Raw genomic sequence first — 113,525 nt, 5'->3', positions numbered from 1 at the left:
GCCCGCGTCGTCGTCGCGGCGGACGGGGTGAACTCGTTCCTGGCGCGCGAGGCCGGCCTGCGCCCGACCCCGCCGACCCACCACCTCGCGGTCGGCGTCAAGGCCGTGCTGTCCCTGCCGGAGGCCGTGATCGAGGACCGCTTCGGGGTGTCCGGCGACGAGGGCGCCGCGATCGCGTACGTCGGCGACTGCACCCAGGGCGTCGGGGGCGGCGGCATCGTCTACACGAACCGCACCTCGCTGTCCGTGGGCGTCGTGCTGCGGCTCGACGACCTCGTGGCGAAGGGCCTGGCGGCGGCCGACGTGTTCGAGCGCTTCCTCGCGCACCCGCGCCTGGCGCGCTACGTGCGGGGCGCGGAGATCGTGGAGTACGGCTCGCACCTGGTCGCCGAGGGCGGCTGGGACATGCTCGGCGAGGTCGCGACCGACGGCATGGTCGTCGTGGGCGACGCCGCGGGCCTCACCATCAACTCGGGGCTCACCGTGCGGGGCATGGACCTGGCGATCGGGTCGGCGATCGCCGCGGCCGAGGGCGTCGAGGCGGCGCTCGCGGCCGGCGACGTCTCCGCCGCGGGGCTCGCCGGGTACCGCGAGCGGCTGCTCGCCGGCACCGTCGGGCAGGACCTGCGCACCTACGCCAAGGCGCCGGCGTTCCTGGAGCGGCCCCGCATGTACGGCGACTACGGACGGCTCCTGGAGGAGATCATGCTCGACGTGTTCCGGCTGGACGGGACCCCGCGGCGGCACCTCGCCCGGGTGGCGCGCGACGCGCTGCGCCGGTCCCCGGTGCGGCTGCGCGACCTCGCGTCCGACGCCCTGGCAGGGGTGCGGGCCCTGTGATCGCGCCGACGCCCTCGACCGCCGAGCGCCTCGCGCACAACCGGTTCGAGCTCGACGAGGAGGAGTCGCACATCGAGGTGGACCAGGACGTGGTCCGGGCCACCGGCTGCGGCCCCGTGCTCGTCGCGGTGTGCCCCGCGCGGGTGTACTCGGCGCGGGAGGACGGCGGGCTGGACGTGGAGTACGCGGCCTGCCTCGAGTGCGGCACCTGCCGCGCGGTCGCCCCGCCCGGGGCCCTGACCTGGCACTACCCGCGCGGCGGCTTCGGGGTGAGCTTCCGCGAGGGGTGACGCGTGCCCGTCCCCGCCGGTCAGCCGCCGGCGGGGGCGGGGCCCGTGCTGCCGCGCACCTCGAGCCGGGCGGTCGGGGCCTGGACCGCCTCGACCGCGGCGCCCCCGACCCGCTCGAGCAGCATCCGCACCGCGCCGGCGGCCTCGGCCCGCGCGTCGCGGCGCATCACCGACAGCGTCGGCCGCGTGAGCCGGCTGATCCCCGAGGAGTCCCACGCGACCACCGACACGTCGCCGGGCACGTCCAGGCCGAGCTCGGCGGCGACGCCGGTGCCGGCCATCGCCTGCAGGTCGTTCTCGTAGACGACCGCGGTCGGGCGGTCCACCGCCGGCCGGTCCAGCAGGCGCCGGGTCGCCTCGGGGGCCGCGACGGACCGGCCCTCGGCCTGCAGCACCTCCGGCTCCGCGAGGCCCGCGGCGGCGGCGGCGGCCGCGAGCGCGTCGGTGCGCACCCGGGAGTACGCGAGCCGCGACCCGGAGGTGACGCGGGCCAGGCGGCGGTGCCCCAGCGCGACCAGGGCGGCGACGAGCTCGCGGGCGGCGGCTGCGTCGTCCGTCCACACCGTCGGCAGCCCGGCGGCGTACCGCGGGTCCCCGAGCGTGACGGCGGGCAGCCCGAGCTCCTGGAGCGCCGCGGGGCGGTCGTCGTCCACCCGCAGGTCGATGACCACGAGCCCGTCCACGCCGTTCGCGGACGACCACTGCTCGTACGTCGCGAGCTCGGCGGCGTGCCCGGAGACCACCTGCATGCTCAGGGTGATCGCGTGGTCGACGAGCTCGTCCTGCATGCCCTCGAGGTAGTGCTGGAGCAGGGGCTCCACGCCGCGCACGTGCGGCGGGCGGTTGAGCACGAGGCCGATCGTGTCGGAGCGCCCGCCGGCCAGGGCGCGGGCGGCGGTGTTCGGGCGCCAGCCCATGTCCGCGGCGATGCGCAGCACGCGCTCGCGGGTCTCGGCGGACACCCCGGGCCGGCCGTTCAGCGCGAACGAGGCGGCGCCCTTCGAGACGCCGGCGCGCTGCGCGACGTCGGCGATGCGCACCCGGCCCACGGTCCTCGTCCTCCCGCTCCCGGCCCCGTCCTCGGGGCCCTGCGAACCGCCGGGCGGCGGCCCGGGTCCTGCCGGAGTCTACGCAGGCGAGGGGGCGTGCGGCGCCGGTCACCGGCCGGGCGCCGCACGCCCCCCGTGCCGCTACAGCCCCAGCTCGGCGAGCACGGGCAGCGCCTCCCGGACGGCCGCCCGGCCGGCGTCCGCCGTGGCCGCGCCGACCGCGAGCGCCGCGGCGGCCCGGCACTCCTCGAGCGTCACCCGCTCCAGCACCGCGGCCACGTCCGCGAGCGCGCGCGGGGTCATGGACAGGGACGACACCCCGAGCCCGACGAGCACGGGCGCGAGGGCCGGGTCGGCCGCCGCCTCGCCGCAGACGCCGACGGGCCGGTCCCGGTCCGCGCCGCCGCGGCAGGTCGCCGCGACGAGTTGGAGCACGGCGGGCTGCCACGGCGTGGACAGCGCGGCCAGGTCGGCGAGCTCGCGGTCGGCGGCCATGGCGTACTGGGTGAGGTCGTTCGTGCCGAGGCTGGCGAACCGGGCGTGCGCGAGCACGGCCCCGGAGCACAGCGCCGCGGCGGGCACCTCGACCATGACCCCGGCCTGCGGCAGCCCGTGCCGGTCGCAGAGCGCGACGAACGCCGCCGCCTCGTCGGGCGTGGCCACCATCGGCGCCATCACCCAGACCTCGGCGTCCTCGGCGGCCGCGGCCTGCGCGATCGCGTCGAGCTGGCGGTCCAGCACCTCCGGGTGCCGGGCGGCCGTGCGCAGCCCCCGGACGCCGAGCGCGGGGTTCGGCTCGCCCTCGGCGGTGACGAACGGCAGCGGCTTGTCGGCGCCCGCGTCGAGCGTGCGGACGACGACCTTGCGGCCCGCGAACGCCGCGAGCACGGTGCGGTAGGCCTGCACCTGCTCGGCGACCGACGGCTCCTCGGTGCGGCCGAGGAAGCAGAACTCCGTGCGGAACAGCCCCACGCCCTCCGCCCCGGCGTCCGCGGCGGCCCGCGCCCCGGACGGGTCGGCGACGTTGGCGAGCAGCTGCACCCGGTGCCCGTCGGCGGTGCGCCCCGGGCCGCTGAACGTCCGGTCCCGGCGGGCCCGCGCGCGCTCGGCGGCGGCCAGGTCGTCGGCCGAGGGCTCCCGCAGCACGGTGCCGGACGAGCCGTCCACCACCACGGTCTCGTCGTCGGCGAGGCCCGCGGCGCCCGGCGCGGCGACCACGGCGGGGATGCCGAGGGACCGGGCGAGGATCGCGGTGTGCGAGGTCGGCCCGCCGCCCACGGTGACGATCGCGACGACCCGCGCGGGGTCGAGGGTCGCGGTGTCGGCGGGCGCGAGGTCGTGCGCGACCAGGACGAACGGGCGGCCCGGGTCCGGGACTCCGGGCGGGCGGACGCCGGTCAGCCGTGCGACGACCCGGTCCCGGATGTCCGCGACGTCGCGGGTCCGCTCGGCCATGTACCCGCCGAGGGCGGCGAGCTGGTCGATGACCACCGCGGCGGCCTCCCACACGGCGCGCTCGGGGGTGCGGCGCTCCGCGCGGACCCGGCGCACCGCGTCGGCGCCCAGGGCCGGGTCGGCGGCCATCGCCGCGGCGACCGTCAGCACCTCCGCGGAGGTGCCGGTGGCCGCGGCGGCCGCGGCGGTGAGGTCCGCCTGGACGCCCGCGGTCGCGGCCTCGACCGCGGCGCACGCCGCCTCCACGTCGGCGGCGGGGGACAGGCCGGCGGCCGGGGGCTCGGCGACCGGGGCCGGCATGGTCACGACCATGCCGGCCCCGGTCCCGGGGCTGACCCCGACGCCGCGCAGGGCGACGGTCACGCGGTGCCCCCGTCCGTGCGGCGGGGGGTGTCGGGCGCGGGGGAGTCGGCGCTGCCCGCCGGTGCGGCGCCCGCGGCCACGGTCGCCGGGGCGGCGGCCGGCTCGTCGGCCAGGCCCTCGGCCACGGGGTCGTCCTCGCGGCCCGGCGTCTTGAAGTTGAACTTCCGGATCATGAACCGGAACAGGAAGTAGTAGATGACCGCGTAGCCCAGGCCGATCACGATGATGAGCAGCGGCTGCGAGGCGATCCGGAAGTTCAGCAGGTAGTCGATGGCGCCCGCGGAGAACCCGAACCCGCTGCGGATGTCGAGCGCGTTGACCAGGGCCAGCGAGGTGCCGGTGAGCACCGCGTGGATCGCGTAGAGCGGGTAGGCGACGTACACGAACGCGAACTCGAGCGGCTCGGTGACGCCGGTGACGAACGCGACCAGCGCGGCCGAGCCCATGATGCCCGCGATGACCCTGCGGTTCTTCGGCTTGGCGGTGTGCACGATGGCCAGGGCGGCGGCCGGCAGCGCGAACATCATGATCGGGAAGAAGCCCGTCATGAAGGTGCCGGCCGTCGGGTCGCCGTGCAGGAAGCGCGCGATGTCGCCGTGCCAGACGTCGCCGCTGGCGTCGGTGTAGTCGCCGAACTGGAACCACGGCAGCGAGTTGAGCAGGTGGTGCAGGCCGAACGGCAGCAGCAGGCGGTTCAGGGTGCCGAAGACGAAGCCGCCGATGATGGTGGAGCCGGTGACCCAGTCGCCGACCGCGGTGAACCCGGCGTCGAAGGCGGGGTAGATGAGCGACGCGACGACGGCGATGACCACGGCGGCGCCGGCGGTGACGATCGGGACGAAGCGGCGGCCGCCGAAGAAGGCCAGGTACGGGGGCAGCTTGATCCGGTAGTACTTCTGGAACAGCAGCGCGGCGACGAGGCCGATGATGATGCCGCCGAGGACGCCGTAGTTGATCAGCTCCTGGCTCGGTGCCCCGATGCCCTGCTGGACCGCATGGAGCACCAGGGCGTTGTAGTCGCCGTTCGCGGCGGCCTCCAGGGCGGCTGGGTCGGCCGAGTCGAGGACCCCCTGCGCCCCCACCTCGGCGGGCTTGCCGAGGATGTACGGGGACAGCGCGTCGGTGACGCCCTTGAACACGAGGTAGCCGACCAGCGCGGCGAGGCCCGTGGAGCCGTCGGCCTTGCGGGCGTAGCCGACCGCGACGCCGAGGGCGAAGAGCAGCGGGAGGTTGCCGAGCAGCGCGTTGCCGGCCGCGGCGAGCACGTCGGCGACCGGGAGCAGCCAGTCCGCGCGGGCGCCGAGGCCCTCGGCGCCGAGCATGTCGGCCTGCCCGAGGCGCAGCAGCAGCGCCGCGGCGGGCAGGGAGGCGATCGGGAGCATCAGCGAGCGGCCGATGCGCTGGAGCTGCGCGAGGCCGGGGATGCCCCGCTTGGGGGTGTCGACCGTGGTGGCGGTCATGGTCTCTCCTCGTCGAAAGAGTGGGGCGGGGCCCGTCGGCGGACCGGCGGTGCGGGGACCCTGGCGAGCGGAGGGGGTCCGGGACTTGCGTCCGCGGCACCCCGTCCGGCAAGTTGTCTGGACCAGTTGCGGTCAGAGTGGTCTAGACCGGAAGATGTGTCAAGCACCACATCCCGACCGCACGCCGGCACGAGGCGTCCGGACGACGTCGACCGAGGTGGGAGGGTGAGCTCGTGCACGCAGAGCAGCCGCGGACCGCCCCGCCGACCGCCACCGGCCGGTCCGGCCACAAGTACCAGGCCGTGCGGTCGTACCTCATCGACCTCGTCGAGCGGACCCTGGACGTCGGCGACGCGATCCCGTCGGAGCGCGCGCTGTGCGAGCGGTTCGGCGTGTCCCGGATGACGGTGCGGCAGGCGGTCGACGCGCTCGTCGGCGAGGGCGTGCTCGTGCGCGAGCAGGGCCGCGGCACGTTCGTCGCGCCGCAGCGCATGGACTTCGAGATGCGGCTGACCACGTTCGGCGAGGAGATGCGCCGCCGCGGGATGCGGCCGGACACCCGGGTGCTGGACGCGCGCACCGAGCCGGCGTTCGGCGAGGCCGCCGACGCGCTCGGCACCGACGTCGACGCCCCGCTGCACCACCTGTGGCGCGTCCGGTACGCCGACGGCACGCCGATCAGCATCGAGCAGCTCTGGGTCCCGGTCGCCCTCGCGCCGGACCTGTTCACCGGCGGGCCGCCGCCCAGCCTGTACGACGCGCTGCGCGAGGCCGGCTACGAGCCGTCCTGGGGCGAGGAGACGCTCACCGCGTCCGAGGCCACCGACGAGGAGGCCCGGCTGCTCGACCTGCGCGGCACCCGCGCGGTGCTGCGCGCGACCCGGCGGACGTTCGCCGCCGACGGGCCGTGCATGTACTCGCGGGCCTGCTACCGCGGCGACCGCTACAGCGTGTGGGTGCCGCTCAGCGCGCCCGGCCCCGCCCTCGTTCCCCGCGTGCGCGCCGAGGACGCCGCGGCGAAGGTGGGTGCCCAGTGACCGACGGGAGGAACCGGATGACGCGTGCGGACACCGGCCAGGCGGCGGCGATCCTCGCCGGCCTGGGCGGGGTGGACAACATCGACGAGATCGAGCCGTGCACCACCCGGCTGCGGTCCCTGGTGAAGGAGCCGGGCCGCGTGGACCCCGCCGCCCTGCGCGCCGCGGGTGCGTTCGGGGTCATGGTGTCCGGCCGCGTCGTCCAGGTCGTCATCGGCCCGAGCGTCGACACCCTCGCGTCCGACCTCGAGGACCTGCTGTGACGCGCCCCCGACCGCGCCGTCCCCGGCGCCCCTGAACCCCACCGACCGAGCCACCAGAAGGAGACCACCCATGAGCAGCAAGGCCGAGCAGATCCTCGCCGGACTCGGCGGCGACGCGAACATCGTCGACCTGGAGCCGTGCATCACCCGGCTCCGCGTCGAGGTCGAGGACGCGGCGAAGGTCAGCGAGCCGGCCCTCAAGGCCGCCGGCGCGATCGCCGTCGTGCAGTCCGGCACCGTCGTGCAGGTGATCGTCGGCCCCGAGGCCGACACCCTCGCCTCGGACATCGAGGACCTGCGCTGATGGCGGCACTGACCGTCCTGGCGCCGGTCGCCGGCACCGTGCGGGCGCTCGCGGACGTCGACGACCCGGTGTTCTCCGGGGAGATCGTGGGCCCGGGGCTCGCGATCCAGCCGGACGCCCAGGCCGGGCGCGCGGTGGTCGCGCCGGTCGCGGGCACGGTCGCGAAGCTGCACCCGCACGCGTTCGTGCTGCTCGCCGAGGGCGGCCGGGGCGTGCTCGTGCACCTCGGGATCAACACGGTCCAGCTCGGCGGCGAGGGCTTCGTGCTGCACGTCGCCGAGGGCGACGCCGTCGCGCAGGGGCAGCTCCTCGTCGAGTGGGACCCGGCCGCGGTCGAGGGCGGCGGCCGGTCGGCGATCTGCCCCGTCATCGGCCTCGAGGCGCTGCCCGACTCGCTGACCCGGCTCGCCGAGCCGGGCACGGAGGTCGCCGCCGGGGACCCGCTGCTGCAGCTGGCCTGAGCCCGGGCCGGGCCGGGGCCCGCGGGTCCCGGCCCGCGTCCTGGTTCCGGCGCCCCACCGGGGTCGATACTGGGCGGATGCTGCCCAGAGCGTCCATCCGGGACCGGCTGCGGGCGCTGCCCGCGCTCACCGGGAACCTGCCCGAGGTCGACCCGTACGCGCTGCCGAACGACCCGGTGCAGGCGTTCGAGGAGTGGTTCGCCGACGCCATGGACGCCGGCGTCCCCGAGCCGCACGCCATGGGCCTGGCCACGGTCGCTCCCGACGGGACGCCGTCGTCCCGCGTGGTGCTGCTCGCCGACCTCGCGGACGGCGCGTGGGTGTTCGCCACCGACGCCCGCTCCGCCAAGGCGCTCGACCTCGCGGCGAACCCGCGGGCCGCGCTGACGTTCTACTGGCAGCCGCTGGGCCGGCAGGTCCGGCTCGTCGGCGCCGCGCGGCTGCTCGACGCCGAGACCTGCGCCGCGGACTTCCTGCGCCGTTCGCCGAGCGCCCGCGCCGCCGCGCTGGCCTCCCGGCCCGGCGAGGTCCTGCACTCGGTCGGCGAGATGGCCGGCGCCGTGGTCGAGGCCCGGGCGCGCGTGGACCGGGACCCGCGGCTGGTCGTGCCGACCTGGCAGCTGTGGGCGGTCGAGCCGCACGAGGTCGAGCTGTGGCAGGGCGACTCGGACCGCGCGCACCTGCGGGTGCTGTACAGCCGCGCCGACGGGCGCTGGTCGCGGCACCTCGGCTGGCCGTGAGCCGCTGAGTCGCCGCGGCCTCAGGCCGGGGGAGCGGCCTCGCGCGCCGGGGCCGGGGCCGGGGCCGGCGGCAGCGCGTCCGGGGCGACGTCGGACGCCCGCGCGGCCAGGTCGTGCAGCAGCCGCTCCAGGGGCCCGCGCCCGAAGGCGGCCCGCCACGCCCAGCAGAGCAGCACGGTGACGCCGAGGAACGCCAGCCAGCTCTGCGCCAGCGGCTCCCACACGACCTCGGGGCCGATCGCCGCGATCACCACGAGGTGCCCGACGTACGCGGTGAGCGCCAGGGCGCCGGTGGCGGCGAGCGGGGCGACGACGCGCGGCAGGGCGTCGGCGAGCAGGAGGCACAGGGCCAGGACCGCGAGGCCCACGCCGGTGTTGGCGACGACCTCGAGCGGCTTGGACGAGTGCGGCTCCGTGGACACGAACGCCGCCAGCAGCGGGTCGCCCGCGAACGCCCGGGTGAGCGCCGCGGCGGCGCCGTGGCCGAGCACCGCCAGGCCCGCGCCCGCGCCGAGCAGCCGCAGGCGGACGCGGGTGTCCCGCAGGTCCATCCGCCCGACCGCCAGGCCGACGAGGACGTAGGCGAACCAGACGACCGCGGGGTAGAACGGGCCGGTCAGCAGGTTGGTCCAGGCCTGCCCGGGCAGCCGCTCGAGCACCGGGCCGAGCTCGTGGTGCACCAGCGGACCCAGCGCGGCCACGGCGGCCGCCCCGGCGAGCAGGCGGCGGGGGTCGGTGCCGAGCAGCGGGACCGCGCACGCGAACAGCACCGCGTACGTCGGCAGGATCACCGCGACCGGCGTGCCGAGCAGCTCGACCGCCACCCCGATGCCGAGCACGAGGAACGCGCGCACGAGCAGCCGGGTGCGGGCCTGCGCGCGCCGGGTGCCGGTGACGGGGCGGGAGCCGCCGGACAGCAGCGCGACCGACACGCCCGAGAGCAGCACGAACAGCGCCGCCGACCGGCCGTCGACCACCTGGGCGAGCGACCACGGCCAGGGGTCCTCCGGCCCGCCGGGGCCGACGTGGGCGGTCATCATGCCGAGCACCGCCAGGCCGCGGGCGACGTCCACCCCGGTGATCCGCTGCATGCGGGTCACGCTAGCGCGCGCCGTACGCCGCCGTCGTGTCTCGCAGGGTGGGACGGCGCGTACCGCCCACTGGAACGCACCCCGTCCACCCGCCTAGAGTCGGCGGGTGACCGACACGCACCCGGCCGAGGTCTACACCCACGGCCACCACGACAGCGTGCTGCGCTCCCACCGGTGGCGCACCGCGGAGAACTCGGCGGCCTACCTGCTGCCCGCCCTGCGACCGGGCCTGTCCCTGCTCGACGTGGGCTGCGGCCCCGGCAACCTCACGGTCGACCTCGCCGCCCGCGTCGCGCCCGGCGCGGTGGTCGGCGTCGACCGGTCGGAGCCGGTCCTCGATCTCGCCCGCGCGGAGGCCGCGCAGGCCGGCGCCACGTCGGTCACCTTCCAGGCCGCCGACGCCTACGCCCTGCCCTTCGCCGACGGGACCTTCGACGTCACGCACGCCCACCAGGTGCTGCAGCACCTCGCCGACCCGGTGGCCGCGCTGCGCGAGCTCCGCCGGGTCACCAAGCCGGGCGGGGTCGTCGCGGTCCGGGACGCCGACTACTCCGGGATGACCTGGTACCCGCCGTCGCCCACGCTGGACGAGTGGTCCGCGCTGTACCACGAGGTCACCCAGGCGAACGGCGCCGAGGCGGACGCCGGCCGGCGGCTGCACTCCTGGGCGCTCGCCGCCGGGTTCGACGAGGACGGGCTGGTCGCCACGGCCGGCGTCTGGTGCTACGCCTCCGCCGAGGACCGTGCGTGGTGGGCCGACCTGTGGGCCGACCGCTGCGTGGAGTCGGACTTCGGGCGCCAGGCCGTCGCGCACGGGCTGGCCGACGAGGTCGGGCTGGAGCAGCTCGCCGCCGGCTGGCGCGAGTGGGGCACCGCGCCCGACGGCTGGTTCGCGGTGCTGCACGGCGAGGTGCTCGCCCGGGTCTGAGCCCGGCCCGCGGTTAGGGTGGGCCCGTGCGCATCGCCAGGTTCACCACCGGAGACGACCCCCGCTACGCCCTCGTGGAGGGCGAGCCCGGTCAGGAGCAGCTCGTCGTCATCAGCGGCGACCCGATCTACACCCCGGTGCAGCCCACCGGCGAGCGGATCCCGCTCGGCGACGGCGTCCGGCTGCTCGCCCCGGTGATCCCGCGGTCGAAGATCGTCGGCGTCGGCCGGAACTACGTGGACCACGCCGCCGAGATGGGCAACGAGGTGCCCACCGCGCCGCTGCTGTTCCTCAAGCCGAACACCTCGGTGGTCGGCCCGGACGACCCGATCGTGCTGCCCGACTGGACCGAGGAGGTCTCGTACGAGGCCGAGCTCGCCGTCGTCATCGGCAAGGTCACCAAGGACGTCTCGCCGGAGCACGCGCTCAGCCGGGTGTTCGGCTACACCGTGGCGAACGACGTCACGGCCCGGGACGCCCAGCGCACCGACGGCCAGTGGGTCCGCGCCAAGGGCTTCGACTCGGCCTGCCCGATCGGCCCGTGGATCGTGCCCGGCCTGGACGTCGAGGACCTCGCCGTCCGCTCGCGCGTCAACGGCGAGCCGAAGCAGGACGGCCGGACGTCGCAGATGGTGTTCGACGTCGCCGCGCTGATCTCGTACATCTCCGAGGTCGTGACGCTGCTGCCCGGCGACGTCATCCTCACCGGCACCCCGGCCGGCGTCGGCCTGCTCGAGGAGCGCGACGTCGTGGAGGTCGAGGTCGAGGAGATCGGCACGCTGCGCAACCCGGTGCTCCGCCGCTCCTGAGGTCGGGGGCGGGGCGCGCGCTCGCTAGGGTGGAGGCCGTGACCCCTCCTGCCGGCTCCGCCCCCGTTCGCGTCCGTTTCTGCCCGTCCCCGACCGGGACCCCGCACGTCGGCCTGATCCGGACCGCCCTGTTCAACTGGGCGTACGCCCGGCACGTGGGCGGGACGTTCGTGTTCCGGATCGAGGACACCGACCCGGCGCGCGACTCCGAGGAGTCGTACCAGCAGCTCCTGGACGCGCTGCGCTGGCTCGGGCTGGACTGGGACGAGGGCGTCGAGGTCGGCGGCCCGCACGAGCCGTACCGGCAGTCGCAGCGCATGGACCTGTACCGCGACGTCGCCCGCCGGCTGCTCGAGGGCGGCTACGCGTACGAGTCGTTCACCACCCCGGAGGAGGTCGAGGCGCGGCACCGGGCCGCGGGTCGTGACCCCAAGCTCGGCTACGACGGCTACGACCGGGACCTCACCGAGGAGCAGAAGGACGCCTACCGCGCCGAGGGCCGCGAGCCGGTCCTGCGGCTGCGGATGCCCGACGAGGACGTGTCGTTCACCGACCTGGTGCGCGGCGAGGTCACCTTCAAGGCAGGGTCCGTGCCGGACTACGTCGTCGTCCGCGGCAACGGCCACCCGCTGTACACGCTGGTCAACCCGATCGACGACGCCCTCATGGGCATCACGCACGTGCTGCGCGGCGAGGACCTCCTGTCGTCCACCCCGCGGCAGGTCGTGCTGTACCGGGCGCTGCTCGAGCTCGGCGTCGCGACCGTCATGCCGCAGTTCGGCCACCTGCCGTACGTCATGGGCGAGGGCAACAAGAAGCTGTCCAAGCGCGACCCCGAGTCCAACCTGTTCCTGCACCGGGAGCGCGGGTTCACCCCCGAGGGGCTGCTCAACTACCTGGCGCTGCTCGGCTGGTCGATCGGCCCGGACCGCGACATCTTCTCGGTGTCCGAGCTGGTCGAGGCGTTCGACGTCGCCGACGTGAACCCCAACCCGGCGCGGTTCGACCTCAAGAAGGCCGAGGCCATCAACGCCGAGCACGTGCGCCTGCTCGCGCCGGAGGACTTCCGCGACCGGCTCGTGCCGTACCTGCACCGCGCCGGCCTGGTGCCCGCCGACTCGTACGCCGACCTCGCGCCGGAGCACCGCGCGCTGCTCGACGCCGGGGCACCGCTCATCCAGACCCGCGTCACGCTGCTCGGCGAGGCCGTCGGGATGCTCGGGTTCCTGTTCGTGGCCGACGACGCGCTCGTGGTCGAGGAGGACGCCCGCGGCGCGCTCAAGGACACCGCCGCCCAGGTGCTCGACGCCGCGACCGAGGCGCTGTCCGTGCTGCCGGAGGACGGCTTCAGCACCCAGGCCACGCAGGACGCCCTGCAGGCGGCGCTGGTCGACGGGCTCGGCATCAAGCCGCGGTTCGCGTTCACCCCCCTGCGGGTGGCGGTCTCCGGCCGGCGGGTGTCGCCGCCGCTGTTCGAGTCGCTCGAGATCCTGGGCCGGGCCTCGACGCTCGCGCGGATCGCGGCGCTCCGCGCGTCCCTGTGACGGGGCCCGCGGTCGACGGCGTCCTGTTCGACGTCGACGACACCCTGGTCGACACGCACGGCGCCTTCGCGGAGGCGCTCGCGGCCGTCGCGCGGTCCTGGCTGCCCCACCTCGACCCCGCCCGCGACGCCGAGGTGCTCGCGCACTGGCGGGCCGACGTGGGCGGCCGGTACCGCCGGTACACCCGCGGCGAGGTGTCCTACCGCGACCAGCGCATGGCGCGAGCGAACGACCTGCACGCCACGTTCGGCGGCCCCGCGCTCGACGACGACGCCTACGACCGGTGGAACGCCCTGTTCGAGGAGCGGTTCACCGGCGCGTGGGCCGCGCACGCCGACGCGGCCGCGGTGGTCCGGCACCTGCTGGACGCCGGCATCAAGGTCGGCGCCCTGACCAACGCCGCCACCGAGTACCAGGTGCGCAAGCTCACCCGCGCCGGTCTCGCCGCCGACGTGCCGCTGCTGGTCGGCGTCGACACCCTCGGGTTCGGCAAGCCCGACCCGCGGGTGTTCGCGGAGGCCTGCCGCCGGCTCGGCACCGAGCCCGGGCGCACCGCGTACGTGGGCGACGAGCTCGACGTCGACGCCCGGGCCGCCACCGCGGCGGGCCTGCGGGGCGTGTGGCTCGCGCGGCCGGGGCTGGGGTCCAAGGGCGCGAACGCGCTGGCGGCCGTGCCGACCGACGTGGTCATCGCGTCGCTGGACGAGCTGCCGGCGGTGCTGGGGGTCTGACGGCGCGGCGCGGGCGGGGCGCCCGCGGTCAGAGGCGCGTCGCGCGGTAGCAGTCCGTCCGGTAGGGCATCGGGACCGTCTCGCGGCCGCGCAGGTCCGGGTGCGTGGCCGCGAGCTCGTCGATCTCCGCGAGCATCGCCTCACGCTGCGGTGCCGGCAGGGTCAGCAGGTGCGACCGCGAGCCCGCGAGGTCCCGCAGCGTCGCGGGGCGCACGGCGTCCGCCCAGGCGAACGCCCGGTGCTCCACGGGGCCGAACTCCGGGCCGAGCACCGGCGCCTCGCCGTGCGGCTCCAGCGGGTCGCCGCGGTGGATGATCTCCTCGTACGCGGCCAGCCAGTCCGCCGCGGGTGACCCGGTGTCCCGCACGTTCCAGAGCACCGCGAGCACCCCGCCCGGCCGGAGCACCCGCGCGAGCTCCGCGGGCACGCGCGCGGCGTCGAACCAGTGCCACGCCTGGGCCACGGTCACGGCGTCCGCCGACGCCGTCGGCAGCCCGGTGGCCTCCGCCGAGCCGTCCAGCGCCGTCACGCCCGGGAGCGAGGCCGCGAGGGCGGCGCGCATGCCCGGGGACGGCTCGACGGCCGTGACGTGCCGCCGGGGGACGCCCTGGGCCACGATCCGCTCGGTCAGCTTGCCCGTCCCGGCCGCGAGGTCCACGACGTCCCGGGCGGTCGCGGGCACGCACCACGCGACGGCCTCGTCGGGGTACGTCGGGCGGGTGGCGTGGTAGAGGTCGGCGGCGGGCCCGAACGAGGCGGCGCGCTCGGCGTGCGGCGCGGCCTCCGGCTGCCCGGGCGCGGTGTCGGGGGAGCGTCCGGTGTCCACGCCACGAGCCTGCCATCCCCGCTCGCGCCCCGCCGCCGGGCTCCGGCCGCGCAGGCACGGCCGGAGCCCGGCGGCAGGCGGGTGGGCGCGGACCCGCTCGTGCCACCGACGGGGTGCGGGAAGGTCCGCAGCCGTGGGGCGTGGAGGCGCTGCGAGCGGCCGGTTTGGTCGGGGTCGGAGTGTCCGGTAATGTTCTCCGTCGGTACGGCGTCCGGTTGGCGCCGGTCCTCACACCCGTTGCGTGGCGTCCCGTGCGTCGCGCCCTCGGGTCGCGGGACCGGGCGGAACCGGGGCGGACCATTGGGGTATGGTGTAATTGGCAGCACGAGTGATTCTGGTTCACTTAGTCTAGGTTCGAGTCCTGGTACCCCAGCAAGACACCGTGGGAAATGCTCCCGGAGCGGATTTCACGGAGTCGAGCAGGATGCTGTACAGTAGTTCCCGGTCGATCCCCGGTAGGGGAGAGATCGTCCAGGCCCCCATCGTCTAGTGGCCTAGGACGCCGCCCTCTCACGGCGGTAACAGGGGTTCGAATCCCCTTGGGGGTACATCGAAAGGCCGGTCACCGGAAGGTGACCGGCCTTTCTGCTGTCCCCGGACTGTGCAGCGCCGCATTGTCCGGCCGAGGTCGTCGGTTGCGCCCGATTCACACCGGCGCGCAACCGACGACCTCGAGCGGGACCGACGACCTCGGGCCCGCGAGGTTCCGGGCGACGGGGAGCGGGTCACTCCGCGGTGCGGCGGAGGACCTCCGTCAGGCGGTTGGCCGCCGAGACGACCGCGGCCGCGTGCAGGCGGCCCGGCTGCCGGGACAGGCGCTCGACGGGGCCCGAGATCGAGACCGCCGCCACCACCCGGCCGGACTGGCCACGCACGGGGGCGCTGACGGACGCGACGCCGACCTCGCGCTCGGACACCGACTGCGCCCAGCCGCGGCGGCGGACGCCGGACAGGATCGTCGCGGTGAACTTCGCGCCCTGGAGGCCGCGGTGCAGCCGGTCGGGCTCCTCCCACGCGAGCAGGATCTGCGCCGCCGACCCGGCCGACATGGTGAGCGTCGCGCCCACGGGGATCGAGTCGCGCAGGCCGATGGGGCGCTCGGCGGCGGCGACGCAGATGCGCTGGTCGCCCTGCCGGCGGTAGAGCTGCGCGCTCTCCCCGGTGTGGTCGCGCAGGGCCGCGAGCACGGGGCCCGCGGCGGCGAGCAGGCGGTCCTCGCCGGCGGCGCTCGCGAGCTCCGTCAGCCGCGGCCCCAGGACGAACCGGCCCTGCATGTCGCGCCCCACCAGGCGGTGGTGCTCGAGCGCGACGGCCAGACGGTGGGCCGTCGGGCGGGCAAGATGGGTGGCGTTGACCAGCTGCGCGAGGGTCGCGGGCCCGGCCTCCAGGGCGTTGAGGACCGAGGCGGCCTTGTCGAGTACGCCGACTCCGCTAGAGTTGTCCATAGGTCGATATTGGCGTCTCGAAGGCTGAGACGCAAGTGCGACACGGAGAACGGACCCGCGGCGGCCCCCCGCCCGGGCGGACGAGAGGACGGCACATGGCCGGCACACTGGCGGAGAAGGTGTGGGAGAACCACATCGTGCGGCGCGGCACCGACGGCGCGCCCGACCTGCTCTACATCGACCTGCACCTGGTGCACGAGGTCACCAGCCCGCAGGCCTTCGAGGGCCTGCGGCTCGCCGGCCGGAAGGTCCGCCGCCCGGACCTCACCCTCGCCACCGAGGACCACAACACCCCGACGCTCGACATCGACCTGCCGATCGCCGACGCCACGTCGCGCACGCAGATCGACACGCTGCGGAACAACGCGAAGGAGTTCGGCGTCCGGCTGCACTCCCTGGGCGACGCGGACCAGGGCATCGTGCACCAGGTCGGCCCGCAGCTCGGCCTGACGATGCCCGGCCTGACGGTCGTCTGCGGCGACTCGCACACGTCCACGCACGGCGCGTTCGGCGCGCTGGCGTTCGGCATCGGCACCTCCGAGGTGGAGCACGTGCTCGCCACCCAGACGCTGCCGCTCGCGCCGTTCAAGACGATGGCGATCACCGTGAACGGCGCGCTGCCGCTCGGGGCCACCGCGAAGGACATCATCCTCGCCGTCATCGCCAAGATCGGGACCGGCGGCGGCCAGGGCTACGTCCTGGAGTACCGCGGCGAGGCCATCCGGAGCCTGTCGATGGAGGGCCGGATGACGATCTGCAACATGTCGATCGAGGCCGGCGCCCGCGCGGGCATGATCGCCCCCGACCAGACGACGTTCGACTACCTGAAGGGCCGCCCGCACGCCCCGGAGGGCGCCGACTGGGACGCCGCGGTGGCCTACTGGTCGACGCTGCGCACGGACGACGACGCGACGTTCGACGCCGAGGTGGTCATCGAGGCCGCCGAGCTCGAGCCGTTCGTCACCTGGGGCACCAACCCGGGCCAGGGCCTGCCGCTGTCGGGCGCGGTCCCGGTCCCGGAGGAGATCGCGGACGCCAACGAGCGCGTCGCCGCCGAGCGGGCCATCGAGTACATGGGCCTGACCCCGGGGCAGCCGCTGCGCGAGATCGCGGTGGACACGGTCTTCATCGGCTCGTGCACCAACGGCCGGATCGAGGACCTGCGCGCGGCCGCCAAGCTGCTCCAGGGCCAGAAGAAGGCCGAGTCGGTGCGCGTCCTGGTCGTGCCGTCCTCCGCGCGCGTCCGGCTGCAGGCCGAGGCCGAGGGCCTGGACCGGATCTTCCTGGACTTCGGTGCCGAGTGGCGCAACGCCGGGTGCTCGATGTGCCTCGGTATGAACCCCGACCAGCTCGCGCCGGGGGAGCGGTCGGCGTCGACGTCGAACCGGAACTTCGAGGGCCGGCAGGGCAAGGGCGGCCGCACGCACCTGGTGTCGCCGCTCGTGGCCGCGGCCACGGCGATCCGTGGCACGCTCTCGTCGGTCTCCGACCTCGGCCCGGACGTCCCGGTGCCGGACGGCTCGCCGCTGGACCTCCAGCCGGCCTGAGCCGGCACCGTCCGTCCGCCCCCGCACGCACCCCCAGGAACGAGACACCCTCATGGAGAAGTTCACCCAGCACACCGGCGTCGGCGTCCCGCTGCGGCGCAGCAACGTCGACACCGACCAGATCATCCCGGCCGTCTACCTCAAGCGCGTGACCCGCACGGGCTTCGAGGACGCGCTGTTCGCGGCGTGGCGGAACGACCCGGAGTTCCTGCTCAACCAGGACGCCTACAAGGCCGGCTCGGTGCTGGTCGCCGGCCCCGACTTCGGCACCGGCTCGTCGCGCGAGCACGCCGTGTGGGCGCTCAAGGACTACGGCTTCAAGGCCGTCCTGGCGTCCCGGTTCGCCGACATCTTCCGCGGCAACTCGGGCAAGCAGGGCCTCGTGGCCGCGCAGCTCGCGCAGGAGGACATCGAGCTCATCTGGAAGATCCTCGAGACCCGTCCCGGCACCGAGGTGACCGTGGACCTCGAGTCCCGGACGGTCACCTGCGACGACGTCGTGGTGCCGTTCCAGATCGACGACTACACGCGCTGGCGCCTCATGGAGGGCCTGGACGACATCGGCCTGACCCTGCAGCACGAGGACGAGATCACGGCCTTCGAGGCGTCCCGCGACGCCTGGCGGCCGAAGACCCTGCCGGCCAAGCACCTGCCGCCGGTGGAGATCCGGGCCGCCCGCCCGGTCGAGCTGTCCCTGGGGCGCCGCCCCGGCCTCTGACGTCACCTGCCGACGCCCGGGACCCGCAGCGCTGTGCGGGGCCCGGGCGTCCGGTGTGTGGAGGTTTGGCGCGCGCTGTCCGCGGCGCGGGCGCGGTGTGCGCGTGCACCCCGGGCGGTGCGTCACCATGGACGCCATGACCGACCTCCTCTACGTCCACGGCGGCACGCCGCTGCAGGGCGAGATCACCGTCCGCGGGGCGAAGAACTTCGTCTCCAAGGCGATGGTGGCCAGCCTCCTGGGCGAGACGCCGAGCGAGCTGCGGAACGTCCCGCAGATCCGCGACGTCGGCGTCGTGACCGGCCTGCTCGAGCTGCACGGGGTGCGGGTGGACGCCGACGCCGAGGCGGGCACGCTCCGCCTCGACCCGACCGACGTGGAGTCCGCGCACGTCGCCGACATCGACGCGCACGCGGGCTCGAGCCGCATCCCGATCCTGTTCTGCGGCCCGCTGCTGCACCGCCTCGGCGAGGCGTTCATCCCGGACCTGGGCGGCTGCCGGATCGGCGACCGGCCGATCAACTACCACCTGGACATCCTGCGGCAGTTCGGCGCGGTGGTGGACAAGCGCGCGGGCGGCATCCACATCCGGGCGCCGCGCCGCCTGCAGGGCACGAAGATCGCCCTGCCGTACCCGAGCGTCGGCGCCACCGAGCAGCTGCTGCTCACGGCCGTCCGCGCCGAGGGCATCACCGAGCTGGCGAACGCGGCCATCGAGCCCGAGATCATGGACCTGATCAACGTCCTGCAGAAGATGGGCGCGATCATCTCCGTCGACACCGACCGGGTCATCCGGATCGAGGGCGTCGACCGGCTCGTCGGGTACCAGCACACCGCGCTGGCGGACCGGATCGAGGCCGCGTCGTGGGCGTCCGCCGCGCTGGCCACGGGCGGCGACATCGTCGTGCGCGGGGCCACCCAGCCGGAGATGACGACCTTCCTCAACACGTTCCGCAAGGTCGGCGGCGAGTTCGCGATCGACGACGAGGGCATCCGGTTCTCGCACCCGGGCGGCGAGCTGCGCTCGATCGTCCTCGAGACCGACGTGCACCCGGGGTTCATGACGGACTGGCAGCAGCCGCTGGTCGTGGCCCTGACCCAGGCCACCGGGCTGTCGATCGTGCACGAGACGGTGTACGAGAACCGCTTCGGGTTCACCGACGCGCTGCGCGGCATGGGCGCCACCATCCAGGTCTACAAGGAGTGCCTCGGCGGGCGGCCGTGCCGGTTCGGGCAGCGGAACTTCTCGCACTCCGCCGTGATCAGCGGCCCGACGCCGCTCGCCGCCGCCGACATCGAGGTGCCGGACCTGCGCGGCGGGTTCAGCCACCTCATCGCGGCCCTGGCCGCCAAGGGCACCTCGCAGGTGCGGGGGATCAGCCTGATCGACCGCGGGTACGAGCGGTTCACCGAGAAGCTCGTCGCGCTGGGCGCGGAGTTCGACCGCGACTGACGCCCCGCCCGCACGCCCCCGACGCCCGCCCGGCCTCCCCGCCGGGCGGGCGCCGTCGTTCCCGGGGCCGGTTCCCGGCGCCGAGTGGAGGGTTGCGACGCGACACGCCCGGCGTGTCGCGTCCGAACGCTCCACTCGGCGCGGCTCGGGGCGTGCCGGCTTTACAACGGAGGAAGCGAGGCGCTACACATAAGTAGCAGCAGATCCGCTGCACCCCTGCCGGGTGGCGAACAGCCGCCGCTCACCTGGCCTCCCGACGGCGAAGGAGCCCGAAGTGAGCCAGACCCTGCCGACCTCTGATCGCACGCCGCACCGCCCGGGGCCCTCCCGGCGGAACTTCCTCGCCGGCATCGGCGCGCTCGGCGCTGCCGCGACGCTCGCCGCGTGCGCCGGCGGCAGCCCCACGTCGTCCACCGGCGGCGGCGGCGCGACCTACGCGGGCGGGAAGGTCGACCTCGCGTTCTGGAACGGCTTCACCGGCGGCGACGGCCCGGTGATGCAGGACCTCGTCGACCGGTTCAACGCCGAGCACGAGACGATCACCGTGAAGATGACCACGATGGAGTGGGCGGACTACCACGCCAAGCTGCCCGCGGCGCTGACGTCCGGCCAGGGCCCGCACGTGGCGATCCAGCACCTCGACTCGCTGCCGACCTCCGCGGCCCGCGGCCTGCTGCTGCCCCTGGACGACGTGGCCGACGAGCTCGGGCTGACGTCGGACGACTTCATCCGCACGGTGTGGGACGCCGGGATCTACGGCGACGCCCGGTACGGCATCCCGCTCGACGTGCACCCGCTCGGGTTCTTCTTCAACACCGCCGTGCTGGCCGGTGCGGGGCTCGACCCGGCCGCGCCGCCGATGGACCGGGCGGCGTACGAGGCGGCCCTCGACACCCTGCTCGGCACCGGCGTGGCCGGGCACTGGATGAGCCCGCACACGTTCACCGGCGGGCAGACGCTGCAGTCGCTCATCTGGCAGTTCGGCGGCGACCTGTTCGACTCCGAGGGCGCCACCGCGGCCTGGGCCCGGGACGAGGGCGTCGAGGCGCTGTCCTGGATGGTCGACGCGGTGCACAAGGGCTGGAGCGCCCGCGACGTCGGGCAGGACGCCGACCTCATCGCGCTGCAGAACGGCCAGGCGGCGTTCAACTGGAACGGCATCTGGTCGATCAACACCCTCGACCAGATCAGCGGGCTCGAGTGGGACGTGCGGCGCCTGCCGCGCATCGGCAGCGTGGACGCGGCGTGGGCCGGGTCGCACAACTTCGTGCTGACGAAGCAGCGGGGGACCAGCGACGACCAGCTCGAGGCCGCCCGGACGTTCATCAACTGGGTGTCGCAGCAGTCCGCCGCCTGGGCCGTCGGCGGCCAGGTGCCGGCGCGGCTCTCGGCCCGGGACTCCGCCGACTTCGCGGCGCTGGCCCCGCAGTCGGCGATCGCGGAGCAGGCCGAGGACCTGCGGTTCGTGCCCTCGATCCCCGGCATCGGCGACGCCGTCGGCGAGCTGTACACGGCGCTGAACGAGGCCGTGCTGCTGACGAAGGACCCGGCGACCGCGCTCGCCGACGCCGCGGCCCGCGCCGACAAGGTGCTGGCCGACAACCGCGACCGCTACGGCGCATGAGCACGCGTCCCCGCCGGCCGCTGCGCCGCGGCGCGTGGTGGACCCCCTACGCGTTCCTGGCCCCGTTCCTCGCGATCTTCGGCACCTTCGTGGTCTTCCCCGCGGTCCGCGGGCTGTGGATGTCGCTGCACGACTGGGACTTCCTCATGCCGAGCAAGCCGTTCGTCGGGCTCGGCAACTACGCCGACCTGTTCGACTCCACGAGCGTGGTGTTCGAGAAGTTCTGGAACGGCATGTCCGCGACCGGGATCTTCGTGCTGGCGTCCGTGCCGGTGCTGATCTCGCTGCCGCTGCTCCTCGCCATGGCGCTGAACCGGCGGTTCCCCGGGCGGACGTTCCTGCGCGCGGTGGTGTTCCTGCCGTACGTGCTGGGCGTCGCCGTGGTGGGCGTGCTGTTCCGGTTCGTGCTCGACCCGAACCTCGGCATCCTCAACCACCTGCTGCAGGTCACCCGGCTGGACCGGCTGCTGCACGCGCTCGGCGCAGGGGACCCGGTGCCCTGGCTGACCGCGCAGCCCTGGGCCTGGGTGTCGCTGGTCGGCGTCACGGTGTGGTGGACGCTCGGCTTCAACATGATCATCTACCTCGCCGGGCTGCAGGACGTCCCGGCCGAGCTGTACGACGCCGCGAAGGTCGACGGGGCGTCGGCGCGCCAGCGGTTCCGGCACGTCACCCTGCCGGGGCTGCGGCCGGTGCTCGCCTTCGTGCTGACGATGACCGTGCTGGCGTCGGCGAACATGTTCGGGCAGGCCGACCTCATGACCAACGGCGGGCCCGGGACGTCCACGAAGACGGCGCTCATGGTGATCCTCGAGACCGGCCTCGGGCAGTACAAGATGGGCGCTGCCGCGGCCATGGGCTACCTGCTCTCCATCGGGCTCGGCGTCGTGTCGATCGTGAACTTCGTCGCCCTGCGCGAGCGGGGTCCGCGCCGGCGCGCGCGGAGGGCCTCGTGAGGGCCCGGCGCGGCCTCGGGCCGCTCGTCACCTGGGCCCTGCTGCTCGTGCTCGCCGTGACCTTCATCGGGCCGCTGGCCTGGATGCTGCTGACCTCGGTGAAGTCCTACGGGGAGGCCACCGCGTCCCCGCCGACGCCGTGGCCGCAGGACGTGGACCTGTCCGCGTACGACCGGCTGCTGAGCCTCGACGGGCAGTACCCGGTGCTGCGCTGGTTCCTCAACTCGCTGGTCGCGGGCACCCTGCACACCGCGCTCGTCCTCGTGGTCGCGTCCACGGCGGCGTTCGCGCTGGCCCGCATGCGGTTCCGCGGGCGCGGGCTGGTGTTCGGGGTCGTCGTCTCGACGCTGTTCCTGCCCGCGTTCGTGTTCCTCATGCCGAACTACCTGACGATCGACGCGCTCGGCTGGACGGACTCGCTCTGGGCGCTGGTCGTCCCGGGCGCGGCCGGCGCGTTCGGGGTGTTCTTCCTCCGGCAGTTCTTCGTGGGGCTGCCCGCGGAGCTGGAGGAGGCGGCGGCGCTGGACGGCGCGAACCAGTGGCGGGTGTTCACGCAGGTCGTGCTGCCGAACACCCGGCCGGCGCTCGCGACGCTCGCGGTGCTGGCGTTCCTCGGCAACTGGAACGACTACATCTGGCCGGTGTACGTGCTGTTCAGCCCCGAGCGGCTCACGCTGCCGGCCGGGCTGAAGCTGCTGCAGGGCGCGTACGTCACGGACTTCCCGTCGATCATGGCGGGCGCCGTCGTGGCGTCGGTCCCGGTGATCGTGCTGTTCGTGTTCACGCAGCGGTTCGTCATCGAGGGCGTCGCCCGGAGCGGGCTGAAGGGATGAGGGCCGCCCGCGCAGCCGCCGCCCTCGCCGCCATCGCCGCGCTCACCCTGCTGGCCGGCTGCGGCGCCGGCGCCCCCGACCCCGACCCGACCAGCCCCGCCACCGCAGAGGAGCAGACCGTGGCCTTCACCAACCCCGTCTGGGACGGTAACCTGCCCGACCCGTTCGTCCTGCGCGACGGCGACTCCTGGTACGCCTACGGCACGCAGGGCCGGTTCGGCACGATGCCGGTCCTGCGCTCGGCCGACCTGGTCACGTGGGAGGTGGCGGGGGACGCCATGCCCGTGCTCGCCGCCTGGACGGGCGCCGGCCGGCACTGGGCGCCCGAGGTGCTCCGGCTCGGCGACCGGTACCTCGCGTACTACACCGCGATGGAGCGCGAGACGCAGGACCAGTGCATCGGCGTGGCCGTCGCGGACGCGCCCACGGGACCGTTCGTCGACGACTCCGCCGCGCCGCTGATCTGCGAGCACGCCGAGGGCGGGTCCATCGACGCGTCCCCGTTCGTGGACGACGACGGCACGCCGTACCTGCTGTGGAAGAACGACGGCAACCACATCGGGGTCCGGTCCTGGATCCGGGTGCAGCGGCTCACCGAGGACGGGACGGGGCTGGTGGGCGAGCCCGTGGATCTCCTCACGCACGACCAGGACTGGGAGGGCCCGCTCGTCGAGGGGCCGACCCTGCTGCGGCACGACGGCCGGTACGTCCTGCTGTACTCCGCGAACGACTACGGCTCGGACCAGTACGGCGTCGGCTACGCGGTCGCCGACGCCGTCACCGGGCCGTACACGAAGCCGCAGGCCGAACCGCTGATGCGGAGCACGCCCGAGGCGGCGGGGCCGGGGCACGGCAGCGTCGTCGCCACCGACGGCGGGCTCTGGTACGCGCACCACGCGTGGCCGCCCGACGCGGTGGGCTCGGCCGTCCCGGGCCGGCAGCTGTGGCTGACGCCGCTGCGGTTCTCCGGTGGTGCGCCCGTGCTCGACGGGCCCGCGGCGACGGTGGACCGGCTGCCGTGCGAGTGACCCTCCGGGACGTCGCGGCGCGGGCGGGGGTGTCGTTCAAGACGGTGTCGAACGTCATCAACGGCCACCCGCACGTCACGGAGGCCACCCGCGGCCGGGTGCAGGACGCCATCGACGCGCTCGGGTACCGGCCCAACCAGAGCGCCCGCAGCCTGCGCCACGGCCGGTCCGGCATCCTCGCGCTCGCGGTCCCGGAGCTGACGTCGCCGTACTTCGCGGCGCTCGCGTCGGAGGCGGGGCGCGCGGCCAAGGAGCACGGCCGGGTGCTCGTCATCGAGGAGACCCTCGGGGACGTCGAGGGGGAGCGGGTCGCGCTCGTGGACCTGACCTCCCGGCTGGTCGACGGGGTCATCCTGTCCCCGCTCGTCACCCCGCAGGAGGTGGTCGTCGAGCGGATCGGGGAGACGCCCCTGGTCATGCTCGGCGAGCACCGGTACGCGGTCCGGGCCGACCACGTCGGGATGGACAGCGTGCGCGCCGCCCGGGAGCTCACCGAGCACCTCCTGGCGACCGGGCGGCGGCGCATCGCGGTCGTCGGGCGCCAGGACGGCGGCAGCACCGGCGGCGAGCGCTGGCTCGGGCACGTGCAGGCGCTGCTCGCCGCCGACCTGGTCCCGGACTCCTCGCTCGTCGCGCGGGTCAAGGCCTACCGGCGCGCCGACGGCGAGCGCGCGGTCCGGGAGCTGCTCGCCGCCGGTGCCCGGCCGGACGCGGTGCTGTGCTTCAACGACCTCCTCGCGCTCGGGGCGATGCACACCCTGCGGCAGGCGGGGCTGGCGGTCCCGGGGGACGTCGCGGTGGCCGGGTTCGACGACATCGAGGAGTCCCGGTACGCGGGGCTCACCACGGTCGCGCCGGACCTGCCGCTGCTGGCACGCGAGGCGGTGCGGCTGCTGGTGCGGCGGGTCGAGAACCGCACCGTGCCGCCGGCGCTGGTCGAGGTGCCGTTCCGGGTGGAGGTGCGGTCCAGCACGGCGTGAGCGCGCTCAGCGCCCCGGCCGGTCCCGGAACTCGTGCGGGCTGTGCGGCTCCGTGCCCGAGATGCGGGTGACGATCTCCGCCGCGACGTCCCGCATCTTGGCGTTCCGGTTCTGCGACGCCCGCCGCAGGATCGCGAACGCCTCCTCCGGGCCGCAGCGGTTCTGCGCCATGACCACGCCGAGGGCCTGGTCGATGACCGCCCGCGCGGCCATCGCCTGCTTGAGGTCGGCGTTCACCCGCGCCTGCTCCTCGGCCCGGGCCGCGACCGCGACGGCCCGGCCCGCGTCGTCCGCGAACCGCCCGACGCCCGCCAGGACGTCCTCGTGCCACTCGCCGGTGCCCGCGCGGTAGAGGTTGATCGCGAGGTCGAGCTGGATGCCGTCCTCCGCGCGCGCCGGCAGCGCGGCGGCCGACCCGAAGCCGGCCGCGAGCGTCGCCTCCCGCCACTCCCGCCACCGGGGGTCGGCCGCCACGTCGGGGACGGTGATGAGCCGCTCGACCCGGGCCGCCTCCAGGCAGGGGCCGTCGCCGGCGGCCTGCTCCGCGCGGTCGCACGTGGCCGCCCGCTCGTCGCTGGCGGCCACGACCGTGGCCTGGCCACCCAGCCGGACCGTGATCGCCGCGGACGCGTCCGGGCCGGCGAGCGTCGCCGCGCGGCGCACGATCGCGTCCAGCAGCGCGTCGACGGGCACGGTCGCCGCGAGGAGCGCGTGCAGCTCCCCGAGGGCCCCGGACCGCCAGTCCGGCGCGGCCTCCTGCCCGGCGCCGTGCCCGGTCGCCATCACGCGCCGTCCGCGCCGCGCCCCGCCTCGTCGTCGGCGGGCGGCTCGTAGCCGGGCTCGGGGCCGTCGCCGTCCGAGCCGGGGGTGCTCCGCTCGGCGGCGTCGTCGGGGTCGCCCCCGGGCAGCACGCCCTCGGGCCGGTCGTCGGGCTGGTCGCTCACGTCCGTCCTCCTCGCGTCGGGGTCCTCACATGCTGCTGCGCGCGGCCCCGCCCCGCATCTCGGGCCGGCCGTCCGGCGGCACGAGGCGCAGGGTGACGCCGGCGTGGTCGCAGCGGCGGCGCAGGCGCGCGATGTGCAGGGCGGCCACCGGGCCGAGCCGGTCCAGGTCCGCGGCGTCCACCACGAGCTGACCGCGGTTCGGCGTGGCGCGCAGGGCGTCCGCCAGGCCCGCCACCAGCGTGGGCGCCGTGGCCGCGTCCACCTCGCCGTCGAGCCGCACCAGCACGGTCCGGCCCTCTAGCGCGTGCCGGACCACCAGGCGCGCCGGGAGCCCGTCCCGGTCCGCCGGCGCCACCGGGTCCGGCGACGGGGCGGGCACGTCCGCCAGGCTGGCCAGCGCCGCGTCCAGCACGTCGCGCGGGTCGGCGTCGACGCTCCGGCCGGGCAGGGCGGCGAGCAGGCGCTCGGCGACGCTGCGCACCTTCACGTTGAGGTGCTCGGAGTGCCAGCGCAGGAACTCGAAGGCCGCCGGGCCGTCCAGGCCGTACGCGAGCATCGCGGCACCCTTGGCCTGGTCGATGACCTCGCGGGACGCGATGGCCGCGGCGAGCATGTCGTCCGCGCGGCGCGCCGCGGTCGCGCCGATCTCGGCGCCGAGGTCGACGAGCAGGCCGAGCAGCTGCGCCGCGTGGCCGTCGGCGCGCCCGCCCGTCCCGCCGGCGTGGCCCGGGTGGCCGTCGTGGTCGGGGTGGCCGTCCTGCCGGGCGTGGCCGTCCTGCCCGGTGCGGCCGTCCTGCAGGACGCCCTCGGACCCGGCGGGGGCGCCGTCCGTCGCGGCCCGGTGCGGGACGCCGTCGGCGGGGCGTCCGGAGTGCCGCGGGTCGACACCAGGAGCCAGCACCGCCAGGACGATGCGTTCGGTGCCCACGGCGTCCAGGAGCCGGTACCGGACGCTGCGGCCCTCGGCGGCGGGCTCGGGCGCGACGCGCAGCACGGCCTCGAGGGCGGGGCGGTCGTCGCGGTGGCAGTGGGCGAGCATCAGGGCGGTCGAGGGGACGACGTCGCCGGGCTCGAACCCGTGGATCCGGAACACGGGTTCCGACCAGACCAGGGAGCCGTTGTCGCCGAGGACGCGGAAGGTGCCGGGCACGGCGGAGCGATGCTCCGCCGGGGACGACGACGAGCGTGTGGTGAGGGACATGCGGAGCTCCGGAGCCGAGGGCGCGCCGGCGGCATGCCACCGACACGCTGTTCTCGCGCTGCTCGCTTCGTCCCAACGACGCGCGGGGGTCCCGACGACCGCGTCGCGGGACCTGGGGGAGATAGTGCCAAATGCGCACGCCGGACGCACGCCAGGTGCGCCTCACCGGTTGCGGCGCGCGCGGCGCGACCTATCGTGTGGCCATCGGTCCGGACCGGGGCCCCGGCGGTCGAGGAGGCGAGCCCGGTGACCGGTGGCCTGCACCTGGTGGTCCGTCTCGACGTGGGCGGCGCGGCGCTCGTCGTCGCCACCGGCCGGCAGACCGTCGCGGCCGTCGACGAGCTGCTGCGCGTGGTCGACCGCACCCGCGCGCTCGCGGACGTGCCGCTGGTGGAGGACCTCACGGACGCGGAGGTCGAGGCGGAGGCCGCGGCGCAGGTGCGGGCGCGCGTCGCGGACGTCCCGGGCGCCCCGGTCGAGGTGCGCCTGCGGCGCGGGGCGCGCGGCGGGAGCGTCGCGCCCGCCGCCCGCTGAGGGGTGCCCGGCCGCGGGTAGCATCGGCTCCCGTGCACCCGCCCCGCGCCAACCGCGCCTACCGCAACGTCGCCCGCGTCCTGCGCCCCGTGCTGTACGGCATCACGCGCCGCGACTGGCGGGGTGCCGAGCACCTCCCGTCCGGGACCGGGTTCATCGCGGCCGGCAACCACATGACGAACGTCGACCCCCTGACGTTCGCGCACTACCTGTACGACAACGGCGTCGCGCCCAAGATCCTCGCGAAGTCGTCGCTGTTCTCCGTGCCGGTGGTCGGCTGGGTCCTGCGGACCACGGGGCAGATCCCGGTGTACCGGAACACCGCGCAGGCCGGCGACTCGCTGCGTGCCGCCGAGACCGCCCTGGCGGCGGGGGAGTGCGTCGCCGTGTTCCCCGAGGGCACGCTCACCCGGGACCCCGACCTGTGGCCGATGGTCGCCAAGACCGGCGTCGCCCGGCTGGCGCTCGCGTCCCGCGCCCCGGTCGTGCCGATCGCGCAGTGGGGCGCGCAGGACCTGCTCGGGCGGTACGCCAAGCTGTTCAAGCCGATCCCGCCGAAGCGGATCACCGTCGTCGCCGGGCCGCCGGTCGACCTGGACGACCTGTACGACCGGCCGCTCGACGCCGCGACGCTGCGGGAGGCCACCGAGCGGGTCATGGCCGCGATCACCGCGCTCCTCGCGGACGTGCGCGGCGCGACCCCGCCCGAGCGGCCGTACGACATGCGCCGCGACGGGGGCGGCCCCGGGGCGGGGTCCGCGGGCGCGTCCGGCCCGGCAGCGGGAGCGGCGTGACGCGCGCCGCCGTCCTCGGCGCGGGTGCCTGGGGCACCACGTTCGCCGCCGTCCTCGCCGACGCGGGGTGCGAGGTCACCGTCTGGGGCCGCGACGCCGCGGTCTGCGCCGAGATCGCGGAGCACCGCCGCAACGAGCGGTACCTGCCGGGCATCGAGCTGCCCGCGGGCGTCACGGCCGACCCCGACCCGGTCGCGGCGGTCGCCGGTGCCGACGTGGTCGCGGTGGCCGTGCCGTCCCAGTCGGCCCGCGCGACGCTCGCCCCGCTCGCCGGCCGCCTGGACCCGGGCGCGGTCGCCGTCTCGCTGATGAAGGGTGTCGAGCTCGCCACCGACCAGCGGATGAGCGAGGTCGTGGCCGAGGCGCTGGACCTGCCCGCCGCCCGGGTCGCGGTGCTGTCCGGGCCGAACCTGGCGTCCGAGATCGCCGCGCGGCAGCCGACCGCCACCGTCGTGGCCGCCGCGGACGCGGGCGCCGCCGAGCGGGTCGCCGCGGCGTGCGCCTCGGGGTACTTCCGCCCGTACACGAACGACGACGTCGTCGGCGTCGAGCTCTGCGGGGCCGTGAAGAACGTCATCGCGCTCGCGGTCGGCATCTCGCAGGGCCGGGGCCTCGGGTACAACACCATGGCCACCGTCATCACGCGCGGGCTGGTCGAGATCACCCGGCTCGGGCTGGCGCTCGGCGCGCGGGCCGAGACGTTCCCCGGGCTCGCGGGCATGGGGGACCTCATGGCGACCTGCGCGTCGCCGGACTCCCGCAACCACCGGCTCGGCCTGCACATCGGGCGGGGGATGTCCCTCGACGAGGCGACCGCGGCCACCGGGGGCACCGCGGAGGGCGTGAAGTCGTCCCGGTCGGTGCTGGACCTCGCGGAGCGCGCCGGGGTGGAGATGCCGATCACCGCGGCCGTGGTGCAGGTGCTGCACGAGGGGCTGCCCGTGGACGCGCTGGCGCCGCTGCTGCTGGGGCGGCCGCGCAAGGCGGAGGGCGTCTAGCGGTCGGGCCGCTCGGTGGCGACCTCCGGGGGCTGCGGATGGACGACCGCCGCGACGAGGGCCTCGATCGCGAACTCGCTGGCGAGTGCCAGCTCCACGTCGTCCGGCGCGAGGAGCCACTGCACCTGCAGCCCGTCCATGACGGCGAGGATGCCGGCAGCGGCACGATCGACCGTGTCCGGCTCGGCGATGCCGCGCTCGGCGCAGACCAGCCGGAACGCCGCGACGATGTCGCCGCGCAGCGTGTCGTAGCGCTCCTGGAAGTACGCCCTGGCGGGGTGGTCGTCCGTGACGGACTCCGCGGACAGCACGGCATAGGTCTGCACGAGGCCTGGACGGCGCTCGTTGGCGAACGCGGTGCGCACGAGGTGCCGGAACAGCTCGATGCCGTACGGCATGTGCCCCTCGTCGAGGTCCTCGACGTCGGTCTGGTCGCGGTACCGGAGCACCTCGACGAGCAGCTGGTCCTTGGACCCGAAGTGGTGCAGGATCCCGGCGTGCGTCATGCCGACCTGGTCGGCGATCTCGGTGAGCGGACCCTTGTTGTAGCCCTTGCGGCCGAAGGTCGTCATCGCCGCGGACAGGATGCGTCGCCGGCGCTCGAGGGTCTCCGGGCGGGGGTGCGCGGACCGTCTGGCCTCGCTCATCGCTCTCCCACTTCCTTCCAGGCGTCTCGCGCCGCTACGGCTGTGCGGTCGCCTCGCGCAGCCCTGCGCGCGCTCTGGCGCCCGATCGTATCCGTCGGGCGCGCCGCGACCGGGGACGTTCAGTCCGTGACCAACTTGTGATCCTGCAGGACAGCGGTCACTTACTGCCAGTGTAGTAATCTCCTCGCAACGTGACCGCGACGACGCGGCGCGACCTCAGAATCCGTCGGTGGATGACGGTTCGTTTCGAAGGAGAAACCATGAGGTTGAAGTTCCCGGCAGTCGCGCTCGGCGTGGCCGCCGCCCTGACACTGACGGCCTGCTCCGGTGGGTCGGGCGGGGGGACCGAGCAGAGCGCGTCCACCGGCGGGACCGGTGCCGCGCTGACCATCGCCAAGCCGGACGGCGCCATCACCACCGAGTCGAACAACCCGTTCCTCGGGGACAGCTCGGCCAGCATGTACGGCTACCGCTACGCCATGTTCGAGACGATGGCGCTGGTCAACACCGCGGACTCGAGCGTGGTCACCCCGCGCCTGGCCTCGAGCCTGGAGTGGAACGCGGACTACACCGAGCTCACGGTCACCGCCCGCGAGGGAGTGACGTGGCACGACGGCGAGCCGTTCACGATCGACGACATCGTCGGCACGTTCGACATGTACCTCGACGGGCGCCTCACCGACACCGCTGCGCTGGACTACCTGGGGGCGGACGTCGACGGGGACTCGGCGACGCTGAAGTTCGGCAACTCCAAGTTCGTCAAGCGGGGCACGGTGCTGCACGTCCCGATCGTCCCGAAGCACATCTGGGACACCCTCGACGACCCGTCGACCGCCGCGCTCACCGGCGAGGGCGAGGCCATCGGGACCGGCCCGTACGTCCTGTCGAGCTGGTCGACGGAGTCGGTGACGCTCACCGCGAACCCGGACTACTGGGACGGGGACCTGGCGGTCCCCGAGCTGCACTACGTCTCCTACGGCGACAACTCCGCGCTGGCCACGGCCCTGGCGACCGGCGAGGCGGACTGGGCCCAGGCGTTCCTGCCGCAGGTCCAGGAGACCTTCCTCGACAAGGACCCGGCCAACCGGTACCTGGTGACCCCGACCGCCGGCGCGGGGACGTTGTTCCTCAACCTCACCCGCAAGCCGTTCGACGACCCCGCGCTGCGCGAGGCGCTCGCCTGGGCCATCGACCGCGAGGCCTACGTGGAGATCGCCCGCGAGGGCGCTTCGGCCGTCGTGGACTCGGTGACCGGCCTCGGCCCGTCGCTGGAGCAGGACGTCGTCGACGAGTTCGCGGGGCAGACCTACGAGGTCGACCTCGACAAGGCGACGTCCATCCTCGAGGACGCCGGCTACACGGGCGTCGGCGACGCGCTCGTGGACCCGGACGGCGAGCCGGTCACGTTCTCGGTCTCGGTCCCGGCCGGCTGGACCGACTGGAACACCGAGCAGGCACTGCTGTCGGAGCAGATGAAGGAGCTCGGCATCGAGGTCACGATCGAGCAGCCCGACTGGGGCGGCTGGGACGAGGCCCGGAAGACCGGGAACTTCGACGCGATCATCCACTGGCTCGATGGCGAGGGCGCCTGGGGCGTCTACGACTCCATCATGGGCACCCGCTGGATCACGACCGACGCCGAGACCGGCGAGGAGAACGCCGACTTCAACTTCGGGCGCTACAGCAACCCCGAGGTCGACGCCGCGCTCAACACCTACGCCAGCACTGACAACGACGCCGACCGTGCTGCCGCGATGACGACGCTGCAGCAGGCGTTCGTCCGGGACGTCCCGGCGATCCCGCTGGGCTCCCACCCGCTGCTGGGCCTGTTCAACGAGCGCAGCTACACCGGCTGGCCGACCGAGGAGGACATGTACGCCTCCGCCGACCCGACCCAGGCCGAGGTCGCCCTCGTCCTGAGCACCCTCGAGCCCGTCGAGTGATCCCGTGCCAGGGGCGGCGCACGCCGCCGCCCCTGGCACCCTCACGCAAGGAGACCTCACAGATGAGCGACCCACTCCTCTCGGTCCGGGACTTCTCGGTCCGGTACGAGACGGCCGCACCCGTGGACGCGGTCCGGGACGTGTCCCTCACCGTCCACCGGGGCGAGGTGCTCGGGCTCGCCGGCGAGTCCGGGTGCGGCAAGACCACGCTTGCCTACGGCGTCCAGCGCCTGCTCAAGCCTCCGGCCGTCATCCCCGGCGGGTCGGTCACCTGGCACGACGCCGACGGCAGCGACGTCGACCTCCTCGCCCTGGGCGCCGACGCGATGCGGGCGTTCCGGTGGGACAAGATCTCCATGGTGTTCCAGGGCGCGATGAGCGCCCTGAACCCGGTGGCGACGGTGGGTGCCCAGCTCGCCGACGTCTTCGAGGTGCACCGCCCCGCCATGTCGCGGGCCGAGCGCACCGCCGCGGTCGTCGAGCTGCTCGAGATCGTCAAGGTGGGCGCGGCGCGCATCAAGAGCTACCCCCACGAGCTGTCCGGCGGGATGCGCCAGCGCATCATGATCGCCATGGCGCTCGCCCTGCGCCCGCAGCTCGTGGTCATGGACGAGCCCACGACGGCGCTGGACGTGCTGGTGCAGCGGGAGATCCTGCGGGAGATCACCGGCCTGCGCGAGGCGTTCGGGTTCTCGGTCGTGTTCATCACCCACGACCTGCCGCTGCTGCTCGAGATCTCCGACCGCATCGCGATCATGCGTGCCGGGCAGATCGTCGAGCTCGACACCGCGCCGAACATCTGGTTCCGGCCGCGCCACGAGTACACCAGGACGCTGTTGTCGTCCTTCCCGCGCCTGACGGCCGAGCGGGAGGCGGCCCGATGACCTCGATCGACGTCCGCGGCGTCTCCAAGACCTACCGCGTCCGAGGAGCGGGGTCGATCGACGCGCTCCGGGACGTGTCGTTCACGCTCTCGAGCGGGCAGACGATCGGCATGGTCGGTCAGTCCGGCTCCGGCAAGTCGACCGTCGCCAAGATCCTCACGCAGATGGAGCGGCCGACCAGCGGGCAGGTGCTCCTCGACGGCGAGCCGATCCCGACCCGGGGCGCCGCGCTGCGCGCCTACCGCCAGCAGCTGCGCATGGTGTTCCAGGACCCGTTCGCGTCGCTGAACCCGTACCACTCGATCCGGCACCACGTCGCGCGCCCGCTCGCGCTCTCCGGGGTCGTGCCGCCCGAAGAGGTCGACGCCGAGGTGCACCGCCTACTGGCCAAGGTCCAGCTCGACGCCGGGGCCATCATCGACCGCCGGCCCCACGAGCTGTCAGGTGGTCAGCGGCAACGGGTCGCCATCGCCCGGGCCCTGGCCCCGCGCCCGGCCCTGCTCGTCGCGGACGAGCCGGTCTCGATGCTCGACGTGTCCCTGCGGATGGGCGTGCTCGGCCTGCTCTCCGACATCCAGGCCCAGGACGGCCTCGGGGTGCTCTACATCACCCACGACCTCGCCACGGCCCGGTACTTCTCGGACGAGATCATCGTGCTCAACCAGGGCCGGGTCGTCGAGCACGGCTCGGCCGACGACGTCATCCTGCGCCCGCAGCACCCGTACACCCGCGAGCTCCGCGAGGCGTCCCCCGACCCGGAGCGGTTCTTCGCCGACAGCGCCGGAGGTGCCCGATGACCACGCTCAGCAGCCCCAGCCCCAGCCCCACCGAGGCCGACGTGGTCGCTGACGGGACGACCGCGACCCGGGCCACCAGGACCCGGGCGAAGGCCCCCTGGCGGTTCATCGGGCGCCGCGTCGCGTTCTACCTCTTCACGCTGTGGGCCGCCATCACGATCAACTTCTTCGTGCCCCGCATGATGAAGGGCGACGCGGTCGACAACTACCTTGCCCGCAACCGCGGGATCTCGCCGGAGGCGGCCGACGCGCTGCGCGCACTGCTCGGCCTGGACTCCGACCGGACGCTCTGGCAGCAGTACGGGGACTACCTGGCGATGCTGGCCCGCGGCGACCTCGGGATCGCCATCACCCACGGCCTGCAGCCGGTCGGCCAGGTCATCGCGAACGCGCTGCCGTGGACGGTGGGCTTGATCGGGCTGGCGACCGTGTGCTCCTTCCTGATCGGCACCGTCGGGGGCGCGCTCGTCGGCTGGCGGCGCGGGTCGCGCCTGGACGCCCTCATCCCGGTGACGACCTTCCTGTCCACCGTCCCGTACTTCTGGATCGGGCTGATGGCGATCTCGGTCTTCTCCGTCACGCTCGGCTGGTTCCCCATCGGCAAGGCCTACGGGATCGGCACCACCCCCGGCCTCACGCCGGAGTTCCTCGGGGAGGTGATCAAGCACGGGACGCTGCCGCTGGCCACGATCGTCGTCGCCTCTCTGGGCGGGTGGATGCTCGGGATGCGCAACATGATGCTCACGGTCCTCGACGAGGACTACGTCACCGTGGCCCAGGCCAAGGGCATGCCGAACCGGCGCGTCCTGTGGCGCTACGCCGCGCGCAACGCCGTCCTGCCGCAGATCCAGTCGTTCGCCCTGTCGATCGGGTTCATCGTCGGCGGCGCGATCATCGTCGAGCAGGTCTTCTCGTACCCCGGCGTCGGCAAGATGCTGCTGGACGCCACGAACGCCAAGGACTACGCGCTCATGCAGGGCGGCTTCCTCGTGATCGTGCTGGCCGTCCTGGTCGCCAACATCCTGGCGGACGTCGCCTACGCCGTCCTCGATCCCCGCACCCGGCAGTCGGAAGGCTGACCCATGTCGATCACCCAGACGACCCCCCGCGGGCGCGGCGCCCGGCTCGGCGCGGGCTTCGCGATGTTCCGCAACGGCAAGTCGATCGCCGGCCTGTCGATCCTCGCGGTGTTCGTGCTCGTTGCCGTCTTCGCCGACCAGCTCGCCCCGTACTCCCCGACGCAGATCGACGCGACCGCCCGGCTCCAGCCGCCCAGCGCCGCGCACTGGTTCGGCACGACCCACCTCGGCGAGGACGTCCTCAGCCAGGTCATCCACGGCACCCGCGGCGTGGTCGTCGTCGGCGCGCTCACCTCGCTGATCTCGATGGCGATCGCCGTCGTCGTCGGCGTCCTGGCGGGCTACCTGCCGGGGTGGCGGTCCGAGGCCCTGTCGGCTCTGGCGAACGTCTTCCTCGTCATCCCCGGCATCCCGATCCTCATCATCATCGCGTCGCGGTTCACCAACCCGCCGCTGTGGGTGGTCGCCGCGATCCTCGGGATCCTGGGGTGGGGATGGGGCGCGCGGGTGCTGCGCGCCCAGACCATGTCGCTGCGCAACCGCGACTTCGTCCAGGCGGCGAAGCTCAACGGAGAACCGCTGCGCCGCATCATCGGAGTCGAGATGCTGCCGAACCTCACCGCCCTGATCGCGTCGTCGTTCGTCGGCTCGGTCACCGCGGCGATCCTCGGCCTGACCACCCTGTCGTACATCGGGGTCATCCCGGTCAACGCGTACAACTGGGGCACGATCCTGAACTGGGCGTCGGCGCAGGGCGCGTTCACCCAGAACCAGTGGTGGTGGTTCCTGCCGCCCGGGCTGTGCATCGCGGCGATCGGTGTCGCCCTCGCGCTGCTCAACTTCGGCATCGACGAGTACATCAACCCGCGTCTACGCTCCGCGGGCGAGCTCGCCCGCGCCATGCGCGACAAGGGCATGGACATGACCGACGGCGTCACAGCCGTCACCTCGGACACCAAGTAGGGAACGACCACCTGATGAATGCCACGTACCTCGACGCCAGTGCGCCCATCGGCGCTCGGGTGGACGACCTCCTCGCCCGCATGACCGTCGAGGAGAAGGTCGGCCAGATGATGCAGCTCGACGCCCGGGAGGGGGTCGAGGACCACATCCTGCGCATGCACGTGGGTTCGATCCTGCACACGTCACCGGAGCGGCTGGCCGAGGCGCACGACCTCACCGGACAGACCCGCTTGCGGATCCCGCTGCTCGTCGGCGAGGACTGCATCCACGGGCACTCGTTCTTCGTCGGGGCGACGATCTTCCCGACGCAGCTCGGCATGGCCGCGTCCTGGGATGCCGGGCTGGTCGAGCAGGTCGCTCGGGCGACTGCCGTCGAGGTCGCCGCGACCGGCGTGCACTGGACCTTCTCGCCGGTGCTCTGCATCGCGCGCGACCTGCGCTGGGGCCGGGTGGACGAGACCTTCGGCGAGGACCCGTTCCTGATCGGTGAGCTGGCCTCCGCCATGGTCCGCGGCTACCAGGGCACCGGGCTCGACGACCCGACCGCGATCCTGGCCACCGCCAAGCACTTCGCCGGGTACTCCGAGACGCAGGGCGGGCGGGACGCCTCCGAGGCCGACATCTCCCGCCGCAAGCTGCGCTCGTGGTTCCTCCCGCCGTTCGAGCGGGTGGCGCGCGAGGGCTGCGCGACGTTCATGCTCGGCTACCAGACCACCGACGGCGTGCCGATCACGGTGAACGACTGGCTGCTGAACGACGTGCTGCGGGGCGAGTGGGGCTACAGCGGCACGCTGATCACCGACTGGGACAACGTCGGGCGGATGGTCTGGGAGCAGAAGGTGCAGCCCGACTACGCGCACGCCGCGGCGGCCGCGGTGAAGGCCGGCAACGACATGGTGATGACCACCCCCGGGTTCTTCCAGGGAGCGCTGGACGCCATCCGTTCCGAGCTGCTGGCCGAGTCCGACCTGGACGCCGCGGTGGCCCGGATCCTCACCCTGAAGTTCCGGCTCGGGCTGTTCGAGAACCCGCGCCGGCCCGACCCCGCCGCCCAGGTCGCGGTGGTCGGCTCCGTCGCGCACGCCGAGCTCAACCTGGCCGTGGCCCGCCGCTCGCTGGTGCTGCTGACCAACGACGGGGTGCTCCCGCTGGCCGGAGGGCTGGAGCCCGCCCCCGGGACCGGCCCCGCGGGTGCGCTGCGGGCCGCGCCCGGCACCGCCGCGAGGACGATCGCCGTGGTCGGACCGCTGGCCGACGACGCGCAGACCCAGCTCGGCGACTGGGCCGGAAGCTCCGGCCAGGCCGACTGGCTCCCGGACGGCCAGCCGGTGGAGATGATCACCACGGTGCTGGACGGCCTGCGGGCGACGGTGCCGCAGGAGTGGGCCATCACGCACGCCCGCGGGGCGGACATCCTCACCCTCGCGCCGGACCCGGCGGGCGCGACGTTCGTCGACGGGCAGCCGCGCCCGCCGCTCGTCGTCCCGTGCGAGCCGGACGAGGCCCTGATCGCCGAGGCCGTCGCTGCCGCGCGGGACGCCGACTACGTGGTCGCCGTCGTCGGGGACCGGATCGAGCTCGTCGGTGAAGGCCGGTCGACCGCCACGCTCGAGCTCATCGGCGGGCAGATCGCCCTGCTCGACGCGCTCGCGGCCACCGGCACGCCGCTGGTCGTGGTGCTGCTCGCCTCCAAGCCCTTGGTGCTGCCGGACTCGGCGCTGGACGCCGCCGCGCTGCTCTGGGTCGCGAACCCGGGCATGCAGGGCGGCCAGGCCGTCGCCGAGGTGCTGCTCGGGCTCGCCGAGCCGTCCGGCCGCCTGCCCGTGTCGTTCGCGCGGCACGTCGGGCAGCAGCCGACCTACTACAACCAGGTCCGCGGCCAGCACGGCGACCGGTACGCCGACCTCACCCAGCGGCCGGCGTTCGCGTTCGGCGAGGGGCTGTCGTACACGACGGTCGCGTACTCGGGCCTGCGGCTCGCGGCGGCCGACCTCGGGGCCGGTGACGTCGTCCGGGGCTCGGTCACGCTCGCGAACACCGGGGACCGGCCGGTGCGGGAGACCGTGCAGGCGTACGTCTCGGACCGGGTGACGTCGGTGTCCTGGGCCGACAAGGAGCTCAAGGCGTTCCGGCAGGTCGACCTGGCCCCCGGCGAGACGGCCACGGTGACGATCGAGGTCCCGGTCGCGGACTGCACGATCGTCGACGCCGCCGGCACCCGGGTGGTCGAGCCGGGCGAGTTCGAGCTCCTGGTGGGCCCGTCGTCCCGCGACGAGACCCTCCTCCGGGCGGAGTTCACGGTCCGCCCCTGACCCGCGCCCCCGGACCCCGCCCCCACGCCGCACGCCGCAGCGCGCCGAGAGAGGACCGTCCCGCCGAGACAGGGCGTCGGACGGTCCTCTCTCGGCCGGGCGGACCTGTCTCGGCGGGGTGGGGTGCGAGGGGTGGGGTGCGCGCGGTGGGTGGTGCGAGCGCGCGCGGGAGGGGCTCAGGCGCGCAGGGCCCGGTCCAGGTCGCGCCAGAGGTCCTCGACGTCCTCGATGCCGACCGAGAGGCGCAGCAGGTCCTCGGGGACCGTCACGGACTCGGTGGCGAACCGGCGGCGGCGCTCGATGCTGGACTCCACGCCGCCGAGGCTGGTCGCCGGCACCCACAGGCGCAGCCGCTCCACGACCGCGTCGGCACCCGCGGCGCCGCCGGCCGGGCGCAGGCCGATGATCGAGCCGTACCCGCTCATCTGCGCGGTCGCGCGCGCGTGCCCGGGGTCGCCCGGCAGTCCCGGGTGCCGGACCTCCACGACGCCGGGGTGCGCGGCCAGCCGCTGCGCGAGGTCCAGGGCGGTGCGCTGCGAGCGCTCGACCCGCAGGGCCAGCGTCCGGACGCCGCGCAGCGCCAGGTACACCTCGAACGGGCCGGCGATCGCCCCGTGCACCGTGCGGTAGGTGTGCAGCCGCTCGCGCAGGCGCGCGTCGTCGGCGAGCACGGCGCCGAGGACGACGTCGCTGTGCCCGGCGAGGTACTTGGTCACCGAGTGCACGACGACGTCCGCGCCGTGCTCCAGCGGCCGCTGCACCAGCGGGGTGGCGAAGGTGTTGTCGACGGCGACCAGCGCGCCCGCGGCGTGCCCTGCCGCGACGAGGGCCGGCAGGTCTGCGACCTCGAGCATCGGGTTGGTCGGCGACTCCACCCAGAGCAGCGACGTGGCGCGGCCGGTGGGGGAGGCGGCCGGGTCCAGCGCCGCGGTCACGGCGGCGGTGTCCGCGACGTCGACCTGCTGCACCTCGACGTCCGAGCGCTCCGCGAGGTCGCGGGCGTAGCCGAGCGTCACCTGGTACGCGTGCTGCGGCAGGACCAGCCGGCCGCCGTGCGGCACCAGGGACAGCGCCGCGGCGATCGCCGCCATGCCGGAGCCGTACACCAGCGCCGGGTGCGCCGAGCCCTCCAGGGCGCCGAGCGTCTGCTCGAACGGACCCCAGGTCTCGGTGTCGCCGCGGGCGTACATCATCTCGCCGGGCTGCGGCACGCCCTGGGAGACGTACGTCGACGACAGCACGACGGGCGGGTTCACGGGGGCGCCCTGCGCGCGGGCGGGCCGTCCGGAGGTGACGGCGAGGGTCTCGCGGGCGAGGTCCTGGTGCTCGGGGTGGCTCACGCCGGGCAGGGTACGCGCCGTCCGCGGCGGGCGCCGCGGGCGTCCCACCCTGCGGCTGGGCGTTGCCGCGCGGGTCGCCCCGTCCAGCCGGCCCGGGGCGACTAGGCTCACCGACGATGTCCAGCAGCCAGCCCCAGCCCGCCCGTCCGCGCGTCCTCGTCCTGTTCGGGGGGCGGTCCAGCGAGCACGCGATCTCGTGCGCCACCGCCGGCGCCGTGCTCCGGGCGGTCGACCGCGAGCGGTACGACGTGCTGCCCATCGGGATCACCCCGCAGGGCCGGTGGGTCCGCGTGGCCGACGACCCCGACCGCTGGGCGATCGTGGACGGCCGGCTGCCCGAGGTCGAGGCCGCCGACGAGCAGGTGCTGCTCCCGCAGGAGGCCGGCTCCCGCGAGCTCCAGGTCATCGAGCCCGGCACGCCCGCCACGGCGCTCGGGGAGGTCGACGTGGTGCTGCCGCTGCTGCACGGGCCGTTCGGGGAGGACGGCACGCTGCAGGGGATGCTCGAGCTGGCGGACGTCCGGTACGTCGGGGCCGGGGTGCTCGCGTCGGCCGTCGGCATGGACAAGCACTTCATGAAGGTGGTCCTCGCGGGGGCCGGGCTGCCGGTCGGGCCGTTCGTCACGCTGCGCGGCGACGACCTGGCGACCGACCGCGACGGGGTGCGCGCGCGCATCGAGGCGCTCGGCCTGCCGCTGTTCGTCAAGCCCGCCCGCGCCGGGTCCAGCATCGGCATCTCCCGGGTCACCGACCTGGCGGACCTGCCCGCCGCCGTCGCCGCGGCCCAGGTGCACGACCCGAAGGTCGTGGTCGAGGCCGGGATCGTCGGGCGCGAGATCGAGTGCGCCGTGCTCGGCGGGCGCGGCGGGGGGCGGCCCCGCGCGTCCCTGCCCGGGGAGATCGTCGTCACCGACGACACCCACGGCTTCTACGACTTCGAGGCCAAGTACCTCGACGAGGCCGCCGTCGAGCTCAGCTGCCCCGCCGACCTGCCGGACGACGTCGTCGCCCGGGTGCAGGACGCGGCGGTCCGGACGTTCGAGGCCGTCGACGGCGAGGGGCTCGCGCGGGTGGACGTGTTCGTCACGCCCGACGGCGAGGTCGTCGTCAACGAGATCAACACCATGCCCGGGTTCACGCCGTTCTCGATGTACCCGCGCATGTGGCAGCAGAGCGGGCTGTCCTACCCCGACCTGCTGGACGAGCTGCTGCGGCTGGCGCTCGAGCGGCCGACCGGGCTGCGCTGAGCGCCCGGCGGCGGGTCAGAGGCAGGAGCGGGTCGCCTCGACCTGCGCCACCGCCACGCTGAGGCCGTCCAGGAACGACGTCGAGCGCTCGGCGACGACCGCGGCCGGGACGTGCACCTCGACCGCGGGGTCCCGGCCGTAGGTCACGAAGGTCCAGTCGGACGAGCCGGGGTCCTGGGCCGGGTCCGACGGGGCGTTCGGGGTCGCCTCGCCGTCCGCGGGCTCCGCGTCGGCCTGCACCAGCCAGTCGATGCTCGGGCCGCTCGCGGTCTCCACGGTCACGCACTGCTCGGTCGTCGGGCCGGGGACCTCCACGCCGCAGCGCAGCGTCACCGGCCCGGCCGGGTCGCCCCACGCGGCGGTGGCCTGGCTGGTCGTGCGGACGGCGTCCAGGCCGTCGCCGAGCGAGTCCGGCAGGGTCAGCACCACGCGTGCGCAGTCCGGGTCGGTCGCGTGCGGGGCGACCGCGACCCCGACGGACGGCGCGCACGCGGCGAGCGCCGGCGCCAGCACGGCGGCCCCGGCGAGCGCGACGGCGGCGGGGCGGGCGGTGCGGCGGTTCACCGGGCCACGGTAACCCTCCCGAGGGGGGCGGGGGTGCGGGCGGGATAGCGTGACCGGCGTGATCGACCGACCCCTCGCCGTCGCGGACCTGTCCGAGGACGAGCTGCTCGCCCGGATCTTCCCGCACCTGCCCGCCGGCGGCCGGACGCTGCTGGGCCCGGGTGACGACGCCGCCGTCCTGGCCGCGCCGGACGGGCGGTACGTGGTGTCCACCGACGTGCTCGTGGAGGACCGGCACTTCCGGCGGGCCTGGTCCACCGGCGAGGACGTCGGGTGGCGGGCCGCGATGCAGAACCTCGCGGACGTCGCGGCCATGGGGGCGCGACCGACGGCGCTCGTCGTGTCGCTGGTCGTGCCCGGGGACCTGCCGGTGGCGTGGGTCGAGGGGCTGGCGCGCGGGCTGGCGGCGGCGTGCGGGCCGGTCGGGGCGGGCGTCGTCGGCGGGGACCTGTCCGGGGGGTCCGCGGTGGTCGTCGCGGTGACCGTGCACGGGGACCTCGAGGGGCGTGAGCCGGTGCTGCGGTCCGGCGCGCGGCCGGGGGACGTGCTGGCGCTGGCGGGGACGGTCGGGCGGTCGGCCGCGGGGCTCGCGCTGCTGGACGCCGGGCTGCCCGACGCCGACCCCGAGGCCGTGCGCGTGCACCGCCGGCCGGAGCCGCCGCTCGCCGCCGGCCCGGACGCCGCGCGCGCGGGGGCCACGGCGATGATGGACGTGTCCGACGGGCTGCTCCGGGACGCCGCGCGGCTGGCCCGCGCCAGCGGCGTGGTGCTGGACCTCGGCGAGCCGGGGGAGGCGCTCGCGGACGACCTCGCGGCGCTGGCGGGTGCGGCGGCCGCGGTCGGGGGCGACGCCGTCGCGTGGGCGCTCGGCGGCGGCGAGGACCACGGGCTGCTCGCGGCGTTCCCGCCCGGCGCGGTCCCCGAGGGCTTCCGCCCGGTGGGCACGGTCCTGGCCCCGGGCCCGGGCGCGGCGCCCGGCACGGTGCTCGTCGCGGGCGCCCGGCCGGCGGTCCCGGCGGGCTGGGAGCACTTCCACCGCTGACGGCGGGCGGTCCCGCGACCGCGGGGTCGAGGGCTTCGTGCGAGGTCGAGGGTGTCCGCGGCCGCTGCGCGAGACCCTCGACCTCGCACGCGGCGCGGAGCGCGGGCGGCGCCCGGGCCGGGTCAGCGGCGGCGGTAGCGGATCTGGAGCAGGTCCGCGCCGCCCACCTCCTCGGTGCGCTCGGTGCCGTCGGGCTGGAAGCCGTGCCGGCGGTAGAAGTGCCGGGCGCGCTCGTTCTCCGCGAACACCCACAGCGTCACGGGGATGCGGGGCGGGACGTCGGCGAGGGCGGTGCGCAGCAGCTCGCGGGCCGCGCCGGAGCCCCACATGTCGGGCTCGAGGTAGATCGCGTACACCTGCAGGGCGTGCCGCTCGGCGTCCTCGTCGAGGGACGGACCCAGGGAGATGAAGCCGACGACGTCGTCGCCCGCGGTCGCGACCCAGGCGCGGATCCGGCTGCCGGACGCGAGGTCCCGCTGCCACACCTGGGTGCGGCGCTCGACGTCGAGCGAGGAGAGGTAGGACGCGGGCACCAGGTCGGCGTACGCCTGCTGCCAGGTCTGGACGTGCACCCGGGCGATCCCGGCGGCGTCCTGGGGTTCGGCAGGTCGGACCACGTGCTCGCGCCGCTGCTCGCTCATGCCGACAGGGTGCCACACGGCCCCGCGCGGCCACAGGCCCCCGGGGCAGCGCGAAGGCCCGTGCGGACGGGTCCGCACGGGCCTTCGACGAGCAGCGTCTCTCAGACGGCGCGCTGCACCTTGCCGGCCTTGAGGCACGAGGTGCAGACGTTCATCCGCTTCGGGGTGCCCGCCACGACGACGCGCACGCGCTGGATGTTCGGGTTCCAGCGGCGCTTGGTCCGCACGTGCGAGTGCGAGATGCTGTGCCCGAAGCTCGGGCCCTTGGCGCAGACGTCGCAGTTGGCAGCCACGGTCTTCTCCTGATCCGGTCATTGCACGCCGCTCGGGAGGGTGCCCGGGCGGCAAGTCCTGGTGGGTCGGGGCGCCCGCACCGACGGTCCGGGGACCGGTCCGGGGGGCACACCTGTGCCCGGCAGAGGCCAGGCAACCGGACAAGACTAGCCCACGAGCGGCGTGCGCCTCAAAACGACGTCCGTCACACCGTCCGGGACCCGGCCTGTGGACGAGCGCGGCGGTGTCGGTTCCGTGGGGCAGAGTAAGGGGGTGCGGGCCGCGGCGGCCCGCTCCGGACGAGAGGACTGCGCGCGGACGTGGCTGCTGGACGACTCGGGGACGGCGCCGTGCTGCGCGACTGGCTGGGACGCGCCCTGCCGGCGCTCGAGGCGGCCCGCGAGCGGATCGACGCGGTGAACGTGTTCCCCGTCCCGGACGGGGACACCGGCACGAACGTGCTGCTCACGGTGCGCGGCGCTGCCGACGAGCTCGCGGGGCTGGACGCCGCCGCCGACGGGGACGCGGTGCTGCGGGCGCTGGCCCGGGGGGCGCTGCTCGCGGCGCGAGGGAACTCGGGCGTCATCCTCAGCCGCTACCTCGGCGGGCTCGCGGGTGCGGCCCCGGGCCCGGCCGCAGGCGCGGCGGCGGGTGCGGCGCCGGGCACGCTGCCCGAGGCGCTCACGGCCGCCGCGGGCGCTGCGCGCTCGGCGGTGCCGGAGCCCGAGGACGGCACGGTGCTCACGGTCGCCGTCGCGGTGGCCTCGGCCGCCCGGGACGCCGCCGAGGCCGGGGCGGACGAGGCCGCGGCCCTGGCCGCCGGGGTGGCCGCGGGGCGCGCGGACCTGGCGCGGATCAGCGCGGCGCACCCCGTGCTGCGGTCGGCGCACGTGGTCGACGCCGGCGGGTGCGCGCTGCTGGTGCTGCTCGACGCGCTGGCCGGGGCGCTCGCCGGCCGCGACGAGCCGGTGGACGTGGGGTGGCTGGCGGAGCACGCCGCTCCCGGCGCCGCCGACGCCGCAGCCGCCGACGCCGCACCCGCCGGCCAGCCGGCCCGGGCGGCGTACGAGGTCGTCGCCGTGCTGCGCCCGGCGGACGCGGCGGCCGTCGCGGACGCGCTGACCCGCGCGCTCGGCGCGGTGGGGGACGCGGTCGCGGTGGTGCCGGGCGACGGGGTCGTCACGGCGCACGTGCACGCGGCGGTGCCCGGCGACGTCGCGGCGGCGCTCACCGCGTCCGGTGCCGCGTGGACGGCGACGGTGCGCGCGCTGCTCGCCGGCGCTCGCGACGTGGTGGCGTGCACGGGTTCCGCCGCGGCCGCGGCCGCGTTCGCGGACCTGGGCGCGGTCGCCGTGCTGCTCCCCGGCGGGCTGCCGGCGGGCGCGGCGCGCGACGCGGTGCGCCGGGCCGCGCAGGACGCGGGGACGGGGCCGGCGGGGGCGCCGCGGCCGGTCACGGTGCTGCCGGGCGGCCGGCTCGCACCGGGGGACCTCGACCCGGCCTGGACGGTGCCGGACGGCGCGGTCGACGACGGCACGGTCCTCGCGGCGCTCGCCGCCGTGCCCGCCGTGCCGTCCGCCGGTGCGGAGGCCCGCCCGTGACCGCCCCGCACGACGCCGTGGTGCGCCCGCTGCCGTACACGGAGCAGGACCTCGGGCGGGTCGTGCCCGGGGCGGCCAAGAAGCTGGCGAAGCTCGGCGTGCACACCGTGGGGGACCTGCTGCGCTACTACCCCCGGCGGCACGGCCGCTGGGGCGAGATGTCGTCGATCGGGCGGCTGCAGATCGGCGAGTACGTGACCGTCGACGCCGAGGTCGAGCAGTCGACCATGCGCACGATGCGGTCGCGCGGCGGGGTGATCCTCGAGGTCGTCGTGCGCAACGGGCGCGACCGCCTGCACCTGACGTGGTTCGCGAAGCACGCCGGCGCCCTGCGACGGTTCGAGCAGGAGCTCCGGCCCGGTGCGGCGGGCCTGTTCTCGGGGACGGTGAAGGCGTACCGGGGGCAGCTCCAGCTGCTGCACCCGGACTTCGAGCTGTACGAGGTCGGCGAGATCGCCGACGAGATCACCCGGGTCCTGGAGGCCCAGCGGCCGCGGTCGGTGTACGCGCTGTCGGCCGGCCTGAAGAACGCCGCCGTCGTCGGGGCGGTCGACGTCGTCCTGTCGTCGGCCACGCAGGAGGACCTGCCGGACCCGCTGCCCCCGGAGGTCCGCGACGGCATGCCCGGGCTGCGGGACGCCCTGGTCGGCGTGCACCAGCCGCACGACCAGGTCGAGCTGGACCGGGCGCTGGACCGGCTGCGGTTCGAGGAGGCGTTCGTCCTGCAGGCCGAGCTGGCGCGCCGCACGGCGCGGTTCGCGGCCCAGCCGGCGGTGGCCCGGCCGCCGCGCGCGGGCGGGCTGCTCGACGCGTTCGACGCCCGGCTGCCGTTCGAGCTCACCGCGGGGCAGCGCGAGGTCGGCGCCGTGATCGCCCGGGAGATCGCCGCGGACAGCCCGATGCAGCGCCTGCTGCAGGGCGAGGTCGGCTCCGGCAAGACCGTCGTCGCGGCGCGGGCCATGCTGCAGGTCGTCGACGCCGGCGGCCAGGCGGCCCTGCTCGCCCCGACCGAGGTGCTCGCCGCGCAGCACGCCCGGACGCTGCGCGCCCTGCTGGGCGACCTCGCCGAAGCGGGGATGCTCGGCGGCGCGGAGGACGCGACCCGCGTGGCCCTGCTCACGGGCTCGCAGGGCTCGGCCGCGCGGCGCCGGACGCTCGCGGAGATCGCGGGCGGCGCGGCGGGGATCGTCGTCGGGACGCACGCGCTGCTGTCCGAGCACGTGCAGTTCGCCGACCTCGGACTGGTGGTCGTGGACGAGCAGCACCGGTTCGGGGTCGAGCAGCGGGACGTGCTGCGGGCGAAGGCCGGGGGTGTGCCGCACCTGCTGGTGATGACGGCGACGCCCATCCCGCGGACCGTGGCCATGACGGTGTTCGGCGACCTCGAGACGTCCACGCTGCGCGAGGTGCCGGCGGGCCGGGCCGCCGTGGTCACGCACGTCGTGCCGGCCAGCCGGCCGGACTGGCTCGCCCGCACCTGGCAGCGGGTGCGCGAGGAGGTCGACTCGGGCGGCCGCGCGTACGTGGTGTGCGCCCGGATCGACGCGGACGCGAAGAAGGCGGACGTCGACGGGGCGGACCTCGTGACGGACGCGCCGCCGGACGGCGACGAGGACGACCGCCCCGCGCCCCGCCCGCTGCACGCGGTCACCGAGGTCGCCGAGCAGCTCCGCGGGACGCCGGCCCTGCGGGGCGTCGCGGTCGGCGAGCTGCACGGCCGGATGTCGCCGGAGGAGAAGGACCGCGTGCTGGCCGACTTCGCGTCGGGCGCGGTGCCCGTGCTGGTGTCCACGACCGTCATCGAGGTCGGCGTCGACGTCCCCGACGCCACCGCGATGGTGGTCCTCGACGCGGACCGGTTCGGCATCTCGCAGCTGCACCAGCTCCGGGGCCGGATCGGCCGCGGGTCGCGCCCGGGCGTGTGCCTGCTGGTCGCGGACACGTTCGAGGGCACCCCCGCGGCGACCCGCCTCGGCACGCTCGCGTCGACGCGCGACGGGTTCGAGCTCGCGAACGTCGACCTCGAGCTCCGGCGCGAGGGCGACGTGCTGGGCGCGGCGCAGTCGGGGCGCGGGTCCTCGCTCAAGCTGCTCCAGGTGACGCAGCACGCCGAGGTGATCGAGCGCGCCCGCGTCGCCGCCCGGGCGCTGGTGGCCGAGGACCCGGAGCTGACGGCGCACCCGGTGCTCGACGCCGCGATCCAGCAGATGCTGGCGGGGGAGCGCGAGGAGTACCTCGACCGGAGCTGAGCCCGCGGGCCCGCGGCCGGGCCCACGGTCCCGCCGGGCCGCCCCCCGGCGGTGCGTAGGCTGCACCCCGTGTCGAAGCAGCCCGTGATCCGTGCCGTCGACCTGCTCGTCGGCTACGGCGGGGAGCCCGTGTGCGCCCCGGTGTCCTTCACCCTCCCGCCCGGCCGCGCGCTCGCGCTGGTCGGGGCGAACGGGTCCGGCAAGTCCACCGTGCTGCGCGCGGTCCTGGGCCTGCTGGAGCCGGTCGGCGGCCGCGTGGAGGTGCTGGGCCGCGCCGTCGACGAGCGGGAGGTCGGGTTCCGCACCCGGGTGTCGTCCGTGCTGGACGACGACGCCTACTTCCCGGCGCTCACCGTCGCGGAGCACCTGTACCTGACGGCCCGCGGGCACGGGGTGCAGGGCGCGGACGCGGTCGTGGACGACCTGCTCGAGGAGTTCGGCCTCACCGAGCACGCCGCGGCGCTGCCGGTCGCGCTGTCCTCGGGCCAGCGGCGCCGGCTGCTGCTGGCGGCGGGCCTGGTGCGACCGCGGTCGCTGCTGGTGCTCGACGAGCCGGAGCAGCGGCTGGACGTCGCGATGCGCGACCACCTGGCCGAGCGCCTCGTCGCCGAGAAGCGCGCGGGCGGCTCGGTGCTGCTCGCCACCCACGACCCCGAGCTGCTGCGCACCGTCGCGGACCGGGCCGTCCTCGTGGCCGACGACGCCTCCCGGCTGCTGAGCGTGGCGGACGCCGTCGAGGCGCTGCGCCCGGGCGTGCTGTGACCAGCGGCGCGATCGACGAGTTCGCCGCCGCCGCGGGCGACGCCGCCGACGTGGCCGCCACCGGGGCGCCCGCCGGCACCTGGGACGACGCCCCCGCCCCCGCCGTCGCGCCGAGCGACGGCGTCACCCCGGTCCCGGCCGCGCGCTCGATCCGCAGGTACACCGCCCAGGTGGCGCGCCGCCGCTCGGGCGCGGGCATCGGCGAGGTGCTGGGCGACGTGTACTACGCCGTCGTCACCACGGCGATCGGCCTCGGCGTCGCGCTCGGTGTGGCGGGCCAGCTCCGCACCGCCCTGCCGCACGTCCCGGACCAGGCGCTGTCCACCGGCATCAGCCTGCCCACGGTGGTCGCGGTGGCCGCCGTCGTGGTGGCGGGTGCCGTGCTGTCCTTGGGTGCCCGGCTCGGGCCGGTCGGCGCGGGCGGCGCGGAGGCGACCTGGTGGCTCGGCTCCCCGGTGGACCGCCGGGGCCTGCTGCGGCCGACCGCGCGCCGGCTGCCGATCGCCGCCGGCGTCATCGGGGGCGTGGTCGTCGCGCTGCTCGACGGCGGTCTGCTCGCGGACCACGGCGTCGGGCACGTGCTGAGCATCGGGGCGACGGCGGGCCTGTCCTGCGCGGCGCTCGTGCTGCTCGCGGGCCTGGCGCAGTCCCGCGGGGTGCCGCGCCGGACCACCGCCGTCGTCGGCGACCTGGTGATCGCCGCCGCGCCGGTGCTCGCGCTGGCCGCGGCCCTCGCGGGCTGGCGGGTCGCGGCGCTGCCGGACGTCCCCGTCGCCGTCCTCGCGGTCCTGGCGCTCGCGGTCGGCGGGCTGGCCTGGTGGCTGGACACCCGGCTCGGCCGGATCCGCGGCCGGCACCTGCGGGAGAGCGGCTCGGTCGCCACCCAGGCCGCCGGCGCCGTGGTCTCGCTGGACTCCCGCGAGCTCGGCCGGGCGCTGTCCGACTCCGCCGCCCGGCCCCGCCGGCGCCGGGTGCGCCGGATGCGGCTGGTGCGCGGGCCGCTGTCCGCGGTCGTCGTGGCGGACCTGACGGTGCTGCTGCGCTCGCCGCGGCACCTCGTGCAGCTCGTGGTCTCGGCGCTGGTGCCCGTGGTCGTGGTCATCACCCCGCAGCTCGCCGGCGCGCTCGGCGTGGTCGTGGCGGTGCTGGTCAGCGGCTACGTCGGCATGCTGGCGACGGCCGAGGGGGCGCGGCGCGCGGAGATGGCGCCGATCGTCGACCGGCTGCTGCCGCTGTCGGCCGCCCGGGTGCGGCGGGTCCGCCTCGTGGTCCCCGGCGTCGCGATGCTGCTGTGGTCGGCCGTCGCGTTCGCCGCGGTCGGCCGCTGGGAGGGCGACGTGGCCGGCTGGCTGCTGCTCGGCGTGGCGTCGGCCCCGGTGTGGGCGGGCGCGGCCCTGCGCGGCGCGTACCGGCCGGCGCCGAACTGGCAGGGCCCGCTCGTGGCGACCCCGATGGGCGCGCTGCCCGGCGGCGTCGCGGGCGTGCTGTCCCGCGGCCCCGACGTCGCGGTGCTCGGCATGATGCCGGTCGTCATCTGCGTGGCGCTGGGCACCGTGGTGCCGGCGCTCGTGCTGATCCAGGTGGTCGCGTCCGCGATCGCCCTGGCGTTCGGGTCCAGCACCAGCACGAAGACGATGATGGACCGCATGGCCGAGGCGACGGAGGCGGACAAGGACCGGAAGCGGTGACGCGGATCGTCGCCGGCGCCGTGGGCGGCCGGACGCTCGCGGTGCCGCCGAAGGGCACCCGCCCGACGAGCGAGCGGGTCCGCGAGGCGCTGTTCTCCCGCCTGGAGCACCTGGACGCGGTCGAGGGCGCCCGGGTGCTGGACGGCTACGCCGGCTCCGGCGCGCTCGGCCTCGAGGCCGCCAGCCGGGGCGCGGCGCACGTCGTGCTGGTCGAGTGGGGCAAGGCCGCCGCCGACGTCTGCCGGAGGAACGTCGCGGCCCTGGGGCTGCGGGACCGGGTCGACGTCGTGCGCGAGCGCGTCGAGGCGTACGTCGCCCGGCCGGCGGCCCGGCCGTGGGACCTGGTGCTGCTGGACCCGCCCTACGACGTGCCGGACGCGACCCTGGCGGAGATCCTCGCCGCGCTCGTCCCGGCGCTCACCGTGGAGTCCGTCGTCGTGGTCGAGCGCTCGGCCCGCAGCGCCGCCCCGCCGTGGCCCGCGGGCATGCACGGCTTCGACACCCGCGCGTACGGCGAGACGGCCGTCCACCTCGGCGCGCGGAGCCCGGACCCGGACGCCGGGGCGGACCCGCTGTAGATTCGAGCGCGTGGTTCTCGCCGTCTGCCCCGGCTCGTTCGACCCGTTCACGCTCGGCCACCTCGACGTGGTGCGCCGCGCGCGGCGGCTCGCGGACGAGGTCGTCGTCCTGGTCGCGCACAACGCCGCCAAGCGCCCGCTGCTCGACGTGGCCACCCGCGTCGCGCTCATCGAGGACGCCGTCGCCGACGTGCCCGGCGTCCGGGTCGCCGCCTCCGACGGGCTGCTGGCCGACGAGCTGCGGGCGCTGGGCGCCTCGGTCGTGGTCAAGGGGCTGCGCGGCGGGGCCGACTTCGACGCCGAGCTGCCGATGGCCGTGATGAACCGGCACCTGTCCGGCGTGGAGACCGCGTTCGTGGTCGGCGACCCCGCCCTGTCGCACGTGGCGTCCTCGCTCGTGAAGGACGTCGCGCGGCACGGCGGCCGGATCGACGACCTGGTGACGCCCGCCGTCGCCGCCGCCGTGCGCGCCGCCCTGGCGGTCCCGAGCCCGTCCGCCCGCCCCGAGGGGAGCCCCGCATGACCGAGCCGACCGCCGCCGCCGACGGCCACCGCCCGGAGAGCCTCAGCGCCGTCCTGGACGCCCTGGAGCACGCCGTGGGCACGGCCCGGGCGATGCCGATGTCCGCGTCGGTCCTCGTGAGCCGCGCCGAGCTGCTGGACCTCGTGACGCAGGCCCGCGAGGCGCTGCCGACCCAGATCGGCCGCGCCGACGAGGTTCTGGCCGCCGCCGACGCCGAGCGGGCCGCCGCGCGGGCCGACGCCGAGCGCATCGAGGCCGCCGCGCGCCGCCGGGCCGCCGAGCTCGTGGAGCAGGAGGCCGTGGTCGCCCAGGCCGCCGACCGGGCCGCGGAGATCGTCCGCGAGGCCGAGGAGACCGCCCGGGGCCTGCGGCGGGACGCCGACGACTACTGCGACCGCCGGCTCGCGGACTTCGAGATCGACCTGGGCAAGGTGCTGAGCCAGGTGCAGGCCGGGCGGGCGAAGCTGGCGGACCGGCTCGACGAGGCGTGACGGACGCCGCAGCGCCAGGAGCAGCCGCCCGATTGGGCGCAGCGGGCCCCGTACCGTAGGATCGACCGTTGGTCCTGCCGGTCGTCGCAGGTACCGAGACCCCCTCATGACAGGAACGTGGACCGTGGAGCGCGCGACTCACCTCGATCCCCGCTCGCCGTTCGTGCTCGACACCCACGAGCTCGGCCGACGTCCGGGATCGATGCGTCGGGTGCAGCGCACGGTCCCCGCTCCCGAGGACCTCGGTACCGAGGTGATCGGCGTCCCCGCAGGTGACGACGTCGAGCTGGACCTCCGGCTCGAGGCCGTCATGGAGGGGGTCCTGGTCTCCGGCTCCGTGCGGGCCCGGGTGGTCGGGGAGTGCGTCCGGTGCCTGGACGAGGTCGTCGACGACGTCGACGTCAGCGTCCAGGAGCTGTACGTGTACCCCGGTCGCGCCGAGGTCGCGGAGGAGAACGGCGACGACGAGGAGGACGTGCACGAGCTGGACGGCGACCTGGTCGACGTCGAGCCCGCGCTGCGGGACGCGCTCGTGACTGCGCTACCCTTCCAGCCGTTGTGCCGGGACGACTGCCCGGGCCTGTGCTCCCTGTGCGGAGCGCGCCTGGCGGACGACCCACAGCATTCGCATGACACCATTGACCCTCGGTGGGCGGCCCTCGGCGGCCTGCAGAGCACGCTTGACGAGAAGAGAGAGAGCTAGCCGTGGCTGTTCCGAAGCGCAAGATGTCGCGCAGCAACACCCGTGCGCGTCGGTCGCAGTGGAAGACCACTGCCACGACGCTCAGCACCTGCCCGCAGTGCAAGTCGGACATGCGCCCGCACCAGGCGTGCCCGACGTGCGGCGCCTACGCCGGTCGTCGCTACGCCGAGGCGATGCGGACCGAGCACGCCGGCTGAGCCGACGCGTCGCACCACCCGCCCCGCCGGTGACGCACCGCGCGGGCGGGTGACCGCACCATGAGCACAGCAGCAGCACAGCTCGCCCAGCAGCTCGGGGTCCACCTGGATCCCGAGCTGCTGGTGCTGGCACTCACGCACCGGTCGTTCGCCCACGAGGCGGGCGGCATCCCGACGAACGAGCGCCTGGAGTTCCTCGGGGACACCGTGCTCGGCCTCGTCGTCACCGAGGAGCTGTACCGCCGGCACCCGGCGCAGTCCGAGGGCGAGCTCGCGAAGATGCGCGCCGCGACCGTCTCCCAGCGCGCGCTGGCGGAGGTCGCCCGCACCCTGGACCTCGGGTCCTACGTGCTGCTCGGCAAGGGCGAGCTCGCCACCGGCGGCCGCGACAAGGACTCGATCCTGTCCGACACGCTGGAGGCGCTGTTCGGCGCCGTCTACCTGTCGCACGGCCTGGAGACCTCCCGGACGCTCGTCATGAACCTGGTCGGCCCCACGCTGACCGCGGCGGCCGACCTCGGTGCGGGCCTGGACTGGAAGACCTCCCTGCAGGAGCTCACCGCGACGCTCGGCCTGGGCGCCCCGACGTACCAGGTGACGAGCGACGGCCCGGACCACGCCCGCACCTTCACCGCGGAGGCCCTGGTCGCCGGCGCGGTGCGCGGCACCGGGACCGGCACCGCCAAGAAGCTCGCCGAGCAGCGCGCCGCGGCCCTGGCGTACGCCGCCCTCGAGGGCGACGGCGCGGCCGAGGCGCCCGCCGCGCGCTGACGGTCCGGCCCGGTGCCCGAGCTCCCCGAGGTCGAGACCGTCCGCGACGGCCTGGAGCGGCACGTCGTGGGCCGCACCGTGCGGTCCGTCGAGGTGCGCCGGCCGTACAGCGTGCGCCGGCACGTCGCGGGTCCGGCCGACCTCGCGGGCCGGCTCGCCGGCCGCACGCTGACCGCGGCCGTCCGGCGGGGCAAGTTCCTCTGGCTGCCCCTGGACCACCCCGGTGCGCCCGGCGCGACGCCCGACGACGCGCTGCTCGCGCACCTGGGCATGAGCGGCCAGCTGCTGGTCCGGGGCTCGGCCGCCGACGTCGCCGCCGGGGACGGGCACCCGCACCTGCGCGTCCGGCTCGTGCTGGACGACGGCGGGGCGCTGGACTTCGTGGACCAGCGGACCTTCGGGCACCTGTCCGTGGTGGACCTGGAGCCGACCGCGGACGGGAGGCCGGGCGGCGCGGGGGCCGCGCTGCCGCTGGTGCCGGCGCCGGTCGGGCACATCGCCCGGGACCTGCTCGACCCCGCGCTGGACGTCGAGGCGGTGGCCCGGGCGGTGCGGCGGCGGCGGACGCAGGTGAAGCGCGCGCTGCTCGACCAGGGCGTCGTCTCCGGGGTGGGCAACATCTACGCGGACGAGGGGCTGTGGCGGGCGCGCGTGCACCCGGCGACCCCGACGTCCGGGCTCGACCAGGCGACGGCGCTGCGGGTGCTCGACGGGGCGGCCTCCGTCATGCGGGACGCCCTCGCGCAGGGCGGGACGAGCTTCGACGCGCTGTACGTCAACGTGAACGGCGCGTCGGGCTACTTCGACCGGTCGCTCGCCGTCTACGGCCAGGCCGGGGAGCCGTGCCCGCGCTGCGGGACGCCCGTCGTCCGCGAGCCGTTCATGAACCGCTCGTCGCACCACTGCCCGGTCTGCCAGCCCGCGCCGCGGGAGTGACCCGGCCGCCGAGACGGCAGGATCCGCGGGTCCTGGGGATCCGCGCGCAGTCGGATCCTGCAGTCTCGGCGGGGGGCGGGCGCAGGGCGGGCGGAGCGGGGTCAGCGGGTGACGAGGTTGCGCAGCGGCTCGTCGCGGGTGAACGCGGCGATGTTGTCCGTCAGGAGCGTGTCCGCGCCGACCGGCCGGCCGCCCGCGGCGTGCGGGGTGATGAGGATCCGCGGCTCCGCCCAGAGCGGCGACCCCGACGGCAGCGGCTCGGTCTCGAACACGTCCAGGGCCGCGCCGGCGATGCGCTCCTCCCGGACCGCCGCGAGCAGGGCGGCCTCGTCGAGCGTCGCACCGCGGCCGACGTTCACCACCCACGCGTGCCGCGGCAGCCGCGCGAACACCGAGGCGCCGAGCACGCGCCGCGTCGCGGGGGTGGCGGGCAGGATGCCCACGAGGACGTCGGTCCCGGGAAGCGCGTCGGGGACCTCGGCGGGCGTGATGACGGGGTAGCCGGCGCGGGTGCCCGGCCGGGAGGCCACGCCGACGACCTGGGCGCCCAGCACGGTGAGCAGCGGGGCGAGGCGGGTGGCGATCGACCCGAAGCCCCAGATCAGCACGCGCGCGCCCGACAGCGAGCGGAACTCGCCGCCCTCGTGCGGCAGCCGCTGCCGCCCGCCGAGCTCGGCCGCCCACCGGTGCTCGTCCTGCGCCCGGACCAGCTCGGGGATCCGCCGCGCGGCGGCGAGCAGCAGGGCCAGGGTGTGCTCCGCGACCGGTCCGTCGTGCAGGCCGCGGCCCGAGGTGACGCGCACGTGCGGGGCGAACCCGGCGGCCAGCACCTGGTCCGGTCCGGCGGCCAGCGTCTGCACCCAGCGCAGCCGGCCCATGCGGCGGGCCGCGTCGGCGAGCTGCGACGTGGGGTTGCCCCAGACCACGAGGGCGTCGGCGTCCACGAGCGCCTCGGGCAGCGGCTGGTCGACGTCGTAGGTGCGGGCCTCGACGCCGTCGGGCAGGCCGGGGGAGAGCGCGATCGACGACGGCAGCAGCACGGTGGTCATGCCCGCAGGCTGCCGCACCGCGTCGTGCCGCGCCAGGCGACGCACCGTCCACGGTGCGGCGCTGCCCGGTCCCGCCGCCCGGGGTCGTTACGATGCCTTCGTGTCCGCCACGAACAGCGCAGTCCAGCCGGCCCGCACCGGACCGATCTCGGTGATGATCGTCGACGACCACGAGGTGGTCCGCCGCGGCATCGCCGAGGTGGTCGAGCGCGCCGACGGCATGAAGGTCGTCGCCGAGGCGGGGTCCGTGGCGGACGGCGTGCGCCGCGCCGGCCTCGTGCACCCCGACGTCCTCCTGGTCGACCTGCAGCTCCCCGACGGGACCGGCATCGACCTCATGACGCAGGTCAAGGTGACGCTGCCCGGCGCGCGGGCCATCGTGCTGACGTCGTTCGACGACGACGACGCGCTGGCCGCCGCGCTGGACGCTGGTGCCGCCGCGTACCTGCTGAAGAGCGTGCGGGGCGCGGAGATCACCGACGTGATCCGCGCGGTCGCCGCGGGCCGGACATTGCTGGACGAGCGGACCGTGACCCGCCGCCGCGCCGGCCACGAGGACCCGACCGAGAACCTCACGCCGTCCGAGCTCAAGGTGCTCGACCTCATCGGCGACGGCCTGTCGAACCGGGAGATCGCCGAGCGCCTGGGCGTCGCCGAGAAGACGGTGAAGAACCACATCACGTCCCTGCTCGCCAAGATGGGCCTGCAGCGCCGCACGCAGGTGGCCGCGTGGGTGGCCGCGCGCCGGCACAGCGGCTGGCGCGCCGAGACCGGCCACTCCTGACCGGCGCGGTGCCCGGGGCTCAGCCCAGGGGCACCGACCAGGACAGCAGCGTCCCGGACCCGCCCGGGGCGATGCCGATCGAGAACGTGCCGCCGTGCTGCCGCGCCCGCGCGGCGAGGTTCCCCGTGCCGGAGCGGCGGTCGCGGGTGGCAGGCAGGCCGACGCCGTCGTCCTCGACCTCCACGCGCACGGTGCCGAGCGGACCGGCACCGTCGACGGACACCCGGACGCTCACCGACGAGGCGTGCGCGTGCCGCGCGGCGTTCGCCAGCCCCTCCCGGACCACCGCGACGACGTCGTCCGTGCGGTCCGGGCCGATCCGCTCGTCCACCAGGTCCGCGACGATGTAGTCGCCGTCCGGGACCGCCTGGCCGTCGAGCATGACGACGAGCGAGGGCGCGAAGCCCAGGCCCGTGCGGGCCAGCGAGGCCTCCCGCCGCAGGCGCTCGACGATGCCGGTGGCGGCGTCCGGGTCACGCAGCGCGTAGACGATCTGCCGGATCTGCCGGACGGAGGCGTCGACGTTGTCCAGCGCCTCCTCGACGATGCTCGTGAGCTCCGAGGGGTCGACGCCGCGCGAGGACCGGCGGCGGACCGTCTCGAGCTGCATGCCCGTGGCGAACAGCTGCTGGATGGCCAGGTCGTGCAGGTCGCGGGCGATGCGCTCGCGCTCGTCCAGCAGGGCGGCCTGGTCCTGGGCGTGCCGCGCCTCGGCGAGCACGAAGGCCAGGGCGGCCTGGGAGGCGAACGACTCGGCGGTGGCGAGGTCGTGCGGCTCGAACGTGGGGGAGCCGATGCGGCGCAACAGGATGAGGACGCCGACGCCGCGGCCGGAGGTCTGCAGCGGGGCGAAGATGGCCGACCCGAACGAGCGCATCGCGGGCACCGTGATCCGCCGGGACTTCGACAGCGAGTCCATCAGCAGGCCGGTGCCCTCCTGCATGACCGACCACGTCGGCCCGCCGGGGGTGAGCTGCGCGCCGATCAGGGTGTCGGCGTTGTGCCCGTCCGCGAGCTCGATCAGCAGCTCGCCGGCCACGCCGGGCAGCGCGAGGGCGGCGGTGTCCGCGTCGGCGACGTCCCGGGCGGTCGCGGCGATGTGCGCCAGCGCGTCCTCCTCGTCGGCGCCCTGCAGGAGCATCGTCGTGATCTCCTGCCCCGCCCGCAGCCAGTGCTCCCGCCGGGAGCCCTCCGCGTAGAGCTGGGCGTTGGCCACCGCGACGCCGGCCGTGGCCGCCAGGGCGATCACGGTGGTCGCGTCCTTGTCGGTGAACCCGCCGTCCTTCTCGGAGAGGTACAGGTAGCCGTAGACCTGGTCCCGCACCCGGACGGACGCCCCGAGGAACGAGCCCATCCTCGGGTGCCCGGCCGGCCAGCCGCGGAACGCCGGGTGCTCGGTCAGGTCCTCGAGCAGCAGGACGCCCTGGGCGGGGATCTGGCTCAGCACGCCCTGCGCGTGCGGCGGGTGGCCCATGAGCGCCGCCGTCGCCGCGGGGACACCGGTCTGCACGAACGTCGTCGACTCGCCGCGGGAGTCCAGCACGTTGATCGCGCCGTACCGCGCGCCCGTGAGCTCGACCGACACGCGGACGAACCGCTCCAGCACGCCGGGCAGCTCGAGCCCCGACGCGACGGAGAGCACGGCGTCCAGCAGGTCGGCGAGCTCGTCGCCGGTCTCGGTGGCGGTGCCGAGCTCCAGGTGCGAGCGGCCGCCCGGCTCCCGGACGTGGATCGTGGTGGTCACGCCGTGCGTGGTCGGGTCCTGCGTCGTCAGGTCGTCGGCCATGCCCTCGTCGTCCCCGTCCCGCTGTCGTCCTGCTCGGCTGCGTGGGCCTCACGGTAGTCGGCGTCGGCCGCGATCAGGTGCGCGTGCGTCCCGCGCGCCGCGACACGCCCGCCGCGGAGCACGAGCACCTCGTCCGCGGCGTCCAGCGGGGCGAGCCGGTGGGTGACGAGCAGCACCCCGCGGTCCGGCCCGGTCGTGCGCGGGGTGACGAGCAGGTCGGTGACGAGCCGGTCGGCGGTCCCGGGGTCCAGGTGCTCCGCGGGCTCGTCCACCAGCAGCAGGGGAGCGGTGGCCAGCAGCGACCGGGCGAGCAGCAGCCGGCGCCGCTCGCCGCCGGAGACGCTGCGGGCGTCCGGGCCGAGCGCGGTGTCCACGCCGTCGGGGAGCCCGGCGAGCCAGCCGCCGAGCCCCGCCCGCTCCAGGGCGGCCCGCGCCTCGTCCGCCGTCGCCGAGCCACGGGCGACCCGCAGGTTCTCCAGCACGGTGGTCTCGAAGACGTGCGCGTCCTCGGTGGTGAGCGCGAGGCGGGACAGCCGGACGGCCGGGTCGACCGCGGGCAGCGGCACGCCGTCGAGCAGCAGCTCGCCACCCCGCGGCGGCAGGAAGCCGGCCAGGGTCAGCAGCAGGGTGGTCTTGCCGACGCCGGACGGGCCGACGACGGCCAGGCTGCGGCCGGGGGCCAGGTCGAGGTCGAGGCCGGTGACGACCGGCTCGCGGCCGGGCCAGCCGACAGCGAGGCCGCGGGCGACCAGGCTCGGGCCGGCGGCGGTGGTGGAGGCGGTGCCGGTGGTGGAGGCGGTGCCGGCGGGCGCCGCCGGTGCCGGGGCGGGGGGTGTCGCAGGGGCGTCCGTGCCGTCCGCGGCGTCCAGCAGGTCCATCAGCCGCGCGGCGGCCGCCCGCGACCGGTGCACCTGGATCGCCGCGGCGGGCAGCACGCTCGTCGCCTCGAACGCGGCGAGCGGGGTCAGCACGACGACCGCGAGCTCGACGGCCGCGAGCGACCCGGACGCGGCGGCCGGGATGCCGACCAGCAGGGCGCCGAGCACGGCCAGCCCGACGGCGAGGTTCCCGAGCGCCGCGGCGACCGCGGCCGGGCCGGCGCCCGTGTCGGTCGCCCGCGCGAGGTCGGCGTCGGCGGCCCGGAGCCGGGCGACCTCCGCGCCGGTGCGGCGCTGGACGGCGAGCGGCCCGGCGTCCTCCAGCAGGCCGAGCGCGGTGGCGGCCATCTCCGCCCGGGCGTCGGCGGCCCGGCGCTCGGTGGTGCGGGCGGCGCGCTGCGCGAGCCACGGCGCGACGACGCCCGCGAGCAGCAGGCAGGCGGCGAGCGTCAGGCCGGCCGCGGGCAGGAACATGCCCATCGCGACGACCGTGCCGAGGCCGAGCACGGCGGCGACGGCGGCCGGGAGCAGCCCGCGCACCACCACGTCGCCGACGGCGTCGACGTCCGCGCCGACGCGGGCGAGCAGGTCCCCGCGGCGCAGGCCGAGGGTCGCGCCCGGGCTGCCGTCGGCGAGCCTGCGGTACAGCGTGGTCCGCAGCCGGCTCATGCCGCGCAGCGCCACGTCGTGGGACACGAGGCGCTCCAGGTAGCGGAACAGCCCGCGGCCGATGCCGAACGCCCGCACCGCGACGGTGGCGACGGACAGCTCGAGGACGGGGGGCATCTGGGCGGCGCGGGTGATGAGCCACGCCGAGACGGCGGCGAGCGCGACGGCGGACCCGAGCGCGGCGGTGCCGAGCAGCACGGCGAGGGCCGCCCGCCGGGGGTCGACGTCGAGCAGGCGGACGGCGCGCCGCAGGGGGTCGGCGGCGATGCGGGCGCGCAGGCCGGGGCGGTGGGCGGGGGCCGGCGTCGGGGCGGTGGGCGCCGGGGCGGCGGTCGTCATCGGGCCTCCTCCGCGGCGGTCGCGAGCGGGGCGTCGCCGGGTCCGGCGGGCTGGCCGGGGTCGGCGGGGTCCGCCGGCACGGCGGCCGACCGCACCTCCACCACCGCGTCGGCGAGGGCGATCAGCGACGGCCGGTGCGCCACGAGCAGCACGGTCCGGCCGGCGGCTCGCAGGGCGCGCACGGTGCCCAGCACGACGCGCTCGCCCTCGGCGTCCAGGTGGGCGGTCGGCTCGTCGAGCACGACGAGCGGCGCGTCGGACAGCAGCGCCCGCGTGAGGGCCACGCGCTGGCGCTGCCCGACGGACAGCCCCGCGCCGCCGCGGCCCAGGTCGGTGCCCCATCCCTGCGGCAGGGCGGCGACCACGGCGTCCAGCCCGGTGAGGGCGGCGGCCCGGTCCCGGCGCGCGCGGGCGTCGCCGTCGAGCTCGGCGTCCTGCGCCCCGGCGACGAGCCGGCCTACGCTGCCGGGCTCCAGCACGGGGCGCTGGGGGAGCCAGGCGACCTGGCTCCAGTAGGTCTGCGGGTCCACGTCGGCGAGCGGCACGGCCCCGCCGGGACCCACCACCTCCACCGTCCCGGCGTCCGGGCGCAGCAGCCCGAGCAGCAGGTCGACCGTCGTCGACTTGCCCGCCCCGCTCGGCCCGGTGACCGCGACGGTGCTGCCCGGGGCGAGGTCGAGGTCGAGGTCCGCCGGGGCGAGGACGTCGCGGCCCGGCGCCCGGACGGTGACCCCGCGCAGCCGGACCGTCGCCGTGCGCAGGTCCGGGGCGGGGACGGTGCCGCGCGCGGGCACCGGGGTCTCGAGGACCCGGAACACCTGGTCGGCTGCCGCGACGCCGTCGGTGGACGCGTGGAACTGGGCGCCCACCTGGCGCAGCGGCAGGTACACCTCCGGCGCGAGCACGAGGATCGTCAGCCCGGTCACCAGGTCCAGGTGCCCGTAGACGAGCCGCAGGCCGATGCCCACCGCGATCAGCGCGACCGACAGCGTCGTGAGCAGCTCCAGCACCATGCCGGAGAGGAACGCGATCCGCAGCGTGCCCATCGTGGCGCGGCGGTGCGCGTCACCGAGCGCCTGCACCCGCGCCGCCGGCCCGCGCTCGCGGCCGAACGCGCGCAGGGTGCTGAGCCCCGCGACCAGGTCGAGCACCTGGGAGCCGAGCCGCTGCATGACCCGCAGCCCGCGCTCGGACCGGCCCTGCGTGAGCTGGCCGATGAGCACCATGAAGATCGGGATCAGCGGCAGCGTGCCCGCGGCGATCGCGGCGGAGATCCAGTCGAGGTCGAGGAGGACCACGAGCACCGCGGGGGTCACGGTGGCGGACAGCACGAGCTGCGGCAGGTACCGCACGAAGTACGGCTCCAGGGCCTCCAGGCCCCGGGTGGCGAGCGTGACGACCCGAGCGCCCTCGCCCTCCGCGAGCCAGCGCGGGCCGAGCTCGGCGGCGCGGGCGACGACCTGCTCGCGGAGCTCGGCGACCGCGCGGGTGGCGGCCCGGTGCGCGTACCGCTCCTGCACGCCCGTCGCCAGCGCGCGCGCCGCGACGACGGCGGCCAGCCAGCCGATCTGCGGGAGCAGGTCGGACAGGCCGGCGCCGTCGTGCGCGGCGGCGGCGAGCACCCGCGCGAGCAGGATCGCCTGCGCGACGACGAGGCCGGCGGTGACGATCCCGAGGGACACCGTCAGCGCGAGGTAGCCCCGGGCGGCGCGGGCGTACCGGAGCAGGCGCGGGTCGAGCGGCTTCACGCGGTCGTACGGTCCCTCAGGCCCGGGTGGAGCCGTCGGGCGAGGTGCCGCCGTGCCCGGTGCCCGCACCGGCCTTGGCGGTCACGGTCGCGAACGTCAGGCCGGTGTGCTCCGGGATGTGGTCCGCGGAGATCCGCTTGCGGAACACCCAGTACGTCCAGCCCTGGTAGAGCAGCACGACCGGCGTGAGGATCACGGCGACCCACGTCATGACGGTGAGGGTGTAGTCCGTGGACGAGGCGTTGTCGACGGTGAGGGAGTTCGCCGGGTCGATCGCCGGCATGACGTCCGGGTACATCGAGCCGAAGATCAGCACCACCGCGGCGACGATCGCCACCGCCGACGCGACGAACGCCCAGCCCTCGCGCCGGGCCCGGGTGGTGAGCACCAGGGCGACCAGCGCGCCGGCGGCCACGACCACGGCGACCCAGGTCCACGCGACCGAGTAGGCGAGCTGCGCCCAGACGGCCCAGGCGCCGGCCACCACGAGGGTGACGACCGAGAGCCGCGCGGCGAGCGCGCCGGCCTTCTCGCGGATGTCGCCGGACGTCTTGAGCGCCAGGAACACCGCGCCGTGCGTGAGGAAGATCAGCAGCGTGGTCGCCCCGCCCAGCAGCGCGAACGGGTTGAGCAGAGCGAAGAACCCGCCCACGTACTGGTGGTCCGCGTCCAGCTCGACGCCGCGCACCAGGTTCGCGAAGGCCACGCCCCACAGCAGCGCCGGCACGTACGAGCCGGCGATGATGCCGCGGTCGGCCCAGGCGCGCCACTGGTCGGTGTTGATCTTGCCGCGCCACTCGAAGGCGACGACCCGCATGATCAGCGCGAGCAGGATGAGGAGCAGCGCCAGGTAGAACCCGGAGAACATCGTGGCGTACCACTCCGGGAACGCCGCGAAGGTCGCGCCGCCGGCGGTGAGCAGCCACACCTCGTTGCCGTCCCACACCGGGCCGATCGTGTTGATCATCACCCGGCGGTCCTTGTCCTTGCGGCCGAGGACGGGCAGCAGCATGCCGACGCCGAAGTCGAACCCCTCGAGGACGAGGTAGCCGGTCCACAGGACGGCGATCAGCAGGAACCAGAGAGTCGAGAGCTCCATGTCGGTCAGTCCCGTCCGTCAGTAGGCGAACGACAGCGGGCGGTCCGCGGCGTCCGGGTCGTTGTCGGGGTGGTTGTCCGGGTTGTCGGGGCTGACGTCCTTCTCGGTGTCGGCGACGCCCTCCACGGCGTAGCGCTTCATCAGCTTGAACCAGACGACCATCAGGGCGCCGTAGAGCAGGGTGAACGCGGCCATCGAGATGATCACCGTGGTGGGGGAGACCACCTCGGACACGCCGCGCTGGGTCAGCAGCCAGACGCCGTCCACGCCGGTCGGGTTCGGGTACACCACCCAGGGCTGGCGGCCCATCTCGGTGAAGATCCAGCCGAACGCCGAGGCCAGGAACGGGGTCGGGATCGCGATGAGGGCGATCCTCGCGAGCCACGGGTTGTCCGAGACCCGGCCCTTGCGCGTGAACCACAGGGCGGCGAGCGCGAGGGCGGCCGACCCGGCGGCGAGGCCGATCATCAGGCGGAAGGACCAGTAGGTCACCGTCAGGTCGGGGATGTAGTTGACGCCCTCGCCGAACTGCTCCTCGTACCGCGCCTGGAGGTCGTCCACGCCCTCGAGGGTCGAGTTGAAGTCGTTGTTCGCGAGGAACGACAGCAGCCCCGGGATCTGGATGTAGTGCGTGACGCCCTCGCAGTCGTTGCTCAGGTCGCCGACGGCGAACAGCGAGAACGCCGCGCCCTCCTCGGTGACGCACAGCGCCTCGGCCGCCGCCATCTTGGTCGGCTGCTGCTCGAACATGAGCTGCGCCTGCGCGTGGCCGGTGATGCCCAGGCCGATGCCGGAGATCAGCATGGTCCAGACCCCCAGCATCACCGCGGGGCGGTAGACCGTGCGGGCCTTCTCCGCCTCGCCCCGGCGGACCAGGCGCACCATCCACCAGGCCGCGATGCCCGCGACGAAGGTGCCGGCGGTGAGGAAGGCGGCCGTGATCGTGTGCGGGAACGCCGCGAGCAGCGTGTTGTTCGTGAGCACGGCGACGATGTCGTTCATCTCCGCGCGGCCGGTCTCGGTGTTGAAGATCGTGCCGACCGGGTGCTGCATCCAGGAGTTGGCCGCGAGGATGAAGAACGCGGACAGGTTCGTCGCGATGGCGACGGCCCAGATGCAGGCGAGGTGGATCTTCTTGGGCAGCTTGTCCCAGCCGAAGATCCACAGGCCGAGGAACGTGGACTCCACGAAGAACGCCGCCAGGGCCTCCATGGCCAGCGGGGCGCCGAAGACGTCGCCGACGAACCGGGAGTACTCCGACCAGTTCATCCCGAACTGGAACTCCTGGACGATGCCGGTCGCGACGCCGATCGCGAAGTTGATCAGCATGAGCTTGCCGAAGAACTTGGTCAGGCGCAGCCAGGCCTCGTTGCCCGTGCGCACCCAGATGGTCTGCATGATCGCGACGAGCGGGGCGAGCCCGATCGTCAGCGGGACGAAGATGAAGTGGTAGACGGTGGTGACACCGAACTGCCAGCGTGCGAGATCGAGGGCTTCCATGGGCGATCCGTCCAGGAGCAGGTGCAGATGGGGGGCCTTACGGCCCAGGCGCAGGCCGCTGTCCGACGGTATTGCGCCTCGGTTCACAAGCCTAGGACATAGGTCCCGGGATCTGACGCGATGTCGCCTCGTCGTGACGCGCTTCACGAGCGTGATCTAGGGCACTGTGCGATACTGGCTCCGGCCTCCCGGGATCCACACACCCCGGGCGTCCACCGTGCTCGCCGCACCAGCGCAACGCGCTGCCAGGCGCCGCCGGCCGCGGACGGACCTCACCAGGGTCCGACGTGCCAGGCAGGCGATGGCGCCGAACGCCCGTGCAGCGGCCGACACCGACGACTTCCGTCGCCGCGGGATCGCGAGCGACGACCGACCGCCCGAGGGCGCCGCGCGTGTGGCCGGCGTACCCGGGCATGCAGGAGCACCACGCGTGACGCTCGACAACACCTCGGACAGCACCACCGCAGCAGCAGCGACGGGCGGTGAGCAGGCCGCCGAGGGGGCGACCGCCCGCCCGAAGCGCACGACCCGCACCCGGGCGACCCGCGCCACCAAGGCCGCCGGCGCCCCCGCCGCTGACGCCGCGGCGGAGACCCCCGCCGTCGACGCGCTCGTCGCGGAGGCCGCGCCGGCCGCCGAGGACGCCCCGGCCAAGCCGGTCCGTCGCCGCGCGCCGCGCAAGACGAAGGCGCAGCTCGCCGCCGAGGCGGCCGCCGCGGAGGAGGGCGCCGCCGCCGCGCCCGCGCCGGAGGCTGCCGCCGACGGGGCCCCGGTCGCCGAGGCGCCCGCCGCCCCGAAGCGCCGCCGCTCCACCCGCACGGCCGCCGCCCCGGCGCCCGTCGACACGCCGGCCGCGCCGGAGCCGGTCGCGCCGGAGCCGGTCGCGCCCGAGCCGGTCGCGCCCGAGCCGGTCGTGCCCGAGCCGGTCGCCGCGGAGCCGGCCGCCGCCGAGGCGCCCGCCGAGCCCGCTGCCGGGACCCGCCCGCGCCGCTCGCGCCGGGCCACCCGACCCGCCGCCGCGCCGGTCGAGCCGGCCGCCGCCGCGCCCGCCGCCCCCGTCGCCGATGCCCCGGCCGAGCCCGTGGTCGAGGAGGAGGACGAGGAGATCGCCGAGGCCGTCGAGCAGGCCGAGGAGACGTCGGCCGCCGCCCCGGAGAGCCGCCTGGACGTGCTGGCCGAGCTCGGGCGCACCACGACCGCGCCGGCCGCCCCGGCTGCCGCCGCCCCCGCGCAGCCCTCCGGCGAGGACCGCACGGCCGCTGCCCGGCTCGCCACCACCGCGCTGCTGTTCCAGGCCCCGGAGGCCCCGCGCCGCCGCCGCCGCGCGCAGGCGCCGTCCGGCTCGCCGGAGGCCATCTCGGCTGCCGCCCAGGCCGAGGCCGAGGCCGCGCAGACGGAGGCCGCCGGGACCACCGCCGCCGCCGGGCAGCCCGCCGCCGAGGAGCCCGCCGCCCCGTCCCGTCGCCGCGGCCGCCGCGGTCGCGGTCGCCCGGAGGAGGAGGCCGCCGAGGCCCCCGCCGACGCCGCCGAGGTCGAGGTCGAGCAGGCCGAGCAGGCGGACGAGGACGCCGAGCAGGCCGCCGAGCGCGACGAGGCCGACGCCGAGGAGGGCGCGCCCCGCCGTCGTCGCCGCCGGGGCGGCCGCGGCCGCCGCTCGCGCGGTGCGGGCGACGCCGAGGGGGACCAGCCGGAGCAGGCCGGCCCCGTCGCGGACGACGAGTCCGAGGCCGACGAGGACGCCGACGACGCGGACGCCGACGAGGCCGAGGACCGCGCCGAGGGCGACGAGCAGGGCGGCTCGAGCCGTCGCCGTCGCCGTCGTCGCCGCTCCGGCCGCGGCGGGGACGCGGGCGAGGGCGACTCGTCGTCGTCGCGCCGGTCCGGCTCGCGCGGTGACGAGGTGACCGCGCTGCGCGGCTCGACCCGCCTGGAGGCCAAGCGCCAGCGTCGCCGCGAGGGTCGTGACGCCGGACGCCGGCGTCAGATCATCACCGAGGCCGAGTTCCTCGCCCGCCGCGAGTCCGTCGAGCGCTCGATGATCGTCCGCGAGGCGAACGGCAAGACGCAGATCGCGGTGCTCGAGGACGGCGTGCTCGTCGAGCACTACGTCTCCCGGCAGGCGCAGGTCTCGATGGCCGGCAACGTCTACCTCGGTCGCGTGCAGAACGTGCTGCCCAGCATGGAGGCCGCGTTCGTCGACGTGGGCAAGGGCCGCAACGCGGTGCTGTACGCCGGCGAGGTCAACTGGGACGCCGCGGGCCTCGAGGGCGGCCAGCCGCGCCGCATCGAGCAGGCGCTGAAGTCGGGCGACTCCGTGCTGGTGCAGGTCACCAAGGACCCGATCGGCCACAAGGGCGCCCGCCTGACGTCGCAGATCACGCTGGCGGGCCGGTACCTCGTGTACGTGCCCGGCGGCGGCATGACCGGCATCAGCCGCAAGCTGCCGGAGAACGAGCGCGCGCGCCTGAAGAAGATCCTGCGCGAGGTCGTCCCGGACTCCGCCGGCGTCATCGTCCGCACCGCGGCCGAGGGGGCGTCGGAGGAGGAGCTGCGCGCCGACATCGCCCGGCTGCAGTCGCAGTGGGAGGCGATCGAGAAGAAGTCGAAGACCGCCTCCGCGCCGGCCCTGCTGCAGGGCGAGCCGGACCTCGCGATCCGCGTGGTGCGCGACATCTTCAACGACGACTTCTCGTCGCTGGTCGTGCAGGGCGAGGAGGCGTGGGCGACGATCTCGGGCTACATCGGCGAGCTCGCGCCGGACCTGGCCGAGAAGGTGTCGAAGTACACCGGCACCGGCGACGTGTTCGCGGCGCACCGGGTGGACGAGCAGCTCGCCAAGGGCATGGACCGCAAGGTCTGGCTGCCGTCGGGCGGCTCGCTGGTGATCGACCGCACCGAGGCCATGACGGTCGTCGACGTCAACACCGGCAAGTTCACCGGCGCGGGCGGCACGCTCGAAGAGACGGTGACCCGGAACAACCTGGAGGCCGCGGAGGAGATCGTCCGCCAGCTCCGGCTGCGGGACATCGGCGGCATCATCGTCATCGACTTCATCGACATGGTGCTCGAGTCGAACCGCGACCTCGTGCTGCGCCGGCTCGTGGAGTGCCTGGGTCGTGACCGGACCAAGCACCAGGTGGCGGAGGTCACCTCGCTGGGCCTGGTGCAGATGACCCGCAAGCGCGTCGGTCAGGGCCTGGTCGAGGCGTTCTCCGAGACCTGCGAGCACTGCAACGGCCGCGGCTTCGTCGTGCACACCGAGCCGGTCGAGAAGAACAACGGCCGCTCGGACGCGGGCGCGCAGCAGGCGGCCCCGGAGGGCGAGCCCAAGAAGTCCCGGCGCAAGCGCGGCGGGGCCAAGGAGCAGGCGCCGGCCGCACCCGCCGCGAGCGTCCCGGTGCTGCCGGAGGCGCGCGAGGCGGTCAAGGCCACGCTGGCGACCATCGCGGCCGCGGCGGCGCACGCCCACGTGCACGACGACGAGGCGCACGCGGCGGAGCAGCACGCGGCGGTGCAGGACGAGGCGCCGGCCCCGGCCGCGGTGGAGGCCGAGCCGGCCGCCCCGGCGCCGGCCGCCCCGGCGCCGGCGGGACCGGTGCTCGACGTGCTCGCCGCGCTCGGCGACCTCGCGACCCGCACCCCGGCCCCGGAGCGCCCGGCGGTCGACCCGGAGCCCGCGCCCGCGGACGCCCCGACCCCGGAGCAGCAGCTCGAGCTCATGCCGGTCGACCCGGCACTGTTCGACCTGCCGCACCCGGACTCCCCGGCGGACGACGCCTCCTGAGGCACCGTCCCCGCCGAGGTCGTCGGTTCCGCCCGAGGTCGTCGGTTGCGCACCCGGTCGGATGCGCGCAACCGACGACCTCGGCGCCCGCCGCCCGCGCGGGGTGGGGGAGCGGGCGAGTTTGACCCCCGGCGAGGGGCTTGCGTATCCTTGAACGTCGGTGCGTTCTGATGGGGACCGTTCGAACGGGTCTCGTCGGAGAGCACCGTTCGCGCGTACCGCCCCTGCGGCGCCGACGCTCCCGTGTTCCGCTGCCACCGCGGTGGCGCGCCGGGACCCGGCCCGAGGCGGGACGCCCCCAGAACCTGAAGTTCGACGAGCAGAGATGAGCAGCAACGTGGTGTACGCGATCGTGAAGGCCGGCGGCCGTCAGGAGAAGGTCGCCGTCGGCGACGTCGTCGTCGTCGACCGCCTCGCGGCGGAGGCCGGCGCGACGGTCGAGCTGCCCGCGCTCCTGCTGGTCGACGGCACGGCCGTGACCTCGGACGCCGCGGCGCTGGCCAAGGTGAAGGTCACCGCGGAGGTCGTCCGGGACGAGAAGGGCCCGAAGATCGACATCCTGCGGTACAAGAACAAGACGGGCTACCGGCGTCGCCAGGGCCACCGTCAGCAGCTGACCCGCCTCAAGGTCACCGGCATCAAGTGACCCCGCGGGCCCCCGGCCCGTGACCCACCCGTAGACAGCACCGCAGGAAAGCAGGCCTGAGATGGCACACAAGAAGGGCGCGAGCTCCTCGCGCAACGGTCGCGACTCGAACGCCCAGCGCCTCGGCGTCAAGCGCTTCGGTGGCCAGGTCGTCAACGCCGGCGAGATCATCGTCCGCCAGCGCGGCACCCACTTCCACCCCGGCGTGAACGTCGGCCGTGGCGGCGACGACACGCTCTTCGCCCTGGCCGCCGGCTCGGTGCAGTTCGGGACCCGTCGTGGCCGCAAGGTCATCGACATCGTGACGGCGGGCTGACACCGCCGCACCGCACGTTCGCCGGAGGGGCGCACCGCACGACGCGGTGCGCCCCTTCGCCGTAGGAAGGAACCACCCAGCATGGCCGCGTTCGTCGACCGAGTCGTCCTCCACGCCAGCGGCGGTGACGGCGGCCACGGCTGCGCGTCCATCCACCGCGAGAAGTTCAAGCCGCTCGCCGGCCCCGACGGGGGCAACGGCGGGAACGGCGGCAGCGTCGTGCTCGTCGTCGACCCGCAGGTGACCACGCTGCTCGACTACCACCACGCGCCGCACCGGCACGCGCCGTCGGGCACCCAGGGCATGGGCGACCACCGGCAGGGCTCCACCGGGCAGGACCTCGTGCTGCCCGTGCCCGACGGCACCGTCGTGAAGTCCCCCGACGGCGAGGTGCTCGCGGACCTGGTCGGCACCGGCGCCACGTTCGTCGTGGCCGAGGGCGGGCACGGGGGGCTGGGCAACGCCGCGCTGTCCTCGCCGCGCCGCAAGGCCCCGGGCTTCGCGCTGCTGGGCGAGCCGGGCGAGGCCCGGGACGTCGTGCTCGAGCTCAAGACGATCGCCGACGTCGCCCTCGTGGGCTTCCCGAGCGCGGGCAAGTCCTCGCTCGTCGCCGCGATGTCGGCCGCCCGGCCGAAGATCGCGGACTACCCGTTCACCACCCTGGTGCCGAACCTCGGCGTCGTGCAGGCCGGCGACGCGCGGTACACCGTCGCCGACGTCCCCGGCCTCATCCCGGGCGCGAGCGAGGGCAAGGGCCTCGGCCTCGAGTTCCTCCGGCACGTGGAGCGCTGCGCCGTGCTGGTGCACGTGCTGGACTGCGCGACGCTCGAGCCGGACCGCGACCCGCTGACCGACCTGGACGTCATCGAGGCGGAGCTCGCCGCGTACTCGGGCGACCTCGGCATCGAGGGCGGCCGGGTCCCGCTGAACGAGCGGCCGCGGCTCGTCGTGCTCAACAAGATCGACGTCCCCGAGGCGCGCGACCTCGCGGAGCTGGTGCGCCCCGACCTCGAGGCGCGCGGGCTGCGGGTGTTCGAGATCTCCACGGCCAGCCACGAGGGCCTGCGCCCGCTGACGTTCGCGCTCGCCGAGCTCGTCGAGCAGGCGCGCCGCGAGGCGCCCGCGCCCGAGCCGACCCGCGTCGTGCTGCGGCCGCGCGCCGTCAACGAGTCCGGGTTCACCGTGACCCGGCGCGTCGAGGGCGGGGACCACGAGTACTTCCAGGTGCGCGGCTCCAAGCCGGAGCGCTGGGTGCGGCAGACCGACTTCGCGAACGACGAGGCCGTCGGCTACCTGGCCGACCGGCTGGCGCGGCTCGGCGTCGAGGAGGCGCTGCTCAAGGCCGGTGCGGTCGCGGGCGCCGAGGTCGTCATCGGGGACGGGCCGTCCGCCGTGGTGTTCGACTGGGAGCCCACGCTGCTCACCGGCTCGGAGCTGCTCGGCGGTCCGCGCGGCTCGGACCAGCGGCTCGAGGACCACAGCCGCCCGACGCGCGGGCAGAAGCGCCAGGAGTACAAGGAGCGGATGGACGCCAAGGCCGAGGCCCGCGCGGAGCTCTGGACCGAGCGCGAGGCCGGCCTCTGGACGGACGACTGACTGTGAGGCTTGTGCCTGCGGCTCGCTGAGCGGTGGGCTGTGTTCGGTGGGTGCGCGCGTGACTCTACGTCTGACTGGCTTCGTGCCTTCGAGCGGACTTGTCCGCGCGTGCCTGCCGGCCCCGGCCCGACCGGAGTTGCTGGCCTGATCAGGAGCTTGACCGCCCGTGGACGCGGGCGTGTCCCGTCACAGTCCTGCCGATCTCCAGCCGGACCGGAACCTCACGTTCCTCCGGTTCGAAGGAGTACGCAGTGACCAGTCTGGCTGAACGCGTCGATCTCGTCATCGGGGTCGACACCCACAAGCACACCCACACCGCCGCGGTCGTGGACGCGACCACTGGCGGCACGCTCAGCGAGTTGACCGTCAGCACCGATCCGGGTGGCTATGGCGAGCTGCTGACCTGGGTCGGCGCGATCCGTGGTGGCTCGCGGGTCTGGGCGTTGGAAGGTGGCGGCGGCTACGGCGCCGGTCTGGCCCGGTTCCTCGGGTCGGGCGGTGAGCAGGTCGTGGAGCTGGACCGCCCGAAGCGAGCCGCCCGACGTCATGGCGCGAAGTCCGACTCCCTGGACGCGGTCCGCGCCGCACGCGAGGCCCTGGCCCGCGAGCACCTCGCGCGGATCAAGGACGACGGTCCTCGCGCCGAGCTCGCCGTTCTCATGGCGGCCCGCCGCTCGGGGGTCGAGGCCGCGACCCTGGCTCAGCGCCAGCTGCTCGCTCTGGTCACCGCGGCGCCAGAGGAGCTGCGCGCCGTGCTGCGCGGGGCGAACACGACCGTGACGGTCCAGACCGCCGCCCGGTTGCGGACCCGATCGGCCTGGGACCGTCAGACGGTGACCACCGCGAACGTCCTGCGGACCCTGGCGCGCCGGGTCCTGACCCTGCAGGACGAGGCCCGCGACCACGAGACCGCGATCGGTGAGATCGTGCGCTCGTGGCGGCCCGACCTGCTGACCCAGCCCGGGATCGGAGCCCTCACCGCCGCCCAGGTCCTGATCGCCTGGTCCCACCCGGGACGGATCCGCTCCGAGGCCGCGTTCGCGATGCTCGCCGGGACCGCCCCGATCCCCGCGTCCTCAGGCATGACGATCCGGCATCGGCTGAACCGTTCCGGGGACCGCCAGCTCAACCGCGCGCTGCACGTCATCGCCCTGTCTCGCGCCCGCTACGACCAGCGCACCCGCGACTACATCGACCGCCGCCGCGCCCAGGGCAAGACCGACCGCGAGATCCGCCGCTGCCTCAAGCGCTACATCGCCCGCGACCTGTTCCGCCAACTCGAACACGGCCCACTCCCGGCTTGACGAACCATAGGAGCGTCCCGACCCGGTCCGCGCGCGGGGTCGGCGCTGGGTCGCGCAGAGTCGCGCCGAGTGGAAGGTTCGGACGGACACGCCGACGGCGTGTCCGTCCGAACCTTCCACTGCGTCGCGGACGCGGGTGCGGGGGTCCGGTCCGCGGAACCGCGTCCCGGCGGGTGCCCGCGGCGGGGGAGAATGCGCGGGTGAGTGCCGCCGCGCTGTCCGACCGCCGCCTGCTGCCCGAGGTCCACCGCGTGGTGGTGAAGGTCGGCTCGTCCTCGCTCACGGACGACGACGGCCGCCTCGACCCGGCGCGGCTCCGTTCCCTGGTGGACGTCCTCGCCGCCCGGGTGACCGCGGGGCACCAGGTCGTCCTCGTGTCCTCGGGTGCCATCGCCACCGGCATGGATCCCCTCGGGCTCGCGCGCCGTCCCCGCGACCTCGCCACGCAGCAGGCCGCCGCGTCCGTCGGCCAGGGGCTGCTGGTCGCGCACTACACCCGGGCGTTCCACGAGCACGGGCTGCGGGTCGGCCAGGTGCTGCTGACCGCCGAGGACACCATGCGGCGCGGGCAGTACCGCAACGCCCAGCGCGCCCTGGACCGGCTGCTGGACCTCGGCATCGTCCCGATCGTCAACGAGAACGACACGGTCGCCACCGACGAGATCCGGTTCGGCGACAACGACCGGCTCGCCGCCCTGGTGTCGCACCTGGTGCACGCCGACGCGATGGTGCTGCTCACCGACGTCGACGGCCTGTACACCGGCCCGCCGAACCGCCCCGGGTCGCGCCGGATCACCGAGGTGCGCGGGCCGCGGGACCTGGAGGGCGTGGACGTCTCCGCGCGCGGCAGCCGGGTCGGCACGGGCGGCATGGTCACCAAGCTCGAGTCGGTGGCGATCGCGACGGCGTCGGGCATCCCCGTCGTGCTGACGTCCGCCGCGCAGGTCGCGCCCGCGCTGGACGGGGCCGAGGTCGGCACCTGGTTCGCGGCCACCGGCCGGCGCACCTCGACGCGGCTGCTGTGGCTCGCGTACGCGGCCCGGACGCACGGCCGGCTGGTGCTGGACGACGGCGCCGTGCGCGCGGTCATCGAGCGCGGGAAGTCGCTGCTGCCGGCGGGCGTCGTGGCGGTCGAGGGGGAGTTCGAGGCCGGCGACCCCGTGGAGCTCGCGGCGGCCGACGGGACCGTCGTGGCGCGGGGGCTCGTCGGGTACTCCTCGCAGGAGGCCCCCGACCTGCTCGGCCGCTCCACCCAGGACCTGCGCGCCGACCTGGGGGAGGGCTACGACCGCGAGCTCGTGCACCGCGACGACCTGGTCCTGGTCCGCCGCCGCCGCTGAGGCGCCGGGCCGGCCCCGGGCGGGGTCGCCGGCGCGCCGGGTGGCGCCCGCGAGAGCGCCCGTGTGACGCCCGGGGTGCACCCGCAGGGAGCGTCCTCGTCCGCGTGCGTGCACCCTCGCGGGGCGGGCGCGCCGACGGGACTACGCTGGTCCGATGACCACCTCCCTCGATGCGCCGGTCGCGGGCGCGGGCACGGCGCCGGACGGCGACGTCACCGAGCACGTGCTCGCCGTGGCGCGCCGCGCGCAGGTCGCCTCCCGCGCGCTCTCCGTAGCGACCCGCGGCACCAAGGACGCGGCGCTGCAGGCGCTCGCCGACGCCCTGGTCGCCGGTGCGGAGCCGATCGTCGCCGCGAACGCCGAGGACGTGGCGCGCGGCCGGGCGGACGGCACCTCGCCCGGGCTGCTGGACCGGCTGACGCTCACCCCCGAGCGGATCGGCGCGATCGCCGACGCCCTGCGCGAGGTCGCGGCGCTGCCCGACCCGGTGGGCGAGGTCGTGCGGGGCTCGACGCTGCCGAACGGGCTGCGGATGCGCCAGGTCCGGGTGCCCATGGGCGTCGTCGGGATGATCTACGAGGCCCGGCCCAACGTCACGGTCGACGCGGTCGGGCTCAGCCTGAAGAGCGGCAACGCGGTGATCCTCCGCGGCGGATCGGCGGCCGCGCGCAGCAACGCGGTGATCGTGGACGTGCTGCGCGCCGCGCTCGAGGCCCAGGGGCTGCCGGCCGACCTCGTGCAGTCGATCGACGCGTACGGCCGGGCCGGCGGCGTCGCCCTCATGCACGCCCGCGGGCTCGTCGACGTCCTCGTGCCGCGCGGCGGCGCCGACCTCATCCGCACCGTCGTGCGGGAGGCCACGGTCCCCGTCATCGAGACCGGCGTCGGCAACGTGCACGTGTACGTGGACGCCACCGCCGACCCCGCGATGGCGCTGCCGATCCTGCTCAACGCGAAGACCCAGCGGGTCGGGGTGTGCAACGCCGCCGAGACGCTGCTCGTGCACCGCGACGCCGCGGCCGGGTTCCTGCCGTCGGCCCTCGTCGCGCTCGCCGACGCCGGGGTCACCGTGCACGGCGACGCGGCGACCGCCGACCTCGCACCCGAGGGCGTCGCGGTCGTGCCCGCGACCGACGAGGACTGGGCGACCGAGTACCTGTCGCTCGACCTTGCCGTCCGCGTCGTCGACGACCTGGACGCGGCGCTCGAGCACATCCGCACCTGGTCGTCCGGCCACACCGAGGCGATCGTCACGCGGGACCTCGCCGCGTCGGAGCGGTTCGTCGCCGAGGTGGACTCCGCGGCGGTCATGGTGAACGCCTCGACGCGGTTCACCGACGGCGGCCAGCTCGGCCTCGGCGCGGAGATCGGCATCTCCACCCAGAAGCTGCACGCCCGGGGCCCGATGGGCCTCGGCGAGCTCACCACGACCAAGTGGGTGGTGCACGGCGACGGGCACGTGCGTCCCTGACGTCGGCACCGCCGGACGTGCGACACTGGACCCTCACTTCGACCCCTCCCGGGAGGACCACGTGAACGCTGCGCTGCGCGCCGCCGAGGCCGCCGCCGAGCACACCACCGAGCTGCCGTTCTCGCCCGTGGTGTTCGGCATCGCCGGCTTCGGCGCCCTGATCGCCCTGCTGCTCGTGACGTACGCCTTCCGGAGCGTCGGCACGCGCCACGACTGAGCGCAGCACAGGGGACCCGCATCCGATGACGCAGCGACGAGCCCGGCTCGGGGTGATGGGCGGCACGTTCGACCCCATCCACCACGGCCACCTCGTCGCCGCCAGCGAGGTCGCCGCGCAGTACGACCTGGACGAGGTCGTGTTCGTGCCCACCGGCGCGCCCTCGTTCAAGCAGGACGTCGACGTGACCCCGGCCGAGCACCGGTACCTCATGACCGTCATCGCGACGGCGTCCAACCCCCGCTTCACCGTGAGCCGCGTCGACATCGACCGGCCCGGCCTGACGTACACCGTCGACACCCTCCGGGACCTCGCGCACGAGCGCCCCGACGCCGACCTGTACTTCATCACCGGCGCCGACGCGATCGAGCAGATCCTCACGTGGAAGGACTCCCCGGAGCTCTTCCAGCGCGCGCAGTTCGTCGCGGTCACCCGGCCCGGCCACACGCTGTCCGTCGACGGGCTGCCCGCGGACCGCGTGAGCCAGTGGGAGATCCCCGCGCTCGCCATCTCGTCCACCGACGTGCGCGCCCGCGCGCGCACCGGCAAGCCCGTCTGGTACCTCGTGCCCGACGGCGTCGTCCAGTACATCGCCAAGCACGGTCTGTACCGAGGAAGTCAGTCATGAGCACACCCGGCACGCCGCTGACCCGTCGGGAGCTGCGGGAGCGCGAGGCCGCCCGGCTCGCGGCCGCCGAGCGGGCGGCCGGCGCGTCGTCCGCCGGTGCGCCCTCCGCAGGAGCGGCCGCCGGTGGCCCGCAGGGCGCCGCGCCGCAGCGTCCCGCAGCGTCGGCCGGCGCGGCGCGGGCGGCCGCCGCCTCCGGGACGCCCGCGCCCCCGGCCGGGCCCGCCGGGTCCGCCGCCGGCGCCGGACCTGCCACCGCCGGCACCGCCGCGGTCGCCTCCCGCCGGGCCCTGCGCAACCAGCCCGTGTCCGCGGTCGGCCCCGACGGCCGGCCGGGCGGGGCGACCCCGTACCAGGTGCCCGGGCTCCAGCCCGACGCCCCGGCCCGGACCCGCCGCTCGATCCGCACCACCGCGCCCGAGGCCCCCGCCGCCGAGGCGTGGGACACCCGTGCCGCCGAGGCGACGCGGCCGTCCGGGCCCGCGACGCGCTCCGCCGCGCGCCAGGCGCCCGCCCCGGCCGCCGGGACGCGCCCGGAGCCCGGGACCGTCCGGCCCGCTGCAGCACCCCGGGCGTCCGCCGAGGCGCCGGCCCGCCCGGGGGTCCCGGGGCAGGCCGGCCCCGCCGGAGCCGGTCCGGACGCGCCCGCGCGTGGCTCGGCTGTCGAGCGTGCCCGCCGCGCCGCGCCCGACGCCGCCGGTGCGGGTGCCGCGGGTGCCGGTGCGGCGGCCGCCACGCGCCGTCCCGCGGCCGCCCCCGCCGCCCCCGAGTCGCGCGGCCCCGGCGTCCCGGGCGCGCGGCAGTGGTCGCCGGCGTCGCCCGCCGCGCCCGCGTCGACCTCGACCCCCGCGTCGACCTCGACCCCCGCGTCGCCCGCGGCCCCCCGTCCCGGCGCGACGTCCTGGGCCCCGGGCGGCTCCTGGTCGCCGGTGCCCGCGGCGGGCGCCCCGGGCCGGCCCGCGAGCAGCAGCCCTCCGGCGTCGTCGGCCCCGGCCGCGCCCGCCACCCCCGCCCGCGGCTCGAACGGCACCGCCGCGCCCGCCCCGGCGGCGGCGCCCGCCCGCCCGGCCCCGGCCCCGGCGCGCGCCCCCGACGCGGACGACGAGGACGTGCCGGTCCCGCAGTGGCAGAGCCTGCTCAAGGCCATGGCCCCCGCCCCGGTCCCGGAGACCGAGGCGGAGCAGACGGACCCGACCGGCCGGATGCTCGACGGGGCCCGGCCGGAGCAGCACGACGAGACCGAGCAGCCCGAGCGGATCCGCCGACCGCTGCCGTACACCTGGTTGCAGTGGATCATCCTGGCGGTCGTGGCCTTCGTGCTCGGCTTCCTGGTGATCTTCGTGGCCAACACCGCCACGAACGGCGAGGGCCCCGATGTCCCCGCCGTGGCGTCCGCGGCACTCGGTGCCGCACCCGCACCCTGACCCCGAACGACCCACCCCCGAGGAGACCCGTGTCGGCATCCGACCGCGCCGTCGAGCTCACCGTGGCGGCCGCCCGTGCCGCCGCCGACCTCAAGGCCCAGGAGATCATCGCCCTCGACGTGAGCGGCCAGCTCGTCCTCACGGACGCGTTCGTCATCGCGTCCGGCACCAACGAGCGGCAGGTCGGCGCGATCGTCGACGCCGTCGAGGAGTCGCTGCACGAGCTCGGCGCCAAGCCGCTGCGCCGCGAGGGCAAGTCCGAGGGCCGCTGGGTCCTCATCGACTTCGGCGAGATCGTCGTGCACGTCCAGCACGCCGAGGACCGCACCTACTACGCCCTCGAGCGCCTGTGGAAGGACTGCCCGGTCATCGAGCTGCCCGCCGACGTCCACGGGACGTCCGAGGCGGGGGAGTGACCGCCGGGCGCGTCGTCCTCTGGCGGCACGGGCGCACCGCGCACAACGCCGGCGCGCGCCTGCAGGGCCAGTCGGACATCCCGCTGGACGACGTGGGCGTGTGGCAGGCGGAGACCGCCGCCGCCGCGCTGGCCAGCCGGTACCGCCCGACCCGGATCGTCGCGTCCGACCTGGGCCGCGCCCACGCGACCGCGCAGGCGCTCGCCGACCGGACGGGGCTGCCCGTGCACACCGACGCGCGCGTGCGCGAGCGCTCGTTCGGCGAGTGGGAGGGCATGACGTCGGCGGAGATCGCCGAGCGCTGGCCCGAGCAGCACGCCGCGTGGGTCGCCGGTCGCGAGCCGGAGCGCGTGGGCGCCGAGTCCCGCGCCGACGTGCTGACCCGCATGGTCGACGCCGTCACCGCGGAGGCGGCCGCGCTCGAGCGGGACGACACCCTCGTGGTCGTCTCGCACGGGGCCGCGATCAGCCTCGCCCTCGTGGGCCTGCTCGGCCTGCCGTCGGAGTGGCGCGGTGTCTCCGGCATGTCGAACGCCCACTGGTGCGAGGTCCAGCCGGGCCGCCCCGGCTCCACGCCCGGGTGGCGCCTGGAGGCCCTGAACGTCGGTCCGGTGCACGCGTCCTCGGACTGGAACGCGGGGCCGGACCGGCCGGAGCGGACCATGGACGAGGAGGTGCGGGACCCCGCCTGACCTGCCGATTCGCGTCCGGGCGACGCGTCGAGTAGAGTTCAGGTCGCCCGCTCAGCGGGAGGTGAGACGGCCGAAGGCCTGATCACGGGGCTGTGGCGCAGCTGGTAGCGCACCTGCATGGCATGCAGGGGGTCAGGGGTTCGAGTCCCCTCAGCTCCACATCGGAAGCGGCCGAGAGCATCAGCTCTCGGCCGCTTCGTCGTCGTGCGTGAGCACCCGGTCGGGTCGCTGAGCAGTCCCCGGCGGCTGCCACGCCGGTCGCCGGCGGCTGCGTCGTCGCCCGGGGTGCCCGGGCCCGGCTCGCCGCCGCCCGCGAGCCGCTCCGGGGTGCCGTGTCGGTGGCCGGGTCTACGGTCCGAGCACCAGGGACCACCCGAGCGAGGAGGCACCATGACGGACGGCAGCACGCAGGGACGCGGCACGGACCGCGAGCCGGTGCCCTGGGCAGCGCCGGACGCCGGTGACGAGGTGGCGACGCTGCTCGGCGCGCTCGAGGCGCAGCGGGCGACGTTCGCGTGGAAGGTCGCGGGCCTGGACCACGACGCGCTCACCACCCGCGTCGCGGCGTCCTCGATCACCCTCGGTGGCCTCGTGAAGCACCTGGCGTTGGTCGAGGTGCTCTGGTTCTGCACCAGCCTGGTCGGGGAGCGACCGGGGGAGCCGTGGGAGTCGGTGGACTGGGACGCCTCGCCGGAGTGGCCGTGGACGTCCGCGGCCGACGACGAGCCCGAGGAGCTCTACGCCCTCTGGCGGACGTCCGTCGAGCGGGCGCGGGTGGGGGTCGCGGCGGCGCTCGCGGACGGCGGGCTCGACCACCTGACGGTCTGGTCGCCCGACGAGGACGCGCCGAGGGTCAGCCTGCGCCGGGTGCTCGCGGACCTGATCCAGGAGTACGCGCGGCACACCGGCCACGCGGACCTGTACCGGGAGGCGATCGACGGGCTCGTCGGCCAGGACCCCGAGGTGCCGCCCGACCTGTACCCGGTGCCGGCATCGGGGCGGCCGGGCCCGAGCGGGTGACGGGCGAGGGGTGCCGCCGTCAGGCGCGGTACGGGTCGTCCCCGCTCCGCAACGCCGGCGGCTCCGGCGGGGGTGCGATCGTGCCCGCCGGCAACCACGCCGTGGCGGGGAGGTAGCCGGCGACCGGGTGGTCCGCAGGGTCCGGTCGCCCGAGGACCGCCCGCCGGACCTCGACGGCCGCGACCGCCCGGGTGCGGCCCGTGACGACGGCGCGCCGGGCCGCCACGAGCACGGGCAGCAGGACGGCCGCGCCGAGGGCCAGCGGCAGCGCGCCGGCGGTCACGCCGCCGGGCCAGAGCACGAGCATCGCGGCGAGCGCCGCCGTCGTCGCGCCGACCCGCCACCAGCCGTGCCCGTCGAGGGGCACGACCACCCGGGCGGGCTGGGGCTCCGGCTGCCAGCGGTGGAGGCGCGCCGTGGCTGCCCGGGCGAGGAGGAGGCCGACCGCCGCGGCGAGGACCACCGCGAGCAGGGCCGCGGCCCGCGCGGGGGTGCTGATCGGCGCGCTCGTCACCGACACCCCCGGGACGCCTTTGCGCTCGAGGCTCAACCGCGCCGGCGCGACCGCCACCAGCAGCAGCCCCAGGCCGAGGGCGGACGCCGCGACGGCGACCGCAGCGGTCAGCGCCGACCTGGCGGCGACGCGGGGCCGGGAGACCAGCGCGTGGATCCGGGCGGTCGGGGTCACGATGTCGCCGGGCTGCAGCGTGAGGTGGACGGCGATCGCCCGGCCGACCTGGCGCCGGCTCCACAGCCCCGTCGCGAGCAGCACCACGGGCACGACGATCCCGAAGAAGCTGTCGGGTAGCCCGGCTCCGCCGAGCGCGGGGACCAGGACGAACGCCATCGGGATCGCCGCCCCCACCAGCATGCGGCGCGCCTGGTACATGCTCCCGGCGATGTCGTCCGCCACCCAGTCCCGGTACCGCGGGGCGAGCCGCCGCTCGAACAGCGCGTACCCCAGCCAGGCCAGCGGCGGCGGGTGCTCGCGCCACCGGGTCGCCCACCCCGCGCGGACGAGCCCGAGCCCGGAGCGCAGGTCGAGCCGGCGGGTGCCGGGTGCCGCGAGGTCCGCGAGCAGGTCGGTGACCTCGGCCGCGCGGGCCGTGCGCCAGCGGCGCGGGTACGCGCGGAGCCACCAGGCGACGGAACGGGCGAAGGTGTCGTCGGTCATCACGCCATCCCGATCTGGGGCCGGCGCACGCCGCCGAGCCGCCGGTCGGCCCGGGCGGCGAGGGCGCGCATGCGGGCGGTCTCCGCGGCGAGCGCGTCCAGGCCCTCCGGGGTGAGGCGGTAGTACCGGCGCAGACGGCCGTCGACGACCACCTCGCCGGAGGCCTCCGCGTACCCGGCCGCGACGAGGCGGTCGAGGATGCCGTACAGCGTCCCGGCGCCGAGGCGGACGGCGCCGTCGGAGAGGTCGCGGACCTCCTGCACGACGCCGTAGCCGTGCCGGGGCTCGTCGGCGAGGGCGAGCAGCACCAGGTACACCTGCTCGGTCATCCGGATGGGCATGGACGATATATATCGCGCGGCGATGCATAGGCGCAAGGCGCGGTGCCGTGGCCGCGTCCCGGCGGGCCCGGTGTCCTCTAGCCCGTCGCGAGGGGAAGGAGGCGGCGCAGGTACGCGCGCATGCCGGGGTCGCAGGCGTACACGTACGTGCCCCGCATGCCGCGCGTCAGCAGCACCGCGTAGATGTTGCAGACCAGCTCGAGGAGGTCCTCGTCGGTGTAGACCTTCTGGAGGACCGGGTTGTTCTCCTTGCCCTTGCGGTCGTGGTAGCTCGCGCGGTCGAACACCATCCGGCCGCGTCCCACGTCGAACCGCAGGTCCGGCCCGATGATGACGCCGGTGTAGTTGAGGTCGTAGCCCTGGACGGTGTGCACGGAACCCACCTCGTGCACCGAGCCCGGCGAGCTGATCCAGTCCGTCGCGGTGCGGTTCCACTGCAGCTCGATGCCGTCGATGCGGATGTCGGCAGCAGACGGGTCCCGCCGCGAGCGCCAGGGCCAGGCGTAGCCGGCGACCAGGCGGGCGAGGCCGTGCTCCGAGTCGCGCTGGGCGAGGCGTGCGCGGAGCGCGCCGAGGTCCTCGAACAGCGCGAGCTCGTACCCCGGGAACGTCCGGGGGGCCAGGTCCGGATCCGGGCGCGGCGCGAGCATCCGCCGGACGTGGTCGACGTAGTCCGCACCTCCAGCCACCCGCATCTGCGATCGCAGCGTGAACCGGCGGTCCCGGGGCGTCCGCTCGACCAGCCCGGCGAGGGTCGCGGTCGGGAGGTCGGCGGGACGGACCCGCTGGGCCGAGTCCAGCAGGAAGATGCGGTGCCGGCTCTTCTCCCGGATCCAGTCGAGCTGGGTGCGGTCGACGTCGTCCGCGCCGAACAGCCGCTCGGTGATGTCCCGGTACTTCGTGTTCAGGACGCCGCTCGCCTGGTTCGCGCGCTGGGTGAGCCGGTGGGTCTCGTCCACGATCAGGAGGTCGAACTGCTCCGCGGCGTCCCCGACCTCGAACGGGGTCAGGACCATCGACGGGTGGAGTCCGGGCGTCTTCGCGAACACCTTCTGGATGGTGCTGCGCAGCGACTGCTGGGGCACGACCAGCGCGATGCGCAGTCCTCGCAGCCGCTCGGCGTTGTCGGCGGTGAAGTGCTCGGCGAACACGGAGTCCGTGACCACCTCCCCGGGGTCGGCCGCGGCGATGTCGCGGAGCAGCTTCAGCAGGTAGATCGCCACGACCGTCTTGCCCGTCCCCGGGTCGCCGCTCACGACCGACGTGGTCTCGCGGTCGCTGCCGAGGTCGGTCAGCAGCCCCTCGACGATGTCCTCGAGCGCGATCGCCTGGTCCGGCGTCAACGCCTTGAACGGGGAGAGCTTGAACAGGTCGCTGTTCTCGATCTCCGCGACCGTGTGGTCGAACACGCCGGCGGCGCGCAGCTCGTCCACGATCTCCGCGAACGCCGTCCGGTACGCCTCGCGGTCGAAGTAGTCGGCGTCCGTCACGCCGTCGTTCCGGTTGAGCACCCGGTACCGGCCGTCACCGGCGAACAAGCGGATCAGGTACGACTCCAGGTCGAGGCACGCGGACTTGTTGAACCGCTCGTGCACGATCACGCGCGCCTCGCGCAGGTGCTGCTTGGCCGTCGAGTCGCGGTGCTGCTTCATCCGCGCGGCGACGTTGCGCGACTCGCCGACGTAGACCTCGCGCGTGTCGTTCAGCGTGTAGACGACCGGCCAGTTCGCGAACCGGGGGTCGAGTCCGGGCAGCAGGGCGACGTGGTCGTTGCGGAACGGGAAGTGCCGGACCCTAGAGCTCGTCATACTTCGTGCTCCGGCCGCGGGCCTTCTCGACCGGGTACTTCGCGCGCGTCGCGGCGAGCTTCGCCAGCACGAGCTCGTCGGCGTCCGCTCCCAGGCGGTCGGCGAGCAGGTAGCAGTAGGTGAGGACGTCGGCGAGCTCCTCGCCGACGCGTGCGGGATCGAGGTCCCCGCCCCACTGGAAGCACTCGAGCAGCTCGCCCGCCTCGATGCTGATGCTCTTCGCGAGGTTCTCGGGCGTGTGGAACTGCGCCCAGTCGCGCTCGGCGACGAACGCGCGCAGGGTGTCCACGACCTCCTGATCAGGCATGCCGTCACCGTACCGGCACGCCCGGCTGCGCCGAGAGAGGACGGGCCGGCCGAGATGGGACCGGCCAGCGCCCTATCTCGGCGCGGGGGTCCGACCTCGGCGCCGGTGGCTGCCGCGGGGGTGCCCGACCCGGGGGCGGGCGGCGGGCCCGGGGGCGGGCGCCGGGTCGGGTGGACCCCGGGCGCGCGGGCGGACAGGATGGCCCGCATGACCGAGACCGTCGCCGTGACCGGCGCCCTGGGCAAGGTGGGCCGGGCCGTCGTGCAGGACCTCCTCGAGCACGGCTACGCCGTGCACGCCACCGACGCGCAGGGGCCGTTCGGCGAGCGCGCCGGACTCGGTGTCGACGTGATGCGCGCCGACCTCACCGACTACGGGCAGGCCGTCGAGGCGCTCGGCGGCTGCTCGGCCGTCGTGCACCTGGCGAACATCCCGCAGCCCGGCATGGAGTCCGCCCCGGACACCTTCAACCGGAACATGGCCGCCAACGCGAACGTGTTCCTCGCGGCGCAGCGGCTGGGGCTGCGGAAGGTCGCGTGGGCGTCGAGCGAGACGACGCTGGGCCTGCCGTTCGACGTGCCGCCGCGGTACGCGCCTGTCGACGAGGCGCACTTCCCGTACCCGACGTCGACGTACGCGCTGTCCAAGGTGCTCAGCGAGGACCTGGCGGCCCAGGTCGCCCAGTGGTCGGGCATCCCGTTCGTCGGGCTGCGGCTGTCGAACGTGTTCCCGCGGGAGGCGTACGCGCGGGTGCGGTCGTACCACGGGGACCCGGCGCTGCGCCGGTGGAACCTGTGGGGCTACATCGACGCCCGGGACGCGGCGACGGCGTTCCGGCTGGCGCTCGAGGCGGAGACGACCGGGTCGCAGAACGTCATCATCGCGGCGGCGGACACGATCATGGACACCCCGTCGGCCGACCTGCTGGCCGCGGAGTTCCCGGGCGTCGAGGTGCGGCGGGACCTGGGGGAGTTCGAGACGCTGCTGGCGATCGACGCCGCGCGGGAGCTCCTCGGGTTCGAGCCGCGGCACTCGTGGCGGGACGAGGTGCCGCCGGCGGACCCCGCGCGCGCCTAGCATCGGGTCCGTGCCCACGCCTGACTTCGTCCTCGACCTGCGCGAGAAGATCGGCCACGACCTGCTCTGGCTCTCCGGGGTGAGTGCCGTCGTGCTGCGCCCCGGCCCGGACGGCACCGAGGAGGTGCTGCTGGTCCGCCGCGCCGACAACGGGGCGTGGACGCCGGTCACCGGGATCATCGACCCCGGCGAGGAGCCGGCGGTCGCCGGGGCGCGTGAGGTGCTGGAGGAGACCGAGGTCGTCGCCGTGGCCGAGCGCCTGGCGTGGGTGCACTCCCTGCCGCCGATGACCTACGCGAACGGGGACCGCTCGCAGTACCTCGACCTGACGTTCCGGTTCCGCTGGGTGTCGGGGGAGCCGGGGCCGGGCGACGGGGAGAACTCCGAGGCGCGCTGGTTCGGCGTCGACGCCCTGCCGGAGATGTCGGCGGAGATGCACGCCCGGATCGCGCACGCGCTCGCGGGCGAGGAGGCGACGCGCTTCACGGCGTGACGGGCGCGTCCCGGGGCGCCCGGCGCCCGGACCGGCGGGACGCCTTGGCGGCGTAGAGCGCGACGTCCGCGCGGTCCAGCAGGTCCCGGGTGGTGTCCGTCCGTCCGGCGACCGCGATCCCGGCGCTCCACGGCTGGGCGCACCCGGCGCGGGCCCCGGCTACCCAGCGCTCCGCCGCTGCCCGGTCGCGGCCGGGCAGCACGACGACGAACTCGTCCCCGCCGACCCGGCCGATGCAGGCGCGGGGGCCGAGGGACGCCCGCCAGGACGTGACGAGCGACGCGAGCACCTCGTCGCCGGCGAGGTGGCCGCGGGTGTCGTTGACGGTCTTGAAGTCGTCGACGTCCGCCGAGACGACGGCCAGCGCGGTGCCGGTGCGCTGGGCGTCCTGCAGGTGCCCGGCGAGCCGCTGGAGCAGCGCGCCGCGGGTCAGCGCCCCGGTGAGGTCGTCGGTGGTCGCGTGCTGCCGGAGCCGGTTCGTGACGTAGCCGAGCAGGGACGTGCTCGCGACGGCCATGATCGTCACGACGGCCCAGGTCATCGCGTGGAACGGCAGCGGCGCGGCCACCATGCCGTAGGTCATGACGGCCAGCGCCAGGCCGAGCAGCAGGGCGGCGTCCCGCGCGGGGAACGCGTACGCCGCGAGCTGCGCCGCCGTGATGACGCCGAGCGAGAGCACGACGAGCCCCTCGGCCGTGACGCAGGACGCGAGCAGCACGCCCGCCCCGAGCAGCCCGACCGCGAGGGTCACCGGCATCGTCCACGGCCGCCGGGGGAGGACCGGGGTCAGCGCGGCGAGCGCGGCCAGGAGGCCCGCGACGGCGAACCAGCGGCCGACGGGGGCGTCCGGCCCGAACGGCCACAGGCCGCCGCCGACGACGAGCAGCGACATCAGGGCGAGGCCGATCGCCAGGTGGCCCCGGGTCGCGAAGAGCCGGGGCGCGAGCGCGTCCGACGGTCCCATGCCGGTGTTGTCGGCACGCGGGGGCGCGGACGTGACCCGCCGTGCGGGTGACCCGCCGGCCGGGGGCGGCCGCCGGTAGGGTCGCGCGCATGCAGGTGAGACCGTTCGCGACGTGCGACCTGGCCGGCATGTACCGCGTGTGCCTGCTGACCGGGGACGCGGGCGCCGACGCCACGCCCGTCTACCGGGACCCCGACCTGCTCGGCCACGTGTACGCCGCGCCCTACCCGGTGGCCGACCCCGGCCTGACCTGGGTCGTCACCGACGACGACGGCGTGGTCGGCTACGTGGTCGGCACCGCGGACTCCCAGGCGTTCGCGCGCTGGCAGGAGCAGGCGTGGTGGCCGCCGCTGCGCGAGCGGTACCCGCTGCGGCCGGCCGTCGACGGGTTCCGGGACCACGAGCTCTGGGAGACCGTGCACCACGGCGCGACGTACGACCCCGCCGTGACGGACCGGTACCCGGCGCACCTGCACATCGACCTGCTGCCGCGCGCCCAGGGCCGGGGGCTCGGCCGGACGCTGATCGAGACCCTCGCCGGCGCCCTGCGGGAGCGCGGCGTGCCGGGGCTGCACCTCGGGGTGGCCGAGCAGAACACCGGGGCGATCGCGTTCTACGGGCGGGTCGGGTTCCGCGAGGTCGCGGCGCACACCTGGGGCCGCACCCTCGGGATGGACCTGCGGTCCGCCGCCTGACGCCGTGTCCCGGGTCGCCGCGGCGCGACCCCGCGTTACGGTGACCTCGGTGGCACCGGTCCGGTGCCGCCCGTGACCAGCGGCGGGGAGGGCCCGGCGGTGAGCGACACCGGCTACGGCGACTTCGAGTTCGAGCGACGGTTCTTCGTGCGCGAGCTCCCGCCCGAGCTGCTGGACGAGCCGGAGCCCGTGCTCATCGTCCAGTCGTACTACCTGGCGCAGGACGGCTACGCGCTGCGGCTGCGCGTCCAGGCGTCGGGGGTGCGGATGCCGCTCGGCCCGGACGCCGACCCCCTGGCCGTCCTCGACGTGGTGGGCGACCGGTTCGACTTCTGCGCGGTGACGCTCAAGGGCCCGATGAACGTCGGCACCCGGTACGAGGCCGAGCGGGAGATCGACGTGACCGTCGGCACGGAGATGATCCGCCGCGGCGGGAGCCGGATCGTCAAGAACCGGTACGCGGTCTGGCTCGGCACGGACGGCTGGGTCGTGGACGTGTTCGGCGGGGCGAACCGGCCGCTGCTGATCGCCGAGTGCGAGCGCTCGGGGCCGGTCACCGACCTGCAGATCCCGGCGTTCTGCGTCACCGAGGTGACCGACGACGCCCGGTTCTCGAACGACGGGCTCGCGCGCACGCCGTACGGGGTGTGGGCGGAGTCGTTCGAGCGCGAGCTCGCGGAGCGCGGGCCGCGGTTCCTCACCGACTTCGGGCGCAACGACCTGCAGCGCCGGGGCTGACGGTCCCCGTGTGCGGGTCGTGGGTCCTCGTGTGCCTGGCGGAATGTTGAAGCCTCAACTATTGTAGGTGGCATGACCGCAGCCGCCGTGCCCTCGACCCCCTCGTCGCCCCAGGACCGCCTCGCCGCCGACACCGCGATGGGGCCTGTGACCCTCCTCGTCGCCGACCTCGACGCCCAGGTGCGCTACTACCGCGACGTCCTCGGCCTGCAGGTCGTCGTGCGCCCCGACGAGCGCCTCGAGGGCGTCGGACGCCCGGACGTCGTCGTGCTGGGCCGGGGGACGCAGGCGCTCGTGGTGCTGCGGCACACGCCGGACCTGCCGCCCACCAGCCGCGGGCAGGCCGGGCTGTTCCACACCGCGATCCTGTTCGACACCCGCGAGGCGCTGGCCGCCACGCTCGCCTCCGTCGCGCAGCGCGCCCCGCAGACCTACGTCGGCAGCGCCGACCACCTGGTGTCCGAGGCCTTCTACCTCACCGACCCCGAGGGCAACGGCGTCGAGCTGTACTGGGACCGCGCCCGCGACCTGTGGCAGTACGACGCCGCCGGGCGGGTCGTCATGGACTCGCTGCTGCTGGACCCGAACGAGTTCATCCGCGGGAACGTCACGGACGCCGCGCTGGCGGGCCCCGCGGGGCGTCCCGTCGTCGGGCACGTGCACCTGCAGGTCGGCGACGTCGCCGGGGCGCGTGCGTTCTACGTGGACGCGCTCGGGTTCGACGTCATGGCCGAGTGGCACGGGGCGCTGTTCGTGTCCGCCGGCGGGTACCACCACCACATGGCGATGAACACGTGGAACTCCGCGGGCGCGGGGCCGCGGGCGAGCTCGCTGGGGCTCGGCGAGGTCACGCTGGTCGTGCCCGGGCCGGACGACGTCGGCGCGCTGCGCGAGCGGCTCGCGGCGCACGGGGTCGCGGTGCGGGACGACGGGGCGACGGTCACGTTCGACGACCCGTGGCGCAACGTGGTCCGCGTCCGCCCGGGGGCCTGACCCCCGCGCGGCCACGCGGGTTCGCTCGCGAGGTCGTCGGTTGCGCGCGAGGTCGTCGTCTGCGAACTCCGCTGGACGGGCAAGACCGACGACCTCGCGCGCGGTGCGACGGCGGGACGGGGCGCGCGGACGGTGCGGGGGCAGGTCCGCAGGTGGGCGGGTCAGCCCGCCATGGCCTCCGCGGTGTGGGACGGGTCGACGCGCTCGGCCGGGCGGACCGGGGGCGGGGGCGTGCCGTCGCCGAACGGGCGGCCGCCCAGGGCCTCGCGACCGTGCGGGCTCAGCCAGCCGCGCAGGTCGGGGCCCGCGGGGACGATCTGCGTGGGGTTGATGTCCTCGTGGACGACGTAGTAGTGCCGCTTGATGTGGTCGAAGTCGACCGTGTCCCCGAAGCCCGGGGTCTGGAACAGGTCGCGCGCGTACGCCCAGAGCACCGGCATCTCGGTGAGCTTCGAGCGGTTGCACTTGAAGTGCCCGTGGTAGACCGCGTCGAACCGGACGAGCGTGGTGAACAGCCGCACGTCGGCCTCGGTGATCGTGTCGCCGACGAGGTACCGCTGCCCGGCGAGGCGCTCGCCCAGCCAGTCGAGGCGGGCGAACAGCCGGCGGTAGGCGCGCTCGTAGGCCTCCTGGGACCCGGCGAACCCGCACCGGTAGACCCCGTTGTTCACGTCGGTGAAGACCTTCCGGGCGACCTGGTCGATCTCGTCCCGCAGGTGCTCGGGGTAGAGGTCGGGCGCGCCGGGGCGGTGGTGCGCGGTCCACTCGGTCGAGAGGTCCAGGGTGATCTGGGCGTAGTCGTTGGTGACGACGGCGCCGGTCGGGACGTCCACGACCGCCGGGACCGTGATGCCGCGTTCGTACCCGGGGAACCGGCGGAAGTAGGCGTCCTGGATGCGCGGGATGCCGAGCACGGGGTCGACGCCGCCCGGGTCGAGGTCGAACGTCCAGGACCGCTTGTCGTGCGTGGGCCCGCACACCCCGAGGGAGATCGCGTCCTCCAGGCCGAGCAGCCGGCGCACGATGATCGCCCGGTTCGCCCACGGGCAGGCCCGGGACACCACGAGGCGGTACCGGCCCGGCTCGACGGGGTAGCCGTCCCGCCCGTCGGCGGTGATCCGGGTGGTGATGTAGTTCTGGTCCCGCACGAACTCCTCGACGGTCGTCACGTACGCCCCGGCCGTGCTGAACTCCTGCTGCGCGTCGCCCATGGGTCGATCATCGCGCGTCCCCAGGCCGGGTGCCCGGTCTCGCGGCATGTCGGCGCGGGTGCCTACAGTGGCCGGGACCCCCGCCGTCGTCCCCCGGAGTCCCGTGCCCGTCGTGCCGCCCGCCACCGACCGACCGACCCGAGCGGCCCGACCGACGCGGCCGGCCCGCGGGCCGCGGTCCGCCCGTCGCCGCGCCGCCGCCGGGGCCGCTGCCCTGGTCGCCGTCCTCGCCGCGTGCACCGGCGGGTCGACCCGTCCGCCGACGCCCACACCGACGCCGACGGCCGAGGCGGTCACCGCGCGCGTCGCGCTGCCGGAGGCCCCCGCGACCGTCGTGCCGGACGGGCCGGCGGGGGCGACCGCGCTGGCCGTCAGCCGCGCGCTGTTCGCGGAGGCGCCGGTCGCGGTCGTCGCTGCGGACGCGACGCCGGGCGCCGTCGGGCCCGCCGCGACCGCCGGGGTGGCCCTCGGCGCGCCGGTGCTGGTTGCGGGGGCGGACGGGCTCGCCGACGAGATCGAGCGGCTGGGCAGCACCGACGTGGTCGTCGTGGGCGACGTGACCGGCCTGCCGCGCGACGTCCGCACGCACGGCGTCGACCCGGCGGACCCGGCCGCGCTCGGGGACCTCGGGGTTCCGCTCGGCCCCGAGCGGGAGGTCGCGGAGGGCGACGTCGCGGCCGCGGTCGCGGGGCTCGGCCGCCCGGGGACCGCCCTGCTGTCCGGCGAGGTGCCCGGGCCCGGGCCGACCTCCGCCGCGCCGTCGGGGTCGCCGGCGGCCGCCCCGGCGACCCCGGCGTCGGACGACGTCCTCGCGTCCCTCCGCCTCGAGCTGCCGGGGGCGACGGCGTCCTCGACGGCGGCCGCGGCTCCCCGGCCGTCCGCCACCCCGCGGCCCGCCGACCCGGGACCGGTCCGCCTCGGCGCCGACGGCCCCGTCGTCGCGCCCCCGGCGGCTCCCGAGCGCGCGGCCCTGCTCGTCGACCTGGCCGCCGACCCCGACGGCCGGACCGCCGCCGCGCTCGCCACGGCCCGCGCCGCCGGCGTCCCGGTGGTCGACGTCCCGGGCGGAGACCCGCGCGCCACGTCCGCGTCCGTGCGGGCGCTGACCGGTGTCGAGCACGTCGTGGCGCTGGGGGCCGCCTTCGGCGCGGCGGACCGCCTCGGTGCGCGCGTCGCCGCCGCGTCGACGGGCGTCGAGCTCCCCGGCGGCGGGCAGCTCGTGTTCCCGCCGGGCGAGCCGGGCAAGCGCTACGTCGCCCTGTACGGCACCCCGGGCACCCCGGCGCTCGGCGTGCTGGGGGAGCAGGACGTCCCGGCGACGATCGCCCGCGCGCAGCAGACCGCCGCGCAGTACGACCCGCTCACCGAGGACACCGTCGTCCCCACGCTGGAGATCATCGCGACGATCGCGTCGGCCGGCCCCGAGGCCGACGGGTCCTACTCGCGCCCGCGCAGCATCGAGGACCTGCGGCCGCTCGTCGAGGCCGCGCAGGACGCCGGGCAGGCCGTCGTCATCGACCTGCAGCCCGGCCGCACGGACTTCGTCACCCAGGCGCAGCAGTTCGCCGACCTGCTCGCGTACCCGCACGTCGGCCTCGCGCTCGACCCGGAGTGGCGCCTGGCGCCGGACCAGGTGCACCTGCGGCAGATCGGCTCCGTCGGGATCGACGAGGTCAACGCCACCGCCGCCTGGCTCGCGGAGTTCACGCGCGCGCGGCACCTGCCGCAGAAGATGTTCCTGCTGCACCAGTTCTCGCTGCGGATGATCACCGAGCGCGAGCGCCTCGACACGAGCCACGACGAGCTCGCGACGATCATCCACGCGGACGGGCAGGGCTCCCAGCCGGCGAAGGCCGGGACGTGGGCGACGCTGCACCAGGGCGCGCCGCCGGTGCACTGGGGCTGGAAGAACTTCTACGACGAGGACCAGCCGATGCTGGACCCGGCGCAGACCTACGCGGTGCAGCCGACGCCCGACCTGGTCACGTACCAGTAGGGCGGCGCGGCGTCAGGCGACGGCGGCGTCCGCGGCGGCGGTGCGCTCGTAGACGCGCTGGTGCCCGGAGATCCCGGCCAGCCGGAACGGGCTGCGCGTCGAGGCCTCGATCGGGTGCTCGCCGCCGTCGACCGGGTTCACCGGCGCGATGACCTCGAGGTACTCGGCGTGCGAGACGCGCTGCCGGTCGTCCAGCAGCCGGCGGTGCGCGGCGGCGCGCAGGTGCTCGCGGTACCCGGGCTGCACGACGCCGGTGAAGAACTCGCCGACCGAGCCGGACCCGTACGAGAAGAACCCGATCCGCGCGCCGGCGAGGTCCGCGGCCGCGTGGTCGAGCAGCGACGCGAGGCCGATGTACATCGACGCCGTGTAGGAGTTCCCGATCTCGCGGTTGTACCGCAGCGTGTCCGCGATCTGCGCGTCCATCACCTCGGCGTCCCGCGCGGTGCCGGCGACGCGGGTCAGGTGCGCGTGGGCCTTGACCGCCATCTTCGTGAACGGCTGGTGGTACACGAACGCGTCGATGTCCCCGAACGCGGGGCCGCCCTGGGCCTGCAGGTCCTGCCAGGCGCCGGTCAGCGAGTCGGTGTACGCCCGCAGGGACAGCCGGCCGTCCACCACGGCGGTGGTCCGGTAGTTCGGCCGCCAGAAGTCCATCACGTCGGTGGTGTGCAGGCCGGAGACCGGCTCGATCGCAACGAGGCGCGGGTCGGCGGTGATGAGCATCGCGACGGCGCCGCAGCCCTGCGTGGGCTCGCCGGAGGACCCGACGTCGTACCGGGCGACGTCCGAGCAGATGACCAGCACCTTCTGCTCGGGGTTCCGGGCCACCAGCGCGAGTGCCATCTGCAGCGCGGACGTCCCGGCGTAGCAGGCCTGCTTGAGCTCGACGACGCGGCTGGCGGCGGGCAGCCCGAGCAGCCGGTGCACGTACACGCCGGCGGACTTCGACTGGTCGATGCCGGACTCGGTGGCCAGCAGCACGGTGCGCACGGAGGCGAGCTCCGCCTCGGACAGCGACTCGACGAGCGGGAGCGCGGCGGCGGCGGCGAGCGTGACGACGTCCTCGTCGGGGGCGCACACGCTCATCCGGTCCTGACCCAGCCCGACCGTGTACTTCGCGACCTCGACGCCGTGCACCGGCGCGAGGTCGGCGAGGTCGAGGTAGCGGTCCGCGGTCGCGAACGCCAGGTCGTCGATGCCGAGCTGCATGTCGGGGAGGGATCCTCTCGTGAGGGGCGTCGTCCGCGGGTCCGGCCCGGGGCGGCGGGGCCCCGGGACGCGAGCGCCGGCGCCGGCACCCCCGCGAGGCCCGGACGACTGTAGCCCCGCGTGCGCACCCCCACCAACGAGGGTGACGACTCTGCACGCCGTCCTCACGGAACACCGACGAGGCCGCGCATCATCCCGGCGCGGCCCGCAGGATCGGCCCGCGGGGTCGGGCCCGGGCGTCAGCCCTGCGCGCCGGCCCCGCGCTCCAGACGCAGGTGCGCCGCCATCAGCTCGCCGGGGTTCGTCTGCGCCGCCATGAGCGACAGCTCCCCGCACAGCACCGTCGCCGCGCAGAGCACCGCGAGGCGCCGGGCGTTGGCGCCGGGCTCGCGCTCCTCGCGGCAGCCGAGCCGGGCGAGGTTCTCCTCGACGAAGTCCAGCCCCTTGCCGTTGCCGACCGTGCCGACGACGAGGTTCGGCAGCGTGCAGGAGAAGTACAGGTCCTCGCCGCGGACCTCCGCGTGCGTCAGGCCCTGCGAGCCCTCGACGATGTTCGCGGCGTCCTGCCCGGTGGCCAGGTAGAACGCGAGCAGCATGTTCGCGTAGTGCGCGTTCGCCGACCGCAGGCCGCCCGCCAGCATCGTGCCGATGAGGTTCTTGCGGATGTTGAGCTGCACGACCGCCTCGGGGGTGGTGTGCAGGAACCGCTCGACGACCCGGCGGGGGATGACGATCTCGGTGACGACGTTCTTGCCGCGGCCCAGGATCCCGTTCACCGCGGTGGCCTTCTTGTCCGAGCAGTAGTTGCCCGAGATCGAGCCGTACCGCACGCCGGGGACCGCGCCGAGCACGTGGTCCAGCAGCTTCTCGGCCGCGTTCGTCACCATGTTGTGGCCGGACGCGTCGCCGGTGCTGAGCTCGAACCGGACGAACAGCAGGTTCCCGGCGATCTGGGTGTGCAGGTCGAGCAGCCGCGCGAACCGGCTGGTGCCCGCCACGACGGCCTCGAGGTCCGCCCGGTGCGCGGTCAGCCACTGCACGGCGGCCAGCGCGACCCCGGCGTCGTCGGCCTCCAGCAGGACCGACCGGGACATCCGCTCGTCCACGAGCGTCGCCCGGATGCCGCCGGCGACCATCGTGGAGATCCGCGCGCCCCGGCGGACCGAGGGCCACAGCGGCGACTCGTACGTGGCGAGCGGCACCTCCGTCTCGCCGGACATGACGTTGCCGCTGATCCGCAGCGGGCCGACCCAGCGCAGCGGGACGGGCGCGGACGCGTCGGCGACGGCGGACATGGGGACCTCCGGGTGGGGGAGCGGGGCGCGGCGCCCTCGTGGCGCCCCGTCAGCGTAGACGGACGTACGGTGACCGCCATGACGCGACCTCTCCGCATCGGAGTCCAGATCCAGCCCCAGCACGCCGACTACGCCCAGATCCGCGACGCCGTCCGTCGCGCCGAGGACCTCGGGGTGGACGTGGTCTACAACTGGGACCACTTCTTCCCGCTGTCCGGCGACCCCGACGGCAAGCACTTCGAGTGCTGGACCATGCTCGGCGCCTGGGCGGAGCAGACCAGCCGGGTGCAGATCGGCGCGCTGGTGAGCTGCAACTCGTACCGGAACCCCGAGCTCCTGGCCGACATGGCCCGGACCGTCGACCACATCAGCGGCGGCCGGCTGGTGCTCGGGATCGGCGCGGGCTGGTTCGAGAAGGACTACGACCGGTTCGGCTACGAGTTCGGCACGCCCGGCACGCGGATCGCCGACCTCGCGCAGGCGCTGCCCCGGATCAAGGCCCGCCTCGCGGCGGGCAACCCGGCGCCGACCCGGGACATCCCCGTGCTGATCGGCGGGGGCGGCGAGCGCAAGACGCTGCGGGTCGTCGCGGAGCACGCCGACGTGTGGCACTCGTTCGGCGACCTGGACACGCTGACCCGCAAGAGCGCGATCCTCGACGAGCACGGCGCTGCCGTCGGCCGGGACACCGCCGCGCTGGTCGAGCGCAGCGTCGGGGTCCGCGGGGCGCCCGAGGACGCCGCGGACGCGCTGGTGGCCGCCGGGGTGACGCTGTTCACGGTCGGCGTCAGCGGCCCGGACTACGACCTGTCCCTGGTGGAGCGCTGGGTCGCCTGGCGGGACGCCGCGCAGTCCTGAGCGCGCCGGGCGGCGGCGCACGAGGTCGAGGGTTTCGGTGGTCGACCCCCGTCGAAACCCTCGACCTCGTACGAGACCCTCGACCTCGGCGAGCGGGGCGAGCGGGGCGAGCGGGGCGGCGGCTCAGCCGACGTCCGCGCCGGGGAGGCTCGGGAGCTCCAGGGTCTCGTCGATCAGGGACTGGAGGTCCGCGAGGTCCGCGTCGGTCCAGCCGGGGGGTTCGGTGACGTCGGCCCACGCGGCGACGACCTGCGACGCGTAGTTGTGCCCGTGCCCGTCCGGGACGCTCACGCCGAAGAACTGGTCGACCGTCACCTGCACGAACGTGATCAGCGGGAACCAGCGCACCCGCCCGGAGACGTCGGGGCCGCGCGGCTCGGCGAGCCAGTCGGGCTGCCGTGCGAGCAGGTCCCACGACCACCACACCACCGGGTCGGAGGCGTGCTGCAGGTACGCGACGCGCGGCGCCCCCCAGTCGCCGGGCAGGTCCCCGAGGTCCGTGCCGTCCGACGCGAACCGCACGGTCTCGCCGTCGTCGACGACCGGCTGCCACTCGGGGCTGCCGGCGTCCCGGTCGTCGGTGATCGTGCGCCACAGCGGCGTGAAGTTCGGCGTCCCGACGTAGAGGGCGCCGTCGACCCGGGTCGTGAGGTCGCCGACGGAGCCGAACGGCGCCTGCGCGGCGAACGACCCGAGGCTCAGCCCGTACGACACGAGCTGCGGGCGGTCGTCCTCCGGCAGCGCGGACCACGCCTCGTGGACGGCGTCGAACAGCACGCGCCCGGCCTCGGTCGCGCGGTCGGCGTCCACGAGGAACGAGATCCACGACGGCAGGAACGAGTACTGCATCGTGGCGATCGCGGTGTCCCCGCCCCACAGGTACTCCAGGGCGGCCATCTGCTGCGGCTCGGTCCACCCGGTCCCGGTGGCGCCGGCGACGACGAGCACCGAGCGGTCGAACGCCCCGGTGCGCTCGAGCTCCTGGACCACCAGGTCGGCGCGCCCGGCGGCGTCGCCGGCGGAGTCCAGGCCCGCGTAGACCCGGATCGGCTCGACCGCGGCCTGCCCGGTGACGTCGCCGATCTCGGCGGTGGTCGGCCCGCCCGCGACGAACGTCCGCCCCTGCCGGCCGAGCGAGTCCCAGGACACGGCGGACGCCGGGGACCCGGAGCGGAGATCGGAGGTCACCGGCTCGACGCCCTCGTCCGTCCCGGCGTTCGTGCCCGCGTAGACGGAGTCGGCGACATCGACGACCACCCGGAACAGCACGCCGGCCGCGAGCCAGTACACGAGCAGCGCGACGAGCACCACGCCGAGCAGCGACGCGGCCGGCGCCGGTACCCACCGGCCGAGCAGCCGGGCGATCCGTCGCGACAGCCTGCGCAGCGCGCGGCCGAGCGCGATGAGCCCCAGCCCGACGAGGAACGCGATCACGCCCACGAGGAACCACGAGGACGGGCGCCGCTGCTCACCGACCAGCTCGCGCACGTCGTTCTGCCACCCGGCCCCGACGACGACCACGACGACCGCGAGCACCGGCCCGACCCAGGCCAGCACCCGCCACGCCGCGCGCCGCACCCGCACGGGCGGCAGCGGCAGCCCGGTCCGGCGCACGATCCACGCGACCAGGACGCCGAGGCCGTAGCCCGCCGCGGTGCCGACGCCGGCGATCAGGCCGAGGTACAGCGTCGGGCGGGGGAGCAGCGAGGGCGTCATCGCCGCGGCGAGGCCGAGCAGGGCGCCGAGCATCCCCGACCAGGACAGCCGCCGCCGGGCGAACCACCGGGCGACCGGGCCGCCGGCGCGGCGCAGGGCCGGGGCGAACCCGCTCGCGGCGGCGGGGCGGTTGGCCGCGGGGGTAGCGGGCTGCGGCGGCGCGGCGGCCGGCTGGTCGGTGTCCACGGGCGTCCTCCGTCCAGCCGCCCGACGTGCGCCGGCGGCTCCCGCGATTCCTACCACAGCGCCTCCGACCCGCGACCGGCCCCTACCCTGGGCGTGTGAGCGAGACGAGCGACCTGACCCCCGTCGCCCAGGACTACCTCAAGGTCATCTGGACCGCGCGGGAGTGGTCGACGGCACCGGTGACGACCAAGATGCTCGCCGAGCGGCTCGGCGTCGGCGCGTCCACGGTGTCCGAGACGGTGCGCCGGCTGGCGGACCAGGGCCTGGTCGTGCACGCCCCGTACGCCGCGATCGCGCTGACCGACGAGGGCGTCCGGCACGCCGTCCAGGTCGTGCGCCGGCACCGGCTGATCGAGACGTTCCTGGTCAGCGAGCTCGGGTACGCCTGGGACGAGGTGCACGACGAGGCCGAGGTGCTGGAGCACGCCGTCTCCGACCTCATGGTCGAGCGGATCGACGCCCGCCTGGGCCACCCGACGCGCGACCCGCACGGCGACCCGATCCCGGCGCCCGACGGCACGGTCCCGACGCCCGCGGCCAGCATGCTGTGGGAGCTCGCCGGGGGCACCGGCCGGGTCGCGCGCATCTCCGACGCCGACCCGGGGCTGCTGCGGTACCTCGCGACCGTCGGGGTGGTGCTGGACGCGCGGGTCGAGGTCGTCGAGCGGCGGGACTTCGCGGGGATGACGGCGGTGCGGGTGCTGCCGCCGGAGGGGGCGGCCGACGCCGAGCCGCGGGCCGTCGAGCTCGGGGAGCTGGCGGCGCGGGCGATCTGGATCCTGCTCGACGCCTGATCGCCCGGGCCCGCTCATCCGGCGTGCGCGCTCGGCGCGCGCCCGGTGACCGCTCGCTGACCGCCCGGTAAGGTGGCCCGCACCGGTCCGCCCCGCCGCCGCGGCCACCGGGACGGGCCGCCGCACCCGTCGGGCGCGCCCCCGCGCGACCGGCGCGCTGCGTGCTGCCGCACCGACCCACGACGCGGGAGCACCATGCCGACCACCACGACGGGCACCCCCGCCGACGCGCTCGACCCGGGTCTCGTCCGCCGCCGCGCGCGGCTGCCGCTGCTGGCGCTCGCGCTCGGCGGGTTCAGCATCGGCACCACCGAGTTCACGACGATGGGCCTGCTGCCGCAGATCGCGGACGACCTGCAGGTCTCGATCCCGACCGCCGGGCACGTCATCACGGCGTACGCGCTCGGCGTCGTCGTGGGCGCCCCGCTGCTGACCACGGTCGCCGCCCGGATGGACCGGCGGACCCTGCTGCTCGTGCTGATGGCGGCGTTCACGGTCGGCAACGTGCTGTCCGCGCTCGCACCGACCGCCGGCTGGCTGGTCGCCGCGCGGTTCGCCGCCGGCCTGCCGCACGGGGCGTTCTTCGGCGTCGGCGCCGCGATGGGCGCGCACGTCGCCGGCCCCGGGCGCCGCGGGCAGGCCGTCGCGACGATGATGGCCGGGCTGACGATCGCGAACGTCGTCGGGGTGCCGCTGTCCACGGTGCTCGGCCAGGCGTTCGGCTGGCGGGCGGCGTTCGTCGCGGTGGGGGCGCTCGGGCTGGCGACGCTCGCGGCGCTGTGGCGGTTCGTCCCCGGGCTGGCCGTGGCCGACGGCGTGAGCGTGCGGACCGAGGTGCGCGCGCTGCGGAACGCCCGGCTGTGGGTGGTCTGCGCCGCGGGGGCCATCGGGTTCGGCGGCATGTTCGCCGTGTACTCGTACGTCGCCCCGCTGCTCACGGACGTCACCGGCGTGGCCGAGGCGACCGTCCCGCTCGTGCTCGCGCTGTTCGGCGTCGGGATGACCGTGGGCACGCTGCTCGGCGGCCGGCTCGCGGACCGGTCCGTGCCCCGGACCGTGCTCCTCGGGTTCGCGACGACGATCGTGGCCCTCGTGCTCATCGCCGTCGTCGCGCAGTGGGTGGTGCCCGGGGTGCTGGCGGTCGTGGCGCTCGGCGTGACGTCGCAGGTGCTCGGGATCGCGCTGCAGTCGTGGCTGATGGACCTGTCGCCGCAGGCGCCCTCGCTCGGGGCGGCGCTGTGCCACTCCGCGCTGAACGTCGGGAACGCGGCGGGGGCATGGGCCGGCGGCGTGGTGATCGCGGCCGGGCTGGGGTACCTGGCGCCCGCGTGGGTGGGGGCCGGGCTGACCGCAGCGGGCCTGGTGATCGCCGTGTTCGTGCTGCCGCGGCGGCGCGCGGTCTGACGCGCGCGGCGCCGCAGCTGGCGCCGGGACGCGGTCGGGAGGGGGCCGCGGTCCTCGCTAGACTCGCCCGGTGACGTCGCCCGCCTCCACCCAGCCCGACCCCGCCGCTCCCGTCCCGGCCACCGGCCAGGACGTGCCGTTCCGGTACACCGCCGACCTCGCCCGCGAGATCGAGCTCCGGTGGCAGGACGAGTGGGTCGAGCGCGGCACGTTCTTCGCGGCCAACCCCGCGGGCGACCTCACCGACGGCGACGGCGCGCACGCCCGCCCGGGCGCCCGGCCGTTCTTCGTCATGGACATGTTCCCGTACCCCTCGGGCGCGGGCCTGCACGTCGGTCACCCCCTGGGCTACATCGCCACCGACGTCGTCGCGCGGTTCCGCCGGATGCAGGGCGACAACGTGCTGCACGCCCTGGGCTACGACGCGTTCGGCCTGCCCGCCGAGCAGTACGCCGTGCAGACGGGCCAGCACCCGCGCACGACCACCGAGGCGAACATCGAGATCATGGCGCGCCAGCTCAAGCGCCTGGGCGTCGCGCACGACCCGCGCCGCACGTTCGCGACCATCGACTCCGACTACGTCCGCTGGACGCAGTGGATCTTCCTGCAGATCTTCGGGTCCTGGTACGACGAGGACGCGGTGCGCCCCGACGGCGGCACGGGCGCGGCCCGGCCGGTGTCGACGCTGGTCGCGGCGTACGAGTCGGGGGAGCGCGAGGTGCCGGACGGCATCGACGGGGTGCCCGCGGGCGCCGCGTGGGCCGACCTGGACGACGTGCAGCGCCGCCGCGTGGTCGACGCCCAGCGCCTGGCGTACGTCTCCGAGACCCCGGTGAACTGGTGCCCGGGGCTGGGCACCGTGCTGGCCAACGAGGAGGTCACCTCCGAGGGCCGCTCCGAGCGCGGCAACTTCCCGGTCTTCCAGCGCACGCTGCGGCAGTGGAACATGCGGATCACCGCGTACGCGGACCGCCTGGCCGACGACCTGTCGCTCATCGACTGGCCCGAGAAGGTCACCGCGATGCAGCGGAACTGGATCGGCCGCTCCGAGGGCGCGCACGTCGACTTCGAGGTCACCGACGCCGACGAGCCGCTGACCGTCTTCACGACCCGCCCCGACACGCTGTTCGGCGCCACCTACGTCGTGCTGGCGCCCGAGCACCCGCTGGTCGACGCGATCGTCGCCGACTCCGAGGCGGGGTCGGTCTGGGACGAGGACGTGCCCGAGGCGTGGCGCGGTGGCGCCACGTCGCCCGCCGAGGCCGTCGCCGCGTACCGCCGCGAGGCCGCCGCCAAGTCCGCCGTCGAGCGGCAGGCCGACGCGGGCCGCAAGACCGGCGTGTTCACCGGCGGCTACGCCCTGAACCCGGTGAACGGCGCGCAGCTGCCCGTGTTCATCGCCGACTACGTCCTCATGGGCTACGGCACCGGCGCGATCATGGCCGTCCCCGGCGGCGACACCCGCGACTTCGCGTTCGCCGAGGCGTTCGGGCTGCCGGTCGTGCACACCGTGCAGCCGCCGGAGGGCCACGAGGGCGCCTGGACCGGCGACGGCGAGATCATCAACTCGGCGAACGAGGAGATCTCCCTGGACGGCCTGTCCGTGGCGGACGCCAAGGCGCGGATCGTCGACTGGCTGGAGGAGCGTGGCGCCGGGTCGCGCACCGTCACGTACCGGCTGCGCGACTGGCTGTTCAGCCGGCAGCGGTACTGGGGCGAGCCGTTCCCGGTCGTCTACGACGAGCACGACCTGCCGATCGCCGTGCCCGAGTCGGCACTGCCGGTCGACCTGCCCGACGTGCCGGACTACGCGCCGCGGACCTTCGACCCCGACGACGCCGACTCCTCGCCCGAGGCGCCGCTGAGCCGCAACGACGACTGGGTCGCCGTCACGCTCGACCTGGGCGACGGGCCGAAGACGTACCGCCGCGACACGAACACCATGCCGAACTGGGCCGGGTCGTGCTGGTACTACCTGCACTACCTCGACCCGGCGCACCGCACCGGCCAGGTCGTCGACCCCGCGCTCGAGCAGTACTGGATGGGGCCCGGCCACAACCCGGGCGACACCCACGGCGCCGGCGGCGTCGACCTGTACGTGGGCGGCGTCGAGCACGCCGTCCTGCACCTGCTGTACGCGCGGTTCTGGCACAAGGTGCTCTACGACCTGGGGCACGTCACCAGCCGGGAGCCCTTCTACAAGCTGTTCAACCAGGGCTACATCCAGGCGTACGCCTACACCGACGCGCGCGGCGTGTACGTGCCCGCCGCCGAGGTGGTCGAGGACGGCTCCGTCGAGTCCGGGTTCACCTGGAACGGCGAGGAGGTGTTCCGCGAGTACGGCAAGATCGGCAAGTCGCTGAAGAACGCCGTGTCGCCCGACGAGATGTACGCCGAGTACGGCGCGGACACCCTGCGCGTCTACGAGATGTCGATGGGCCCGCTGGACCTGTCCCGCCCGTGGGAGACCCGGGCCGTCGTCGGGGCGCAGCGGTTCCTGCAGCGCGTGTGGCGCAACGTCGTCTCCGAGGAGACCGGCGAGGTCACCGTCGCGGACGTCGAGCCCTCGGTCGAGACGCTGCGCGTGCTGCACCGGACGATCGCCGAGGTCGGCGAGGACATGGCGGGCATGCGGATCAACACCGCGATCGCCAAGCTCATCGTCCTCAACAACCACCTGACGTCGCTGGACGCCGTGCCGCGGTCCGTCGCCGAGCAGCTGGTGCTCATGACCGCCCCCGTCGCCCCGCACCTGGCCGAGGAGCTGTGGTCGCGCCTGGGTCACGAGCGGTCGCTGGCGCACGAGCCGTTCCCGGCCGTCGACCCGCAGTACCTGGTCGAGGACACCGTGACCTGCGTGTTCCAGGTGCAGGGCAAGGTCCGCGGGCGTGCCGAGGTCAGCCCCGACGCCGGCGAGGACGCCCTGCGGGAGCTCGCCCTGGCGGACGCCGGCGTGCAGCGTGCGCTGGCCGGACGGGACGTGCGGACCGTGGTCGTCCGGGCGCCGAAGCTCGTCAACGTGGTGCCGGCCTGACGGTGCCGGCGAGCGGGGCTCCCGCCGCGGGGGCCGGCGGGGCCGGGTCCGGCGGGGCGGCCGAGCCGCGCCGCCGCCGGGTCGCGCTGCCCGCGTGGGCGGCCGGGGCGGTCGAGCGGTGGCGTGCGCGGGGCGAGGTGCCCGTCGCGGCGGCGCCCGTCCCCCGGGTGGCCGTCGTGACCGACTCGACGTCCTGCCTCGACGCCGCGGATGCCGCGGCGTGGGGCGTCGACGTGGTGCCGCTCGACGTGGCGGCCGACGGTGCCCGGTACCGGGACGGCGTGGACCTGACCGGCGACGGGCTCGCGGCGCTCCTCGCGTCCGGGCGCCGGATCACGACCTCCCAGCCGCCACCCGCCGCGTTCGCCGCCGCCTACGAGGCCGCCGCCGCGCACGGGGCCGCCGAGGTGGTGTCCGTGCACCTGTCGGGTGAGCTCTCCGGGACCGTGCGGGCCGCCGGGCTCGCCGCGCAGCTCGCGCCGCTGCCCGTGCACGTCGTGGACTCGCGCAGCGCCGGGCTCGGGCTCGGGTTCGCCGCGCTCGCCGCCGCCGAGGCCGCGCGCGGGGACGCCTGGGGCGGGCTGCCCGAGGGGTCGGCCGTCGCCGAGGTGGCGGAGCAGGTCGGGCGCTCGACGGCCGCCTGGTTCGTCGTCGACTCGCTCGACCACCTGCGCCGCGGGGGCCGGCTGTCCGCCGCGGCCGCCGCGTTCGGGACGGTGCTCGGGCTGCGGCCCGTGCTCGCGCTGCGCGACGGGCGGATCGAGGTCGCCGAGCGGGTGCGCACCCGGAGGGCCGCGCGCGACCGGCTGCACGACCTCGCGGTCGCCGAGGCCGGCCGGCGCGGGCCGGGGGTGCGGCTCGCGGTGCAGCACCTCGGCCGGCCGGACGTCGCCGCGGAGCTCGCAGAGCGGCTGCGGGCGGCCACCGGGGCGGACGAGGTGCTCGTGCGGGAGGTCGGCGCCGTGCTCGGCGGCCACCTCGGGGTCGGGGCGCTCGCGGTGATGCTGACGGACCGCTGAGGTCCCGGGCCCGGCGATCACGGGGCGCCGAGTCCTCCACAGGCGGCCACGCGGTGCGTGGTCCCCAGGCCGGGCGTGCGCGGGCGGCGCCGGACGCCGGGCGGTGCCTAGCGTCGCGGCATGTCCTGGTACGACGGCGGACCGCCACCCGACCCGACCGCGCCGCGGCGGGTGTCCGCTGCGGCGGGCCCCGAGCCGGCCCGGCCGGGATCTGCGCCGACCTGGCCGGGCCCCGTGCCGGTCGAGCCGGGTCCCGTGCCGGTCACGCCCGCTCCGCGCCGTCCGGGCCGGCACGCGGCCGAGCCCTCCGGGGCCGCGCGGCTCCGCGAGGCGGCCGGGTCGGCCGGCGGGGCGTCGTGGGCGGACGACCCGGTGGAGGCCGACGCGCTGCCGGACGGCGACGGAGGGCGTCGCTGGGCCGGCCTCGCGGAGCTGCGCTGGCGGGTGCCGCCGCGGGTGGCGGTCGTCGCCGTGCTGGCGCTCGCGCTGCTGGGCGGGGCGGTCGCGCTGCGGGCCGCCGCGCAGCCGAGCGCGCCGGCCGTCGACGTGCCGGAGCCGGCGGTGTCGGACACCGGTCCGGGGGAGCCGACGGCGGCGGCCGCGGACGCCGCGGCGCTGTGGGTGCACGTCGTCGGTCGGGTCGCGTCGCCGGGCCTCGTGCAGCTGCCCGCCGGATCGCGCGTCGCGGAGGCGATCGCGGCGGCGGGCGGCGCGCTGCCGGACGCCGACCTCGCCGCGGTCAACCTCGCGGCCGTCGTGCAGGACGGCACGCAGGTGCACGTGCCGGCGCCCGGGGAGGCACCGGGGGAGGCTTCCGTCGCTGCTGCTGACCCCGGCGGGTCCGGGCCGGCCACGGTCGACGTCAACGCGGCGTCCGCCGCCGACCTCGAGGCGCTGCCCGGCATCGGTCCCGTGCTCGCCGAGCGGGTCGTCGCGTGGCGCACGGAGCACGGGCCGTTCCGGGACGTCGACGGGCTGCTCGACGTGCCCGGGATCGGGCCGTCGGTGCTCGCGCAGATCCGGGACCTGGTGCGGGTGTGACCGCGCGGGACGAGGCGGTGGACGTGCGGCTGGTGCCCGCAGCGGCGGCGGTGTGGGTCGCGGCGGGGGCGGCGGTGCGGCTGCCGGCGGTGGCGCTCGCGGCGACGGGGGTCGTGGCCGCGGCGCTCGCGGCGGGCTGCCTCGTCCGGGTCCGCCGGCGCCCGAGCCCCCGGTCCCGTGCGGGGACGGCGGGGCAGGCGGTGCTCGCCCTCGGCGCCGTCGCGGTGCTGCTGCTCACGACCGCCGGGCAGGTGCGCGGGCGCGAGTCCGGCGGGCTGCGGGAGCTCGCCGCGGACGGGGCCGCCGTCCGGCTCGTCGGCGTGGTGCGGTCGACGCCGCAGGCGCTCGGGGGCGGCGACGACGGGGCCGGCGGGACCGTGCGGTTCCTCCTCGCTGCCCGGGAGGTGCGGGAGGACCGCCGCGAGCCGGGGCACCCGTCGCCGTCGACGGTCCGCACGCGCGCCGCCGTCGACGTGCTGGCCCCGGCCTCCGCGGCGGGCCTGGCGTACGGCACGGAGGTGGAGGTGCGCGTCCGGCTCGCCCCGGTCCCCGACCGCGGTGCGCGCGCGGTGGCGCGGGCGCGCACGACCGGCGACGTCACGGTCCGCTCCCGCCCGCCGCCCCTGCTCCGCGCGACGGAGGCGCTGCGCGCGGGGCTGGTCACCACGGCGGCGGGCGTGCCGGGTGACGCCGGGCGGCTGCTGCCCGGGGTCGCGGTGGGGGACGTGCGCGGCGTGGGGGACCTCGACGCGGCGATGCGGGTGTCCGGGCTCGCGCACCTCACGGCCGTGTCCGGGGCGCACTTCTCGCTGCTCGGCGGCGTCGTCCTCGCGCTCGCGGTGCGGTGCCGGGTGCCGCGCCGGGCCCGGTGGCTGCCGGTGGCCGTTGTGATGGGCGGGTTCGTCGCGGTGGTGCACCCGGGGGCGAGCGTGGTGCGCGCCGCCGTCATGGGGGCGGTCGGGGTCCTCGGGCTCGTCGCGGGGCGCCCGGCCCGGACCGTGCCCGCGCTGGCCGCGGCGGTCGTCGTGCTGCTGGTCGTCGACCCGTGGCTCGCGGGGGACATCGGCTTCGTGCTGTCCGTCGTCGCGACCGCCGGGATCGCGCTGCTGGCCGGGCCGCTCGCGCGAGGGTGGACGGCGCGCGTCGACCACGTCGGCGGTGCCGCGGCGAGGACGGGTCCGCGTGCGCGGGAGGGCGCGGGTGGGCGTTCGGGCACGGGCCCGGGCGCGGGCGCGGGCGCGGGCCGACCGGGTCCGGGGCCGCCGGGCACCGCCTCGGCGCTCGCCGCGGCGCTCGCCGTCCCGGTCGCGGCCCAGGCCGTCTGCGCCCCCGTCGTGCTGCTGCTGTCCCCGGCGGTCCCGCTGTACGCGGTGCCGGCGAACGTCCTCGTCGCCCCGGCCGTCGCCCCCGCGACGGTGGGCGGCCTGCTGGCCGCGCTCCTGGGCGGCTGGTGGCCGGCGGCGGCCACCTGGTGCGCGCAGGTCGCCGGGGCGGGCTGCTGGTGGATCGCCGCCGTCGCCCGCGCCGCGGCGGGGCTGCCGGGGGCGCAGGTCGCCTGGGTGGGCGGCCCGGTCGGCCCGCTGCTGCTGGCCGGCGCGTCCGCGGCGGCGCTGGTCCTGGTCCTGCGGTGTCGGCAGGGCGTGGCACCCTAGGGGCGTGCCACCCGCCTCCAGCTCCGCCTCGCGCCGACCCGCACGGGGCGGTGCCCGCTCGTCGGCCCCGGTCGGGGTCGCGTGGGACGAGGTCGAGCTGGCGCCGGTCGTCCTGGTCAGCGGCGCCGAGGACCTGCTGGCCGACCGCGCCGTGGAGCGGCTCGTCGGCCTCGCGCGCGAGCGCGACCCGGAGATCGAGCTGACCCGGATCGACGGCGCGGCGTATGGGTCGGGCGAGCTCGTGCTCGCGACCAGCCCGTCCTTGTTCGCGGAGGACAAGGTCGTCGTGGTCGAGGGCGTCGAGAAGGCGACCGACGACCTCATCCTCGAGGTGACGGCGTACGTCGCGGCGCCCCAGCCGGACGTGGTGCTCGTCCTGCGGCACGGCGGCGGGCAGCGGGGCAAGCGGCTCCTCGACGCCGTGAAGGCGGCCGGCCACCCGGTCGCCGCCTGCGAGCCGGTCAAGCGGGACGCGGACAAGGTCGCGTTCGTGAACCAGGAGCTGCGGCGCGCCCGCCGGCGGATGGAGCCGCGCGCCGTGCGGTCCCTGGTCGACGCGGTCGGCAGCGACCTGCGCGAGCTCGCGGCGGCGTGCAGCCAGCTCGTCGCCGACACCACGGGCGTCATCGGCGTCGAGGTGGTGGAGCGGTACTACGGCGGCCGGATCGAGGCGACCGGGTTCCGGGTCGCCGACGCGGCGGTCGGGGGGGCCGCCGGGGAGGCGGTCGCGCTGCTGCGGCACGCCTTCGCGACCGGCGTCGACCCGGTGCCGCTGGTCGCGGCGCTGGCCGCGCGGCTGCGGGTGCTGGCGAAGGTCTCGGCGGTCCGGGGCCGCGGCTCGGGCGCGGAGCGGGACCTCGGGCTCGCCCCCTGGCAGATCGACCGGTCGCGCAAGGAGCTCGCGAGCTGGACGCCCGAGGGGCTGGCCCAGGCGATCACGGCCGTCGCGCAGGCGGACGCCGAGGTGAAGGGCGCGAGCCGCGACCCGCACTTCGCCGTCGAGCGCGCCGTCCTGCGCATCGCGGCCTCCGTCCGCCGCTGACCCGTCGCGCACCGACCGCCCGTCGCACGTTCCCCCTCGCACGCTCTCCGTCGCGCGCCCCCGGCGCGCCCCGCGGTAGCGTGCCGGGCGTGCACGAGGACGCAGTCGTGGCCTGGCTGCTCGACGGCGACCCCGCCGTCCGGTGGCAGGCGATGCGGGACGTCCAGGGGCTGCCCGAGCGGACCTGGTCCCCGGAGCGCGCGCGCGTCGAGACGGAGGGCTGGGGCGCCCGCCTGCTCGCGCTCGAGGACCCGGACGGCCAGTGGGCGGGCGGCTCCTACGTCCCGCGAGGGTTCACGCGCGAGGAGTGGGACGCGTCCGGCCAGCCGTGGACGGCGACGTCGTTCGTGCTGTCCCAGCTGCGCGAGCTCGGGCTCGACCCCCGGTGCGCGCCGGCGGTTCGGGCGGTGCGGCTCGTGGGCGAGCACAGTCGGTGGGACGAGGGCGGTCAGCCGTACTGGGCCGGCGAGACCGAGGAGTGCATCAACGGCCGGACGGTGGCGGACGGGGCGTACTTCGGCGTCGACGTCGCCGCACTGGTGGCGCGGCTGGTGGGGGAGCGGCAACCGGACGGCGGCTGGAACTGCGAGCGGCCGCTCGGCTCGGTGCGGTCCTCGTTCGACACGACGATCAACGTGCTGGAGGGACTGCTGGAGCACGAGCGCGCGACCGGGGGCAGCCCGGGGTCGCGCGCGGCCCGGCGGTCGGGCACGGAGTTCCTGCTGGACCGGCACCTGTTCCGGCGGCTGAGCACCGGCGAGCCCGCCGACCCGGACTACCTCGCGTTCCAGCACCCGAACCGGTGGCGCTACGACGTGCTGCGCGCGCTCGACCACCTCCGGGCGGCGTCGCTCCACGACGGCGCGGCCCCGGACCCGCGGGCGGCGGAGGCGGTCGAGCACGTGCGGGCGCGCCGGCAGCCGGACGGCCGCTGGCTCCTGGACCGGACGCCGCGCGGGCGCACGTGGTTCGCGCTCGACGCGGGCGTGGGCAGGCCCTCGCGGTGGGTGACGCTGCGCGCCCTGCGGGTGCTGCGCTGGTGGGACGGCACGACCCGCTAGAGCGAGCGGCCGATCGAGTCGTGGTCGGGGCCGAGCAGCGGCGCCGACGAGCGGTCCAGCAGCAGGCTCCGCTCCAGCAGGTACCCCTGGTACAGGTCGAAGCCCAGGCGGCGGCCGGCGCGCAGCTCGGCGGACGACTCGACGAACTCGGCGACCAGCAGCGCGCCGTGGGACCGCGCCAGGTCGACGACGGGCTCGCCCTCGACGTCGAGGTCCCGGGCGTCGATCTTGACGAAGTCGGCCTGCGGGAGCAGCGCGCGCTGGTCGGCGCGCGAGACGAACCCGGCCAGGGCGATCCGGAAGCCCTGCTCGCGGAGCCGCCGGACGCCGCGCAGCACGTCGCCGTCGATGCGGGTGCCGCCGGCGATCTCGATGACGAGGCGGTCCGGGCGGGCGGGCAGGTGCAGGTCCCCGACCAGGTACGACCGCGGGCACCGCACGAACAGCCAGCGGCCGTGCCCGACCTCGTCGACGTCCGCGCGGCCGAACGTCGCGCGCAGGACCGCGCTGGTGGCGCGCTCGTGCTGCAGCTCCGTCCAGCCGGCCGCGTCGACCCCCGTCGACCCGGGCGCCCGGAAGCCGAGCTCGTAGCCGAAGGGGTGCAGGCGCGGGGAGAAGATCCCCTGGCGTGCGACGACCGCCTGCTCGCGGGCGACGTGCCGGTCCCACTCGCGGCGCAGCACGTCCGGGATCGACGAGTCGATCTCGGCGGCGAGCCGCCGCTCCGCGTCGCGCTGTCCCCTGGTCATGACATCTATGACACCACAGACCTCGGCGCATGACATCCCTGGACTTCTCTCACCGGGGGTGATACTGCGACACGGCGCGTGACCAGCGCAGACAATTCACCCGAACGGGCGGAACTGCTGCGAAACCCCTCAGGAGGTGGTGCGGGCGCCGCCTGATGAGTCATGATCGACGTGACAGAGAGTCAACCCTTTGTGACAGGAGACATCCATGCGCACCTCCCTGAAGGCCCTCGCGACCGCCGCCCTCGCCCTCACCCTCACGCTCGGTGCCTCCGGTGCTGCCAACGCCGCCGGCGGCATCACGATCGACAGCGGCGCCACCGGCTGCTGCCGGATCGCGGTCTGAACCCCTTCGGCGTCTCCCGGCTCGCCCCGCTGGCTCTCGGTGTGCGGGGCGAGTCGGAGCTGTGCCTGCGGGGTGCTGGCGGACGGGTGACCCGCTCGCCGCGGCAGGTCGTCATAGGTACAGTGACACCCATGACGACCATTGCTGACCGCGTCCGCCAGGCGCGGTTGGCCGCTGGGCTCTCCCAGACGGCCCTCGCCGGTGACGCGCTCTCGCCCAGCTACATCTCGCTCATCGAGTCCGGCCGGCGCGAGCCGACCGACGCCGCGCTCGGCATCATCGCCGAGCGCCTGGGCTCCACGGTCGAGTATCTCAAGCACGGCGACGAGGGGCCCGCCGAGGCCCGCGCCAAGCTCGCGCTCGACTACGCCCGCCTGGACCTGGTGTCCGGCGAGGCGACGTCGGCCCGCGACCGCATCCTCGCCCTCGACCTCGAGTCGGTGACCCGCCAGGTCCGCGTCGACTCCCGGCTCGCCCTCGCGCAGGCGTACGAGATGCTCGGCGACCTCGAGTCCGCCGTCGGCGTCCTCGAGCCGCTCCTGTCCCAGGCGCGCGCCGAGGGGCACCACCTCGACGCCGCCGCGGCGGCCACCGCGCTCGTCGCGTCCTACGTGGAGTCCGGCGACCTCGGCCGTGCGATCGAGGTGGGCGACCGCCAGCTCGTGGAGCTGGAGGACGCCGGCCTGACCGGCACGGACGAGCACCTGCGCCTGGGCTCGACGACGCTGTGGGCGTACGTCGAGCGTGGCGACCTGCTCTACGCGACGCACCGCGCCGCGGACCTCATCCGGCAGGCCGAGTCGCTCGGCACGCCGCGCGGCCGCGGGTCGGTGTACTGGAACGCGGCGCTCGTCGCGGAGCAGCGGCACGACTACGGCCTGGCCAAGCGCTACACCGAGCGCGCGCTGGCGCTGCTCGGCGAGGGCGAGGTCAGCCGCGACATCCCGCGCCTGCGGCTGAACTACGCGTGGCTGCTGCTGCGCTCCGACCCGGCCGAGCCGGCGATGGCGCTCGAGCAGCTCGAGCGCGCGGCGCCGGAGCTCGCGGTGTCCGGCTCCGAGGTGGAGCTCGCGCGCGTCGACGTCGAGCGGTCCCGGGCGCACCTCATGCAGGGGGACCCAGCCGCGGCCGAGAGCTTCGCGCGCGCCGCGCTCGAGCGGCTCGGCGACCAGCCCCGGCTCGAGAGCAGCGCCGCGCAGCTCGCGCTCGGCGACGCGCTCCACGCGCACGGCGACGTCCCGGCGGCCTCGCGGGCGTACCGCTGGGCCGCGGACATGCTCGGCATGATGTCGGCGTCCCGGCAGTCGGCGGCGGTCTGGCGCGAGCTCGGCGACCGGTTCCTCGGGCACGGCGACGTCACCGGGGCCGCGCAGGCGTTCGACAGGGCGCTGCGCGAGGCAGGCTTCCGGCCCGCGGTCCCCGCGGTGCTGTGGGAGGCGTGGAGCGCGGTGGCGCAGGACTGACCACCGCGTTCCCCACGGGGCGGCTTCGGCGGCCGTCCCCGCGCAGAGGGCGTCACCCCGCAGGGGGGGTGACGCCCTCGGGCGTTCCCGGGCAACGGCGTCCCCTCGTGGCGCCGGTGGATCCCCGCGACGCGGCGCGCGCCGGCGTGCCCGCGCGGGGTGGATCCGCCGCGGGGTCGAGCGGGGGGGGACGACGGAGGGCGCCACCCCCGCGGGGTGGCGCCCTCCGATCAGGACCGCTGACGCGTCAGAGCGCGTTGACCGCCTTGGCCAGGGCCGACTTCTTGTTGGCCGCCTGGTTGGCGTGGATGACACCCTTCGAGACGGCCTTGTCGAGCTTCTTCGACGCGGTGACGAGCGCGACGCCCGCGGCGTCCTTGTCGCCGCCGGCGACGGCCTCGCGCACGCGGCGCACGTAGGTCTTCAGCTCGGACTTGACGGCCTTGTTGCGCAGGCGCGCCTTCTCGTTGGTGCGGATCCGCTTGATCTGGGACTTGATGTTGGCCACGGTGTGGACTCTCTCGTGTGTTCGCCGGAGCGAAGAGGAACAGGTCTAGAGGGCGCGTCCGGTGCCGGGACTGGGGCGTGGGGACACCCGCGGAGAGGCACTGGACGTGTGCCCGCCGACCCGGGCGGACACGCGACTGACAAGACTACCAGGCGGCGGCCTCGCGGACGACGCGGTCGAACAGCGCGCGGTCCAGGACGGCGCCCTCGCGGCGCACCTGCGCGGGGTCGATCCGCAGCACCCGGTCCAGGCGGACCTCGCTCGGCCGGCGCTGCGCGTCCCAGGCGCCCGCCCCGACGTCGAGCCACCGGCGGCCGTGCCGGGCCTCGTCCGCGGCGTCGCGGTCGTGGTCCTTGCTGGTCAGCATGAGGGCGAGCAGCCAGGGGTCGTCGCGCCCGACCACGAGCACCGGCCGGTCCTTGCCGCGCGCGGGGTCGTCCTCGTAGGGGACCCAGGTCCACACGACCTCGCCGGGGTCCGGGCGGCCGTCGCGGGCGGGGGAGTAGGACGCGGTCCACGGTCCGGTGTGGTCGCCGGGAGCGGGGGTGCGCCGGGGGACCGGGTCGCTCGGCGCCCCCGCGGCCGGGCGTCCGCTCAGTGCGCGCGCCACCGCCCGCAGCCCGCGCCGCACCGCTCCCGCCATGCGGGCACGCTACCGCGACGCCGGGCGTCCACGACCGGCGGGGCGCTCCGGGCGAGCCGCCCGGCTTCGTGGACCCTCGGCGGCAGGACGCGGCCCGCGGGCCCGGGCCGCGCGGTCCGCACCCCCGAAAGTCCTCGTGCCGGGCGCGCACGCGGCGCTAGCGTCGCGCGGGTGACCGACGCCGCCCTCGCCGTGAACCAGCGCAACTGGGACGCCGCCGTCCCCGGTCACCTCGTCGCGTACGGGGTGGACGACTTCGTGGCCGACCCCGGGCGCGTGTCCTCCGTGGTGCGGGAGGACCTCCCGCTCCTGGCGCCGCACCTGCCGGGCGGGTCGCCCGCGGGGCTGGACCTCGTGCACCTGCAGTGCCACATCGGGCTGGACACCCTGTCCTGGGCGCGGCTCGGCGCGCGGGTCACGGGGGTGGACTTCTCCCCGGCGGCCACGGCGGCGGGCCGGGAGATCGCGTCGCGCGCGGGGCTGGCGGCCACGTTCGTGGACAGCGACGTCGACCACGCCCTCGACGCCTGCCCGGGGCCGTTCGACGTCGTGTACACGGGCATCGGCGCGCTGTGCTGGCTGCCGGACCTCACGCGGTGGGCGCGGGTGGTCGCGGGGCTGCTCCGGCCGGGCGGGACCTTCTACGTCCGGGACGCGCACCCGGCGCTGCAGGCCGTGGACGCGGAGCGGACCGACGGGCTGCTCGTGCTCGCCGACCCCTACTTCGGCAGCGGGACGCCACGGCACTACGCGCACACCACCACGTACGCCGGCACCGAGGTCCCCGAGGACAGCGCCGACAGCTACGAGTGGCAGCACGACCTCGGCGAGATCGTCCAGGCGCTGCTCGACGCCGGGCTGCGGCTCACCTCCCTGGCGGAGCACCGGTCCCTGCCGTGGCGGGCGCTGCCGCAGATGGTCCGCGAGGGCGCGAGCTGGGTGCTCCCCGAGGGCGCCGACCGGCTGCCGCTCGCGTTCTCCCTGACCGCCACCCGCTGACGCGCGTCCCCAGGCCCGCGCCGGCCGGCTCGGGCTTCCGTCGCGGGCATGGGACCATGGGGTCAGACGAGACCCTGCGAAACCGAGGGAGCACGTGTCCCCGATCCCGAGCGCCGACCTGACCCGGCGCATCAACCCCGCGGCGACCCCGCCCGAGCTGCTGCGCAACTTCTGCATCATCGCGCACATCGACCACGGCAAGTCGACGCTCGCCGACCGGATGCTCCAGCTCACCGGCGTGGTCGAGGCGCGCGCCATGCGCGCCCAGTACCTCGACCGGATGGACATCGAGCGCGAGCGCGGGATCACCATCAAGTCGCAGGCCGTCCGGATGCCCTGGCAGCTGGGCGACACACCGTACGCGCTGAACATGATCGACACCCCCGGGCACGTCGACTTCACGTACGAGGTGTCCCGGTCGCTCGCCGCGTGCGAGGGCGCGGTGCTGCTGGTGGACGCGGCGCAGGGCATCGAGGCCCAGACGCTGGCCAACCTGTACCTGGCGCTCGAGAACGACCTGCAGATCATCCCGGTCCTCAACAAGATCGACCTGCCCGCCGCGCAGCCGGAGAAGTACGCCGAGGAGCTCGCGGGCCTGATCGGCGGCGACCCCGCGGACTGCCTCAAGGTGTCGGGGAAGACGGGCGAGGGCGTCGAGGCGCTGCTGGACCGCATCGTCGAGCTGATCCCGCCGCCCACGGGCGACCCGGACGCCCCGGCGCGCGCCATGATCTTCGACTCGGTCTACGACACCTACCGCGGCGTCGTGACCTACGTGCGGGTCAAGGACGGCAAGCTCAACCCGCGCGAGCGGATCGCGATGATGTCGACCCGCGCGACGCACGAGCTGCTGGAGATCGGGGTCATCTCCCCGGAGCCCGTGCCGACGAAGGGCCTCGGCGTCGGCGAGGTCGGCTACCTCATCACCGGCGTGAAGGACGTGCGCCAGTCGAAGGTCGGCGACACCGTCACGAACGCCGGCAAGCCCGCGGACGAGGCCCTCGGCGGGTACTCCGACCCGAAGCCGATGGTGTTCTCCGGCCTGTACCCGATCGACGGCTCGGACTACCCGGCGCTGCGCGACGCGCTCGACAAGCTCAAGCTCAACGACGCCGCCCTGAACTACGAGCCGGAGACCTCGGTGGCCCTCGGCTTCGGGTTCCGCGTCGGGTTCCTCGGCCTGCTGCACCTCGAGATCATCCGGGAGCGGCTGGAGCGCGAGTTCGGCCTCGACCTCATCTCGACCGCCCCGAACGTGGTCTACGAGGTGACGATGGAGGACCGCACGGTCGTCACGGTCACCAACCCGAGCGAGTTCCCCGGCGGCAAGATCCGCGAGGTGCGGGAGCCGGTCGTGAAGTCGACGATCCTCGCCCCGAGCGAGTTCATCGGCGCGATCATGGAGCTCTGCCAGGCGAAGCGCGGCGACCTGCAGGGCATGGACTACCTGTCCGAGGACCGCGTCGAGATGCGGTACACGCTGCCGCTCGCCGAGATCGTGTTCGACTTCTTCGACCAGCTGAAGTCGCGCACCCGCGGCTACGCGAGCCTCGACTACGAGCCCCTGGGCGAGCAGGTGGCCGACCTGGTGAAGGTCGACATCCTGCTCCAGGGCGAGCAGGTCGACGCGTTCAGCTCGATCGTGCACAAGGACAAGGCGTACGCGTACGGCGTGATGATGGCGTCCAAGCTCAAGGACCTCATCCCGCGCCAGCAGTTCGAGGTGCCGATCCAGGCCGCCGTCGGCTCCCGCGTGATCGCCCGCGAGACCATCCGCGCGATCCGCAAGGACGTCCTCGCCAAGTGCTACGGCGGCGACATCACCCGCAAGCGCAAGCTGCTGGAGAAGCAGAAGGAGGGCAAGAAGCGCATGAAGACCATCGGCCGGGTCGACGTGCCGCAGGAGGCCTTCATCGCCGCGCTGTCGTCCGACGCGGGCGGCGGCAAGGACGCCAAGGACGCGAAGAAGAAGTGAGCCCCGCCCTCCCGGACGGCGACGCCGCACCCGCGGACGGCGCCCTCCCGGGCTCGGTGCGCGACGGCGCGGGTGACCGCGCCTTCGGCGTGTACCTGCACGTCCCGTTCTGCACGGTGCGCTGCGGGTACTGCGACTTCAACACGTACACCGCGACCGAGCTCGGCGGCGGCGCCTCCCAGGTGGCGTACGCGGACACCGCGCTGGCGGAGGTCGCGCTCGGCGCCCGGGTGCTGCGCGACGCCGGGCTGCCGGGGCGTCCCGTGTCGACCGTGTTCGTCGGCGGCGGCACGCCGACGGTGCTGCCGCCCGGCGACCTGGTAAGGATGCTCGACGGCGTCCGCGACGCGTGGGGTCTCGCGGACGGCGCGGAGGTCACGACCGAGGCGAACCCCGACTCGGTGACGCCGGAGTCGCTGGCGGCCCTCGCGCGCGGCGGGTTCACCCGGGTGTCGTTCGGCATGCAGTCCGCCGTCCCGCACGTGCTCGCGACGCTGGACCGCACGCACGACCCGCGCCGGATCCCCGACGTGGTGCGCTGGGCCCGGGAC

Annotated in this window: 107 protein-coding genes and 3 tRNA genes (2 of these 110 cut by a window edge); 78 read left to right on the top strand and 32 right to left on the bottom strand. The window is 75.6% G+C overall.

Features of this window, described 5'->3' with window-relative positions:
• A protein-coding gene (locus tag HNR08_RS22550) for an FAD-dependent oxidoreductase (protein WP_146836066.1) crosses the window boundary here: on the top strand, positions 1–840 show its 3' portion. The gene continues 471 nt to the left of window position 1, outside the view; the window shows 840 of its 1,311 coding nt (coding positions 472–1,311); its start codon lies off the left edge, out of view; it ends in the stop codon at positions 838–840.
• On the top strand, positions 837–1,130 hold the full coding sequence (locus HNR08_RS22545) for a ferredoxin family protein (protein WP_221286295.1): 294 nt from the start codon (positions 837–839) through the stop codon (positions 1,128–1,130). The genes HNR08_RS22550 and HNR08_RS22545 overlap by 4 nt, the downstream gene beginning before the upstream one ends.
• Positions 1,131–1,150: 20 nt before the next feature.
• On the opposite strand, the gene HNR08_RS01910 is transcribed toward HNR08_RS22545, so the two are convergent.
• The 3 genes from HNR08_RS01910 to HNR08_RS01900 form a co-directional block, all read right to left on the bottom strand.
• A complete protein-coding gene (locus HNR08_RS01910) occupies positions 1,151–2,170 on the bottom strand; it encodes a LacI family DNA-binding transcriptional regulator (RefSeq protein WP_168432336.1) in 1,020 nt (339 codons plus the stop codon).
• Positions 2,171–2,320: 150 nt separating this feature from the next.
• On the bottom strand, positions 2,321–3,997 hold the full coding sequence (gene ptsP, locus HNR08_RS01905) for a phosphoenolpyruvate--protein phosphotransferase (RefSeq protein WP_276509356.1): 1,677 nt from the start codon (positions 3,995–3,997) through the stop codon (positions 2,321–2,323).
• Entirely contained in the window at positions 3,994–5,457 is a 1,464-nt protein-coding gene (locus HNR08_RS01900; RefSeq protein WP_146836070.1) for a PTS transporter subunit EIIC, read from the bottom strand. Before HNR08_RS01900 ends, ptsP begins: the two co-directional genes overlap by 4 nt.
• Positions 5,458–5,690: 233 nt before the next feature.
• Here HNR08_RS01900 and HNR08_RS22540 point away from each other — a divergent pair, with 233 nt between their 5' ends.
• The 5 genes from HNR08_RS22540 to HNR08_RS01875 all read left to right on the top strand — a co-directional run bounded on the left by HNR08_RS22540 (position 5,691) and on the right by HNR08_RS01875 (position 8,262).
• Positions 5,691–6,494 (top strand): GntR family transcriptional regulator, encoded by an 804-nt coding sequence (locus tag HNR08_RS22540; RefSeq protein ID WP_146836072.1) that lies wholly within the window; start codon positions 5,691–5,693, stop codon positions 6,492–6,494.
• A 17-nt stretch (positions 6,495–6,511) separates the two neighbouring features.
• Positions 6,512–6,757 (top strand): PTS sugar transporter subunit IIB, encoded by a 246-nt coding sequence (locus HNR08_RS01890; RefSeq protein ID WP_146836075.1) that lies wholly within the window; start codon positions 6,512–6,514, stop codon positions 6,755–6,757.
• A 70-nt stretch (positions 6,758–6,827) separates the two neighbouring features.
• Complete coding sequence (locus tag HNR08_RS01885; RefSeq protein ID WP_146836077.1) at positions 6,828–7,061, top strand: PTS sugar transporter subunit IIB; 234 nt, start codon at positions 6,828–6,830, stop codon at positions 7,059–7,061.
• Positions 7,061–7,522 carry a PTS sugar transporter subunit IIA gene (locus tag HNR08_RS01880; protein ID WP_146836080.1) on the top strand — a complete coding sequence of 154 codons (462 nt, stop codon included), beginning with the start codon at positions 7,061–7,063 and terminating at the stop codon, positions 7,520–7,522. The genes HNR08_RS01885 and HNR08_RS01880 overlap by 1 nt, the downstream gene beginning before the upstream one ends.
• A gap of 77 nt (positions 7,523–7,599) precedes the next feature.
• On the top strand, positions 7,600–8,262 hold the full coding sequence (locus tag HNR08_RS01875) for a pyridoxine/pyridoxamine 5'-phosphate oxidase (protein WP_146836083.1): 663 nt from the start codon (positions 7,600–7,602) through the stop codon (positions 8,260–8,262).
• Positions 8,263–8,282: 20 nt separating this feature from the next.
• On the opposite strand, the gene HNR08_RS01870 is transcribed toward HNR08_RS01875, so the two are convergent.
• Positions 8,283–9,353 carry an acyltransferase family protein gene (locus HNR08_RS01870; RefSeq protein ID WP_146836086.1) on the bottom strand — a complete coding sequence of 357 codons (1,071 nt, stop codon included), beginning with the start codon at positions 9,351–9,353 and terminating at the stop codon, positions 8,283–8,285.
• A gap of 106 nt (positions 9,354–9,459) precedes the next feature.
• On the opposite strand from HNR08_RS01870, the gene HNR08_RS01865 reads away from it, so the two are divergent.
• Genes HNR08_RS01865 through HNR08_RS01850 form a run of 4 tightly spaced genes read left to right on the top strand, consistent with a single transcriptional unit; the run spans position 9,460 to position 13,365 of the window.
• Entirely contained in the window at positions 9,460–10,281 is an 822-nt protein-coding gene (locus tag HNR08_RS01865) for a methyltransferase domain-containing protein (protein WP_146836089.1), read from the top strand.
• Between the two features lie 26 nt (positions 10,282–10,307).
• The gene (locus HNR08_RS01860; RefSeq protein ID WP_146836092.1) at positions 10,308–11,090 is read left to right on the top strand and encodes a fumarylacetoacetate hydrolase family protein; all 783 of its coding nucleotides are present in this window, start codon (positions 10,308–10,310) and stop codon (positions 11,088–11,090) included.
• 38 nt (positions 11,091–11,128) lie between these two features.
• Entirely contained in the window at positions 11,129–12,634 is a 1,506-nt protein-coding gene (gene gltX / locus HNR08_RS01855) for a glutamate--tRNA ligase (protein WP_146836095.1), read from the top strand.
• On the top strand, positions 12,631–13,365 hold the full coding sequence (locus HNR08_RS01850) for an HAD family hydrolase (protein WP_146836096.1): 735 nt from the start codon (positions 12,631–12,633) through the stop codon (positions 13,363–13,365). Before gltX ends, HNR08_RS01850 begins: the two co-directional genes overlap by 4 nt.
• A gap of 28 nt (positions 13,366–13,393) precedes the next feature.
• Here HNR08_RS01850 and HNR08_RS01845 read toward each other — a convergent pair whose 3' ends face one another.
• On the bottom strand, positions 13,394–14,191 hold the full coding sequence (locus HNR08_RS01845) for a class I SAM-dependent methyltransferase (protein WP_146836099.1): 798 nt from the start codon (positions 14,189–14,191) through the stop codon (positions 13,394–13,396).
• Between the two features lie 301 nt (positions 14,192–14,492).
• Between HNR08_RS01845 and HNR08_RS01840 the strand changes: the two genes are divergently transcribed.
• Both HNR08_RS01840 and HNR08_RS01835 read left to right on the top strand, forming a co-directional pair.
• Positions 14,493–14,564: transfer RNA gene (locus HNR08_RS01840), tRNA-Gln, on the top strand.
• Between the two features lie 102 nt (positions 14,565–14,666).
• Positions 14,667–14,739 (top strand) — tRNA-Glu (locus HNR08_RS01835).
• 177 nt (positions 14,740–14,916) lie between these two features.
• On the opposite strand, the gene HNR08_RS01830 is transcribed toward HNR08_RS01835, so the two are convergent.
• The gene (locus tag HNR08_RS01830) at positions 14,917–15,636 is read right to left on the bottom strand and encodes an IclR family transcriptional regulator (protein WP_146836102.1); all 720 of its coding nucleotides are present in this window, start codon (positions 15,634–15,636) and stop codon (positions 14,917–14,919) included.
• A gap of 95 nt (positions 15,637–15,731) precedes the next feature.
• On the opposite strand from HNR08_RS01830, the gene leuC reads away from it, so the two are divergent.
• The 8 genes from leuC to HNR08_RS01790 all read left to right on the top strand — a co-directional run bounded on the left by leuC (position 15,732) and on the right by HNR08_RS01790 (position 24,775).
• A complete protein-coding gene (leuC, locus tag HNR08_RS01825) occupies positions 15,732–17,183 on the top strand; it encodes a 3-isopropylmalate dehydratase large subunit (RefSeq protein WP_146836105.1) in 1,452 nt (483 codons plus the stop codon).
• 52 nt (positions 17,184–17,235) lie between these two features.
• Entirely contained in the window at positions 17,236–17,901 is a 666-nt protein-coding gene (gene leuD, locus HNR08_RS01820) for a 3-isopropylmalate dehydratase small subunit (protein ID WP_146836108.1), read from the top strand.
• A gap of 136 nt (positions 17,902–18,037) precedes the next feature.
• Entirely contained in the window at positions 18,038–19,354 is a 1,317-nt protein-coding gene (gene murA, locus HNR08_RS01815) for a UDP-N-acetylglucosamine 1-carboxyvinyltransferase (protein WP_146836110.1), read from the top strand.
• A 274-nt stretch (positions 19,355–19,628) separates the two neighbouring features.
• Positions 19,629–20,978, top strand: coding sequence for an ABC transporter substrate-binding protein (locus HNR08_RS01810; protein ID WP_221286294.1), 1,350 nt, complete (start codon positions 19,629–19,631; stop codon positions 20,976–20,978).
• On the top strand, positions 20,975–21,934 hold the full coding sequence (locus HNR08_RS01805) for a carbohydrate ABC transporter permease (protein WP_146836112.1): 960 nt from the start codon (positions 20,975–20,977) through the stop codon (positions 21,932–21,934). Before HNR08_RS01810 ends, HNR08_RS01805 begins: the two co-directional genes overlap by 4 nt.
• On the top strand, positions 21,931–22,767 hold the full coding sequence (locus HNR08_RS01800; protein ID WP_246803015.1) for a carbohydrate ABC transporter permease: 837 nt from the start codon (positions 21,931–21,933) through the stop codon (positions 22,765–22,767). The genes HNR08_RS01805 and HNR08_RS01800 overlap by 4 nt, the downstream gene beginning before the upstream one ends.
• Positions 22,764–23,795 (top strand): glycoside hydrolase family 43 protein, encoded by a 1,032-nt coding sequence (locus HNR08_RS21405; protein WP_222596007.1) that lies wholly within the window; start codon positions 22,764–22,766, stop codon positions 23,793–23,795. The genes HNR08_RS01800 and HNR08_RS21405 overlap by 4 nt, the downstream gene beginning before the upstream one ends.
• Positions 23,786–24,775 (top strand): LacI family DNA-binding transcriptional regulator, encoded by a 990-nt coding sequence (locus tag HNR08_RS01790; RefSeq protein WP_146836114.1) that lies wholly within the window; start codon positions 23,786–23,788, stop codon positions 24,773–24,775. Before HNR08_RS21405 ends, HNR08_RS01790 begins: the two co-directional genes overlap by 10 nt.
• A 6-nt stretch (positions 24,776–24,781) precedes the next feature.
• Here the strand turns inward: HNR08_RS01790 and HNR08_RS01785 are convergent, their stop codons facing one another.
• From HNR08_RS01785 to HNR08_RS01775, 3 genes are read right to left on the bottom strand one after another with little or no spacing between them, the layout of a single operon-like run.
• Positions 24,782–25,558: a GAF and ANTAR domain-containing protein gene (locus HNR08_RS01785; RefSeq protein ID WP_146836116.1), complete on the bottom strand. Its 777-nt coding sequence runs from the start codon at positions 25,556–25,558 to the stop codon at positions 24,782–24,784.
• The gene (locus HNR08_RS01780) at positions 25,558–25,719 is read right to left on the bottom strand and encodes a hypothetical protein (RefSeq protein WP_168430301.1); all 162 of its coding nucleotides are present in this window, start codon (positions 25,717–25,719) and stop codon (positions 25,558–25,560) included. The genes HNR08_RS01785 and HNR08_RS01780 overlap by 1 nt, the downstream gene beginning before the upstream one ends.
• A 25-nt stretch (positions 25,720–25,744) precedes the next feature.
• On the bottom strand, positions 25,745–26,920 hold the full coding sequence (locus tag HNR08_RS01775; RefSeq protein WP_146836118.1) for an ANTAR domain-containing protein: 1,176 nt from the start codon (positions 26,918–26,920) through the stop codon (positions 25,745–25,747).
• Between the two features lie 246 nt (positions 26,921–27,166).
• Between HNR08_RS01775 and HNR08_RS21215 the strand changes: the two genes are divergently transcribed.
• From HNR08_RS21215 to HNR08_RS01765, 3 genes are read left to right on the top strand one after another with little or no spacing between them, the layout of a single operon-like run.
• Positions 27,167–27,454 carry a hypothetical protein gene (locus HNR08_RS21215; RefSeq protein WP_221287244.1) on the top strand — a complete coding sequence of 96 codons (288 nt, stop codon included), beginning with the start codon at positions 27,167–27,169 and terminating at the stop codon, positions 27,452–27,454.
• Between the two features lie 32 nt (positions 27,455–27,486).
• Positions 27,487–28,248: a lysophospholipid acyltransferase family protein gene (locus HNR08_RS01770; protein ID WP_146836121.1), complete on the top strand. Its 762-nt coding sequence runs from the start codon at positions 27,487–27,489 to the stop codon at positions 28,246–28,248.
• A complete protein-coding gene (locus tag HNR08_RS01765; protein ID WP_146836124.1) occupies positions 28,245–29,246 on the top strand; it encodes an NAD(P)H-dependent glycerol-3-phosphate dehydrogenase in 1,002 nt (333 codons plus the stop codon). Before HNR08_RS01770 ends, HNR08_RS01765 begins: the two co-directional genes overlap by 4 nt.
• Here the strand turns inward: HNR08_RS01765 and HNR08_RS01760 are convergent.
• Positions 29,243–29,893 carry a TetR/AcrR family transcriptional regulator gene (locus HNR08_RS01760; protein WP_146836127.1) on the bottom strand — a complete coding sequence of 217 codons (651 nt, stop codon included), beginning with the start codon at positions 29,891–29,893 and terminating at the stop codon, positions 29,243–29,245. The two genes, HNR08_RS01765 and HNR08_RS01760, sit on opposite strands and share 4 nt — an antisense overlap.
• Positions 29,894–30,153: 260 nt before the next feature.
• Between HNR08_RS01760 and HNR08_RS01755 the strand changes: the two genes are divergently transcribed.
• The 6 genes from HNR08_RS01755 (at position 30,154) to HNR08_RS01730 (ending at position 37,871) form a co-directional block, all read left to right on the top strand.
• The gene (locus HNR08_RS01755) at positions 30,154–31,836 is read left to right on the top strand and encodes an ABC transporter substrate-binding protein (RefSeq protein WP_146836130.1); all 1,683 of its coding nucleotides are present in this window, start codon (positions 30,154–30,156) and stop codon (positions 31,834–31,836) included.
• Between the two features lie 62 nt (positions 31,837–31,898).
• Positions 31,899–32,720, top strand: coding sequence for an ABC transporter ATP-binding protein (locus HNR08_RS01750; protein ID WP_146836133.1), 822 nt, complete (start codon positions 31,899–31,901; stop codon positions 32,718–32,720).
• Positions 32,717–33,517, top strand: coding sequence for an ABC transporter ATP-binding protein (locus HNR08_RS01745; RefSeq protein ID WP_146836136.1), 801 nt, complete (start codon positions 32,717–32,719; stop codon positions 33,515–33,517). Before HNR08_RS01750 ends, HNR08_RS01745 begins: the two co-directional genes overlap by 4 nt.
• Positions 33,514–34,596, top strand: coding sequence for an ABC transporter permease (locus tag HNR08_RS01740; RefSeq protein WP_146836139.1), 1,083 nt, complete (start codon positions 33,514–33,516; stop codon positions 34,594–34,596). Before HNR08_RS01745 ends, HNR08_RS01740 begins: the two co-directional genes overlap by 4 nt.
• Before the next feature lie 3 nt (positions 34,597–34,599).
• The gene (locus tag HNR08_RS01735) at positions 34,600–35,559 is read left to right on the top strand and encodes an ABC transporter permease (RefSeq protein WP_146836142.1); all 960 of its coding nucleotides are present in this window, start codon (positions 34,600–34,602) and stop codon (positions 35,557–35,559) included.
• Between the two features lie 14 nt (positions 35,560–35,573).
• Entirely contained in the window at positions 35,574–37,871 is a 2,298-nt protein-coding gene (locus HNR08_RS01730) for an exo-beta-d-1,3/1,6-glucosidase (protein ID WP_146836145.1), read from the top strand.
• 176 nt (positions 37,872–38,047) lie between these two features.
• On the opposite strand, the gene HNR08_RS01725 is transcribed toward HNR08_RS01730, so the two are convergent.
• Positions 38,048–39,211 carry a trans-sulfuration enzyme family protein gene (locus HNR08_RS01725; RefSeq protein WP_146836148.1) on the bottom strand — a complete coding sequence of 388 codons (1,164 nt, stop codon included), beginning with the start codon at positions 39,209–39,211 and terminating at the stop codon, positions 38,048–38,050.
• Between the two features lie 116 nt (positions 39,212–39,327).
• On the opposite strand from HNR08_RS01725, the gene HNR08_RS01720 reads away from it, so the two are divergent.
• Positions 39,328–40,458, top strand: coding sequence for a D-alanine--D-alanine ligase family protein (locus HNR08_RS01720; RefSeq protein WP_146836151.1), 1,131 nt, complete (start codon positions 39,328–39,330; stop codon positions 40,456–40,458).
• Positions 40,459–40,473: 15 nt separating this feature from the next.
• On the opposite strand, the gene HNR08_RS01715 is transcribed toward HNR08_RS01720, so the two are convergent.
• Positions 40,474–41,022 carry a DUF3515 family protein gene (locus HNR08_RS01715; protein WP_146836154.1) on the bottom strand — a complete coding sequence of 183 codons (549 nt, stop codon included), beginning with the start codon at positions 41,020–41,022 and terminating at the stop codon, positions 40,474–40,476.
• A 58-nt stretch (positions 41,023–41,080) separates the two neighbouring features.
• On the opposite strand from HNR08_RS01715, the gene HNR08_RS01710 reads away from it, so the two are divergent.
• Positions 41,081–42,064: a thiamine-phosphate kinase gene (locus HNR08_RS01710; protein ID WP_183834747.1), complete on the top strand. Its 984-nt coding sequence runs from the start codon at positions 41,081–41,083 to the stop codon at positions 42,062–42,064.
• A 122-nt stretch (positions 42,065–42,186) separates the two neighbouring features.
• Here HNR08_RS01710 and HNR08_RS01705 read toward each other — a convergent pair whose 3' ends face one another.
• Positions 42,187–42,705 (bottom strand): GNAT family N-acetyltransferase, encoded by a 519-nt coding sequence (locus HNR08_RS01705; protein WP_146839377.1) that lies wholly within the window; start codon positions 42,703–42,705, stop codon positions 42,187–42,189.
• A 101-nt stretch (positions 42,706–42,806) separates the two neighbouring features.
• Positions 42,807–42,998, bottom strand: coding sequence for a 50S ribosomal protein L28 (gene rpmB / locus HNR08_RS01700; protein WP_146839379.1), 192 nt, complete (start codon positions 42,996–42,998; stop codon positions 42,807–42,809).
• A 300-nt stretch (positions 42,999–43,298) separates the two neighbouring features.
• Here rpmB and HNR08_RS01695 point away from each other — a divergent pair, with 300 nt between their 5' ends.
• From HNR08_RS01695 to mutM, 11 genes are all read left to right on the top strand, one after another.
• Positions 43,299–44,579, top strand: a complete 1,281-nt coding sequence (locus HNR08_RS01695) for a DAK2 domain-containing protein (RefSeq protein WP_146839381.1) — start codon at positions 43,299–43,301, stop codon at positions 44,577–44,579.
• Entirely contained in the window at positions 44,576–46,828 is a 2,253-nt protein-coding gene (locus HNR08_RS01690; RefSeq protein ID WP_371862388.1) for an ATP-dependent DNA helicase RecG, read from the top strand. Before HNR08_RS01695 ends, HNR08_RS01690 begins: the two co-directional genes overlap by 4 nt.
• Before the next feature lie 69 nt (positions 46,829–46,897).
• Complete coding sequence (locus tag HNR08_RS01685) at positions 46,898–47,590, top strand: ABC transporter ATP-binding protein (RefSeq protein ID WP_146839383.1); 693 nt, start codon at positions 46,898–46,900, stop codon at positions 47,588–47,590.
• Positions 47,587–49,278, top strand: a complete 1,692-nt coding sequence (locus tag HNR08_RS21395; RefSeq protein ID WP_246803120.1) for a DUF6297 family protein — start codon at positions 47,587–47,589, stop codon at positions 49,276–49,278. Before HNR08_RS01685 ends, HNR08_RS21395 begins: the two co-directional genes overlap by 4 nt.
• On the top strand, positions 49,275–49,856 hold the full coding sequence (gene rsmD, locus HNR08_RS01675) for a 16S rRNA (guanine(966)-N(2))-methyltransferase RsmD (RefSeq protein ID WP_146839385.1): 582 nt from the start codon (positions 49,275–49,277) through the stop codon (positions 49,854–49,856). The genes HNR08_RS21395 and rsmD overlap by 4 nt, the downstream gene beginning before the upstream one ends.
• A 10-nt stretch (positions 49,857–49,866) precedes the next feature.
• The gene (coaD, locus tag HNR08_RS01670; protein WP_146839387.1) at positions 49,867–50,379 is read left to right on the top strand and encodes a pantetheine-phosphate adenylyltransferase; all 513 of its coding nucleotides are present in this window, start codon (positions 49,867–49,869) and stop codon (positions 50,377–50,379) included.
• Positions 50,376–50,870: a hypothetical protein gene (locus tag HNR08_RS01665; protein ID WP_146839389.1), complete on the top strand. Its 495-nt coding sequence runs from the start codon at positions 50,376–50,378 to the stop codon at positions 50,868–50,870. The genes coaD and HNR08_RS01665 overlap by 4 nt, the downstream gene beginning before the upstream one ends.
• 124 nt (positions 50,871–50,994) lie before the next feature.
• Positions 50,995–51,573 (top strand): YceD family protein, encoded by a 579-nt coding sequence (locus tag HNR08_RS01660; protein WP_146839391.1) that lies wholly within the window; start codon positions 50,995–50,997, stop codon positions 51,571–51,573.
• Positions 51,574–51,575: 2 nt separating this feature from the next.
• A complete protein-coding gene (rpmF, locus tag HNR08_RS01655; protein WP_146839392.1) occupies positions 51,576–51,770 on the top strand; it encodes a 50S ribosomal protein L32 in 195 nt (64 codons plus the stop codon).
• Between the two features lie 60 nt (positions 51,771–51,830).
• Positions 51,831–52,541, top strand: a complete 711-nt coding sequence (rnc, locus tag HNR08_RS01650) for a ribonuclease III (protein WP_146839394.1) — start codon at positions 51,831–51,833, stop codon at positions 52,539–52,541.
• A 12-nt stretch (positions 52,542–52,553) separates the two neighbouring features.
• Complete coding sequence (gene mutM, locus HNR08_RS01645; protein ID WP_146839396.1) at positions 52,554–53,477, top strand: bifunctional DNA-formamidopyrimidine glycosylase/DNA-(apurinic or apyrimidinic site) lyase; 924 nt, start codon at positions 52,554–52,556, stop codon at positions 53,475–53,477.
• Between the two features lie 101 nt (positions 53,478–53,578).
• On the opposite strand, the gene HNR08_RS01640 is transcribed toward mutM, so the two are convergent.
• Positions 53,579–54,526, bottom strand: coding sequence for an NAD(P)-dependent oxidoreductase (locus HNR08_RS01640; protein WP_146839398.1), 948 nt, complete (start codon positions 54,524–54,526; stop codon positions 53,579–53,581).
• Positions 54,527–54,680: 154 nt separating this feature from the next.
• On the opposite strand from HNR08_RS01640, the gene HNR08_RS01635 reads away from it, so the two are divergent.
• Positions 54,681–55,310, top strand: a complete 630-nt coding sequence (locus HNR08_RS01635; protein WP_146839422.1) for a response regulator — start codon at positions 54,681–54,683, stop codon at positions 55,308–55,310.
• 19 nt (positions 55,311–55,329) lie between these two features.
• On the opposite strand, the gene HNR08_RS01630 is transcribed toward HNR08_RS01635, so the two are convergent.
• From HNR08_RS01630 to HNR08_RS01610, 5 genes are read right to left on the bottom strand one after another with little or no spacing between them, the layout of a single operon-like run.
• On the bottom strand, positions 55,330–57,096 hold the full coding sequence (locus tag HNR08_RS01630) for a GAF domain-containing sensor histidine kinase (RefSeq protein WP_146839400.1): 1,767 nt from the start codon (positions 57,094–57,096) through the stop codon (positions 55,330–55,332).
• Positions 57,081–58,982, bottom strand: a complete 1,902-nt coding sequence (cydC, locus tag HNR08_RS01625; protein ID WP_146839402.1) for a thiol reductant ABC exporter subunit CydC — start codon at positions 58,980–58,982, stop codon at positions 57,081–57,083. Before cydC ends, HNR08_RS01630 begins: the two co-directional genes overlap by 16 nt.
• Positions 58,979–60,730: a thiol reductant ABC exporter subunit CydD gene (cydD, locus tag HNR08_RS01620; protein ID WP_146839404.1), complete on the bottom strand. Its 1,752-nt coding sequence runs from the start codon at positions 60,728–60,730 to the stop codon at positions 58,979–58,981. Before cydD ends, cydC begins: the two co-directional genes overlap by 4 nt.
• 16 nt (positions 60,731–60,746) lie before the next feature.
• Positions 60,747–61,829: a cytochrome d ubiquinol oxidase subunit II gene (gene cydB / locus HNR08_RS01615; RefSeq protein ID WP_146839406.1), complete on the bottom strand. Its 1,083-nt coding sequence runs from the start codon at positions 61,827–61,829 to the stop codon at positions 60,747–60,749.
• Positions 61,830–61,847: 18 nt separating this feature from the next.
• Complete coding sequence (locus HNR08_RS01610; protein ID WP_146839408.1) at positions 61,848–63,329, bottom strand: cytochrome ubiquinol oxidase subunit I; 1,482 nt, start codon at positions 63,327–63,329, stop codon at positions 61,848–61,850.
• A 430-nt stretch (positions 63,330–63,759) separates the two neighbouring features.
• On the opposite strand from HNR08_RS01610, the gene HNR08_RS01605 reads away from it, so the two are divergent.
• The 14 genes from HNR08_RS01605 to HNR08_RS01540 all read left to right on the top strand — a co-directional run bounded on the left by HNR08_RS01605 (position 63,760) and on the right by HNR08_RS01540 (position 78,180).
• Entirely contained in the window at positions 63,760–67,113 is a 3,354-nt protein-coding gene (locus tag HNR08_RS01605) for an Rne/Rng family ribonuclease (RefSeq protein WP_246803121.1), read from the top strand.
• A gap of 337 nt (positions 67,114–67,450) precedes the next feature.
• Positions 67,451–67,759, top strand: coding sequence for a 50S ribosomal protein L21 (rplU, locus tag HNR08_RS01600; RefSeq protein WP_216447441.1), 309 nt, complete (start codon positions 67,451–67,453; stop codon positions 67,757–67,759).
• A 61-nt stretch (positions 67,760–67,820) separates the two neighbouring features.
• Positions 67,821–68,075 (top strand): 50S ribosomal protein L27, encoded by a 255-nt coding sequence (rpmA, locus tag HNR08_RS01595; RefSeq protein ID WP_146839414.1) that lies wholly within the window; start codon positions 67,821–67,823, stop codon positions 68,073–68,075.
• A gap of 81 nt (positions 68,076–68,156) precedes the next feature.
• Positions 68,157–69,671: a GTPase ObgE gene (gene obgE, locus HNR08_RS01590; protein WP_183834743.1), complete on the top strand. Its 1,515-nt coding sequence runs from the start codon at positions 68,157–68,159 to the stop codon at positions 69,669–69,671.
• A 251-nt stretch (positions 69,672–69,922) separates the two neighbouring features.
• A complete protein-coding gene (locus HNR08_RS01585) occupies positions 69,923–70,975 on the top strand; it encodes an IS110 family RNA-guided transposase (protein WP_183834741.1) in 1,053 nt (350 codons plus the stop codon).
• Positions 70,976–71,175: 200 nt separating this feature from the next.
• Positions 71,176–72,315, top strand: coding sequence for a glutamate 5-kinase (gene proB / locus HNR08_RS01580; protein ID WP_146840643.1), 1,140 nt, complete (start codon positions 71,176–71,178; stop codon positions 72,313–72,315).
• A 154-nt stretch (positions 72,316–72,469) separates the two neighbouring features.
• Positions 72,470–73,786 (top strand): glutamate-5-semialdehyde dehydrogenase, encoded by a 1,317-nt coding sequence (locus HNR08_RS01575; protein WP_146840644.1) that lies wholly within the window; start codon positions 72,470–72,472, stop codon positions 73,784–73,786.
• A 61-nt stretch (positions 73,787–73,847) separates the two neighbouring features.
• Complete coding sequence (locus HNR08_RS01570; RefSeq protein ID WP_168431980.1) at positions 73,848–74,003, top strand: hypothetical protein; 156 nt, start codon at positions 73,848–73,850, stop codon at positions 74,001–74,003.
• A gap of 25 nt (positions 74,004–74,028) precedes the next feature.
• Positions 74,029–74,631: a nicotinate-nucleotide adenylyltransferase gene (nadD, locus tag HNR08_RS01565; RefSeq protein ID WP_146840645.1), complete on the top strand. Its 603-nt coding sequence runs from the start codon at positions 74,029–74,031 to the stop codon at positions 74,629–74,631.
• The gene (locus tag HNR08_RS01560) at positions 74,628–76,052 is read left to right on the top strand and encodes a hypothetical protein (RefSeq protein ID WP_146840646.1); all 1,425 of its coding nucleotides are present in this window, start codon (positions 74,628–74,630) and stop codon (positions 76,050–76,052) included. The genes nadD and HNR08_RS01560 overlap by 4 nt, the downstream gene beginning before the upstream one ends.
• Positions 76,053–76,081: 29 nt before the next feature.
• A complete protein-coding gene (rsfS, locus tag HNR08_RS01555) occupies positions 76,082–76,468 on the top strand; it encodes a ribosome silencing factor (RefSeq protein WP_146840647.1) in 387 nt (128 codons plus the stop codon).
• The gene (locus tag HNR08_RS01550; RefSeq protein WP_146840648.1) at positions 76,465–77,160 is read left to right on the top strand and encodes a histidine phosphatase family protein; all 696 of its coding nucleotides are present in this window, start codon (positions 76,465–76,467) and stop codon (positions 77,158–77,160) included. The genes rsfS and HNR08_RS01550 overlap by 4 nt, the downstream gene beginning before the upstream one ends.
• 86 nt (positions 77,161–77,246) lie before the next feature.
• A tRNA-Ala gene (locus HNR08_RS01545) sits at positions 77,247–77,319 on the top strand.
• A gap of 231 nt (positions 77,320–77,550) precedes the next feature.
• A complete protein-coding gene (locus HNR08_RS01540) occupies positions 77,551–78,180 on the top strand; it encodes a DinB family protein (RefSeq protein WP_146840649.1) in 630 nt (209 codons plus the stop codon).
• Between the two features lie 19 nt (positions 78,181–78,199).
• On the opposite strand, the gene HNR08_RS01535 is transcribed toward HNR08_RS01540, so the two are convergent.
• The 4 genes from HNR08_RS01535 to HNR08_RS01520 all read right to left on the bottom strand — a co-directional run bounded on the left by HNR08_RS01535 (position 78,200) and on the right by HNR08_RS01520 (position 81,810).
• Complete coding sequence (locus tag HNR08_RS01535; protein ID WP_146840650.1) at positions 78,200–79,354, bottom strand: DUF5313 family protein; 1,155 nt, start codon at positions 79,352–79,354, stop codon at positions 78,200–78,202.
• On the bottom strand, positions 79,354–79,695 hold the full coding sequence (locus tag HNR08_RS01530; RefSeq protein ID WP_210737309.1) for a PadR family transcriptional regulator: 342 nt from the start codon (positions 79,693–79,695) through the stop codon (positions 79,354–79,356). Before HNR08_RS01530 ends, HNR08_RS01535 begins: the two co-directional genes overlap by 1 nt.
• Before the next feature lie 77 nt (positions 79,696–79,772).
• Complete coding sequence (locus tag HNR08_RS01525; RefSeq protein WP_146840651.1) at positions 79,773–81,503, bottom strand: DUF2075 domain-containing protein; 1,731 nt, start codon at positions 81,501–81,503, stop codon at positions 79,773–79,775.
• Positions 81,490–81,810, bottom strand: a complete 321-nt coding sequence (locus HNR08_RS01520; RefSeq protein WP_146840652.1) for a nucleotide pyrophosphohydrolase — start codon at positions 81,808–81,810, stop codon at positions 81,490–81,492. The genes HNR08_RS01525 and HNR08_RS01520 overlap by 14 nt, the downstream gene beginning before the upstream one ends.
• Before the next feature lie 207 nt (positions 81,811–82,017).
• Between HNR08_RS01520 and HNR08_RS01515 the strand changes: the two genes are divergently transcribed.
• Together HNR08_RS01515 and HNR08_RS01510 are read left to right on the top strand one after the other, a co-directional pair.
• Positions 82,018–82,887 (top strand): NAD-dependent epimerase/dehydratase family protein, encoded by an 870-nt coding sequence (locus tag HNR08_RS01515; RefSeq protein WP_146840653.1) that lies wholly within the window; start codon positions 82,018–82,020, stop codon positions 82,885–82,887.
• Between the two features lie 10 nt (positions 82,888–82,897).
• On the top strand, positions 82,898–83,380 hold the full coding sequence (locus HNR08_RS01510) for an NUDIX hydrolase (RefSeq protein WP_146840654.1): 483 nt from the start codon (positions 82,898–82,900) through the stop codon (positions 83,378–83,380).
• On the opposite strand, the gene HNR08_RS01505 is transcribed toward HNR08_RS01510, so the two are convergent.
• On the bottom strand, positions 83,370–84,344 hold the full coding sequence (locus tag HNR08_RS01505) for a GGDEF domain-containing protein (RefSeq protein WP_183834739.1): 975 nt from the start codon (positions 84,342–84,344) through the stop codon (positions 83,370–83,372). The two genes, HNR08_RS01510 and HNR08_RS01505, sit on opposite strands and share 11 nt — an antisense overlap.
• Before the next feature lie 89 nt (positions 84,345–84,433).
• On the opposite strand from HNR08_RS01505, the gene HNR08_RS01500 reads away from it, so the two are divergent.
• The 3 genes from HNR08_RS01500 to HNR08_RS01490 all read left to right on the top strand — a co-directional run bounded on the left by HNR08_RS01500 (position 84,434) and on the right by HNR08_RS01490 (position 86,770).
• Positions 84,434–85,039, top strand: a complete 606-nt coding sequence (locus HNR08_RS01500) for a GNAT family N-acetyltransferase (RefSeq protein ID WP_146840879.1) — start codon at positions 84,434–84,436, stop codon at positions 85,037–85,039.
• A gap of 99 nt (positions 85,040–85,138) precedes the next feature.
• A complete protein-coding gene (locus HNR08_RS01495; protein ID WP_146840881.1) occupies positions 85,139–85,777 on the top strand; it encodes a CYTH domain-containing protein in 639 nt (212 codons plus the stop codon).
• Between the two features lie 72 nt (positions 85,778–85,849).
• The gene (locus HNR08_RS01490; RefSeq protein WP_246803231.1) at positions 85,850–86,770 is read left to right on the top strand and encodes a VOC family protein; all 921 of its coding nucleotides are present in this window, start codon (positions 85,850–85,852) and stop codon (positions 86,768–86,770) included.
• A gap of 161 nt (positions 86,771–86,931) precedes the next feature.
• Here the strand turns inward: HNR08_RS01490 and HNR08_RS01485 are convergent, their stop codons facing one another.
• Entirely contained in the window at positions 86,932–87,981 is a 1,050-nt protein-coding gene (locus HNR08_RS01485) for a glutathione S-transferase family protein (RefSeq protein WP_146840880.1), read from the bottom strand.
• 112 nt (positions 87,982–88,093) lie between these two features.
• On the opposite strand from HNR08_RS01485, the gene HNR08_RS01480 reads away from it, so the two are divergent.
• Entirely contained in the window at positions 88,094–89,977 is a 1,884-nt protein-coding gene (locus HNR08_RS01480; RefSeq protein WP_338075765.1) for a hypothetical protein, read from the top strand.
• Positions 89,978–89,989: 12 nt separating this feature from the next.
• Here HNR08_RS01480 and HNR08_RS01475 read toward each other — a convergent pair whose 3' ends face one another.
• Entirely contained in the window at positions 89,990–91,189 is a 1,200-nt protein-coding gene (locus tag HNR08_RS01475; RefSeq protein WP_146840584.1) for a hydroxymethylglutaryl-CoA synthase, read from the bottom strand.
• A 239-nt stretch (positions 91,190–91,428) separates the two neighbouring features.
• Positions 91,429–92,484, bottom strand: a complete 1,056-nt coding sequence (locus tag HNR08_RS01470) for a hydroxymethylglutaryl-CoA reductase (RefSeq protein ID WP_146840585.1) — start codon at positions 92,482–92,484, stop codon at positions 91,429–91,431.
• Between the two features lie 78 nt (positions 92,485–92,562).
• Here HNR08_RS01470 and HNR08_RS01465 point away from each other — a divergent pair, with 78 nt between their 5' ends.
• Complete coding sequence (locus tag HNR08_RS01465) at positions 92,563–93,342, top strand: LLM class F420-dependent oxidoreductase (RefSeq protein ID WP_146840586.1); 780 nt, start codon at positions 92,563–92,565, stop codon at positions 93,340–93,342.
• Positions 93,343–93,465: 123 nt separating this feature from the next.
• Here HNR08_RS01465 and HNR08_RS01460 read toward each other — a convergent pair whose 3' ends face one another.
• Positions 93,466–95,244, bottom strand: a complete 1,779-nt coding sequence (locus HNR08_RS01460) for an alpha/beta hydrolase (protein ID WP_183834737.1) — start codon at positions 95,242–95,244, stop codon at positions 93,466–93,468.
• Between the two features lie 95 nt (positions 95,245–95,339).
• Here HNR08_RS01460 and HNR08_RS01455 point away from each other — a divergent pair, with 95 nt between their 5' ends.
• From HNR08_RS01455 to HNR08_RS01420, 8 genes are all read left to right on the top strand, one after another.
• Positions 95,340–96,038, top strand: coding sequence for a metal-dependent transcriptional regulator (locus tag HNR08_RS01455; protein ID WP_246803199.1), 699 nt, complete (start codon positions 95,340–95,342; stop codon positions 96,036–96,038).
• A gap of 195 nt (positions 96,039–96,233) precedes the next feature.
• Positions 96,234–97,442 carry an MFS transporter gene (locus HNR08_RS01450; RefSeq protein WP_146840587.1) on the top strand — a complete coding sequence of 403 codons (1,209 nt, stop codon included), beginning with the start codon at positions 96,234–96,236 and terminating at the stop codon, positions 97,440–97,442.
• A 70-nt stretch (positions 97,443–97,512) separates the two neighbouring features.
• On the top strand, positions 97,513–100,476 hold the full coding sequence (gene leuS, locus HNR08_RS01445; RefSeq protein WP_246803200.1) for a leucine--tRNA ligase: 2,964 nt from the start codon (positions 97,513–97,515) through the stop codon (positions 100,474–100,476).
• 2 nt (positions 100,477–100,478) lie between these two features.
• Complete coding sequence (locus HNR08_RS01440) at positions 100,479–101,495, top strand: DegV family protein (protein ID WP_246803201.1); 1,017 nt, start codon at positions 100,479–100,481, stop codon at positions 101,493–101,495.
• 120 nt (positions 101,496–101,615) lie between these two features.
• The gene (locus HNR08_RS01435) at positions 101,616–102,536 is read left to right on the top strand and encodes a ComEA family DNA-binding protein (protein WP_183834735.1); all 921 of its coding nucleotides are present in this window, start codon (positions 101,616–101,618) and stop codon (positions 102,534–102,536) included.
• Positions 102,533–104,188, top strand: a complete 1,656-nt coding sequence (locus HNR08_RS22535) for a ComEC/Rec2 family competence protein (RefSeq protein WP_183834733.1) — start codon at positions 102,533–102,535, stop codon at positions 104,186–104,188. Before HNR08_RS01435 ends, HNR08_RS22535 begins: the two co-directional genes overlap by 4 nt.
• A gap of 4 nt (positions 104,189–104,192) precedes the next feature.
• Positions 104,193–105,230, top strand: a complete 1,038-nt coding sequence (holA, locus tag HNR08_RS01425; protein ID WP_371862376.1) for a DNA polymerase III subunit delta — start codon at positions 104,193–104,195, stop codon at positions 105,228–105,230.
• A gap of 89 nt (positions 105,231–105,319) precedes the next feature.
• Positions 105,320–106,291: a squalene cyclase gene (locus tag HNR08_RS01420; RefSeq protein WP_146836182.1), complete on the top strand. Its 972-nt coding sequence runs from the start codon at positions 105,320–105,322 to the stop codon at positions 106,289–106,291.
• On the opposite strand, the gene HNR08_RS01415 is transcribed toward HNR08_RS01420, so the two are convergent.
• Positions 106,288–107,040, bottom strand: a complete 753-nt coding sequence (locus HNR08_RS01415) for an EAL domain-containing protein (protein WP_146836185.1) — start codon at positions 107,038–107,040, stop codon at positions 106,288–106,290. The two genes, HNR08_RS01420 and HNR08_RS01415, sit on opposite strands and share 4 nt — an antisense overlap.
• A 208-nt stretch (positions 107,041–107,248) precedes the next feature.
• Here HNR08_RS01415 and HNR08_RS01410 point away from each other — a divergent pair, with 208 nt between their 5' ends.
• Both HNR08_RS01410 and HNR08_RS01405 read left to right on the top strand, forming a co-directional pair.
• Positions 107,249–107,386 carry a hypothetical protein gene (locus tag HNR08_RS01410; RefSeq protein WP_183834729.1) on the top strand — a complete coding sequence of 46 codons (138 nt, stop codon included), beginning with the start codon at positions 107,249–107,251 and terminating at the stop codon, positions 107,384–107,386.
• A 131-nt stretch (positions 107,387–107,517) separates the two neighbouring features.
• A complete protein-coding gene (locus HNR08_RS01405; RefSeq protein WP_146836188.1) occupies positions 107,518–108,849 on the top strand; it encodes a helix-turn-helix domain-containing protein in 1,332 nt (443 codons plus the stop codon).
• Positions 108,850–109,096: 247 nt separating this feature from the next.
• On the opposite strand, the gene rpsT is transcribed toward HNR08_RS01405, so the two are convergent.
• A complete protein-coding gene (gene rpsT, locus HNR08_RS01400) occupies positions 109,097–109,357 on the bottom strand; it encodes a 30S ribosomal protein S20 (protein ID WP_146836191.1) in 261 nt (86 codons plus the stop codon).
• A 145-nt stretch (positions 109,358–109,502) separates the two neighbouring features.
• Positions 109,503–110,000, bottom strand: coding sequence for a type II toxin-antitoxin system PemK/MazF family toxin (locus tag HNR08_RS01395; RefSeq protein ID WP_146836195.1), 498 nt, complete (start codon positions 109,998–110,000; stop codon positions 109,503–109,505).
• Positions 110,001–110,171: 171 nt separating this feature from the next.
• Between HNR08_RS01395 and HNR08_RS01390 the strand changes: the two genes are divergently transcribed.
• From HNR08_RS01390 to hemW, 3 genes are all read left to right on the top strand, one after another.
• Positions 110,172–110,999 carry a class I SAM-dependent methyltransferase gene (locus tag HNR08_RS01390; RefSeq protein WP_146836198.1) on the top strand — a complete coding sequence of 276 codons (828 nt, stop codon included), beginning with the start codon at positions 110,172–110,174 and terminating at the stop codon, positions 110,997–110,999.
• Between the two features lie 94 nt (positions 111,000–111,093).
• Positions 111,094–112,974 carry a translation elongation factor 4 gene (lepA, locus tag HNR08_RS01385; RefSeq protein ID WP_276509357.1) on the top strand — a complete coding sequence of 627 codons (1,881 nt, stop codon included), beginning with the start codon at positions 111,094–111,096 and terminating at the stop codon, positions 112,972–112,974.
• On the top strand, positions 112,971–113,525 hold the 5' end (the start) of the coding sequence (gene hemW / locus HNR08_RS01380) for a radical SAM family heme chaperone HemW (RefSeq protein WP_146836201.1). Its footprint extends 690 nt past the window's final position; the window shows 555 of its 1,245 coding nt (coding positions 1–555); its start codon is at positions 112,971–112,973; the stop codon falls past the right edge of the window. Before lepA ends, hemW begins: the two co-directional genes overlap by 4 nt.

The organism is Cellulomonas hominis (genome assembly GCF_014201095.1).
Lineage (GTDB): Bacteria > Actinomycetota > Actinomycetes > Actinomycetales > Cellulomonadaceae > Cellulomonas > Cellulomonas hominis.
The sequence above is the reverse complement of the archived record's forward strand: the minus strand, read 5'-3'. Positions and strand labels throughout refer to the sequence as shown.

Bases quoted from the DNA above. Each gene is read 5' to 3' on its own strand.
- HNR08_RS01900 (WP_146836070.1), bottom strand. From the start codon at position 5,457: ATGACCGCCACCACGGTCGACACCCCCAAGCGGGGCATCCCCGGCCTC.
- HNR08_RS01890 (WP_146836075.1), top strand. From the start codon at position 6,512: ATGACGCGTGCGGACACCGGCCAGGCGGCGGCGATCCTCGCCGGCCTG.
- HNR08_RS01885 (WP_146836077.1), top strand. From the start codon at position 6,828: ATGAGCAGCAAGGCCGAGCAGATCCTCGCCGGACTCGGCGGCGACGCG.
- HNR08_RS01880 (WP_146836080.1), top strand. From the start codon at position 7,061: ATGGCGGCACTGACCGTCCTGGCGCCGGTCGCCGGCACCGTGCGGGCG.
- HNR08_RS01875 (WP_146836083.1), top strand. From the start codon at position 7,600: ATGCTGCCCAGAGCGTCCATCCGGGACCGGCTGCGGGCGCTGCCCGCG.
- HNR08_RS01870 (WP_146836086.1), bottom strand. From the start codon at position 9,353: ATGCAGCGGATCACCGGGGTGGACGTCGCCCGCGGCCTGGCGGTGCTC.
- HNR08_RS01830 (WP_146836102.1), bottom strand. From the start codon at position 15,636: ATGGACAACTCTAGCGGAGTCGGCGTACTCGACAAGGCCGCCTCGGTC.
- leuC (WP_146836105.1), top strand. From the start codon at position 15,732: ATGGCCGGCACACTGGCGGAGAAGGTGTGGGAGAACCACATCGTGCGG.
- leuD (WP_146836108.1), top strand. From the start codon at position 17,236: ATGGAGAAGTTCACCCAGCACACCGGCGTCGGCGTCCCGCTGCGGCGC.
- murA (WP_146836110.1), top strand. From the start codon at position 18,038: ATGACCGACCTCCTCTACGTCCACGGCGGCACGCCGCTGCAGGGCGAG.
- HNR08_RS01805 (WP_146836112.1), top strand. From the start codon at position 20,975: ATGAGCACGCGTCCCCGCCGGCCGCTGCGCCGCGGCGCGTGGTGGACC.
- HNR08_RS21405 (WP_222596007.1), top strand. From the start codon at position 22,764: ATGAGGGCCGCCCGCGCAGCCGCCGCCCTCGCCGCCATCGCCGCGCTC.
- HNR08_RS01785 (WP_146836116.1), bottom strand. From the start codon at position 25,558: ATGGCGACCGGGCACGGCGCCGGGCAGGAGGCCGCGCCGGACTGGCGG.
- HNR08_RS01775 (WP_146836118.1), bottom strand. From the start codon at position 26,920: ATGTCCCTCACCACACGCTCGTCGTCGTCCCCGGCGGAGCATCGCTCC.
- HNR08_RS01760 (WP_146836127.1), bottom strand. From the start codon at position 29,893: ATGAGCGAGGCCAGACGGTCCGCGCACCCCCGCCCGGAGACCCTCGAG.
- HNR08_RS01755 (WP_146836130.1), top strand. From the start codon at position 30,154: ATGAGGTTGAAGTTCCCGGCAGTCGCGCTCGGCGTGGCCGCCGCCCTG.
- HNR08_RS01750 (WP_146836133.1), top strand. From the start codon at position 31,899: ATGAGCGACCCACTCCTCTCGGTCCGGGACTTCTCGGTCCGGTACGAG.
- HNR08_RS01745 (WP_146836136.1), top strand. From the start codon at position 32,717: ATGACCTCGATCGACGTCCGCGGCGTCTCCAAGACCTACCGCGTCCGA.
- HNR08_RS01740 (WP_146836139.1), top strand. From the start codon at position 33,514: ATGACCACGCTCAGCAGCCCCAGCCCCAGCCCCACCGAGGCCGACGTG.
- HNR08_RS01735 (WP_146836142.1), top strand. From the start codon at position 34,600: ATGTCGATCACCCAGACGACCCCCCGCGGGCGCGGCGCCCGGCTCGGC.
- HNR08_RS01730 (WP_146836145.1), top strand. From the start codon at position 35,574: ATGAATGCCACGTACCTCGACGCCAGTGCGCCCATCGGCGCTCGGGTG.
- HNR08_RS01720 (WP_146836151.1), top strand. From the start codon at position 39,328: ATGTCCAGCAGCCAGCCCCAGCCCGCCCGTCCGCGCGTCCTCGTCCTG.
- HNR08_RS01705 (WP_146839377.1), bottom strand. From the start codon at position 42,705: ATGAGCGAGCAGCGGCGCGAGCACGTGGTCCGACCTGCCGAACCCCAG.
- HNR08_RS01665 (WP_146839389.1), top strand. From the start codon at position 50,376: ATGACCGAGCCGACCGCCGCCGCCGACGGCCACCGCCCGGAGAGCCTC.
- rnc (WP_146839394.1), top strand. From the start codon at position 51,831: ATGAGCACAGCAGCAGCACAGCTCGCCCAGCAGCTCGGGGTCCACCTG.
- HNR08_RS01640 (WP_146839398.1), bottom strand. From the start codon at position 54,526: ATGACCACCGTGCTGCTGCCGTCGTCGATCGCGCTCTCCCCCGGCCTG.
- HNR08_RS01635 (WP_146839422.1), top strand. From the start codon at position 54,681: ATGATCGTCGACGACCACGAGGTGGTCCGCCGCGGCATCGCCGAGGTG.
- HNR08_RS01630 (WP_146839400.1), bottom strand. From the start codon at position 57,096: ATGGCCGACGACCTGACGACGCAGGACCCGACCACGCACGGCGTGACC.
- cydC (WP_146839402.1), bottom strand. From the start codon at position 58,982: ATGACGACCGCCGCCCCGGCGCCCACCGCCCCGACGCCGGCCCCCGCC.
- cydB (WP_146839406.1), bottom strand. From the start codon at position 61,829: ATGGAGCTCTCGACTCTCTGGTTCCTGCTGATCGCCGTCCTGTGGACC.
- HNR08_RS01610 (WP_146839408.1), bottom strand. From the start codon at position 63,329: ATGGAAGCCCTCGATCTCGCACGCTGGCAGTTCGGTGTCACCACCGTC.
- rpmA (WP_146839414.1), top strand. From the start codon at position 67,821: ATGGCACACAAGAAGGGCGCGAGCTCCTCGCGCAACGGTCGCGACTCG.
- obgE (WP_183834743.1), top strand. From the start codon at position 68,157: ATGGCCGCGTTCGTCGACCGAGTCGTCCTCCACGCCAGCGGCGGTGAC.
- HNR08_RS01575 (WP_146840644.1), top strand. From the start codon at position 72,470: ATGACCACCTCCCTCGATGCGCCGGTCGCGGGCGCGGGCACGGCGCCG.
- nadD (WP_146840645.1), top strand. From the start codon at position 74,029: ATGACGCAGCGACGAGCCCGGCTCGGGGTGATGGGCGGCACGTTCGAC.
- HNR08_RS01560 (WP_146840646.1), top strand. From the start codon at position 74,628: ATGAGCACACCCGGCACGCCGCTGACCCGTCGGGAGCTGCGGGAGCGC.
- HNR08_RS01540 (WP_146840649.1), top strand. From the start codon at position 77,551: ATGACGGACGGCAGCACGCAGGGACGCGGCACGGACCGCGAGCCGGTG.
- HNR08_RS01535 (WP_146840650.1), bottom strand. From the start codon at position 79,354: ATGACCGACGACACCTTCGCCCGTTCCGTCGCCTGGTGGCTCCGCGCG.
- HNR08_RS01530 (WP_210737309.1), bottom strand. From the start codon at position 79,695: ATGCCCATCCGGATGACCGAGCAGGTGTACCTGGTGCTGCTCGCCCTC.
- HNR08_RS01525 (WP_146840651.1), bottom strand. From the start codon at position 81,503: ATGACGAGCTCTAGGGTCCGGCACTTCCCGTTCCGCAACGACCACGTC.
- HNR08_RS01520 (WP_146840652.1), bottom strand. From the start codon at position 81,810: ATGCCTGATCAGGAGGTCGTGGACACCCTGCGCGCGTTCGTCGCCGAG.
- HNR08_RS01515 (WP_146840653.1), top strand. From the start codon at position 82,018: ATGACCGAGACCGTCGCCGTGACCGGCGCCCTGGGCAAGGTGGGCCGG.
- HNR08_RS01505 (WP_183834739.1), bottom strand. From the start codon at position 84,344: ATGGGACCGTCGGACGCGCTCGCGCCCCGGCTCTTCGCGACCCGGGGC.
- HNR08_RS01500 (WP_146840879.1), top strand. From the start codon at position 84,434: ATGCAGGTGAGACCGTTCGCGACGTGCGACCTGGCCGGCATGTACCGC.
- HNR08_RS01490 (WP_246803231.1), top strand. From the start codon at position 85,850: ATGACCGCAGCCGCCGTGCCCTCGACCCCCTCGTCGCCCCAGGACCGC.
- HNR08_RS01485 (WP_146840880.1), bottom strand. From the start codon at position 87,981: ATGGGCGACGCGCAGCAGGAGTTCAGCACGGCCGGGGCGTACGTGACG.
- HNR08_RS01475 (WP_146840584.1), bottom strand. From the start codon at position 91,189: ATGCAGCTCGGCATCGACGACCTGGCGTTCGCGACCGCGGACCGCTAC.
- HNR08_RS01470 (WP_146840585.1), bottom strand. From the start codon at position 92,484: ATGTCCGCCGTCGCCGACGCGTCCGCGCCCGTCCCGCTGCGCTGGGTC.
- HNR08_RS01465 (WP_146840586.1), top strand. From the start codon at position 92,563: ATGACGCGACCTCTCCGCATCGGAGTCCAGATCCAGCCCCAGCACGCC.
- HNR08_RS01450 (WP_146840587.1), top strand. From the start codon at position 96,234: ATGCCGACCACCACGACGGGCACCCCCGCCGACGCGCTCGACCCGGGT.
- HNR08_RS01435 (WP_183834735.1), top strand. From the start codon at position 101,616: ATGTCCTGGTACGACGGCGGACCGCCACCCGACCCGACCGCGCCGCGG.
- HNR08_RS01415 (WP_146836185.1), bottom strand. From the start codon at position 107,040: ATGACCAGGGGACAGCGCGACGCGGAGCGGCGGCTCGCCGCCGAGATC.
- HNR08_RS01410 (WP_183834729.1), top strand. From the start codon at position 107,249: ATGCGCACCTCCCTGAAGGCCCTCGCGACCGCCGCCCTCGCCCTCACC.
- HNR08_RS01405 (WP_146836188.1), top strand. From the start codon at position 107,518: ATGACGACCATTGCTGACCGCGTCCGCCAGGCGCGGTTGGCCGCTGGG.
- HNR08_RS01395 (WP_146836195.1), bottom strand. From the start codon at position 110,000: ATGGCGGGAGCGGTGCGGCGCGGGCTGCGGGCGGTGGCGCGCGCACTG.